The sequence below is a fragment of the Cellulomonas sp. FA1 genome, assembly GCF_000986825.1.
In the GTDB taxonomy this organism is placed as follows: domain Bacteria; phylum Actinomycetota; class Actinomycetes; order Actinomycetales; family Cellulomonadaceae; genus Cellulomonas; species Cellulomonas iranensis.
Map to the genome: position 1 here is coordinate 919,941 of NZ_LBMY01000001.1, position 114,438 is coordinate 1,034,378.

The window sequence follows — 114,438 nt, forward strand, 5'->3', positions numbered from 1 at the left end:
GCTCGGCTCGATCATCGGCGGCATGATCATCGCGCTCTACATGCCGATCTTCTCGATCTTCGAGTACATCCAGTGAGCCGGGCCCCGGCGGTCGGCGACCGGGGCTTCACGCTCGTCGAGGTCGTCGTGGTCGTCGTCGTGCTCGGCGTGCTCGCCGCGATCGCGGTGCCCGTGCTGCTCGCGCACCGCGCGGACGCGTACGCCGCGTCGGTGCAGGCGGACCTGCGCTCGGTCGCCGTGGCGGTCGAGGCGGCGTCCTCCGGGCCCGGCGTGCTCGACGTGGCGCGGCTGGAGGACCAGGTCGTGCTGAGCCCCCGCAACGTCGTCGAGGTGGTCGCGGACGGGGAGCGCTGGTGCGTGCGCGGCTGGCACGGCGCGGCGGGCTCCGCCACGCGCTGGGTGCTGGACCGCGACGGGCTGGGCTCGGACGACGCCCGCTGCGCGGGGCCCGCGGTCGTCACCCTCTGACGGTGCGGCTGCGCCGCTCGGGTGATCGCGGACCGGACCGGTCAAGGTGCCGCGCGGTTCGGTCGAGAGGGTAGCGACGCCCGTCCACGGGGCGGGCGTCGTTGACATCTGGCACCTGCATCGGAGAAGAGGACGGGCATGATCGCTCGCGTCAGCAAGGCTCTGAACAAGAAGGACGGGGAGCAGGGCTTCACGCTCATCGAGCTCCTGGTCGTGGTCATCATCATCGGGATCCTCGCGGCCATCGCGATCCCGGTGTTCCTCAACCAGCGCAAGAGTGCGGTCGACGCGTCGGTCAAGTCGGACCTGCGCACGGTCGCGACCAACATGGAGACCTGGATGACGGAGCACCAGGTCTACCCCACGACCGTCACGGCGAGCGCGGCGGGCACGCCCAAGGTCGTGCTGACCGACGGCACCTCCTCGGTCGACGTCCCGACGAGCCCGGGCAACGTCATCTCGGTCACCGTCACGGGCGGCACCTTCAAGGTGTCGGGCTACAACGCGAACGGGAACGCCACGTCGGCCGAGCCCATCGTGTACGACTCCGCGGCCGGTGGTCTCCAGCCCTGACACGCCCGCACGTGCCGTCGGCGCGGTCGCCCGGTCCTGCCGTGGCGGCCGCGCCGTCGGCGTGTCCGCGTGCACGATCCTGGCGTCGCCGCGCGGCGGCTGGGCCACGCGAGTGATCGTCCGTCACGTGCGTCAAGGTCGTGAGCTGCGGAGCCGACATGCAGTGCACCGGGAGACGGCCGCGCGCGGCCCTCGCCCGTTGACATCTGGCACCTGCATCGGAGAAGAGGACGGGCATGATCGCTCGCGTCAGCAAGGCTCTGAACAAGAAGGACGGGGAGCAGGGCTTCACGCTCATCGAGCTCCTGGTCGTGGTCATCATCATCGGGATCCTCGCGGCCATCGCGATCCCGGTGTTCCTCAACCAGCGCAAGAGCGCGGTCGACGCGTCGATCAAGTCGGACCTGCGCACGGTCGCCACGAACCTCGAGACGTGGATGACGGAGCACCAGAAGTACCCCGACTCCGCGACGCAGGCGGCCGCGGGCGGCCCCGTCGTCCTCAAGGCCACCGGTGCGACCGACGTCTCGATCCCGGTGAGCAGCGGCAACGTGATCACGGTCACGCTCACCGGCGCGACCGTGGCCGCCGGCACGTTCCTCATCGAGGGTTACAACGCCAACGGGAACGCGAGCGAGGCCAGCAAGGCCATCAAGTACGACTCGGACGGCGGCGGCCTGAAGTAGCACGTGCACCGGCGCCTGCCGCGCCGGACGACGACGACCGCCGGGAGGCCTTCCCGGCGGTCGTCGTGCGTGCGCGGCGGGCGGCCGGGGTGGCGACTGTCGCACGAAGGGGCGGCACGCTGCGCCGCTCGGGTGACGTCGTGCACGCGGGGTCAAGAACCCGGTGGTTCCGGTCGACACGTACGTGCGTCGTCCGCACGGCGGGCGACACCTGACATCTGGCACCTGGACCTGAGAAGAGGACGGGCATGATCGCTCGCGTCAGCAAGGCTCTGAACAAGAAGGACGGGGAGCAGGGCTTCACGCTCATCGAGCTCCTGGTCGTGGTCATCATCATCGGGATCCTCGCGGCCATCGCGATCCCGGTGTTCCTGAACCAGCGCAAGAGCGCGGTCGACGCGTCGATCAAGTCGGACCTGCGCACGGTCGCCACCAACATGGAGACCTGGATGACGCAGCACCAGACCTACCCGGCCGCCACGACGGACTCGACGGGTGCGGCGACGGGCAACCAGGTCGTGCTGGGCACCGGCGCGGACGCGGTCACCATCCCCGTCAGCACCGGCAACGTCATCAAGGTGACCGTCGGCACCGGCACGTTCACCATCAAGGGCTACAACACGAACGGCAACGCGGACTCGGCGACCAACACGATCGACTACGACTCGGCCGCCGGCGGCCTCCAGCCCTGACGCCCGCAGCGACCACGCCCGGCGTGGTCGCCCGCGAGACCGCGGGCGACCACGTCGGGCGCGGTCGGACGGCCGCCGGCGACCCGTCGGCCGGCACGCAGCACGCGCAGCAACCACGAGGAGCGATGTGAGCGCCCGTCAGCCCCACCAGCGCGTCCCCGACGAGGGGTTCAGCCTCGTCGAGGTGGTCGCCGCCCTCGCGGTCGTCGGCATCGTCGCCGCCGCGGCGCTGTACTTCTTCGTCAACGGCACGCGCTCCGTGACGCACCAGTCGCGTTCGCAGTCGGCCGTGACGGTGGCGACGGAGGCGATGGAGGACGCGTTCGCCGTCAGCGCCAAACCCGTGACCAAGGGCGGGACCACGTTCTCCGGGCTGCTGCTCGACCGCCCCCAGGCCGCCGTCACGGCCGCCTGGTCGTCCGCGCAGGCTGCGGGCCTGGACGGGCTCGACCAGACGTACCCCGCGTGGGACGCGAACCCGACCGCGGGCAAGGCGCCGGCCGTGCCCATCGAGCGCACGACGCGGCTCGGGGGCGTCGAGTACACGTCCACGATCCTCATCGGCACGTGCTACCGGCCCACGGGCGCCGCCAGCCAGGACTGCACACGCGTCGGCGCCGGGTCCACGCCGCCGGCGACGCCGCCCGCGAGCACGGTCCGGCTCCTGCGGGTCATGGTCCTCGTGGAGTGGCCCGACACCGCGGGCAGCTGCGGCGGCACCTGCAGCTACCAGACGCAGTCGCTCGTGGACCCCAACGAGGACATCGTCTGGAACAACACGACCCGGCCGATCGCCGTCGACGACAACACGACCGTGCCGGTCGGCGAGTCCGTCGACATCGCCGTGCTCCTCAACGACGTGCTCGGCCCCGTGACGAGCAACCCGGTCGTGAACGTGAGCAGCCCGAGCCACGGCTCCGTGACCAACGCCGCCGGCGGGCAGCTGCGGTACACCGCGCCGCCGAACTGGTCGGGTCTGGCGACCTTCACCTACCAGCTCCGCGACCAGGCCGGGCACATGTCCGACCCGGCCACCGTGAGCGTGACCGTCACCGGCAAGGCGGTCCCCGACTCGGCGACCGCCGTGCGGAACCAGACGGTCGGCATCCCCGTCCTCGCGAACGACCTCGGCACGCCCACGGCGGTCGTCATCGACACGCCGCCTGCGGGCGCGTCCGCCACGGTGAGCGCCGACGGCAAGTCGGTGGACTTCCGGGCGACGACGCTGGGGACCTTCACGTTCCGGTACCACTTCACGGACGGTGTGTCCGACTCGACGCAGGCCCTCGTGACCGTGGTCGTGACCAACTACGCGCCGCCCCTCGTCGCCGACTTCGTCGCGAACGTGCCCGCGACCATGTCGCTCACGGACTTCGACATCGACATGCTCGGCAAGACGGGCAACCCCGAGGGCTACCTGTACGAGATCGTGTCGATGTCCGTGAACCAGGGCCAGCTGAAGATCGACGGGCCGCTCGGGGTCCGGAACGTCAACATGAGCAACTACAAGCGCGGCACGCGGTTCCTGTACGCCGCGCAGACCAACACGCTCGGCACGTGGACGTTCCAGTACCGCGTGTTCGACCCGGAGGGCGGGCAGGGGTCCGCGGTCAAGACCGTGACGCTGCGGATCGTGCCCGTGGCGGTGGACTTCACCTACCAGGTCCGCACGGGCGTCAACGAGGCGCGCATCGACCTCAAGAACCAGCCGGGCATGGCCCCCACGAACTTCAGCGGCACCGTCAAGCTCGTCGACGGCGCGTTCCCGTCGTGCGTGAGCGACCCCGGCGGGCAGGAGTACCAGAACGGCATCATCAAGATCCGCACGACCAACAAGAAGGCCGGGACGTGCACGATGCGGTACCAGCTGGCGAGCCCGTCCGACCCGGCCGTGATCTCCGAGGTCAAGACGATCACGATCGTGGTGAAGAACTAGTGGCCCCGCGCGACCGGACCGTGCACGACGGAGCACGGCGACGGCGCGACGACGGCGTGACCCTGGTCGAGCTCATCGTGTCGATGGGGATCTTCACCGTGCTGATCGCCGTGGTCATGGGCGGCGTGGTGATGATGACGCGCAGCACCGTCCGGGCCGACGTCACGGTGACCGCGGACGACGGCCTGCGGACGGCCTTCCAGCGGCTCGACCGTCAGGTCCGGTACGCCGAGGCGGTCAACTTCCCCGGCAACGGGGCGCAGGGGCGCCGCTACGTCGAGTTCCGCGTGTCGGCGGCCGTGTCGGCGACCGGCCGGGCCACCTGCACGCAGTGGCGGTGGGACCCGACCGCGGGCACGCTCGATCGACGCAGCTGGGAGGACCGCGCCGGGGTCGCGGTGCCCGCCTTCGCGACAGTGGTCGCCGACGTGCAGCCCCCGGCCGACGGCGTGACGGCGACGTACCCGTTCGAGCTGCTCAAGGCGACCTCGGACAACCCCCGCCAGCGGCTCGTCGTGCGGCTGCGCGCCGGTGACCCCGCGGTGGGCAACCCGGTCGAGCAGCGCACGGTCTTCGTCGCGCGCAACAGCTCGACCGGTTCCCTGACCAACAGCGACACGAACGCACCCGGGGTCAGCGACATCCCCGTGTGCATGGCAGGAGGACGGCCATGAGGGCGATCCGACGGGCGTGCGACGACCTGCGCCGCGGCCAGGACGAGGGCATCGCCATGATGAGCGCGATCATGCTCGCGCTCATCCTGACGACGCTGAGCGTGCTGGTGCTCGGGCTCGTCCTCTCGCAGGCGATGCCGACGCAGTTCCAGCGCAAGAGCACGCAGACGGTGTACGCGGCCGAGGCGGGCATCGAGACCGCGCTGAGCTCGGTCCGGACGGCACTCGGCTCGCCCGACTACGTCGGAGCGGTCTACGGCGACGTCCGCAAGCTGCCGTGCACGCTCCAGGGCAGCGTCGCGACGCCGGGCGGTGAGCTCGGCTACCAGGTGACGGTCCGCTACTACCGCGACAACCCCGCGGGCCAGAGCGAGTCCTGGCTCGACGCGAAGAAGCTCGCGTGCGTGCCCGGCAGCGGCACGACCCTGCAGCCGCTCTTCGCGTACATCACGTCGACCGGCGACGCCCCGACGGGCGCGACGCTCGGGCAGGACGACGCGGTCCGGACGATGTCGAGCATCTACCGGTTCAACACGACCAGCACGAACGTCGTCGGCGGGCGGCTGTACAGCTACGACACCAAGTACTGCCTGCGGGCCGACGGCACCGCGGCCGGATCGACGATCAGCTACGTCCCGGTCGCGCAGTGCGGCGTCGACGACGACCGCGAGCTGTGGGTGTACGACAAGGACTACCGCCTCAAGCTCGCGGTCTCGACGCTCCCCGGCCCGGGCGCTGCGCTGTGCATCACGGGTCCGGCGAGCAACACGACGACCGTGACGCTCGCGTACCTGCGTGACTGCGCGCCGGCGACGAGCTCGGCCCGCTGGAACCAGCTGTGGAGCTGGGAGGCGGGAGCCATCTTCAAGGGTGAGAACACGACGATCTCGGGCTACAGCGACTTCTGCCTGCGCGCCAACTCGAACAACCCCTTCAACAGCAAGCTGTACACGGGCGGCTGCGCCGACAAGGCGGACTGGGGCTCCTTCAACCCCGACCCTGCCGTCGGTGCCGGGGCCGCGGGGCCCGACACCTACCAGATCGTCAACTTCCTGGAGTTCGGGCGCTGCTTCGACGTGACGCACGGCGAGGTCAGCTTTTCCCACATGATCATCTACCCGTGCAAGCAGGACCCCTCGGGCGGCAGCAAGCTCGCGTGGAACCACAAGTGGTACTACACCGAGCCGACCGGCGCCGCCACGAGCGTCGAGACGCAGATCTACGTCCGCCGCAACAACAGCGACGGCGACCGGTGGTGCCTGACCGCGACGTCGACGACCCTTTACCCGGTGCTCGCCGCCTGCTCGGCGTCCGACCCCAAGCAGAAGTGGGTCCGGTCCGGAGACACGGGCAACTACCAGACCAGCTTCACGTTCACGCCGCGCTCGCAGCCGACGAAGTGCATCGGACTCGGCGAGAAGTTCGAGGGTGCCTGGTCGAAGATGGTGCTGACGGACTGCTCCGGCGGGATCGACCAGAAGTGGAACGCGCCGCCCGAGGACGTGACCGCGTCCGTGGGCAACTACCTCGAGAGCCGGGGCGGATGAGGCAGGATCCCCTGCCATGACAGCGCTGCTCGTGGTCGTCGCGGCCGTGCTCGGTCTCGCCGTCGGCTCGTTCCTCAACGTCGTCGTCTGGCGCGTGCCGCGGGACGAGTCGGTGGTGCGACCGCCCAGCGCGTGCCCGGCGTGCGGGCACCCGATCCGTCCGCGCGACAACGTGCCCGTCGTGTCGTGGCTCCTGCTGCGCGGGCGGTGCCGCGACTGCGGCGCCCCCATCAGCGTGCGGTACCCGCTCGTGGAGGCGACGACGAGCGTGCTGTTCGCGCTCGTCGTGGGGTGGCTCGGCGCGTCCTGGGCGCTGCCCGCGTTCTGGTACCTCGCCGCCGTCTCGGTCGCGTTGTTCCTCATCGACGTCGACGTGCGCCGGCTGCCAAACGCGATCGTCCTGCCGTCGTACCCCGTGGCGTTCGTGCTGCTCGCCCTGGCGAGCGCCAACCCGGGGGGCCCGTCGGACTTCTCGGCGCTGCTGCGCGCGGTGCTCGCGGGCGCGGCCCTGCTCGTGTTCTACGTCGTCCTGCGGGTCGTCTACCCCGCCGGCATGGGGCTGGGCGACGTCAAGCTCTCGGGCGTGCTCGGCCTCTACCTCGGGTGGGTCGGGTGGTCCGCCGTCGTGGTGGGGGCGTTCGCCGCCTTCCTGCTGGGGGGCGTGTACGGGGTCGCGCTGGTCGTGCTGCGCCGCGCGGGGCGCAAGTCCACGCTGCCGTTCGGCCCCTGGATGCTCCTGGGTGCCGCCGTCGGCCTCGTCGCCGGCCCCGCCGTCGCAGGGTGGTACGTCGGACTGCTGTGACCCGCGGCGTCGCGCCCTCAAGAGGTGCGGCGCTCGTGCCGATGAGTGCCTCGTACGGACGGACTCCCGGAAGGACCTCCAGTGGCCTCATCGCGTGTGATCGGCCTCGACATCGGCACCACCGCGGTGCGTGCTGTCGAGGTGGAGTTCGGGTCGGGCGGGCCCGCCGGGACCGTCTCGCCCACGTTGCTGCACGCAGCGGTCGCCCCCTTGCCGCCCGGCGCGGTGCGCGAGGGTGAGGTCGTCGACCCGCGCGTCGTGTCGGACGCGATCCGGGGCATGTGGTCGCGCGGTGGCTTCTCGTCGAAGGACGTCGTCATCGGCGTGGGCAACCAGCGCGTCGTCGTGCGTGAGCTCGAGCTGCCGTGGATGCCGGCCAACCAGCTGAAGGCGTCGCTGCCGTTCCAGGTGCAGGAGCTGCTGCCCGTCGCGTCGTCGGAGGCGCTGCTGGACTTCCACGTGACGGGGGAGTCCGACGGCGACACCGGGCGCCGCGTGCACGGCATGCTCGTGGCCGCGCAGCGGGACACCGTCGCCGCGAACGTCCTCGCGGTCGAGGGGGCGGGGCTGCGCCCGGTGATGGTCGACCTCAACGGATTCGCGTTGCTGCGCGCGCTGTGCCGCGGCGAGTACGCCGAGCACGTCGTCGCGTTCGTCGACATCGGCGCGCGGCTCACCAACGTCGTCGTCGCCGACCACGGCACCCCCAAGCTCGTGCGCGTGCTCCCGTCGGGCGGTCAGAACATCACCGACGCCGTCGCAGCGGCGCTGCAGGTCTCGCAGCCCGAGGCGGACCAGGTCAAGCGCACGCTGGGCCTGGGCTTCTCCCCGCCGCCAGGGCACGAGGCCGCGGCCGAGGCGATCGTCGAGGCGACGCGGACGCTCGTCGAGTCGATCCGCAACACGTTCGTCTACTACGCGTCGAACCACCCCGGGCGGGCGATCGAGTCGCTCGTCGTCACCGGTGGCGGCGCGCACCTGTCCGGGCTGGGGCAGTTCCTCTCGAGCAGCACCCGTCTCCCCGCCGGCCTGGGCGACCCCGTCGCCGGGTTCCGGCTCGGCAAGAACCTCGACCGCACCGTCGTGCAGGGCGCGGAGTCCACCGTCGCCCTCCCCGTCGGCCTCGCCTACGGAGTCGCCGCATGAGCGCCCAGACGCTGCGCGCCCCCGCGCGCCAGAAGAAGGGCGCGGCCGCGTTCACGCCCGGTCTGCCCCAGGTCAACCTGCTGCCGCCCGAGGTGCGCGCCGCGCGCTCGCTCGCGGTCGTCAAGCGGTGGCTCGTCGTCGCGCTGCTCGTGACGGTCGCGGTCGTGGGCCTGGCCTACGTCTCCGCCGTGTTCGTCCGCAGCGCCGCCGAGAGCAGGCTCGCGGACGCCGAGAGCCAGACCGTCGCGCTGCGGGCCGAGGAGCGCAAGTACGCCGAGGTGCCGCAGGTCCGAGGCGCGATCGACCAGGTCACAGCCGCGCGGCAGGCTGCCACGGCGACCGAGATCCAGTGGCTCCCGTACCTCGACGCCGTGAGCGCCGTGCTGCCGGACGACGTCCGGATCGAGTCCTTCGCGGCGACCGGGCCGGCACCGACGGGACCGGCCCAGCAGCCGACCGGCCCGCTCGACGCAGCGAGCATCGCGTCGTTCAGCTTCCAGGGGCAGTCGACCACGGTCCCCGACACGGCCGCCATGCTCGACGGTCTCGCGTCCGTGCCCGGCATGCACGACCCCTGGGTGTCGTCGATCGCCGTCACCGAGGTCGAGGGCGTCACCTTCTACACGTTCTCGGCCACCGTCCAGATGGGGCCGACGACGCTCGCGCAGCGGTTCGCCCCGACCACGGAGGAGAACTGACATGCGGTCGAACAAGTCCACGCCGTGGATCGCCGGAGCGGGCGCCGTCGTGGCGCTGCTGCTCGTGGCGGCCTGGTTCCTCGCCATCTCTCCCGTCCTGACGACGGCCGGTGAGACGAACGCGACGGCCGACCAGGTCGAGACCGACAACGGCCTGCTGCGGGATCGCATCGGCGTGCTGCGCGAGGAGTTCGCCAAGATCGACACCTACCGTGCCGATCTCGCGGCGCTGAGGACGTCGGTCCCGAGCACCCCGGACCTGTCGGGGTACCTGCGCCAGCTCGACGAGCTGGCCGTCGCGCACTCGGTGACGCTGCTCACGGTCTCGCCGTCGACGCCGATCGCGTTCGTGCCCGAGGCGCCGGCCGCGGACGCGACCGCCGAGCCGGCGACGACCGACGCGTCCGGCGAGGCGGCGACGGACGCGGCGACCGGTGCCGCGGGGACGGGCGCGGCACCCGCGACGAGCGCCCCCGCGGGTCTCGTGGCCGTCCCGCTCGGCCTGACGGTCGTGGGGGGCTACGAGAACGTGCGGGCCTTCCTCGACGCGTTGCAGGTCGGCACCGAGCGCCTGTACGTCGTGGAGTCGGTCGTGGGCGCCAGCCAGAGCGACGCGGAGGCCGGCGGTGGCCGGCCGGCGACGGCGGTCGGCGACCTGGAGATCAACGTGAGCGGGTACCTGTTCGTCCTTCCGGACACCACGACGGCGTCGCCCGCACCGGAGGAGACCGAGGAGCCGGCGCTGCCGACGCGCCCCGAGGGCCGCAACCCGATGGTGCCCCTCGGCTGAGTCGACCCGTCGACGCCCCGTCCGCCCCGCCCGGGGTGGGCGGGGCGTCGTCGTCCGAGGTGCGGGCGGCCGAGGGCTGCGAGGTCGCGGTCGTGGGAGGATCCCCGCATGCTCCGTTGGCTGACCTCAGGCGAGTCGCACGGTCCCGCGCTCGTCGGCATCCTCGACGGTCTGCCCGCCGGCGTGCGGGTGGAGACGTCCGACGTCCGGGCCGCGCTCGCGCGCCGCCGCCTCGGCCACGGCCGCGGTGCGCGCATGAAGTTCGAGCAGGACGAGGTGCGCCTGCTCGCGGGCGTGCGGCACGGGCTGTCGCAGGGCGGTCCGGTCGCGGTCGAGATCGGCAACACCGAGTGGCCCAAGTGGTCGGACGTGATGTCGGCGGACCCGGTGCCGCCCGAGGCGCTCACGGTCGACGCCGGGACCGGTGACGCGCGGGAGATCGCCCGCAACCGGCCGCTCACGCGCCCCCGCCCGGGCCACGCGGACCTCGTGGGCATGCGCAAGTACGGCTTCGACGACGCCCGGCCGGTGCTCGAGCGCGCGAGCGCCCGCGAGACCGCGACGCGCGTCGCGCTCGGCACGGTCGCCGCGGCGTTCCTCGAGCAGGCGGCGGGCGTGCGGCTCGTCTCGCACGTCGTCGCGATCGGACCGGTGAGCGTGCCCGACGACGCGCCCGTGCCCACGCCCGACGACGTGGCCGCGCTCGACGCGGATCCCGTGCGGTGCTTCGACCCCGCCACGAGCGCGGCGATGGTCGCCGAGATCGACCAGTGCCACAAGGACGGTGACACGCTCGGCGGCGTCATCGAGGTGCTGGTGCACGGGCTGCCGTCGGGCGTCGGCACCTACGTGCAGGCCGACGGGCGCCTCGACGCGCGGCTCGCGGCCGCGCTCATGGGCATCCAGGCGATCAAGGGCGTCGAGGTCGGTGACGGGTTCCGCACCGCGGTCCGGCGCGGCTCGCAGGCGCACGACGAGATCGAGCGCGACGCGTCGGGCCGGATCGTGCGCCGCACGAACCGGGCCGGCGGCATCGAGGGCGGCATGTCGAACGGCGAGGTCGTGCGCGTGCGCGCCGCGATGAAGCCGATCTCGACCGTGCCGCGCGCGCTCGCGACCGTCGACACCGCCACGGGCGAGCCCGTGACGGCGCACCACCAGCGGTCGGACGTGTGCGCGGTGCCGCCCGCGGCCGTCGTCGCCGAGGCGATGGTCGCGCTGGTCGTCGCGCAGACGCTGCTCGAGAAGACCGGCGGCGACTCGGTCGCCGAGGTGCGCCGCAACCTCGAGGCGTACGTCGCCTCGATCCCCGAGCTGCTCGCGTGACCCGCGCGCGGGCGTGCGGCGGCGTCCGCGCGCCCGCCCGGCACGCGGACAGCCCCGGACCGCGCGGCCGCGCGCACTAGGCTGCCCGTCGTGCCAGCCGCCGTCCCGCCCCCCGGTCCCCGTGTCGTGCTCGTCGGCCCCCCGGGGGCAGGCAAGTCGACCGTCGCGGAGGCGCTCGCGCAGCGCTGGCAGCTGGCCGTGCGCGACACCGACGCCGACGTCGAGACCGTGACGGGCAAGACCGTCGCGGACGTGTTCGTCGAGGACGGCGAGCCGCGCTTCCGCGAGCTCGAGCGCGACGCGGTCGCCGCGGCGCTCGCCGAGCACGACGGCGTCCTGGCCCTGGGCGGCGGCGCGGTGCTGCACGACGCGACCCGCGCCGCGCTGGCGGCGTACCGCGCGGCGGGGGGCGCCGTCGTCTTCCTCGACGTGAGCCTCGCGCACGCGGCGCCCCGCGTCGGCTTCAACCAGGCACGTCCGCTGCTCGTCGGCAACCCGCGTGCCCAGTGGCAGGCGCTCATGGAGGCCCGACGCCCCGTCTACGAGGAGGTCGCGACCGTGCGCGTGCCGACCGACGGGCTGCGCCCGGCCGAGGTCGCCCAGGCCGTCGAGGACGCGCTCGGTGCGCTGCGCACCGCGAGGGGTGACGCGTGAGCGGCGAGCAGACGGTCCGCGTCGCGGGGGAGCAGCCGTACGACGTGGTCATCGGCCGGCACCTGCTGGGCCGGCTCCCGGGCATGCTCGGCGACGGCGTGCAGCGCGTGCTCGTGGTGCACCCGGCGGCGCTCGCGGCGTCGGCCGACGCGGTCCGCGAGGACCTGCTGGCGCACGGGTACGAGGCGTACGTGGCGCAGGTCCCCGACGCCGAGGAGCAGAAGACCGCGCAGGTGGCCGCGTTCCTGTGGGGCGTGCTGGGGCAGGCGGGGTTCACGCGCTCCGACGCCGTCGTCGGGCTCGGCGGCGGTGCGACGACCGACCTCGCGGGCTTCGTGGCCGCCACCTGGTTGCGCGGCGTGCGCGTCGTGCAGGTGCCGACGACCGTGCTCGCGATGGTCGACGCCGCGGTCGGCGGCAAGACCGGCATCAACACCGCCGAGGGCAAGAACCTCGTCGGTGCGTTCCACCCGCCCGCCGGGGTGCTGTGCGACCTCGCGGCCCTCGAGTCGATGAGCCCCCACGACTTCGTGGCCGGGCTCGCCGAGATCGTCAAGTGCGGCTTCATCGACGACCCGCGCATCCTCGAGCTCGTCGAGGAGCACACGGCGCTGCTGCGCGACCCCGCGGCGGCCGCGTCCTCGCCGGTCCTCGCCGAGCTCGTCGAGCGGGCCGTGCGCACCAAGGCGCGCGTGGTCGGCGAGGACCTGCGCGAGGCGGGCCTGCGGGAGATCCTCAACTACGGGCACACGTTCGGGCACGCGGTCGAGCACGTCGAGCGCTACCGGTGGCGGCACGGCGCGGCGGTGTCGGTCGGCATGGTGTTCGTCGCCGAGCTCGCGCGGCTCGCCGGTCGCCTCGACGACGACGTCGTCGCGCGTCACCGGTCGGTCCTCACGGCGCTGGGGCTGCCCGTGACGTACCGGGGCGACCGGTGGGAGCAGCTGCTCACGGCGATGCGTCGCGACAAGAAGACCCGGGGCGACCTGCTGCGGTTCGTGGTCCTCGACGGGCTCGCGAGCCCGTCGCGCCTCGAGGGACCCGACCCGACGCTGCTGGCGGCGGCGTACGCCGAGATCTCGGCCGACCCGACGCCTGCCGGTGCTCTGCTGCTGTGAGCGCGCCCCGCGACTGACGTCCCGCACAACTCCTCGAGGTTGTGGCGCTCAGAACAAACTGGCAGGGTTGTGCCATGTTCGTCATGACGATCGACCAGCGAGGGAGCCGACGCGGCACCGACCGCGTCCCCGAGCTCCTCGCCGCGCTCGCGGACGTGCCGACGGTGCGCGGGTTCGAGCGCACGGTCGGCGACGAGGTGCAGGGCGTCCTCGACGACCCGGGCGTCGTCGTCGACGTCGCGCTGCGGGTGCTGCGGGACGGCGGGTGGACGGTGGGCGTCGGCGCCGGGCCCGTCGTCGAGCCGCTGCCCGCCTCGCCGCGCGCCGGAGCGGGCGACGCGTTCGTGCTCGCGCGCGACGCGGTCGAGAGCGCGAAGAGCCGCCAGCGGCCGGTGCCGGTCGCCGTGCGGGGCGCGGTGCCCGAGGCGGCCGAGGACGCGGACGCCGTGCTCGTGCTGCTCGGCTCGGTGGCCGCGCGCCGCACCCCCGCGGGGTGGGACGCCGTCGACGCGCTGCGCGCGGCGGGCGAGGCGGGCCAGGACGCGGTGGCGCAGGCCCTCGGCGTCACGCAGCAGGCCGTGAGCAAGCGCCTGCGCACCGCGATGTGGGCCGAGGAGGCCGCCGCGCGACCCGCGGTCGCCCACCTGTTGACGCGGGCCGCCGGCGACGCCAAGGTCTGACGCGTGCACCCCGCCCTCGTGGCCGGCATCTGGGCCGGCGCCCTGCTCGTGTCGTCCGCGGGCGGCTGGCTCGTCACGCGCCTCGTGCTGCGGCTCGCGTCGCGCTCGCGCGACGCGGGACGGGCGCGCCGCAGCGGTCCCGTCGTGCTGCAGCCGCTGCGCGTGAGCGACGGCCCCGACGGCGAGGGCGCGCAGACCGTGCTGCGGGGCGGTACGTGGATCGGCGTGCTCGAGCGCCTCGCCGTCACGGCGAGCCTGCTCGCGGGCGTGCCCGAGGGGGTGGCCGTCGTCGTCGCCGTCAAGGGCCTGGGGCGCTACCCCGAGCTGCGCGAGAACCCCGGCGCGTCCGAGCGCTTCGTGATCGGGACGCTCGCGTCGCTGCTGTGGTCGGCCGCGGTCGGGGCGCTCGCGCAGCGGCTGGTCGGCTGACGCGCCCGAGCGGGCCGCGCGCGCCGGCCCGCGCGGGTCCGTGCAGTTCCGGGCAGGTCCGTGCGGGCGCCCGGGGGAGCGGGCGCTAGTATGGACGACGGCCTGGGGCCGGACGACCGCACCGGTCGGCGGCAGCGCCGGGTCGGGCATGCCGGAGGATCGGCGCCCGCCGCCCGCACGCGCCGCACGGCGCGCACCACCACCGATCGGGAGAACGACGCTCGTGGCGACCACCAACGACCTCAAGAACGGCATCGTGCTGCGCATCGACGGCCAGCTCTGGACCGTCGTCGAGTTCCAGCACGTCAAGCCCGGCAAGGGCGGCGCGTTCGTGCGCACCAAGCTCAAGAACGTCCTGTCCGGCAAGGTCGTCGACAAGACGTTCAACGCGGGCGTGAAGGTCGAGACGGCCAACGTCGACAAGCGCGACATGCAGTACCTGTACAAGGACGGCGAGGACTTCGTGTTCATGGACACGGACACCTACGACCAGATCAACGTGCCGGCCGCGACGGTCGGCGACGCCGCGAACTTCATGCTCGAGTCGCAGACCGCGCTCGTCGCGACCAACGACGGCGTGCCGCTGTACGTCGAGCTGCCCCCGTCGGTCGTGCTCGAGGTCACGTACACCGAGCCGGGCCTGCAGGGCGACCGCTCGTCGGCCGGCACGAAGCCCGCGACGCTCGAGACCGGCTACGAGATCCAGGTGCCGCTGTTCCTCGAGGCGAACACCAAGGTCAAGGTCGACACGCGTGACGGGTCGTACCTCGGCCGCGTGAACGACTGACGTGGGCGCCCGGACCAAGGCGCGCAAGCGCGCGCTCGACGTGCTGTTCGAGGCGGAGCAGCGCGGCGTCCCCGTCGCCGACCTGCTGGCGAAGCGCGTCGTCGAGCCGGGCACCGAGGCGTCGCTGCCGCAGTACTCGGTCGAGCTGGTCGAAGGCGTGCTCGCGCACGCCGAGCGCATCGACGAGCTGCTCGCGACGCACGCGCACGGCTGGACGGTCGCGCGCATGCCCGCGGTCGACCGTGCGCTGCTGCGCCTCGGCACGTGGGAGATCCTCTGGAACGACGACGTGCCCGACGCGGTGGCCGTCGACGAGGCCGTCTCGCTCGCCCGTGAGCTGTCGACCGACGAGTCGCCCGCGTTCGTCAACGGGCTCCTCGGCCGCATCGTCGTGCTGAAGCCCACGCTGCTGGCCTGACCCGCCGCACGACCGCTCCACCCCGGCGCCCGGGCACCCTCACAGGTGCTCGGGCGCCGCGTCGTCCCCGCCGCCGTGCACGACGCGCAGCGGGCGCGGCACCGTGCGGACCCGGCGGGCGTCGAGCCGACGCTGCTCGCCGGTCGTGCGCGCCGGCTCGGGGGACCGCGGCTGCGGGCGCGCGCCCCGCACGGGCAGCCCCGCGGCCGGGCGGCCGACGAAGTTGCCCTGCGCGCGCGGCACCCCGAGGTCGACCAGCACCTGCAGGTCGCCCGCCGACTCGACGCCCTCGGCGACGACGTCGAGCCCGTGGTGCTCGGCGAGCGCGACGATCGCGCGCACGGCGCCCACGCCGCGCGGCGTGCGCAGCTCGCGCACGAACGACCGGTCGATCTTGAGCACGTCGACGGGCAGGCGCGCGAGCCGCGCGAGCGAGCTGTAGCCCGTCCCGAAGTCGTCGAGCGCGATGCGCGCGCCGCGCGCCCGCAGCTCGGACAGCACGGGCACGGCGGCGGACGTGCGCAGCATCGTGCTCTCGGTGATCTCGACGGTCAGGTGCTCCCACGGCCCGCCCGACCACGCCGCGTCGAGGTGCTCGAGCACGTCCGGCTCGTGCAGCTCGCGCGCGGACAGGTTGACGGCCACGGGCATCTGGTGCCGGTCGAGCGCACGCCGCGACTGCCGGACCATCGACCGGCCGATCGGCACGATGAGTCCCGTCTGCTCGGCCAGCGTGATCCAGTGCTCGGGGAGCACGACCGCGTCGCCCTCCTGCCAGCGCGCCAGCGCCTCGAGGCCCACGACCTCGAGCGTGCGGGTGTCGACGATGGGCTGGAAGTACGCGGTGATCCGGTCCTCGGCGACCGCGCGCTCGAGCGCGCTGCGGATGCGGCGCTGGTCCTCGGCGCGCGCCCGCATGGCGGGGTCGAACACGCGGTGGCCCGTGGACGTGCGCTTGGCCTCGAGCATCGCGGCGTCGGCGTGCCGCAGCAGCGCGTCGGCGTCGACCACGTCGGTCGGGTCCCACGCGGCGACCCCGCACGTGAGGCGCGGTCCCGTGCTCCCGACGTGCGCGGCGAACTCGGCCCGCAGGCGCCGCGCGAGGTCGCCCAGGGCCTCGTCGTCGGGCGCGCGGGCCACGACGACGGCGAACTCGTCGCCCGCGAGCCGGGCGGCGTACGTGTCGTCGTCGACCCAGCCGCGCAGCAGGTCGGCGGTGCGGCGCAGCAGCTCGTCGCCCGCCGCGTGGCCCTCGCGGTCGTTGACGTCCTTGAAGCCGTCGATGTCGCAGTAGAGCACCGCGACGCGCGTGCGCTCGACCGCGCCCCGCTCGAGCACCTCGAGCAGGTGCACGTCGGCCGCGCGGCGATTCGGCAGGCGCGTGAGGGGGTCGGTGACGGCGGCGCGCGCCAGCCGGTCGGCCAGCGCGTACCGCTCGGCGGCGGTCGAGACGACCAGGGCGAGGTCGACGAGGAACGTGCGGTCGTGCGGCTCGAGCCGTTCGGGCTCGGCGGGGAACAGGTCGGCGACGAAGCGGTCGCGCTGCAGGGGCCGCAGCGACGCCTCGACGCTCGGGTCGCCGAGCACGCGGCGCGCCGCGTCGCGGGCCTGCAGCAGCACCGCGTCCGCGTCGCGGTGGAACCACGCGGTGTTGGTGACGGCCGCGAGGGCGTCGCGCATGAGCTCGCGGCGACGCGCGGTGCTCTGCGCGCGCCGCAGGCGCACGAACGCGAGGGACTCGAGACCGAGCGCGAACGGCAGCGGCCACAACGCCGTGAGCAGCGCACCGAGCGGACGGCCCGCGAGGAGCACGCCGCCGCCGAGCATGACCAGCGAGGTCGAGCCCGCCGCCGCGACCGTCCAGCCCGGGCGCGTGAGGCGGGCCCGGCCCAGGGCCGCGACGACGTAGCCGACGACGACCGCGAGCATGACGAACAGCAGCGCGACCGCGGCTGCGCGACCACCGGGCACGCCCGGGACCTGCTCGGCCGGCCAGAACCACAGCGCCGCGCGCAGCGCGAGCACCACGCCGACGGCGACGGCCCACGGGCGCACGCGCGGCCCGCGACCGCCGAACGCGCGCGTGGCCGGCAGCGCCACGAGCGCCAGCACGCCCAGCAGCTGCGCGTGCCCGAACTCGAGCACGGCCCGCACGGGCGGGCTCTCCGTCACCCCGTGCAGCCCGCCCACGAGCAGCAGCGCACCCATCGTGACCGACAGCGCGAGCGACCACGTCGAGCCCTCCGAGCGCAGCGCACCGCGCCACCAGACCCACTGCAGCACGCAGAAGCCGCCGACGAGGCCGGCGGCCAGGAACTGCAGGACGGTGGCCCACAGGGGGACGTCGCCGAGCATGCCTGCTGTATCGGCGCACGTCGCGGAGCCCATGAGAGGCATCCGGGTGACGCCCCGCTCCGTCGGGGACGACCGCGGCGGGCGCTGCCGGACCGGCCGTGCCGCGCGTCACGTGGACACGACCGCGCACCCGCCGGATCCGCAGGTAATGTGACCCGTCGAGCAACCTCCCTTTAAGCCCGTCCCGTGAGGCGGGGAAGGAGTCGCACGCATGAGCACTGGCACACCTGCGCCCGCACCCGGGAGCACCCCCGCCGGGGGCAGCGGCACGACGGTCCTCGGGGCCGACGACGTGGGACGCGCACTGACGCGCATCGCGCACGAGGTCGTCGAGCGGAACAAGGGCGTCGCCGACGTCGTCCTGCTCGGCATCCCCACGCGCGGGCTCCCGCTCGCACGCCGCCTCGCGCAACGCCTCGCGCAGGTCGAGGACGTCGCCGAGCACGACCTCGTCGGCAGCCTCGACGTGACGATGCACCGCGACGACCTCGCGCACCACCCCACGCGCACCATCGGCGAGACGTACGTGCCGGGCGACGGCGTCGACGGCAAGGTCGTCGTGCTCGTGGACGACGTCCTGTACTCGGGGCGCACGATCCGCGCCGCGCTCGACGCCATCAGCGACCTCGGACGGCCGCGCGCCGTGCAGCTCGCCGTCCTGGTCGATCGCGGGCACCGCGAGCTGCCGATCCGCGCCGACTACGTCGGCAAGAACCTGCCCACCGCGACCGCCGAGCGCGTGCGCGTGCTCCTGGCCGAGACCGACGGCGAGGACCGCGTCGTCATCGAGGGCGGTGCCCGATGAGGCACCTGCTGTCCGCCGCCGACCTCAGCCCCGCGCAGGCCGTCCACGTGCTCGACACCGCCGCGCAGATGGCCGCGACCCAGGGCCGCGAGATCAAGAAGCTCCCCACGCTGCGCGGCCGCACCGTCGTCAACCTGTTCTTCGAGGACTCGACGCGCACGCGCATCTCCTTCGAGACCGCCGCCAAGCGCCTGTCGGCCGACGTCATCAACTTCTCCGCCAAGGGCTCGAGCGTCTCCAAGGGCGAGTCCCTCAAGGACACGGCCCTCACGCTGCAGGCCATGGGCGCCGACGCGGTCGTGATCCGTCACCAGGCATCCGGCGCGCCGCACACGCTCGCGCACGCCGGGTGGACCAGCGGCGCGGTCGTCAACGCGGGCGACGGCATGCACCAGCACCCCACGCAGGCGCTGCTCGACGCCTACACGCTGCGCCGGCACCTCGTCGGCGACCGCGGGACCACCGACACGACGGGCCGCGACCTCGCGGGCCTGCACGTCGCGATCGTCGGCGACGTGCTGCACAGCCGTGTCGCACGGTCCAACGTGCAGCTGCTGCGCACGCTCGGCGCGCGCGTCACGCTCGTCGCCCCGCCCACGCTGCTGCCCGTCGGCGTGCACACGTGGCCCGCCACCGTGTCCTACGACCTGGACGACGCGCTCGCGACGCGGCCCGACGCGGTGATGATGCTCCGCGTGCAGCGCGAGCGGATGTCCAGCGCGGGCGGCGGGTTCTTCCCCAGCCCGCTGGAGTACACGCGCGGCTACGGCCTCGACGCCCGCCGCCTGGCGACCCTGCCCGACCACGCGGTGGTGCTGCACCCCGGCCCCATGAACCGCGGCCTCGAGATCAGCGCCGACGCGGCCGACTCGCCGCGCGCCGTCATCGTCGAGCAGGTCGCCAACGGGGTCGCGGTCCGCATGGCCGTCCTCTACCTGCTGCTCGCCGGCGACGGCACGCGCACGACCCGCACGACCGACGAGACGAAGGTGCCCGCGTGACCGCCACCCTGCTCACCGGCGCCCGCCCGCTGGGCGGCGACCCGACCGACGTGCTGCTCGCCGACGGCGTCGTCGCCGCGCTCGGCGCCGACGCCCGCACGCACGACGCCGCGCGCGACGCCCGCGTCGTCGACGCCGACGGGCTCGTGCTGCTGCCCGGCCTCGTCGACCTGCACACCCACCTGCGCGAGCCCGGACGCGAGGACGCCGAGACCGTCGCGTCCGGCACGCGCGCCGCCGCGCTCGGCGGCTTCACCGCCGTGCACGCCATGGCCAACACGACCCCCACGCAGGACACCGCGGGCGTCGTCGAGCAGGTCTGGCGCCTGGGGCGCGACGCCGGCTACGCCGACGTCCACCCCGTCGGCGCCGTCACGGTCGGCCTCGAGGGCGAGCGGCTCGCCGAGCTGCAGGCCATGGCTCGCTCCGCCGCGCGCGTCCGCGTGTTCTCCGACGACGGCAAGTGCGTGCACGACCCCGTCGTGATGCGTCGCGCGCTCGAGTACGTCAAGGCCTTCGACGGCGTCGTCGCTCAGCACGCCCAGGAGCCGCGTCTCACCGCGGGCGCCCAGATGCACGAGGGCGTCGTCTCCGCCGAGCTCGGGCTCACCGGCTGGCCCGCGGTCGCCGAGGAGGCGATCGTCGCGCGCGACGTCCTGCTCGCCGAGCACGTCGGCTCGCGCCTGCACGTGCTGCACCTGTCCACCGCCGGGTCCGTCGAGATCGTCCGGTGGGCCAAGGCCCGCGGCATCGACGTCACCGCCGAGGTCACGCCCCACCACCTCGTCCTCACCGACGAGCTCGTGCGCGGCTACGACCCGCGCTACAAGGTCAACCCGCCCCTGCGCACGGCGCAGGACGTCGAGGCCGTCCGCGCGGGCCTCGCCGACGGCACGATCGACACCGTCGGCACCGACCACGCGCCCCACGCCCGCGAGGACAAGGACTGCGAGTGGGCGGCCGCCGCCTTCGGCATGACCGGACTCGAGACCGCGCTCTCCGTGGTGCAGCAGGTCATGGTCGACACCGGCCGGTTCACCTGGGCCGACGTCGCCCGCGTGATGTCCGCCGCGCCCGCGCGGATCGGACGCCTCGACGGCCAGGGCCGCCCGATCGCCGTGGGGGAGCCCGCCAACCTCACGCTCGTCGACCCGACCGCCCGGCGCGTCGTCGTCCCCGAGCAGCAGGCCACCGCGAGCGTCAACTCGCCCTTCGCCGGCACCGAGCTGCCCGGGCGCGTGGTCGCCACGTTCCTGCGCGGCCGCGCGACCGTGCTCGACGGCGCGCTCGTCGAGCCGGGGGTGCCCGCCTGATGCCCGTCTGGCTCTCCGTCACGCTGCTGGCCGCGCTCGCGGTGCTCGGGCTGTGGGGCATGCGGCACGGCTGGCGCTCGCGTGCGCGTCGCACCGCCGCGCTCGTGCCGTCGCTGCCGGTGCTCCCGGACGCGCCCGGCGCGCCCGTCACCGACGCGATCGAGGCCGTGTACGTGTCCTCGACGCGCGCGGGCGACTGGCTCGACCGGGTCGTGGCCCACGACCTGGGGGTCCGCAGCCCGGCCCGCGTGCGCGTGCACGCCGACGGCGTGGCCGTCACCCGCACCGGTGCGCGCGACCTGTGGGTGCCCGCCGCCGCGCTGACCGCCGTGGGCACCACGAGCGGTCAGGCCGGCAAGTTCGTCGGCCGGGACGGCCTCGTGGTCCTCACCTGGGTGCCCGACCCCACCACCGGCACCGCCCTCGACACCGCGCTGCACGTGCGCCACGACGCCGAGCGCGGCACGCTGCTCGACGCCGCCCGCGCGCTCGTCGCGGCCCCCACCGACACCGACGCCGCGCCCCCGGCGCGAGAGGAGCAGGCATGAGCGACGCGATCCTCGTCCTCGAGGACGGCCGCACGTTCACCGGACGCGCGTACGGCGCGACCGGGCGGACGCTCGGCGAGATCGTCTTCAACACCGGCATGACGGGCTACCAGGAGACCCTGACCGACCCGTCGTACCACCGGCAGGTCGTCGTCATGACCGCGCCGCACATCGGCAACACGGGCGTCAACGACGAGGACCCCGAGTCGCGGCGCATCTGGGTCGCCGGGTACGTCGTGCGGGACCCCGCCCGCCGTCCGTCGAGCTGGCGCTCGCGCCGCTCGCTGGACGAGGAGCTCGCGGCGCAGGGCGTCGTCGGCATCAGCGACGTGGACACCCGCGCCCTCACGCGGCACCTGCGCGAGCGGGGCGTCATGCGCGCCGGCATCTTCTCGGGCGACGCGCTCGTGCGTCCCGAGGGCGAGCGGCGCCCGGTCGACGAGCTGGTCGACGAGGTGCTGACGGCCCCCGCGATGACCGGCGCCGACCTGGCCGGCGAGGTCAGCGTCGACGCCGCGTACGTCGTGCCGGCCCTGGGCCCCGACGGCGCACCGCTCGACGAGCCGCGCGCACGCGTCGCGGCGGTCGACCTGGGCATCAAGGCCATGACCCCGCAGCGCATGGCCGAGCGCGGCGTCGAGGTGCACGTGCTGCCCGCGACGTCGACGATCGCGGACGTCCTCGCGGTGCAGCCCGACGGCGTGTTCTTCTCCAACGGCCCGGGAGACCCGGCCGCGGCGCGCCACGAGATCGACGTGCTGCGCGGCGTGCTCGACCGCCGGATCCCGTTCTTCGGGATCTGCTACGGCAACCAGCTGTTCGGCCGTGCCCTGGGCTTCGGCACCTACAAGCTGCAGTACGGCCACCGCGGCGTGAACCAGCCGGTCATGGACCGCACGACCGGCAAGGTCGAGATCACGGCCCACAACCACGGCTTCGCCGTCGACGCGCCGCTGGACGCCGAGACGGTCGCGCCCTTCGACGGCGGCCGGTACGGCCGCGTCCGCGTGTCGCACGTCGACCTCAACGACGACGTCGTCGAGGGCCTCGAGGCGCTCGACCTGCCGGCGTTCTCGGTGCAGTACCACCCCGAGGCGGCGGCCGGCCCGCACGACGCGGCCTACCTGTTCGACCGCTTCCTCGACCTCATGACCTCCCACCGCGACGGCGCCGGCACGACCGGCGGCGACGCGACGAACCAGAAGGGCGCCGCCTGATGCCCCGCCGCGACGACCTGCAGTCCGTCCTCGTCATCGGCTCCGGCCCGATCGTCATCGGCCAGGCCTGCGAGTTCGACTACTCCGGCACGCAGGCGTGCCGCGTGCTCAAGGAGGAGGGCCTGCGGGTCGTCCTCGTGAACTCCAACCCGGCCACGATCATGACCGACCCGGAGTTCGCCGACGCCACGTACGTCGAGCCGATCACGACCGAGGTGCTCACCTCGATCATCGCCAAGGAGCGCCCCGACGCGATCCTGCCGACGCTGGGCGGTCAGACCGCGCTCAACGCGGCGATCGCGCTCGACGAGGCCGGCGTCCTCGAGCGGTACGACGTCGAGCTGATCGGCGCGAACATCCCCGCCATCCAGAAGGGCGAGGACCGCGAGCAGTTCAAGCAGGTCGTCGAGGTCTGCGGCGGGGAGTCGGCGCGCTCGGCGATCATCCACACGATCGACGAGGCGCTCGGCGCGGCCGAGGACCTCGGCTACCCGATGGTCGTGCGGCCCTCGTTCACGATGGGCGGCCTGGGCTCGGGCATCGCGTACGACGAGGACGACCTGCGACGCATCGTCGGGCAGGGCCTGCACTACTCGCCGACCACCGAGGTGCTCCTGGAGGAGTCGATCCTCGGCTGGAAGGAGTACGAGCTCGAGCTCATGCGCGACAAGCACGACAACGTCGTGGTCGTGTGCTCGATCGAGAACGTCGACCCGGTCGGCGTGCACACCGGCGACTCGGTGACGGTCGCACCCGCGCTGACGCTGACGGACCGGGAGTACCAGCGGCTGCGGGACATCGGCATCGCCGTGATCCGCGAGGTCGGCGTCGACACGGGCGGCTGCAACATCCAGTTCGCGGTGCACCCCGACACCGGGCGCGTGATCGTCATCGAGATGAACCCGCGCGTGTCGCGGTCGTCGGCCCTGGCGTCGAAGGCCACGGGCTTCCCGATCGCGAAGATCGCCGCGAAGCTCGCGGTGGGCTACACGCTCGACGAGATCCCCAACGACATCACCGGGTCGACGCCCGCGTCGTTCGAGCCGACGCTCGACTACGTCGTCGTCAAGGTCCCGCGGTTCGCGTTCGAGAAGTTCCCCGCCGCCGACGACACGCTGACGACGACCATGAAGTCGGTCGGCGAGGCGATGGCCATGGGCCGCAACTTCACCGAGGCGCTCGGCAAGGCCATGCGTTCGATCGACAAGAAGGGCTCGACGTTCCACTGGGACGGCGAGGCGGCCACGGGGGAGGAGCTCGAGCGGCTCGTCGCGTCGATCTCGCGGCCCACCGAGCACCGGCTGGTCGACGTGCAGCAGGTGCTGCGCGCGGGCGTCCCCGTCGACGACGTGTACGCGCGCACGGGCATCGACCCGTGGTTCCTCGACCAGGTGCAGCTGATCAACGAGGTCGCGCAGGAGACCGCCGACGCGCCCGCGCTCACACGCGACGTGCTCGCGCGCGCCAAGCGCCACGGCCTGTCGGACACGCAGGTCGCGTCGCTGCGGCAGACCAGCGAGGACGCCGTGCGGCGCACCCGCTGGGCGCTGGGCGTGCGGCCCGTCTACAAGACGGTCGACACGTGCGCCGCCGAGTTCGCGGCACGCACGCCGTACCACTACTCGTCGTACGACGAGGAGACCGAGGTCGCGCCGCGCGAGCGTCCCGCGATCCTCATCCTCGGCTCGGGGCCGAACCGCATCGGGCAGGGCATCGAGTTCGACTACTCGTGCGTCCACGCGGCGCTCGCGCTCAAGGGCGAGTACGAGACCGTCATGGTCAACTGCAACCCCGAGACCGTGTCGACCGACTACGACACGTCCGACCGGCTGTACTTCGAGCCGCTGACGTTCGAGGACGTGCTCGAGGTCTACGAGGCCGAGCTCGCGGCGGGCCCGGTGGCGGGACTCATCGTGACGCTCGGCGGGCAGACGCCCCTGTCGCTCGCGCAGCGGCTGTCCGACGCGGGCCTGCCGATCCTGGGCACGCCGCCGGAGGCGATCGACGCGGCCGAGGACCGCGGCGAGTTCGGCGCCGTGCTCGAGGCGGCCGGCCTGCCCGCGCCCGCGTTCGGCACCGCGACGACGCTCGAGGGCGCACGGGAGACGGCGCGTCGCATCGGATTCCCGGTGCTGGTGCGCCCGTCGTACGTGCTCGGCGGCCGCGGCATGGAGATCGTGTACGACGAGGCGCAGCTCACGGAGTACGTCGAGCGCGCGCTCGCCGAGCAGGTCGGCGGGCACCGCGCGTCGCTGCCGCCGCTGCTCATCGACCGCTTCCTCGACGACGCGATCGAGATCGACGTCGACGCGCTCTACGACGGCACCGAGCTCTTCCTCGGCGGGGTCATGGAGCACATCGAGGAGGCGGGCATCCACTCGGGCGACTCGGCGTGCGTGCTGCCGCCCGTGACGCTGTCGGTCGCCGAGCTCGAGCGGATCCGCACGTCGACCGAGGCGATCGCGCGCGGCGTCGGCGTCCGCGGGCTGCTGAACATCCAGTTCGCGCTCGTGTCCGACGTGCTCTACGTCCTCGAGGCGAACCCGCGCGCGTCGCGCACGGCGCCGTTCGTGTCGAAGGCGACGGGTGTGTCGCTCGCCAAGGCCGCGGCGCTCGTGATGGCGGGCCGCACGATCGCGCAGCTGCGCGACGAGGGCGTCCTGCCGCGGGCCGACGCGAGCACGCTCGACCTCGACGCGCCGATCGCGGTCAAGGAGGCCGTGCTCCCGTTCAAGCGGTTCCGCACCGCGGACGGTCAGGTCGTCGACACCGTGCTCGGGCCGGAGATGCGCTCGACGGGCGAGGTCATGGGCTTCGACGTCGACTTCCCGACCGCCTTCGCGAAGTCGCAGGCGGCCTCGTTCGGCGGGCTGCCGGACTCCGGCCGGGTCTTCATCTCGGTCGCGGACCGGGACAAGCGGTCCATCGTGTTCCCGGTGAAGCGCCTGGTCGAGCTCGGGTTCGAGATCCTCGCGACCGAGGGCACGTCGGCCGTCCTGCGCCGCAGCGGCATCCCGTCGCGCGTGGTCCGCAAGCACTCGGCCGGCCGCGGGCCGGCGGGGGAGCCGACGATCGTCGACCTCATCACCGCGGGCGAGGTCGAGATGGTCGTCAACACGCCGTCCGGGCAGGGCGCGCGCGCCGACGGGTACGAGATCCGCGCGGCCACGACCGCCGCGGACAAGGCGATCGTCACGACCGTGCAGCAGCTGGGTGCGGCCGTGCAGGCCATCGAGGCGCGGCGGTCCGGGCCGTTCGCGGTCACGAGCCTGCAGGAGCACGACGCGGCGGCGGCGCAGCGGCGCGCGACGGTGCCCGCGTGACGGCGGCCGCACGCGTGCGCCCGTTCGGCGAGCGGCTGGCCGCGGCGATGGACGCGCACGGGCCGCTGTGCGTCGGGATCGACCCCCACGCGTCGCTGCTCGACGCGTGGGGGCTCCCGGACGACGCCGCGGGTCTGCGCGAGTTCGCGCACCGCGTCATGGACGCGGTCGCCGGGCGGGTCGCGGCCGTCAAGCCGCAGGCCGCGTTCTTCGAGCGGCACGGGTCCGCGGGCGTGGCCGTGCTGGAGGAGGTCGTGGCGGCGGGCCGGGCGACCGGCACGCTCGTCGTGGTCGACGCCAAGCGCGGCGACATCGGCTCGACGATGGGCGCGTACGCGGACGCGTTCCTGCGGGACGGCTCGCCGCTCGCGGGGGACGCGCTCACGGTGTCGCCGTACCTCGGGTTCGGGTCGCTCGACCCGGCGGTGGACCTCGCGCTGGCGACCGGGCGAGGCCTGTTCGTGCTCTGCCTGACGTCGAACCCCGAGGGTCCGGACGTGCAGCACGCGCGCACGGCCCAGGGCGTCACCGTCGCGGCGCAGGTCGCCGCGCGCGCGGCCGCCCTGAACACGGGTGCGGCGAGCCTCGGGTCGATCGGGCTCGTGGTCGGCGCGACGGTCGGTACGGCCGTGCGCGACGCAGGGGTCGACCTCGCGGCGGTCGCGGGCCCGCTGCTCGCACCGGGCGTCGGTGCGCAGGGCGCGGGGGCCGCCGAGCTCGCCGCGGTGTTCGGTGACGCCCGCCGTCAGGTGCTCGCGTCCTCGAGCAGGGGAGTGCTGGCCGCGGGCCCGGAGGTCGGAGCGCTGCGCACCGCGGCGCTCGATGCCTCGTCCCAGGCGGCCGCTGCGCTGCGCTGACGCAGGGTCGCGCGCCTGTCGTACGAGGGCGCGCGACCACCGCTCAGCACTACGTCGGTGCGTGACGATAACGGAACCTAGCGGTCTACCACCGCCACGGGGACGAACAAGCGCCGCCTCACGGCGGCCCGCCCCGAAGGCGAACCCGGTGCGGACCCGCCGCTAAGGTGCGGACGTGCGCGGACGGACGACGGTGGGGCAGGCCGCGGCGCGGTACCTCGTCCAGCTCGAGCAGCGCCCGGCGTCCACCGCACGCGCCCAGCGCTGGGCGCTCACCGACCTGGTCGCGCAGCTGGGGGATGAGCCCCTCGGGCAGGTCGCCCAGGACGACCGGCTCGCCCTGTGGTCGACGTCCCCGACGGGCTCGGGCCGTGAGCCGTCGGCGGCGTCCGTGCGGCAGCGCGCCACGGCCGCACGCGGGCTCCTCCGGCACGCGGTCGAGCACGCGATGCTCGACGCGGACGCCGCCGACCGGGCGCTCGCCGCGCTGCGCCGTCCCGCCACCCCGCCCGTCGTGCGCGACCACGCGCCCGCGCGCCTGCTGCTCGCCCGGGTGGGCGGCCGGCGGCCCCACGGCGTCTCGTGGGAGGTGTGGGTCCGGTTCCGCGCCCACGTCCGCGTGCTGGCGGACACCGGCGCGTCCGAGCGTGACCTGGCGCGCGCGTGCGTCGCCGACCTCGCGGCGGACGCGACGACCCTGCGCCTCGTCGACGCGCGCCACGAGCTGTCCGACCCGACCCGGCACACGATCGAGCAGTGGCTGCCCGTCCGAGCAGCGCTGGTCGCCACGCTCGAGGGCAGCCCGCCGCCGCAGCTCTGGGTCCGCGCGCACCCCTCGGTGCACCCGCGCACGGGTGCCGTCGCGGCCGTCGGCATGCCCATCACCGCGCGCGGGCTGCGCAAGGCGTTCACCGAGGTCCTGGCCGCGCTCGTCGGCGACGACCCGCGCCTCGCGACCTGCACCGTCGCGCACGTCCGGGGCCTCGGACGGGGTCGGGCGGCGGGCGGCGACCGACCCCGCCGAGCGCCCGACGAGGTGTGATCCGGTGCGTCGGCGCAGGTCGCAGGGCGACACGCGGCGCTCCCGCGTTGCCGAGCGGTCGGACCGTCGCTAGTTTCGTCCTCAGATCCCGCGCATTCCGACGAGGATCTCCGGCCCAGTGACGAGAAGGTGACGCGCGTGGCTCTTCCTCCGCTGACTCCCGAACAACGAGCCGCCGCGCTCGAGAAGGCTGCCGCGGCGCGGCAGGCCCGTGCCGAGGTGAAGAACCGCCTCAAGTACTCGCAGGGCTCCCTGTCCGAGGTGATCGAGCAGGGCCAGCAGGACGAGACGATCGGCAAGCTCAAGGTCGCCGCGCTGCTGGAGTCCCTCCCCGGCGTGGGGAAGGTCAAGGCCCGAGCGATCATGTCCGAGATCGGCATCTCGGAGACCCGCCGCGTGCGTGGCCTCGGCCCGCACCAGGTGAAGGCCCTCGTCGACCGTTTCGGCTGAGCGCCGCGGCGACACCCACGGCGCCCCGCCCGGACCCGGGCGGGGCGCCGCCGTGTCCGGACCGTCCGGGCACCTCGTGACACGACCTGGAGCAGGGCACGCATGACGACGCAGCAGGCACGGCTGACCGTGCTGGCCGGACCGACCGCCGTGGGCAAGGGCACGGTGTCGGCCGACATCCGCGCCCGGTACCCCCAGGTCTGGCTCTCGGTCTCCATGACGACGCGTGCCCCGCGCCCGGGCGAGGTGGACGGGCTGCACTACCACTTCGTGTCGCCCGAGCGGTTCGACGAGATGGCCGCGCGCGGCGAGCTCCTCGAGTGGGCGGTCGTGCACGGGCGCAACCGCTACGGCACGCCCCGCGGCCCGGTCGAGGAGCGGCTCGCCGCGGGCGAGCCCGCGCTGCTCGAGATCGACCTGCAAGGCGCACGGCAGGTGCGCGAGTCCATGCCGGACGCGCGGTTCGTGTTCCTCGCCCCGCCGTCGTGGGACGAGCTCGTGCGGCGGCTCGTCGGTCGCGGCACCGAGGACGAGGAGGAGCGCGAGCGTCGCCTCGCCTCGGCCCGCGTGGAGCTCGCCGCCGAGTCGGAGTTCGACCACGTCGTCGTCAACGACGACGTGCACCGGGCGACCGACGAGATCGTCCGTCTCATGGGCATCGAGGCCTGACGACCGGCCCTCGCCTCCGCGTCCCGGGGTCCGCCGCCGCGACCGGGTAGCATGGTGCGCTGCGCCTCCCGCCGCCCGTGCCGTCACCGGCACCCGCCGGCGGACGCACGCCGACCAGCCCTCCGACGAAACGGGAGTCCTCCGTGTCCGGAACCGTTGCCGCCCCCACAGGCATCACCGACCCGCCGATCGACCGCCTGCTCGAGCGCGCGGACTCCAAGTACGCGCTCGTGCTGTTCTCGGCCAAGCGCGCGCGCCAGATCAACGCGTACTACGCGCAGCTCAACGAGGGCCTCCTCGAGTACGTCGGGCCGCTCGTCGAGACCCGCCCGCAGGAGAAGCCGCTGTCGATCGCGATGCGCGAGATCGACGAGGGCCTCCTCACGTCCGAGCCGACGCCGGAGGCCTGACCTCCCGTCATGCGCGTCGTCCTCGGTGTCGCGGGCGGGATCGCCGCCTACAAGGCGGTCCTGCTGCTGCGGCTGCTGCGGGAGCAGGGTCACACCGTGCGCGTGGTCCCGACGCGCGCCTCGCTCGAGTTCGTCGGTCGCGCCACCTGGGAGGCCCTGTCGGGCGAGCCGGTGACGACCGACGTCTTCGAGGACGTCGACCAGGTCGCGCACGTCGCGATCGGCAAGACCGCCGACCTGGTGGTCGTCGCCCCCGCGACGGCCGACCTGCTCGCGCGCGCCGCCGCGGGCCGCGCCGACGACCTGCTCACCGCGACGCTGCTCGTCGCGCGCTGCCCCGTGCTGCTCGCCCCCGCGATGCACACCGAGATGTGGGAGCACCCGGCGACCGTCGCGAACGTCGCCACCCTCCGCTCACGCGGCGTGCACGTCCTCGACCCCGCGTCGGGGCGCCTCACGGGTGCCGACACCGGACCAGGGCGTCTCCCCGAACCCGAGGAGATCGCCGCGGCCGCGACGGGGCTCGTGGCTCCCGCACGGGCCGCGGACCTCGCGGGGACGCACGTGGTCGTGTCGGCCGGCGGGACCCGAGAACCCCTCGACCCGGTCCGGTTCCTCGGAAACCGGTCGTCGGGTCGGCAGGGCGTCGCGCTGGCGCGTGCCGCCGCCGAGCGCGGCGCGCGCGTGACGCTCGTCGCGGCGAACGTCACGCACGACGTCCTCGCACGCGTCGGTGCCGGCGTGACGGTCGTGCCCGTCGAGACCGGCGACGAACTGCGGGCGGCGGTGCGAGCGGCCGCCGCCGAGGCCGACGTCGTCGTCATGGCCGCGGCCGTCGCCGACTACCGGCCCGCGAGCGTCGCCGACGCCAAGCTGAAGAAGACCGGCGACGCGCCCGTGGTCGCGCTCGTGGAGACCACCGACATCCTGCGCGAGCTCGTGACCGACCCGCCCCGAGCGGGGCAGACGGTGATCGGCTTCGCCGCCGAGACCGGCGACGCCGAGGGCTCCGTCCTCGAGCACGCGCGCGCCAAGGCCGTCCGCAAGGGCGCCGACCTGCTCGTCGTGAACCCCGTCGGGGGCGGCCGTGGCTTCGGCACGACGACCAACGACGTCACCGTCCTCGACCGCGCGGGCGACGTGGTCGCGACCGCCGCGGGGACGAAGGACGAGGTGGCGCACGTCGTGTGGGACGCGGTGCTGACGAGACGTCACCTCTGAGACGCCGCGACGGCGTTACGCTGCCGCCATGACCTCGACGTCCCTGCGCCTCTTCACGTCCGAGTCGGTGACCGAGGGACACCCCGACAAGATCTGCGACCAGATCTCCGACGCGATCCTCGACGCCATCCTCGAGCAGGACCCCACGGCCCGCGTGGCCGTCGAGACCATGGTCACCACGGGCCTCGTCCACGTCGCCGGCGAGGTGACGACGAGCGCGTACGTCGAGATCCCGCAGCTCGTCCGCGAGGTCGTCCGCGGCATCGGCTACACGTCGTCCCTCATCGGGTTCGACGGCGACTCGTGCGGCGTGTCCGTCTCGATCGGGCAGCAGTCCCCGGACATCGCCGCGGGCGTCGACAAGGCGCTCGAGGTCCGGCAGGACGGCGCCGACCTCGACCCGCTCGACCTGCAGGGCGCGGGCGACCAGGGCCTGATGTTCGGCTACGCGAGCGACGAGACCCCGTCGCTCCTGCCGCTGCCGATCTGGCTCGCGCACCGCCTCGCCGAGCGCCTCACGCTCGTCCGCAAGGAGGGCCTCGTCGCGGGTCTGCGCCCCGACGGCAAGACCCAGGTGACCGTCGGCTACGACGGCGACCGCCCGGTCACCCTCGACACCGTGGTGCTCTCGACGCAGCACGAGCCCGACGTCCTCAACGACCACCTCGTCGCCCAGATCGCGGAGCACGTCGTCGCGCCCGTGCTCGCCGACGTCGACATCGACACGTCCTCGTACCGCCTGCTGGTCAACCCGACCGGGCAGTTCGTGATCGGCGGCCCGCAGGGCGACGCCGGGCTCACGGGCCGCAAGATCATCGTCGACACGTACGGCGGCATGGCCCGCCACGGCGGCGGCGCGTTCTCCGGCAAGGACCCGTCGAAGGTCGACCGCTCGGCCGCGTACGCGCTGCGCTGGGTGGCGAAGAACGTCGTCGCGGCGGGCCTCGCGCGGCGCTGCGAGGTGCAGGTCGCCTACGCGATCGGTAAGGCGCACCCCGTCGGCCTGTACGTCGAGACCTTCGGCACCTCGCAGGTCTCCGACGAGCGGCTCACCGCCGCGATCCGCCAGGTGTTCGACCTGCGTCCCGCCGCGATCGTGCGTGACCTGGAGCTGCTGCGCCCCGTGTACCGCCGCACGGCGGCCTACGGGCACTTCGGCCGCGACCTGCCGGAGTTCACGTGGGAGCGCACGGACCGCACGGCCGAGCTCATCGCCGCCGTCGGCTGACGCACCGCACCGGACCGACCCCCCGACGTCCCCGCCGCGACCCGCGCCGGGGACGTCGGCGCGACGTGGTGGGATGAGCACCGTGACCGACCCCGCGCCCGAGCAGCCCGCCCTCGCGGGGCTCGAGCCGCCGGCGCCCGGCGGCGTCGCAGCGCCGCGGCGGCGGGGCCGGCCGAGCACCTGCCCGTCGCGCGGGTGTGCGTCGACCTGGCGCCCCCGCACCTGGACAGGCCCTTCGAGTACGTCGTCCCCGCCACCCTCGACGCCGCCGCCCGGCCGGGCGTGCGCGTGAAGGTGCGGTTCGCCGGCCAGGACGTCGACGGGTGGCTGCTGGAGCGCGTGGAGCGGGCCGAGCACGAGGGACGCCTGCTGCCGCTGCGGCGGGTCGTCTCGGCGGAGGCCGTCGTCGCGCCGCAGGTCGCGCGGCTCGCCCGCGCCGTCGCCGACCGGTGGGCCGGCACGCTCGCCGACGTGCTGCGCCTCGCCGTGCCGCCCCGGCACGCGCGCGTCGAGGGGGAGGACGGTGCTGCGCCCCCGGCGGGCGCCACGACGCCCGGGCCCGCACCCGCGGCGGTCGCGTGGGACGCGTACCGCGGCGGGCCCGCGTTCCTGCGGCACGTGCTGTCCGGCGGCGCACCACGCGCCGTCTGGACGGCGCTGCCCGGACCGGGTCCGCACCGCTGGGCGGCCGCCGTCGCGCAGGCCGTCGCGACGTGCGTGCTCGGCGGTCGTGGTGCGCTCGTCGTCGTGCCGGACGCGCGGGACGTCGACCGCGTGTGCGCCGCCCTCGCCGAGGTCGGGCTCGTCGACGTCGCGCAGGGCGGCCCGGTCGCGCGCCTCGTCGCCGACGACGGCCCCGCGGCGCGGTACCGCGCCTTCCTCGCGACGCTGCGGGGGAGCGCACGCGTCGTCGTGGGCACGCGCGCGTCGGCGTTCGCCCCGGTCGCCGACCTCGGCCTGGCCGTCTGCTGGGACGACGGCGACCTGCAGCACGCCGAGCCGCGTGCGCCGTACCCGCACGTGCGCGAGGTCCTCGCGCTGCGGTCCGAGCTCGAGGGCGCCGCGCTGCTCGTGGGCGGCCACGCGCGGACGGTCGAGGCGCAGCACCTGGTGGCCACCGGCTGGGCGCACGAGGTCGCCGCCGAGCGGGCGACGGTGCGCGCGAGGACCGCACGTGTGCGGGCGCTCACGAGCGTCGAGCTCGCCCGCGAGGGTCCGGCCGCGGCCGCACGGCTCCCCGCACCGACGTGGCGTGCCATGCGCGACGCGCTGGCCGTCGGCCCCGTCCTCGTGCAGGTGCCGCGCGCCGGCTACGTGCCGGTCGTCGCGTGCGGCCGGTGCCGCACGCCCGCGCGCTGCACGACGTGCCACGGGCCGCTGGGGCTGACGTCCGCGGACGGCCCGCCCTCGTGCGGGTGGTGCGGGCGCCTCGCCACGGGCTGGCGCTGCGACGAGTGCGGTGCCGCGGCGCTGCGCTCGGTGCGCGTCGGGTCCGAGCGGACGGCCGAGGAGCTGGGCCGCGCGTTCCCGGGGGCGACCGTGCGCGTCTCCGGCGCGCGCGCCGCGGGAGGCGTGCTGGCCGAGGTGCCCGACCGGCCGGCCCTGGTCGTCGCCACGCCGGGGGCCGAGCCCCACGTCGCGTCGGGGTACGCCGCGGCCGTGCTGCTCGACGCCGCCGTCGCGAGCGCGGGCGAGCACCTGGGCGCCGAGGTCGACGCGCTGCGCCGCTGGCTGGGCGCCGCGGCGCTCGTGCGCTCCGCGACCGACGGCGGGCAGGTGCTCCTCGTGGGGGACGGCGCCGCGCGTCCGACGCAGGCCCTCGTCCGGTGGGACCCGGCCGGTCTCGCGGTGCGCGAGCTCGACGAGCGCGCCGAGCTCGCGCTGCCGCCCGCGGTGCGCGTCGCGGCCCTCACGGGCACGCGCGACGCGGTCGCCGCGGTCGTCGCGCGCGTGACGGTCGACGCCCTGGAGGTGCTGGGGCCCGTGCCGCTGCCCGCGGACCCGCAGCAGGGTGCGGCGCTCGAGCCCGAGGTGCGTGCGCTGCTGCGGGTGCCGCCCGCGCGCGGGGCCGAGCTCGCGCGCGCGGTGGCGGCGTCGGTCGCGATCCGCAGCGCACGCCGCGAGGGGGGCGCCGTGCGCGTCCAGGTCGACCCGGCCGACCTGCTGTGACGCACGGGCCGGCGCGGCACGCGACCTAGGATCGGGTCCATGCGTCTGCTCTTCGCGGGGAGTCCCGCGGCCGCCGTGCCCTCGCTCGAGGCCCTGCTGGGCTCCCGGCACGAGGTGGTGGCCGTGCTGACCCGACCGGACGCACGCGTGGGACGTGGTCGCACGCTGCAGCCGTCCCCGGTCGCGGCGCTCGCGCGCGACCGCGGCGTGCCGGTGCTGACGCCGCGCACGCTGCGCGACCCCGAGGTGGTCCAGCAGATCCGCGACCTGCGCGTGGACGCCGCGCCGGTCGTCGCGTACGGCGTCCTCGTCCCGGCGGAGCTGCTGGCCGTGCCGACGCACGGCTGGGTCAACCTGCACTTCTCGGTGCTGCCCGCGTGGCGCGGTGCGGCCCCCGTGCAGCGCGCGCTCATGGCGGGCGACGAGGTGACCGGCGCGTCGACCTTCGTGATCGAGGAGGGCCTCGACACCGGGCCCGTGCTCGGCACCCTCACCGAGACCATCCGGCCCACCGACACGACGGGGGACCTGCTGGGTCGCCTCGCGGTCGCGGGCGCCGAGCTGCTGGTCCGCACGCTCGACGCGCTCGAGGACGGCACGCTGCACGCCGTGCCGCAGCCGCACGACGGCGTCAGCCACGCACCGAAGCTCACGCCCGACGACGCGCTCGTGCGCTGGACGCACCCGGCGCACGTGGTCGACCGGCGCGTCCGCGGCTGCACGCCCGCGCCCGGCGCCTGGACGACCATCCCCGACGGTCAGCGCCTGGGGCTCGGGCCCGTGCGCGTCGTGCCCGACGTCACCGACCTGCGACCGGGCGAGGTCCGCGCGGACAAGCGGGAGGTCCTCGTGGGGACGGGCAGCGGCGCGGTGCGCCTCGGCGACGTGACCGCGCCGGGCAAGCGTCCGATGCCCGCGGCGGACTGGGCACGCGGTGCGCGTCTCGCGCCCGGCACGGTCCTCGGCGCCGGCACGCCGGAGCAGGGGGAGCACGCGTGAGCGCCGACGGACGCCAGGGCGGCGAGCGCCGCGGCCAGGGAGGCGGCGAGCGCCGCGGCCAGGGAGGCGGCGAGTGCCGCGGCCAGGGGAGCGGCGACCGTCGCGGCCAGGGTGGCGCCGGCCGGCGGGACGGCCAGGAGCAGCGGCGTGACACGCGGGGACGGCAGCGCGGCGCGGCGCGCTCGGAGGGCCGCGCGGGCCGGACGACCGCGGCCCCGTCGCAGCGCGCCCGCACGGGGGACCAGGCCCGGGGCGCGGCCTTCGACGCGCTGCGTGCCGTCGCCGAGTCCGACGCGTACGCGAACCTCGTGCTGCCGCCGCTGCTGCGCGAGCGGGGCGTCACCGGGCGGGACGCGGGCTTCGCGACCGAGCTCGCGTACGGCACGCTGCGGCTGCGGGGACGGTACGACGCGGTGCTCGCGCACGCGTCGTCGCGGCCGCTCGACCAGGTCGACGGGCCCGTGCTCGACGTGCTGCGCCTGGGCGCGCACCAGCTGCTCGGCATGCGCGTGCCGTCGCACGCGGCGGTGTCCGAGACGGTTGCGCTCGCCCGCGAGCGCGTCGGTGCCGGTGCCGCGCAGTTCGTCAACGCGGTGCTGCGCCGGGTGTCCGAGCGGACCCCCGAGGAGTGGCTCACGGTCATCGGCGACGCGGCCGACCCCGACGGGTCGGACGCGGTCGCCCGGTTGGCGGCCGTCGAGAGCCACCCGGCGTGGGTCGTGCGGTCGTTGCGGGAGGCGCTCGTGGGGTCGGGTCGGCCCGCGGACGAGCTGCCTGCGCTGCTCGCGGCGGACAACGCGCCGCCGCGCGTGACGCTCGTGGCGCGGCCGGGGCTCGTCGAGCCGGCGGAGGTCGCCGAGCAGGCGGAGGTGGCGCCGGCGGGGCTGGTGCCGACCGCGCTGGTGCTGCGCAGCGGGGACCCCGGTGCGCTGACGGCGGTGCGCGAGGGGCGTGCGGGCGTGCAGGACGAGGGGTCGCAGCTCGTGACGCTCGCGCTCGTCGAGGCGCCGCTGGACGGCCCGGACGAGCGGTGGCTCGACCTGTGCGCGGGCCCGGGGGGCAAGGCCGCACTGCTGGGTGCGCTGGCGGCGGGGCGGGGGGCGCGGCTGGTGGCGAACGAGGTGCAGCCGCACCGCGCGCGACTCGTGTCGCAGTCGCTGCGGGCCGTCCCGGCGTCGGCGGTCGAGGAGGTGCGGACCGGTGACGGTCGCGAGGTGGGGCGGGTCGAGCCGGGGTCGTACGACCGCGTGCTGCTCGACGCGCCGTGCACGGGGCTGGGTGCGCTGCGGCGGCGGCCGGAGTCGCGGTGGCGGCGCACGCCCGCCGACCTCGCGACGCTGAGCGCGTTGCAGCGCGAGCTGCTGGCGTCGGCGTTCGCGGCGGTGCGGCCCGGGGGCGTCGTGGGGTACGTGACGTGCTCGCCGCACCTGGCGGAGACGCAGCTGGTGGTGCACGACGCGGTGCGGGCCGCGCAGCGCGCGGGCACGTCCGTCGAGGTGCTGGACGCGACGCCGGTGGTCGCGGGGGTGGCGCCGTCGTGGGAGCCGGTCGCGGGCCGGCGGGACGTGCAGCTGTGGCCGCACGTGCACGGCACGGACGCGATGCACCTCACGCTGCTGCGCCGTCTCTGACCCGCTGCGCCGCACGGCCGGCGGACGCGGCGCGCCGGTGCCGCGCGGCGTCGGTACGGTGGGGCCGTGGCACCCGTCCTGATCAACCCGAGCATCCTGTCCGCGGACTTCGTCAACCTCGAGCGCGACCTGCATCGGATCGCGACGGCGGACTACGCGCACGTCGACGTCATGGACCAGCACTTCGTGCCGAACCTGACGATCGGCCTGCCGGTGGTGCGGCGGATCGCCGAGGTGAGCCCGGTGCCGCTCGACGTGCACCTCATGGTCGAGGACGCGGACCGCTGGGCGCCGCAGTACGCCGAGGCGGGTGCGCGGTCGGTGACGTTCCACGCGGAGGCGACGCAGGCGCCGGTCCGGCTCGCGCGCGAGCTGCGGGCGGGCGGCGTGCGTGCGTCGGTGGCGCTGCGCCCGGCGACGCCGGTCGAGCCGTTCCTCGACCTGCTGGCCGAGGTCGACATGGTGCTCGTCATGACGGTCGAGCCGGGGTTCGGCGGTCAGGCGTTCATCGAGGGCACGCTCGCGAAGGTGCGGCGCACGCGTGAGGCGATCGTCGCGGCGGGCGCGGACACCTGGGTGCAGGTCGACGGTGGCGTGTCGCGCGACACGATCGGGCGGATCGCGCGCGCCGGGGCGAACGTGTTCGTGGCGGGCTCGGCGGTCTACGGCGCCGACGACGTGGCCGGCGAGATCGCGGCGCTGCGCTCGCTCGCGGAGCACCCGACGACCGAGGCGTGAGCCGCCCGCGGCGCGCGGCGCGGCGCCGCTGACGGGCCGTCCCGTGCGGTCGTGGGCGGTGCGCGTGGCGGGAATGACCGCTGTGGCATCATCGTTGCAGAACACACACGTGCTCCGGGGTCGGTGAAAGTCCGAGCCGGCGGTGACAGTCCGCGACCCGTGAGCCCCGCGAGGGGCGAGCGGTTGACCTGGTGGAACTCCAGGACCGACGGTGAAAGTCCGGATGGGAGGAGACGCGTGCACGGTGCGCCCCTGCGCGCGCCGTGACGGTGCGTCGTACGCCCGTGCACCCCGGAGCCTGTCGAGGCGACGGAGGTGCGGGGCATGGTGACGACGACGGCGGCCGTCCGCCCGTGCGAGCTGGCCGCGATGACGCGTGCGCTGGAGCTCGCGTCGCGCGGTCCCCTGGGGCCCAACCCGCGTGTGGGCTGCGTGCTGCTCGCCGCCGACGGCACGGCCCTCGGGGAGGGCTGGCACCGGGGGGCGGGCACGCCCCATGCCGAGGTCGCGGCGCTGGCCGACGCCCGCGAGCGCGGCGCGGACGTGCGGGGTGCGACGGCCGTGGTGACGCTCGAGCCGTGCGACCACGTGGGCCGCACGGGGCCGTGCTCGCTGGCGCTGCTGGCGGCGGGCGTCGCGCGGGTCGTGGTGGGCGTGGCGGACCCGAACCCGGTCGCGGCCGGGGGTGCGCGGCGGCTGCACGACGCGGGGGTCGAGGTGGTCACGGGCGTGCTCGCGGACGAGGGCGTCGCGGCGCTGGGGGCGTGGCTGCCCGCGGTGACGCGCGGGCGCCCGTTCGTGACGCTGAAGCTCGCGGCGTCGCTCGACGGTCGGGTCGCGGCGGCGGACGGCAGCAGCCGGTGGATCACGTCGGACGTCGCGCGGCGGCACGCGCACGGGCTGCGCGCGGAGGTGGGGGCGATCGTCGTGGGGACGGGTACGGCGCTGGCCGACGACCCGTCGTTGACGGCGCGCACAGGTGACGGGTCGCTCGTGGAGCACCAGCCGCTGCGGGTCGTGGTCGGGTACCGGGACGTGCCCGCCGACGCGCGGCTGCGCGGCCCGGGCGGCGAGCTGGTCCCGCTGCGCACGCACGACCCGGCGCGGGTCCTCGCGGCGCTGCACGCGCGCGAGGTGCGGCACGTGCTGGTCGAGGGCGGGCCGACGCTGGCGGCGGCGTTCGTCGCGGCGGGCCTGGTCGACGAGGTGCACGCGTACGTGGCGCCGGTGCTGCTCGGCGCCGGGCCGGCCGCGCTGGGCGACCTGGGCGTGCGCTCGATCGAGGACGCCGTGCGGCTGGTGCCGCGCGAGGTCCACCCGCTGGGGCCCGACGTGCTGGTCGTCGCGACCCCCGAACCCCGGTCGGCCGCGCACGCGTCCGCCACGTCGCTGGAGGAGCGCTGATGTTCACGGGCATCGTCGAGGAGCTGGGCACGGTCGTCGCGCTGGAGGCCGGTGCGGACGCGGGGGGTGACGCGCGGCTGCGGGTGCGGGGCGACCTGGTGACGTCCGACGCGCGCCTGGGGGACTCGATCGCGGTGAGCGGCGTGTGCCTGACGGTCGCGGAGCTGCCGGGCGACGGCACGTTCGTCGCGGACGTCATGCCGGAGACGTTGCGCCGCTCGGCGCTGGGCGCGCTCGTCGTGGGGGACCGGGTCAACCTGGAGCGGGCGCTGGCGGTGGGCGGCCGGTACGGCGGGCACGTCGTGCAGGGGCACGTCGACGGCGTCGGCGTGGTGCGCTCGCGCCGCCCGGGGCCGCGGTGGGACGACGTGGAGATCGGTCTGGACCCGGCGCTCGCGCGGTACGTCGCGGAGAAGGGGTCGGTCGCGGTGTCGGGCGTGTCGCTGACGGTCACGCACGTGGGCGACGACGTGTTCGGGGTCTCCCTGATCCCGACGACGCTCGAGGTCACGACGCTGGGCAGCCTGGCACCGGGCGCGGCCGTGAACCTCGAGGTGGACGTGCTCGCGAAGTACACCGAGCGGCTGCTCGCGACGTCCGGGGCGCTGCGGTGAGCGGGCACGCCCCGGGTCCGGTCGGGGACGAGGTCCGCGTGGGCACGGTCGAGGAGGCGCTCGACGCGCTGCGGGCGGGCCGTCCCGTGCTCGTCGCGGACTCCGCGGACCGGGAGGACGAGGCGGACGTCGTGCTCGCGGCGCAGTCCGCGACGCCCGAGTGGGTGGCGTGGACGATCCGCCGCTCGTCGGGCTACCTGTGCGCGCCGATGCCGGCCGAGCGCGCGGACGCGCTCGACCTGCCGCTCATGGTGCCGAGCAGCCAGGACCCGCGCCGCACCGCGTACACCGTGACGGTCGACGCGGCCACGGGTGTGACGACGGGCATCTCGGCGGCGGACCGGGCGCGCACGCTGCGCGTGCTGGCCGACCCGGCGTCGGGCCGCGGCGACCTGATCCGCCCCGGGCACGTGCTGCCGCTGCGCGCGGTGCCCGGGGGCGTGCTGCACCGGGCGGGGCACACCGAGGCCGCGGTCGACCTGTGCCGGCTGGCCGGCCTGGAGCCGGTCGGGGCGATCGCCGAGCTGGTGCGCGACGACGGTCGGATGGTGCGGCTGCCGGAGGCGGCGGCGATCGCCGCCGAGGCGGGCCTGGTGCTGCTGACGATCGCGGACCTGCAGGCGTGGCGCCTCGCGCACGACGACGTCGCACCCGCCGCCGGCACCGCCCCGGAGCAGCCGCGCGTGCACGCGACGCACACCGCGTACCTGCCGACCGCGCACGGCGAGTTCCGGGTGCACGGGTACCGCGACCTGCGCACGGGTGACGAGCACGTCGCGCTCGTGGCGGCCTCGGGCCTCGTCGACGAGCCGCCGGTGCGCGTGCACTCCGAGTGCCTCACGGGCGACGCGTTCGGCTCGGCCCGGTGCGACTGCGGCCCGCAGCTCGACGCGGCCCTGCGGATCGCCGCCGCGGAGGGCGGCGCGGTCGTCTACCTGCGGGGGCACGAGGGGCGGGGGATCGGGCTGCTCGCGAAGGTCGCGGCGTACGCGCTGCAGGACGCGGGCCGCGACACGGTCGAGGCGAACGTCGACCTCGGCTGGCCCGCGGACCGGCGCGAGTACGGCGCGGCCGCCGCGATCCTCACGGACCTCGGCGCGCGCCGCGTCCGCCTGCTGACGAACAACCCCGCCAAGGTCACGGGCCTGCGCGCGCACGGCGTCGAGGTCACGCAGGTGCGGGCGCTCGAGGTGGGACGCACCCCGCACAACGAGGCGTACCTGCGCACCAAGGCCACGAGCATGGGGCACCTGCTGCACCTCGACGACGCACCGGACGCCCCCGGTGCGTCCGGGACCCCGGCGCCCGGCGACCCCGTGCGGGTCGACCCGGTGCACGCCGCGCCCACGACCGTGGGCACCGACACGACCGACCACGCGTTTGACCCCCTGGAGGAGCTGGCATGAGCGGCGCAGGATCGCCCACCCTGGACGTCGACGGCACCGGGCTGCGCGTCACGGTCGTCGCCGCGAGCTGGCACACGACCGTCATGGACGGCCTGATCGCCGGGGCCCGCCGCGCGCTCGACGACGCGCACGTCACGGACGTGCGCGTCGTGCGCGTGCCCGGCACGTTCGAGCTGCCCGTGGCCGCGGCGCGCGCCGCGCAGGACGCCGACGCCGTCGTGGCGCTGGGCGTCGTGATCCGCGGGGGCACGCCGCACTTCGAGTACGTGTGCCAGGCCGCGACCGTGGGCCTCACGGACGTCGCTGTGCGCACGGGCGTGCCCGTCGGCTTCGGCGTGCTCACGTGCGACGACGAGCAGCAGGCGCTCGACCGCGCCGGGCTGGCCGGGTCCCACGAGGACAAGGGCGCCGAGGCCGCGCAGGCCGCGGTCGCGACGGTCCTCGCGCTGCGGGGGCTGTGACGTGGGCCCGCTCGGCTGGCTGTTCGACGCGACGCTGACGGTCGCGGGGTACGACGTGCTGTGGCGCGAGATCGTCGGCAACCTGTTCGGCCTCGCGGCCGCGGTCGGCGGCCTGCGACGCCGCGTGTGGGCGTGGCCCGTGGGCGTCGTGGGCAACGTGCTGCTGTTCACGGTGTTCCTCGGGGGCGTGTTCCACACGCCGCAGCAGACCGACCTGTACGGCCAGGCCGGGCGGCAGGTGTTCTTCGTCATCGTGTCGGTGTACGGCTGGGTGCGGTGGCGCGGCGCGCAGCGGGCCGCGGCCGCGGGCGGCGACGCCGACGCACCGGCGGTCGTGCCCCGCTGGGCGGGTCGCTCCGGCTGGCTCCTCATCGGCTCGGTCGCGGTGGTCGGCACCGCCGCGTGCGCAGCGGTGTTCTCGGCGCTCGGCTCGTGGGGCCCGTGGGCGGACGCGTGGATCTTCGTCGGCTCGATGCTCGCGACGTACGGCATGGCCCGCGGCTGGATCGAGTTCTGGCTCATCTGGATCGCGGTCGACGCGGTCGGCGTCCCGCTGCTGCTGTCCGCCGGGTACTACCCGTCGGCCGTGCTCTACGCGGTCTACGGCGCCGTCGTCCTCTACGGGTTCGTCGTGTGGTGGCGCGCCCGGGACACGGCCGCCGCGGCCGACGCCGTGGACGAGCGCGTCCCGACCGCCTGACGTCCGCACGTCCGCGGACGTGGACGGCGGCGCGACCCGCGCCGTCGCGCGTCTAGGCTGGTCGGTCGTGAAGACCTTCGACGCGCTGTTCGCCGAGCTGTCCGACAAGGCCACGACCCGCCCCGCGGGCTCGGGCACGGTCGCCGAGCTGGACGCGGGCGTGCACGCCATCGGCAAGAAGATCGTCGAGGAGGCCGCCGAGGTGTGGATGGCCGCCGAGCACGAGTCCGACGAGCGCGCCGCCGAGGAGATCTCCCAGCTGCTGTACCACCTGCAGGTGCTCATGCTCGCCAAGGGCCTGACGCTGCAGGACGTGTACACGCACCTGTGACGCGCCCCCACCTCACCCCACCGAACCACCCGAGGACACCGTGCTGAGGATCGCCGTCCCCAACAAGGGCTCGCTGTCGGAGCCCGCCGCCGAGATGCTGCGCGAGGCGGGGTACCGCCAGCGCCGCGACTCCCGCGAGCTCGTGCTGCCCGACCCGGACAACGACGTCGAGTTCTTCTTCCTGCGTCCCCGCGACGTCGCCGTGTACGTCGGCGCCGGCACCGTCGACGTCGGGATCACGGGCCGCGACCTGCTCATCGACTCCGCGTCGGAGGCGGTCGAGCACCTGCCGCTCGGCTTCGCGCGCTCGACGTTCCGGTTCGCCGGCGCCGCCGGACGCCTGACCGACGCGCGGCAGATCGCCGGGCTGCGCGTCGCGACGTCGTACGCCGAGCTCGTCGCGGCGTACCTGCGCGAGCGCGGCGTCGAGCCCGAGGCCGTCGTGCGCCTCGACGGCGCCGTCGAGTCCGCGATCCGCCTCGGCGTCGCCGACGTGATCGCCGACGTCGTCGAGACCGGCTCGACGCTGCGCGCCGCGGGCCTCGAGGTCTTCGGCGAGCCGATCCTGCGCTCCGAGGCCGTGCTCATCCGGCGCGCCGACGTCGACCAGCCCGCGGGGCTCGACACGCTCACGCGGCGCCTGCAGGGCGTGCTGACCGCGCGCGAGTACGTCCTCATGGACTACGACGTGCCGCTGCACCTCGTCGACGACGCGGTCGCGATCACCCCCGGCCTCGAGTCGCCCACGGTGTCGCCGCTGCACAACGGCGAGTGGGCCGCGGTGCGCGCGATGGTGCCGCGCAGCCAGACCAACCGCGTCATGGACGCGCTGTACGACGTCGGCGCGCGCGCGATCCTCGTGACCTCCATCCTCGCCTGCCGGATCTGACGTGCCCACGCCCGACGACGCGCTCGCCGCACCGTTCCGCCCGCGCCTCGCGCGCGTCGTGACGCTCGCGGTGGCCGTCGTCGTGCTCGCGCTCACGGCCGTGCTGGTGCTGACCATGCCGGGGCTCGCACCGCTCGACCAGACCGGGTTCGCGCTGTTCGGGCTGCTCATCGCGTGGTTCTGCTGGCGGCAGGCGTCCGTGCGCGCGGTGCCCGACGCGACGGGTCTGCTGGTGCGGAACCTCCTCGTCACGACGCACGTCGACTGGGCGCAGATCGTCTCGGTGCGCTTCGGTCAGGGCCGGGCCTGGGTGCAGCTCGACCTCGCCGACGGCGACACGCTCGCCGTCATGGGCGTGCAGCGCGCCGACGGCGCGTTCGCCGAGCAGGAGGCCCGCCGCCTCGCGACGCTCGTGGCCCGCCGGACGACGACCGCCCGCGACGACTGACTGACGGCCGCGCGCGGGCCCGACGAGCGACCAGCTCGCCCCGCACGCTCGGCCGCGGCGTCCGACCGGGGGAGCGGACCGTCAGCCCGCGCGCACCGCGTGCACGCCCGCGACGGCCGCCGCGAGGAACGCGGCCGGGTCCGCGTCCAGCCGCCGCCCCATCGTCGACAGCGTCACGGGGGCCTCGCGCAGCGCGTCCAGCAGCGCGTCGTCGGCGGCGACGCGCACCGCGCGGTGCCGCCCCCGCGGTGCCACGAGCGTCGCGACCTGCGCGTCCACCCGGTCCGCGAGCGCCGCCCACGCGCCCGACCCCGGCTCGGCGAGCAGGTCCTGCGGCGTGCCCGGCAGGTCGGGCGCGAAGGCCGGCACGACGACGTCGCAGGCCGCGAGCGCGACGCGCCCGTAGGCGGTCAGGGAGTGGTGCGACACCCCGAGGTGCCGCTCGCGCGCGTCGGCGCCCGAGATCCGCAGCGACGCGACGGGCCGACCGCCGAGGGTCGCGGCCGCGTTGAGCGCCTCGCCGGCGGCGACGCCGGAGAAGCCCCAGCGGGTGCCGGTGCCGAGGTTCCCGGGGCCCTGCGCGACGACCACGAGGTCCGCGTCGAGGACGTGCCGCGCGGCGAGCAGCCCGGTGTGCACGGTGACGGCCTCGAGGTCGCCGCCGAACGCCTGGCCGGTGGTCACGCACGCGTCGATCCACCCCGCGGTGCGCAGGGCGTCGACCGCGCGCGAGAACCACGCCGGCAGCGCACCGCCGTCGGTCATGACGTACACCACGCGGGGCGCGGGCCGCCCGGCGGTCACGGCCGCGGCGCGCGCACCGGCGACCACGGCGGGCAGCGCCGAGTGCAGGTCCGCCACGACGACGGGCATCCCGGCGAGGTCGTCGGCGTCGCGCAGCACGTCGTGGTGCGGGGACTCCTGGTCGTCGACCCCCAGGACCATCGCCTGCAGCGGCGTGTACCGCGCCTTGACGAGGTGACCCGGTCCGGGCAGCGGGTCGGGCACGAGCGCGTCGGTGCGGGCGACCACGAGGGCGTACCCGCCGGTGCCGAGCCCGCGGACCAGCGCGGTGACGTTGAGCAGCACGCGCGCGCCCGGCACGACCTCGCCCACGAGGTGCGGGTAGGACAGCGCACGCACCGTGCGGTCCTCGCCCTCGAGGGCCACGGTCGACTCGCACGCACCGTCCCACCGGGCCCGGCACTCCGTCACGACTCCGGCACGCCACGCGATCACGCGCCCACGGTACCGGCGCGCCGCACGTCACCGGGTCGGGCGGGGCGCCCGCTGCGACTACCGTGGTGCCCGATGCCCCCCGCGATCCCCCCCGCCGAGCGCCTGCTCAACCTCGTCATCGCCCTGGTCAACACGCCGGGACGGATGACGAAGGAGCAGGTGCGCTCGTCCGTGGCCGGGTACGGCGACGCGCGCTCCGACGACGCGTTCGAGCGGATGTTCGAGCGCGACAAGGACACGCTGCGCGACCTGGGCATCCCGGTGCTCACGGTGACGCACGCGGGGCACGGCGACGACATCGGCTACCGCATCGACGTCGAGCACTGGTCGCTGCCCGCCGTCGAGCTCACGGCCGCCGAGCTCGGCGTCCTCGCGCTCGCCGCGCAGGTGTGGCAGGACCAGTCGCTGCGCGCCGACTCGACGCGTGCGCTGACCAAGCTGCGCGCCGTCGGGGCCGAGCCCGGTGCGGCCGACCTGGTCGCGGGTCTCGCGCCGCGCGTGCGTGCGGGCGGCGACGCGTTCGGACCGCTCGTCGACGCCGTGCAGAACCGGCAGGCCGTGCGCTTCACGTACCACGCGGCGACGACGGGCGAGGTGCGCGAGCGGCGCGTCGAGCCGTGGAAGCTGCTGGCGCGCCGCGGCGGCTGGGTGCTCCTCGCCCGGGACCGCGACCGCGGGGCGAGCCGGTCCTTCCGCCTCAGCCGCATCCGGGGGCCGTGCGGCCGCTGGGCCCTGCCGGGGGGTTCACGGCCCCGACGCCCGAGGAGCTCGCGGACGCGTCGCGCGCGTGGGTGGGCGACGGGCCCGAGCGCACGGCGCTGCTGGCGGTGACCCCGGAGCGCGCCGGTGCCGTGCGCGCCCGCGCCGTGCCGGTGCCGCCCGACGTGACGCTGCCCGTGGGCGCCGACCGCGTGCTCGCGGGGCGTGAGCTCGTCGCGGTGCCGTACCGGCTGGGCTGGGAGCTCGCCGAGGAGGTCGTCGGGTACGGCGACGCGGTGGTCGTGCTCGAGCCGGCGGACGTGCGCGACCAGGTCGTGGGGATGCTGCGGGTCGCCGCGACGCTCGACCGCGCGGGTGCGCGCGTGAGCGGCGGCGTGGAGGAGGTGCGCGGTGCCTGAGCGCGCGAGCGACCGCCTGGTGCGGATGCTGGGGATCGTGGCGTACCTCGAACGGCACGACGACGTGCCCGTCGAGCAGCTCGCGGCGCAGTTCGGCGTCCCGCCCGAGCAGGTGATGGCCGACATCGACACGCTGTGGGTCACGGGCACGCCGGGCTACCTGCCGGACGACCTCATCGACTTCGACGCCGCGTCCTACGAGCAGGGCGTCGTGCGGCTGACCGAGTCGCGCGGCATGACCCGCCCGCTGCGCCTGGGGCCCCGCGAGGGCGTCGCGCTGCTCGCGGCCCTGCGCTCGCTCGCCGCGCTGCGGCCCGCGCTCGACGCCGACCGCGCCGCGGCCCTGGACTCGGTGCTCGCCAAGGTGCAGGCCGCCACGGGTGACGCCACGGCCGCGGCGCCCGTCGAGGTCGAGCTGCAGGTCGGCGCGGCGCCCGCGGTGGCCGCCGCTATCGGCACGGCGCTCGCCGAGCGGCGTCGCCTGCGCCTGCGGTACGTGGACGCGTCGGACGTCGCGACCGAGCGCGACGTGGACCCGGTGCGCCTCGTGAGCGAGGACGACCGCTCGTACCTGCTGGCGTGGTCGCTCGCGGCCGACGCGGAGCGGCTGTTCCGCCTCGACCGCGTCGTCGAGGCGACCGTGCTGCCCGCCGCGGCGCAGTCGCACGACGTCGCGGCCGACGCCGACGTGTTCCAGCCGGACGCGTCGGGCGAGCTCGTGACCGTCCGGCTCGCGGGCCGCGCGCGCTGGGTGGCCGAGTCCGTGCCGGTCGAGCGCACGCACGAGCGCGGCGACGGGTCGTTCGAGGTCGAGCTGCGGGTCGTGCAGCCCGCGTGGTTGCGGCACCTGCTGCTGCAGGTCGCGGACGACGTGCTCGACGTGCGCCCCGTCGAGGTGGCGCAGGACACGGCCGCGGCCGCACGCGCGGCGCTCGACGCCTACGCGCCGCTGCTGGGCGCGGGGGAGGTCTGACGTGCTCTGGTTCACCGTGTGGACGCTGCTCGTGCTGGGCACGCTCGGCGGCGCGTTCCTGCTGGGTCGGCGCCTGTGGCGCTCCCTGGTCGGCCTCGGCGAGGAGCTGGCCCGCGCCGGCGAGGTGGCCGAGCGCGTGTCGCAGCAGGCCGCGGAGCTCGAGGCCCGCGCCCGCGACGCCCAGCGGGAGACCCGCCCCACCCTGGGGGCGGACGCCGAGGTGCTCGGTGCGCGGCTCGAGGAGCTGCGCGCGGTCCGCCGCCGGCAGCGCGCGCAGCGACGTGCGCGGCACCGCGACACCGTCGCCGACGCGTCGCGCCGCTGGTTCGGCTGAGACCGGCGGTCACCCCCGCGGAGGTCACGAATCGGGACGCATCCCGGCGAAGCGCTTCGACAACCCCGGGCCACCCCGTAGACTCGGAGCGGTCAGCACCGCCACCCATCCGAGGGAACGGACTCGTCATGAGGCTCACCCCGACGCACGCCGTCATCCTGCTCGTCGTCGTCCTGCTGCTGTTCGGCGCGAACCGGCTGCCGGGAGTCGCGCGGAGCATGGGGCAGTCGCTGAAGATCTTCAAGAAGGAGATGCAGGACCTCACGGGTGACGGCACGTCGACGTCCGCACCCGCCACGCCCGGTCCCGCGACGACGACCTCCACGACGACGCCCCCGGCCCCGGGTGCGCCCGACCCGGTCGCCACCACGGCACCCGAGGGCTCCGAGGTCCCCCCGCCGCCGCCTGCACCGCCCGCCGCGCCGCGCTCCTGACCCGCCCGTGACCCGCACGCCCGCCGCCGACGGCGGCCGGATGCCGCTGCGCGCGCACCTGCGCGAGCTGCGCCGGCGGCTCACGCTCATCGCCGTCGGGCTCGTCGTCGGCACGGTCGTCGGCTGGTTCTTCTACGACCCGGTGTTCCAGCTGCTGCAGCGGCCCATCCTGGACGTCGCCGCCCGGCGCGGGGACACCGTGTCGCTCAACTTCCAGGGCGTCGCCACGGCCTTCGACGTCCAGATCAAGGTCTCGCTGTTCCTCGGGGTGCTCGGCACGAGCCCGTGGTGGATGTACCAGCTGTGGGCCTTCATCACGCCGGGGCTCACGCGCCGCGAGCGCGGCTACGCGGTCGGGTTCATCGCCGCGGGCGTGCCCCTGTTCCTCTCAGGCGCCGCACTCGCGTTCTGGGCGCTGCCCAACGCGGTGCGCCTGCTCACCGACTTCGCCCCCGCCGAGACCACCAACTGGGTCGACGCGCAGCTGTACCTCAGCTTCGTCATGCGCATCGTGCTCGCGTTCGGCGTCGGGTTCCTGCTGCCCGTCGTCATGGTCGCCCTGAACTTCGCCGGGCTCGTGCGGGCACGCGCCTGGCTGGCGGGCTGGCGCTGGGCGGTCGTCATCGCGTTCACGTTCGCGGCCGTGGCCACGCCCACACCTGACGCGATCTCGATGATCGTGGTGGCGATCCCCATCTGCGTGCTGTTCTTCGTCGCGATCGGCGTGTGCCACCTGCACGACCGCCGGCTCGACCGCCGGCTCGTCGCGCAGGGCCTGCCGCGGCTCGACGGCACGATGCCCGGCGAGGACGCCGACGCGCGAGGTGGCGGCGCCGCACCGGGCACCGCGTGAGCACCCTCGGCCTCGTGGTCAACCCCGTCGCGGGCGACGGTCGCGGCGGCGTCGTGGGGGAGCGCACGCACCGCCTGCTGGCGCGCGCCGGGCACACAGTCCGGGACCTGTCCGCGCCGAGCCTCGTCCAGGCGACCGACCGTGCGCGCGCCGCCGTGACCGAGGGCCTCGACGCGCTCGTCGTCGTCGGCGGCGACGGCATGGTGCACCTCGGTGTCGGCCTCGTCGCCGGCACCGCGCTGCCGCTCGGGATCGTCGCCGTCGGCACCGGCAACGACGTGGCCCGCGCGCTCGGCCTGCCGCGCGGCGACGCCGACCGTGCCGTCGCGGTCCTCGACGCCGCGCTGCGCACCGGCGCCCGCCGCGTCGACGCGGTCCGCGTGACCCGCGGGGGCGACGGCGGGGTCCGCTGGTACGCGGGCGTCCTGTCGTGCGGCGTCGACGCGGCCGTCAACGCGCGGGCCAACACGCTGCGCTGGCCGCACGGCCACGCGCGGTACGTGCGCGCCCTGGTCCCCGAGATCGCGGCGTTCCGGCCCTACGGGTACCGCGTGCGCGTCGACGGCACGCTCTGGGAGGCTCCGGGCACGGTCGTCGCGGTCGCGAACACCGCGTGGTTCGGCGGCGGCCTGCGCGTCGCCCCCGGGGCGACCCCCGACGACGGGCTGCTCGACGTCGTCGTCGCGGGACCGCTCACGCGCCGCGACGTCGTCGGGCTCTTCCCGCGCCTGTACCGGGGCAGCCACGTCCACGACCCGCGCGTGCAGGTCCTGCGGGGGTCGCGCGTCACGGTCGAGCACGTGCCCGACCTCGGCCCCGCGCCGCCCGCCGCGTTCGCGGACGGCGAGCACCTCGGAGCCCTGCCGCTCGAGGTCGAGGTCGTGCCGGGCGCGCTCGGCGTGCTCGGCTAGCGCACCGGCACGGCGTGCCTAGGGTGGGCGCGTGCCCTCCCGTCGCCGCCGCACCCGCATCACGTCCGCCGCCGCACCGGCGGCCCGGACCACCAGCCCCGCCGAGCCGTCGCCCGCCGAGCGCTACGCCGCCGCACGCCGCCGCGCCGGGGCCGACCACGGCGAGCTCGCGACGTTCCGCGCCCGCCTCGACTTCCCGCTCGACGACTTCCAGGTCGAGGCGTGCGCGGCGCTCGAGCGCGGCAGCGGCGTGCTCGTCGCCGCCCCCACGGGTGCGGGCAAGACCGTCGTGGGGGAGTTCGCGGTCCACCTCGCGCTCGCCGCGGGCCGCAAGGCGTTCTACACGACACCCATCAAGGCCCTGTCGAACCAGAAGTACGCCGACCTCGCGCGCGTGCACGGCGCCGACCGCGTCGGCCTGCTCACCGGCGACACCAACGTCAACGGCGACGCCGACGTCGTCGTCATGACCACCGAGGTCCTGCGCAACATGCTGTACGCGGGGTCACCCGCGCTCACCGGGCTCGGGTACGTCGTCATGGACGAGGTGCACTACCTCGCCGACCGGTTCCGCGGGCCCGTGTGGGAAGAGGTGATCATCCACCTGCCCGACGACGTGCAGCTCGTGTCCCTGTCCGCGACCGTGTCCAACGCCGAGGAGTTCGGCGACTGGCTCGCGACCGTGCGCGGCGACACCACCGTCGTCGTCAGCGAGCACCGCCCCGTGCCGCTCGGGCAGCACGTCATGGTCGACGACCGGCTCCTCGAGCTGTACGCAGGCCACGTCGACCCCACGGACCCCGGCGTCGACCCGCCCATCAACCCCGACCTCGCGCAGCTCCTGCGCCGTCAGCTGCCCGGCGGGCCGCCGCGCCGCGGGCCCGGCGACCGCGGCGGCCGCGGACGCGGCGGCCCCGGCCCCCACCGCGGCGGCGGAGGCGTGCGCCCCACGCCCCGGTTCGTCGTCGTCGACGAGCTCGCGCAGGCCGACCTGCTGCCCGCGATCGTGTTCATCTTCTCGCGCGCCGGGTGCGAGTCCGCCGTCGAGCAGTGCCTGCGCGCCGGCGTCCGGCTGACGAACCCCCGCGAGCAGTCCGAGATCCGCCTCCTCGTCGAGGAGCGCTGCGCGGCGATCCCGCCCGAGGACCTCGCCGTGCTGGGGTACGACCGGTTCGTCGAGGCCGCCGTACGCGGCGTCGCGGCGCACCACGCCGGCATGCTGCCGCTGTTCAAGGAGACCGTCGAGGACCTGTTCTCGCGCGGCTGGGTCAAGGTCGTGTTCGCGACCGAGACCCTCGCGCTCGGCATCAACATGCCCGCGCGCTCGGTCGTGCTCGAGAAGCTCGTCAAGTGGGACGGCAGCGCGCACGTCGACATCACGCCGGGGGAGTACACGCAGCTCACCGGGCGCGCCGGACGCCGCGGCATCGACACCGAGGGGCACGCGGTCGTCGTCGCGCACGCGGGCCTCGACCCCGTGCAGCTCGCGGGCCTGGCCTCGCGCCGCCTGTACCCGCTGCGCTCGTCGTTCCGGCCGACGTACAACATGTCCGTCAACCTCGTCGCGCAGGTCGGGCGTGAACGCGCGCGCGAGGTGCTCGAGACCTCGTTCGCGCAGTTCCAGGCCGACCGCGGCGTCGTCGGGCTCGCGCGGCAGGCGCAGGCGCACGCCGAGGCGCTCGAGGGGTACGCCGAGGCCATGTCGTGCCACCTCGGGGACTTCGCGCAGTACATGGGCCTGCGACGCGCGATCACCGACCGCGAGCGCGGCCTGGCCAAGGACGCGGCCGCGGCGCGCCGCGCGGACGTCGCACGCACGCTCGACGGCCTGAAGACCGGTGACGTCGTCGAGATCCCCGTGGGCAGGCGGGCGCAGCACGCGGTCGTGGTGGACCCGGGCGGGCCGGGCGGGTTCGACGGTCCGCGGCCGACCGTGCTGACGACGGACCGCCAGGTGCGCCGGCTCACGGTGGCCGACGTCGGCACGGGCCTGCGGACGGTCGGCCGGCTCAAGGTGCCCGGCGGCTTCCAGGTCCGGGTGCCCGCCGCGCGACGCGACCTCGCGGCGCGACTGCGGTCGCGGCTCGACGAGCTCGACGTGACCCCCTCGGGGCGCCCGGGGGGACGCCGCGACCGGGCGCGGACGGCCGCCGCGGAGGACGCCGCGCTGGAGGCGCTGCGCCGCGAGCTGCGGGCGCACCCCTGCCACCGCTGCCCCGACCGTGAGGACCACGCGCGGTGGGCCGAGCGGTGGGAGCGGCTGCGCGACGAGCACGCGGCGCTCGTGCGGCGCATCGCGGGCCGTACCGGCTCGATCGCCGCCGTGTTCGACCGCACGTGCGACGTGCTGCGGACCCTCGGCTACCTCGCCCTCGACGACGACGGCACGCTCGCCGTGACGCCGGACGGGCAGTGGCTGCGCCGCCTCTACGCCGAGAACGACCTCGTGCTCGCCGAGTGCCTGCGGCAGGGCGTGTGGGACGAGCTCGACGCGCCGGGCCTCGCCGCCGCGGTGTCGACGCTCGTGTACCGCTCACGGCGCGACGACGACACCGGGGCCCACGTCCCGGGCGGGCCGGACGGACGCCTCGGGCGCGCGCTCGACGCCGCGGTGCGCGCGTGGTCGCAGCTCGAGGACCTCGAGCACGCGGCGCGGCTCGAGACGATCCAGCCCCTCGATCTCGGCCTGGTCGAGCCGATCCACCGGTGGGCCGCGGGCCGCAGCCTCGACGCGGTGCTGCGGGGGTCGGACCTCGCGGCCGGCGACTTCGTGCGGTGGTGCAAGCAGGTCATCGACGTGCTCGACCAGGTCGCGGGGGCCGCGCCGACGGCCCGCCTGCGGACGACTGCGGAGCGTGCCGTGCTGGGGCTGCGCCGCGGCGTGGTCGCGTACTCGGCGGTCTGACGGCGGGTCTGGCGGCGGTCCGGCGCGCGTCGCTGAGGCGCAGGTCACGGCCTCCGTGAGGCGGTCTCGGGCCGCGCTGCGGCGCGCCGGGCCCTATCGTGTCGGGTTGTGAGCTCGACCCTGTACCGGCACGGCGTCGTGCACTCGCCGGCCGACCCGTTCGCCGAGGCCCTGCTCGTCGAGGACGGCACCGTCGCCTGGATGGGCTCGGACGACACCGCGGACGGCCTCGTCGCCGGTGTCGACGAGGTCGTCGAGCTCGACGGGGCGCTGGTGGCGCCCGCGTTCGTCGACGCGCACGTCCACCTGCTCGAGACGGCGCTCGCGAGCGCGGGCCTCGACCTGACGGCGGAGAACGGCGTGCGCGGCCTGGGCGACGTGCTCGACGCCGTGGCCAGCGTCGCGGCCGCACGCGCACCGGGGGACCGGCGTCCCGTGCACGGCACGGGGTGGGACGAGGGCACGTGGCCCGAGGGGCGCCCCCCGACCGCCGCGGAGCTCGACGCCGCGGGACAGGGTCTGCCGGTCTACCTGGCCCGGGTCGACGTGCACTCGGCGGTGGTGTCCGGCGCGCTGGCGGACCTCGCGGGGCTGCGCGGCCTGCCCGGCTGGTCGGACGACGGCCGGGTCGTGGGCGCGGCCCACCACGCGGCGCGCGACGTCGCGCTGGCCCTGGCCGACGACGAGCGCGAGGCGGCGTACCGGTCGGCGCTCGCGCAGGCCGCCGCGGCGGGGATCGCCGCGGTGCACGAGCAGTCCGCGCCGCACGTCGACACGCGTGCGGGCCTGCGGCGGCTGCTCGCCATGACCGCCGACCCCGCGTCGGCCCTGCCGCTCGTCGTGGGGTACCGCGCCGAGGCGTGCGTGACCGTGGACGACGCGCGCGCGCTGCTCGCCGACGTGCCGGGCCTGACGGGCATCGGCGGCGACCTCAACGTCGACGGGTCGCTCGGGTCGCGCACGGCGGCGCTGCGGCACCCGTACGCGGACGCTCCGGGCGTGACGGGCACGCTGCACCTGACGGCCGAGCAGATCGCCAACCACGTCACGGCGGTGACCCGTGCGGGGTCGCACGCCGCGTTCCACGTCATCGGCGACCGGGCGCTCGACGAGCTGCTCCTCGGGCTGCGTGCGGCCGCCGACGTCGAGGGCACCGCGGCGATCGCCGCGGCCGGGCACCGGGTCGAGCACGCCGAGATGGTCGACGCGCACTCGCTCGCGCAGATCGTGCTGCTCGGGCTGCGCCTGTCGGTCCAGCCCGCGTTCGACGCCGCGTGGGGCGGGCCGGACGGCATGTACGCGCGGCGCGTCGGCCCCGGCCGCGCCGCGGCGATGAACCCGTTCGCCGACCTCGCGGCGGCCGGCGTGCCGCTCGCGCTCGGCTCGGACGCACCCGTGACCCCGCTGGACCCGTGGGCGGGCGTGCGCGCCGCCGCCGCTCACCACGAGCCGGACCAGCGGATCTCGGTGCGTGCCGCGTTCCGTGCCGCGACGCGCGGCGGGTGGCGCCTGGCCGGCCTCGACCACACGGGGGCGGGGGAGCTGCGCGTCGGTGCGCCCGCGCACCTCGCGGTGTGGCGTGCCGAGCACCTCGTCGTGCAGGCGTCGCGCACGTCCGCCTGGAGCGCCGACGCACGCGCCGGCAGCCCGCTCCTGCCGGACCTGTCGCCCGACGCACCCGCGCCGCGGTGCCTGCGCACGGTGCGCGCGGGTGTCGTCCTGCACGACGCGCTGGGCTGACGGCGAGCGCGAGCGCCGGCTCGATCGGGTGAACTTCGGGCCACGGCTCGCCGGCGGGGGAGCGACCGCGCGGGGTCGGCGCGCGACACGCTGACGACACGCCGAGCGACGGGATCGGACATCGGGCATTCGGGACGCGCTGACCTGCGGCGATCCCGCTGACCTGCCCGAACGTCCTCTTGACAGCGTTTCCGAGGCTAGTAGTTTCGCGTGTGGCCCGCCGTCGCGGGTGCCGGGGGGACTCACGAGGCCTGCGCGGCGCCGCGCCGCATGAGCTCCGACCGGGCCCGCGCGTCCAACAGAGAACGGCAGGCAGCGCCTCGCCGGTACGAAGGGCGCGCGGGCCGGTCGGTCGGAGCCCCGGCCGGTGCGGGGCGCCGCGCTCACGGCTGGCTGACGTACCCTGCTGCGGTGCCTCTCCCGCCGTCCGCCCGCTGGCTGACGCTCGTCTTCGCGGCGGCCGGCGGCTTCTTCACCCGCCTCGCGTTCCCCGACCCGGGCTGGAGCCTGCTCGCCCCCGTCGGCGTGACGCTGCTGTACCTGGCGCTGCGCCGCGACTCGGCTCGCTGGAACGCGCTCGTGGGCCTCGTGTGGGGCCTGACGTGCTTCGGCCCGATGATCACGTGGGCCGACGAGGCCGTGGGGCTGGTCCCGTGGCTCGCGCTGACCGTCCTCGAGGCGTCGTACGTCGCGCTGTTCGGCGCCGCATGGGCGTGGGCGCGGCGCGGCCACGCCGTGTGGCGCGGCGGGTTCTGGCAGCTGCTCGTCTTCGTCGTCCTCTGGGTGGGCGTCGAAGAGCTCCGCTCGAGCTGGCCCTTCGGCGGCTTCCCGTGGGGGCGGCTCGCGTTCTCGCAGGCGGACTCGCCGCTCGCGGCGTTCATGTGGGTGGGCGGCACACCGCTGCTCAGCGCCGTGGTCGCGGGCCTCGGCGTGCTCCTGGCCCGCGCCGCGCTGGCCGCGGGGCAGGTGGCGTTCGTCCGGACGGTGGGCGCGCTCGCCGCCGTGGGCGCGGTCGTCGCGGGGTCCCTCGTGATCCCGCTCGACACCGCCGCGCAGACCGGCACGCTCCGCGTCGGGGCCGTGCAGGGCAACGTCCCCGAACCGGGCCGGCTCGACGCGTTCGGGCAGCGTCGGCAGGTCCTCGACAACCACGTCGCGGGCACGCGCGCGTTGCTCGAGCGGACCGCACCCGGCGACCTCGACGTCGTGCTGTGGCCCGAGAACGGCTCCGACATCGACCCGCAGGTCGACGCCGAGGCCGCGGGACTCATCGACGGCGTCGCGCAGGAGGTCGACGCCCCGCTGCTGGTGGGGACCGTGCAGTACCCGGACTCCGGCGGCCGCTACAACACCGCCGTGCTGTGGGAGCCGGGCGTCGGCCCGGTCGCGACCTACTCGAAGCAGCGGCCCGCACCGTTCGCCGAGTACATCCCGATGCGTTCGTTCGTGCGGCACTTCTCCGACGCGGTCGACCTCGTGACGCGCGACATGCTGCCCGGCACGAAGCCCGGGGTGATCCCGCTGGCGTCCGAGCGCCTGGGACGCACCGTCGTGCTCGGGGACGTCATCTGCTTCGAGGTCGCGTACGACGCGATCGTCCGCGAGGCCGTGACCGAGGGCGGCGAGCTGCTGGTCGTGCAGACCAACAACGCGTCCTTCGGGTGGTCCGACGAGTCGACCCAGCAGCTCGCGATGGCGCGCCTGCGGGCGGTCGAGCTGGGGCGCGCGACCGTGCAGATCTCCACGGTTGGCGTGAGCGCCGTGATCGCGCCCAACGGGGTGGTCACGCAGCGCACCGAGCTGTTCACGGCCGACCAGATGATCGCGGACCTGCCGCTGCGGGACTCGCTGACACCGGCCGCGCGCGCCGGGGACTGGCCGGCGCGGGTCGCGTGCGTGCTCGCGGTGTGGGTCGTGCTCGCGGGCATGGTCGGCGCCGCGCGGCTGCGGCGCGACGACCGACCCGAGGGTCCCGCCTGACCCGTAGTCCGACCGCGTCCCGGGCGCGCCGCGACCGGGCGGCACCGGGTTGCTCGCCGACGCGGTCGGACGAGGCCTGCTCCCGCTCGGCGCGGGTCCGGCTCGCCGACCGCGACCCGGACCCGGACCCGGACCCGGACCCGGACAGCACGATGCCCCCGGTGCGGGCACCGGGGGCATCGGGGGAGCGGGTGTCAGGCGCTGCGGCGCAGCTTGCCCGCACGCAGCAGGTCGAGCCGCTCGTCGAGCAGCTCCTGCAGCTCGTTGACCGTGCGCCGCTCGAGGAGCATGTCCCAGTGCGTGCGCGGCGGCTTGCCCGCCTTCACCTCGGGCTTCGACGCGTCGCGCAGCAGCGCCTCGGTGCCGCAGCGGCACTCCCACACCACGGGGACGTCCGCCTCGACCGAGAACGGCAGGATGATGGTGTGCCCGTTCGGGCAGTCGTAGTACGCCTGGAGACGAGGGGCGAAGTCGACGCCCTGCTCGGTCTCCATGCTGTGGGACCCGATGCGCATGCCGCGCAGGGACCTGTTGGCCATGAGGGACCTCCGTGCCGTGTGGTTCCGGCAGCTCGCGCCCTGCCGGATTCCAGATCGAATCGTTCCGCTTCCTGTTCGTCAACGCGGGGAGGTACGGCGATGTTCCGACCCGCGGTGAAGGTCTGGTGAACACACACTGTGGCAGGAACGGCGTCGGTGCGCGCGTCGGCGCCGGGGGAGCGGCGACTACCTCGTGCTGCCTAGGGTGGGCGGCATGACGATGACGTACCGCCGCCTCGGCGACAGCGGCCTGACGGTGTCCACGGCAGGGCTCGGGTGCAACACGTTCGGGGCGACGCTCGCGCCCGACGGCGTGGGGGAGGTCGTGCGCGCGGCCCTGGACGCGGGCGTGACCTTCTTCGACACGGCCGACGTGTACGGCGGGGAGCCGGGTCAGAGCGAGGAGCTGCTCGGTGCGGCGTTGCGCGGTCACCGCGACGACGTCGTGGTCGCGACGAAGTTCGGCATGGACGTCGGTGGGCTCAACGGCGCGGACTGGGGCGCGCGCGGGTCGCGCCGGTACGTGCGGCGCGCGATCGAGGGGTCGCTGCGGCGTCTCGGCACGGACCACGTCGACCTGTACCAGCTGCACGCCCCGGACCCGGGCACGCCCATCGAGGAGACGCTCGCGGCGCTGCACGAGCTGGTCGTGGAGGGCAAGGTGCGCTACGTCGGGTCCTCGAACTTCGCCGCCTGGCAGGTCGTCGACGCCGACTGGTCGGCCCGGTCGGCGGGCACGACGCCGTTCGTGTCGGCGCAGAACCGGTACAACCTCCTGGACCGCGGCGCGGAGGCGGAGCTCGTGCCGGCGGCCGAGCAGGTCGGCGTGGGGATCCTGCCGTACGTGCCGCTCGCGTCGGGCCTGCTGACGGGCAAGTACCGCCGTGGTCAGGAGGCGCCCGAGGGCAGCCGACTGTCGCGGATGCCGCAGCGCCTCGCGGCCGCGGACTTCGACCGCATCGAGGCGCTCGCCGCGCTCGCGCAGGACTGGGACGTCGACCTGCCGACGCTCGCGCTCGGCGGCCTGGCTGCCCAGCCCGCCGTCGCGTCGATCATCTCGGGCGCTCGCACGCCGGAGCAGGTGCGCGCGAACGTCGCGTCGGCGCTGTGGGAGCCGACGCTCGAGCAGCTCGCAGCCATCGACGACGCGTCGCCCGGGCCGGCCTGAGGCGGTGCGGGCGCGTCGGCGGTCCACGCGCCGACGTGCCCGCCCGGTACCGTGCGCACGGTCCCGGGCGGAATCGCCCGCACGGACCCGGCCGTGCGTCCGCCGCGCACGGACCGCGGCCCGTCTGAGACGACGGTCACGCTCCGTCACGGCGGTATGCGCTCGTCGCGGCGATCAGCGGTTGCGTAGCGTGGGTGGCATGGCTCACGAGGACCAGCCCACCGCCCTGCCCCCCGTCGACCGCGCCGCGGCCGACGCGTTCTGGGCGGACTACGCCGCCGCGCACCCGGCCGCCGTCGCGGCGTGCTCGGACTACACGGTCGAGTACTTCGGCGACAACCCGCGCCTGGCGGACGAGCTGCTGCGGACCGTGACGCACGGCCCGAAGCGCGGTACCGCGGAGCTGACGAGCGAGTACCGCGCGCGGGGTGACGAGCTGCCGCGCGTCGGCAGCCACTGGATCGCGTGCGACAGCACGGGAGCGCCGGCGATCGTCATCCGCAGCACGGACCTGCGCATCCTCACGTTCGACCAGGTCGACGCCGACTTCGCGTACGCCGAGGGCGAGGGCGACCGGTCGCTCGAGAGCTGGCGCCGCGAGCACCGCACGTACTGGACCCGGACGTGCGCCGCCCGTGGTGCGACGTGGTCGGAGAGCGACGAGATCGTCTGCGAGCGGTTCTCCGTCGTCTGGCCGCCCGAACTCGCGGACGCGCCGCAGGCCTGAGCCCCACGGTGGTCGGCCGGCTACCGCCCGGCCGACCACCCACCTCACGGGCGCAGGACGCGCGCGCGGTGCTCACCGACCGCCAGGACGACCCGCACGGGCACGCCCCGGTCGTCGGCGGCCTCGCGCACCGCGGCCTCCCACGTGCGCTCGAACGCACCACGGTCACCTCCTGCGGCACGCACGACGGCGACGACGAGCGCGCCGCCCGGCGCCTCGTGCCGCAGGACGTCGTCGATCGCCACCATCACCTGCCGCACGTCACCGGGCACCGGCTGCAACGGGATGCCGACCAGCGGGAGCACGACGGGCAGCAGGCGCGCGCCCGCGTCAAGGAGCAGGAGCCACAGCGCCGGGGGTCCGGCACGCTCGGGACCGATCAGCGCGAGCGCGGCGTCGAGCACCGCGTCGTCGTGCAGGAGCGGTGCGGTGGGCAGGGCGGGAAGGTCGTCGTCGGGCCCGGGTGCGGACCAGCTCGTGTCGTCGTGCATGACGCGAGCCTGGGGGAGCGGTGCACCTCGACGGAGGCAGGCCGGCACCTGCTGTGGTTCGAACACGTGTTCGACGTGCTTGTGGTCGGCTCGGCACGGCCACCGAGCAGACAGGCGCGTCGCGAGCGGGACGCGCGGGGCGTACGTCAGGGGCGACGCCACAGGCGGGGGGCGAACGCGAGGCCCAGCGCGCCCGCCACGCCGAACGTCACGGCCACCGCGGGACGGCCGCCCTCGGCGAGCACCGAGATGGCCACGACCACGGCGAGCGCCGCGAGCAGGAGGATCGCCGCCGTCGCGCGGCGGGACCGACGCTCCTGCGTGACGTCGACGGTGCTGCCCGACTGCTGTGCCGCGTCCACGAGCACGCCTCCCGGTGATGACGGCGCCCGGTCCGGTGCGCGGGCGTCATCCGCACCTTCTCACACGCCGTCGGCACGGCGGCGGGACCCGGGTCCCGCCGCCGTGCACCACGCCACGAGACGGCTCAGAGGCGACTCACGGCGCGTCGGCCGAGACCCGCGCGCACCATGGCCAGGTGACCACCAGAGGCACGAGGGTGGTCGCCAGCACACGACCCCTAGTCGTCACCGCCTGAGCGCCGCTCGGCGGGCTCTCCGCCCGTTCTCCACCAACGCCGATAATGTGCATTATGTCATATCGTCGTCTGTGCGACTCCTCGAACGGCGACGACGTCGGTCCGATGCCCTTGCTCGGCGCCAGAGGGCACCTGTGCTCCCACGCGGCCCTCACCTGCCCCCGGTGCTTCGCTGCAGCACCTCGGTGAGCTGCGTCAGGTCGCCGAGCTCGACGTCTGGCCGTACTTCGTCAGCGTGAGGTTGTTGCAGGTACGCCCATGGTCCGCGTCGCAGCCACGCCGTTCGTAGACCTGCGGCGCGGGCGGGACGGATGTCGTTGTCCAGACGGTCGCCGACGTACAAGACGCGGCGGGGATCGGCCTGCGTCTCGGCGACGACGCCACGGAAGAACGCGAGCGACGGCTTCGCGACGCCCCACGTCGCCGAGGCGGCCACGAAGTCGACGTCGACGCCGGCTGCCGTCAGGGCCACCTCCGCTCCCCTGGGCTGGTTTCCCCCGACCCCCACCACGAGCCCGGCCTGGCCTACCGCTCGAAGGCACTCGAGCGCATCGGGATACAGGTCGCGGCGGCCGATGTCAGGCACGGAATCCGGCGGCGCGACTCCGAGCAGCGCCCACGCATCGCGATGGTCGCGTCCCTGGCTGATCACGGATCCGATCGCCGCCATGAGGCTGAACGGGGTGACGCCGGCGACCCGTGCCTGCTCGCTCCACGCTCGTGACTCATCGACAAGGGTCTCCCCGACGTCGAACACGACCGCACGCAGGTCGGTGAGGACGAGGTCAGCGGTCACGGCAGCAGCATGCCGCACGTCTGCCACCGGCGGGTCGGAGTAGGACCGATCCTCATACGCAGCGGTGCCGGCAGCGGGTGGTCGGCCACCCTCGCACCCTCGTGCACGATGGCTCGAGCTACTCCAGCACCTCCGGCACGTCGAGCGGCGGCACCTCGACGACCCGCGGGCCGCTCCACCCCACGCCGAGCACGTCCTCGGTGCGCTCGGCGACCTCGTGCGTCGCCGCGACGACCTCGCGGTTGAACCACGGGTCCTCGACGTGACGCGCCACCGCGCGGTCCAGCTCGTCGACACGGCGCAGCAGGTCGTCGTCCTCGACCAGCGACGGGTGCGCGGCGAGCGCGCGTGCCGCGACCAGCAGGCCGTCCGCGCGCTCCCGGAACATCAGCCCGAACCGGGGGGTGTCGTCACCGACCGACCGGTCCCAGCCCGCCATGGCGGCCAGCTGCCGGCAGAGCTCGCGAAGCAGTGCGTCCGCGGTCGTGGGGTCCGGCGGCGTCGGCACGTGGTCAGCGTGGCACGCGCGCCGCCACCTCGCCGGGCACCTTGGTCCCGCCGCGGCCGCGTGCCCCGGCACCCGCAGGGGTCTCCCTCAGCCCGGGCCGTCGCTCGTCGCGGCGAGCAGCGGCACGAGCACGTCGTTGATCGGCGTCGGGATCCCGTGCGCGCGCCCGAGGCGGCGCACGACACCGTTGCGGACGTCCCACTCGAGCGGCCGCCCCGCCTCCCGGTCCGCCAGGATCGAGGTCCCGCGCCCGGGTGGCGCACCGCGGAAGGCGTCGAGGACGCGCTGCGGCTCGTCCTCCCCCAGGTCCGCGCCCTCGGCGCGCGCGACGGCGAGGCACTCGCGCAGGTACGCCAGCGTGAGCGCACCGACGTCGTCCCGCCCGAACACGCCCGAACGTCGGCCGGTGAGCGCCATGAGTCCCGCGGCTGCGTTCTGCAGCAGCTTGCGCCACGCGGCGGACGCGAAGTCCGACGTCGTGCCGACCGCGCACCGCGACCCCTGCAGCGCACGGACGACGACGTCGGACCCGGGTGCGTCCGGGACGGTGAGCCGCGGGTCGGCGAGCAGCCGCACGGTCGCGTCCGGCAGGCGCTCGGCGGGGAACCACACCACAGCGGGCACGACGGTCGCCCCCGGCGCGAGCGGCGCCACCGCCTGTCGCTGCTCGACGCCGTTCTGCAGGACGCACACGACGGTGCCCGGACGGCAGAGCCGCGCGAGCCACGGCGCGGCGTCGACGGTCTGGGTCGCCTTCACCGCGAGGACCAGCAGGTCGACGGCGCCCGGCGCGTCGTCCGGGTCGGTCCGGACGCGGACGGGCGCGACCACGGCGGAGCCGCCCACGTCGAGCCGCAGGTCGGGACGCGCCGTGCGGCCGGCGACGAACGGCGCGGCGCCGTTCTCGTGCAGCGCGACCGCGACCGTGGTCCCGATCGCACCGGGTCCCACGACCGCCACCGTCGGCAGATCCGTCTCGGTCATCGCACGCTCCCTCCACGTCACCGGACCGGACGGCCCGGCCCCGCCCGGTCCTACCCGTGCGCTAGGACGCCCAGCGCGAGCACCACCAGCGCGAGCACGACCTCGCCCGCCATGACCACGAGCCGCTGCCGCCTGGGCAGCGCGAGCCGGCGCACGGCGAGCAGCCCCACCGCGGTGAGCGTCGTCACGGTGGTGACGGTCGCGACGAGCAGGCCGGTCGTGGTCGCGTAGACGCCGAAGACGGCCAGCGCGAGCGACACCACCGCGGGGCCGACGACCGTCGCGGCACCCAGCGTGGAGGCGGCCATGCGGCCGTGCTCGGCGGCCGTGGGCACGCGTGCGTGCACGACGACGTGGCTCAGCAGGTCGGCGAGGTACACCGTGCAGACGGTCGCGGCGACGGCGACGGCGAGCGTGCCGAGGGCGCGCCCGGGCGAGGCGTCGGCGTCGTGCGCCTGGAGCGTGAGGATCACGGCCAGCGCGGTGAACGCGACGTAGATGCGTTCCTTGAGCGCGGCGGCCCGGTGGCCGGCGTCCGCACGGTCGTGCGGCGCGGGTCCGCGGTCGCTCATGCGCCCGGACGCGCGGCGTAGGCGCGCACGAACGCGCGGGCGCCGTCGGTCATGATCCGCAGGACGTGCGCGCGGTCGGCGCGACGGCGGGAGGGCTCGTTGAGCACCCGGAGCGTCGTCAGGGCGTGGAAGTGCTCGGCGGCGAGCGCGGCGTCGGGGGCGTCGAGCAGGCCCGCCCGGGCGAGGTCGTCGAGACGGTCGGCGAGCACCCGCGTCTGCGCCTCGTCGAGCGGGTGGCCGTCCAGCTCGGGCAGCTGCTGCTCGTTCTCGGTGACGAGCCGGACGGCCGCGAGGTGGTCGGCCGACAGCAGCAGCGCGTCGCCGAGGTCGGTGGCGAGCTCGGTGAACGCACGCTCGAGCGTCGCGGCGTCGCACAGCGACGTGACGTCCCCGAGGCGGTGCCCCACGCGCTCCCGGAGGATCTCGAGCGCCCGCTCCCCCGCCTCCTCGACGACGCCGAGGAGCAGCCGGCGCTTGTCGCCGTAGTAGTCGTAGACGGTGCGCTTGGAGACGCCCGCCCGCGCGGCGACGGCGTCCATGCTGGTGCGGTCCACGCCGGACTGCACGAACAGCTCGCGCGCGGCCGCCAGGATCGCGGCGCGCTTGTGCGCCTGCCCGGCGCGCACGGGCCTCTCGTCGAGCGTCGTCATGGTGCCCCTTCCCGCGCTCGGGACCCACGCTACACCGTCGGGTGTAGATCTACACCACACGGTGTAGTGTCGGCCGCCATGACCCCCTCCGCGACCCTCGAGGCCCACGCCCTCACCAAGCGCTACCGTCGCACCACCGCCGTCGACGACCTGTCGTTCCGGGTCCGGCCCGGCGTGGTCACGGGGTTCCTCGGGCCCAACGGGGCCGGCAAGTCCACGACCCTGCGGCTCTTCCTCGGGCTCGACCGACCCACCCGCGGCGCGGCGACCGTGGGCGGCCTGCGCCTCGCCGAGACCCCGCGCGCGATGCGTGTCGTGGGCGCGATGCTCGACGCGCGCGCCGTCCACCCGCGGCGGACCGCCACCGACCACCTCCTCGCGGTCGCACGTGCCGGGGGCGTCCACCGACGTCGCGTCCCCGAGGTGCTCGGCCTCGTCGGCCTCGCGGACGCGGCGCACCGCCCCGCGGGCGAGCTCTCGCTCGGCATGCAGCAGCGCCTCGGCATCGCGACCGCGCTCGTCGGCGACCCCGGCGTCGTCATCCTCGACGAGCCGCTCAACGGGCTCGACCCCGAGGGCATCCGGTGGGCCCGCACGCTCATGCGCGACCTGGCGCGCGAGGGGCGCACCGTGCTGTTCTCGAGCCACCTCATGGGCGAGATGGAGCTCACCGCCGACCACCTGGTGGTCGTCCACCACGGGCGGCTGCTGGCCGACCAGCTGCTGACGGCGTTCGTCGCCGAGCGGACGACGCGCCGCGTACGTGCCCGGAGCCCCGAACGCGCACGCCTCGCCGCGGCGCTGGACCGCGCCGGGGTCACGACGCGCGTCGATCCCGTCGTCGCGGACGCGCTCGACGTCACGGGCACCACGACCGACGAGGTCGGACGGGTCGCCGCGACGGCCGGCGTCGCCCTCGCCGAGCTCACGGACGTCCGCGACTCGCTCGAGGAGGTCTTCCTCGCCATGACCGCCGCACGGAAGGACGCCGCCTGACATGGACCTCCTCGCCTCCGAGTGGATCAAGGCCCGCAGCGTCCGCGGCACGTGGCTCCTCGCCGCGTCGACGGTCGTGGTGACGGCGGTGGTCGGGCTGCTCGGCGTCAGCGCGCTGCTCCCCGAGTGGCGCACCGCCCTGCCCGCCGAGGTCGACCCCGTCGCCGTCGGCCTCAAGGGCGTGCTCGTCGGGCAGGTCCTCGTGGCCTGCCTCGGCGCGCAGCTCGTGACCGGCGAGTACGCGACGGGGCAGATCGTCTCGACGCTGACCGTCGCTCCCCGCCGCACGGCCGTCCTGGCCGCGAAGACGGCGGTCGCCGCGCTCATCGCCACCGTCACCGCCGTCCTCACGGTCGTCGTCGCCACCGCCGCGAGCCAGGGCGCGCTCGCCGCCGCGGGCCTGCCGTCCGCCGACCTCGGTGACCCCGCGACCGTGCGGGCGCTCCTGTGCGCCACGGCCTACCTGGTCCTGACGGCCGTGCTCGGCGTCGGGTTCGGCACGCTCACCCGCAGCTCGGCCGGCACGCTCGCGATCGTCGTGACGGTGGCCCTGCTCGTCCCCGCGCTCGCCCCCGGCCTGCCGGGGGCCGTCGGCGACCTCGCGGCCTCGTACTGGCCGACGACCGCCGGCCAGGCCTCCTACACGCGGGACGGCACCGGCGTGCTCTCCCCCGTCGGCGGCCTCGCCGTCATGGCCGTGTTCACGCTGTGGACCACCGTCGCGGCGGCGGCGACCCTCCGGACGCGCGACGCCTGACCCGGTCCGCCCGTCGTCCGACGGGTCCACGGCGACGTCCACCCCCGGGGGGACGCCGCGCACCCGCGGCGGGTGCCAGGGTCGACCGGCCCCACCGCCGCGGCCCCCTCCCCACCGACAGAGAGCAGCACGCGCGTGTTCCAGCAGGTCCCGGTCCTCCCGGTCGTCGTCCCCCTCGCCGCCGTCACGCTGGGGGCGATGCTGTGGCACCTGCGCCGCCGCGGCCGGCTGACCGTGCCGCGCGCGGCCGTCGCGCTCGCGCTGTGCGTCTACGCGGCCGGGGTGGTCGCGAACACGGTCTTCCCGATCTTCCTCGACAAGCCCGCGCGCGAGGGCGTGTGGCACTCGTCGCTCCAGCTGGTGCCGGTCGTCGGCTACGAGACCGGCGACGCCGCGATGAACGTCGCGGTGTTCGTCCCGCTCGGCGCGCTGCTGGCGCTGGTGCTCGCGCGGCCGACGTGGCCGCGCGTGCTCGCCGCCGTCGCGGGCTTCAGCCTCACCATCGAGCTGACCCAGCTCGTCACGGCGGTCCTGCTCGGCGGGGGTCACGTCGCCGACGTCAACGACCTGCTGTTCAACGTCCTCGGCGGGCTCGTGGGCTTCGCGCTGCTGCTCGGGGTGCAGCGCGTCCCGCGCCTCCGTGCGCTGGTCGAGCACTTCCGCTGGCGGCCGGCGGACGCGTGACGCCCCGGCGGCGGCCGCGCGTCAGCCGACCAGCCCGCGAGGGCTCGTGACGCGCTCGTACCTCTCCTCGGTGCGTGAGGGGTCGCGCGGCAGCGCCTGCGTCTCGCCCGTGCGCGTGAACCCGGCGCGCACGTAGAGGTCGACGGCCTCGGCGTTGTCGTCGACGACCCACAGCGACACGGTGCGCGCACCGTCGGCGGCGCCGGCGCGCACGACGGTGTCGAGCAGCGCCCAGCCGGTGCCGCGGCGACGCACCTCGGGCGCGACCCACAGCGAGACGACGTGGCGGTCGTCCTCGGGCGACCCCGGCTCGGGCACGAGCGAGACGAGCGCCTTGGGCACGTCGTCGTCGTCGACCGCGACCCACGTGGGGCTCGTCCGCAGGCGCATCCGCCAGTGCGACTCGGTGAACCGCTCCTCGCGCGCCAGCGACGCGCCGAACGCCTCCGGCGACTCCCGCAGCGCCCGCAGGCGCACGTCGCGCACGATGGGCCAGTCGTCCTCGTCGACGCGTCGGATCAGCACCGGCACAGCATGCCCCACGCGCGACCTCCGGGACCCGCGGCGCGCCTCATGCCTCCGGACCGACCGCGTGCGCGTCCTGCGCGTCGCCGTGCCCCGCGGGGTCCGGCGTCGCGCGGGCGACGTCGGCGACCTCCTCCTCGGGGCGCGGCGGCACGGTCTCGTCGTACTCGAGCTCCGGCACCTGCACGTCGAACGACTCGGACATCTCCGGCTCCTTCCGCCGCGCTCACGCTAGCCGCGCCGCCGCGGGCCGGCGACCGCACGGACGCCACGGTGCGCACAGCCCGGCGGGCTCGTCATGCACCGCAGTCCGTCGTCGACCGCGCCCGCCGTCCAGCCGAGCGCGCCGAAGAAGCCGAGGGCCACGGCGTTGTCGGGGTCGACGAACGCCACCCACCCGGTCGCCGCCGGATGACCGGACCAGGCGAGCGCCGCGTCGAGCGCGGCGCGACCCACCCCGGACCGCCGTCGCGACGGGTCGACCGCGACGTCGGTGACGGCGTGCCGGTCCCCGAGAGGGTCCCACTCCACCCCCACGAGCGCCGACGGGCGACCCTCGTGCTCGACGACGAGCTGCACGCCCGTGGTCTCGGTCTCGACGTGCGCACACCAGTCGTCGTCGAGCGGGCCGAGCCACCGGTCGAGCTCCGGATCACGGAACCACGCGCGCACCCACGACTCGTCCGGACGTGCGTACCGTCGGACCGTCGACGCTGGCGATGCGTGCGGCTCGGGGTCGGACGTCGTCACCGCACCAGCATGCCCGAGTCGTCCCCACCGGGTCGCCCGCCGGGCAGCAGCCGGGCGACGGACTCGCGGACCTGAGGCGCCGGGCGTCAGTCGACGCGCACGGGCTCCCCCGGCGCCGGCGTCAGCACCTCGGCCTCGGTGAGGTTGCCGAGCAACGACAGCGCGAGCGAGCGCCCCGCGTCGCTGAGGGTGCCGTCGTGCACCGGGACGACGCGGCGCGGGCGGACCGCACGCACGTGCTCGACCATGTCCGCCACGCGCAGCCACGGCGCGCCGACCGGTTCGAGCAGCACGTCGATCGCCGCTCCCTGGGGCGGTCGGACGAACGCGTCGCCGGGGTGCAGCACGACGCCGTCGACGAGCAGCGCGACGTTCGTCGGCAGCGGCACCTCCGGGTGGATGACCTCGTGCGGCGCGGCGAGCACCTCGACGACCGCCCCGGCGACCTCGAGCCGGTCGCCCGGGGTCAGCAGGTGGCGACGCTCGTCCGGCACACCGGCCTCGGCGAGCGCGTCGAGCACCTGCGCCGGCCCGTGCACGTGCACGTCATGGCGGGCGACGGCGGACGCGTCGAGGTGGTCCGGGTGCGCGTGGGTCACGAGGACGTGCTCGACGCCGTCGAGCGCGGTCCCGACGTCGCTGAACGACCCGGGGTCCACGACGAACGCGCCGCTGTCGGTGGTGACACGCACGCACGCGTGTCCGTACCTGGTCAACGTGAGGCTCATGGGGCCATCCTGCCGAGATCCGGACGAGTCCGCCCTTCCGGGACGGCGCGGCGCGACGCAGGCACGCCGTGTCGCGCCGGGGTTTCGTGCGGGCCCACCCGCCCGGATACGGTTGCGGCGTGCTGGTCCTCGGTGTGTGCAGCCTCAAGGGTGGAGTGGGCAAGACCTCCGTGACGCTGGGGCTCGCCTCCGCGGCGCTCGAGCGCGGCCTGCGCACGCTCGTGGTCGACCTCGACCCGCAGGGCGACTCGACCATGGCGCTGGGCACGGCGCGCGGCACGGGCGACGTGGCGTCGGTGCTCGACGACCCGTCGGCCGAGTCCGTGGCGGGCGCGACCGCGCCGTCGTCCTGGGCGCAGCACGGCCTCGACGTGCTGGTCGGCTCCGAGCGCTCCGTCATGCACGACCGTATCGACGACGCGGACGCCGACCGGCTGCGCTACGCGCTGTCGTGGGTGAGCGGCTACGACCTCGTGCTCATCGACTGCCCGCCCTCGCTCGGCGGGCTCACGCGCACCGGGCTGACCGCGTGCGACCGCGCCGTGGTGGTGACCGAGCCGGGGCTGTTCGCCGTGATGGCGGTCGGCCGCGCCATGCGGACGATCGACGAGCTGCGGCGCGGGCCGGCGCCGTCGCTGCAGCCGCTCGGCATCGCGGTCAACCGGGTCCGCGCCCGGTCGATCGAGCAGGCGTACCGCCTCGAGGAGCTCCAGACGCTGTACGGGCCGCTCGTGCTGTCCCCGAGCATCCCCGAGCGCGCGGCGCTCCAGCAGGCCCAGGGGGCGGCCCAGCCGGTGCACGCGTGGCCCGGGGCCGCGGCGGCCGAGCTCGCGGGCGTCTTCGACCAGCTGCTCGAGCGCGCGCTGCGCGCGCCGCGTCGCTGACGCCTCCCGCCGAGCGGCGACCCAGGCCTGGAGCCGCGCACGCGACGAGGTCCGGCAACCCCGAAGGGGTACCGGACCTCGTGACGTCGTACGGGTCAGCCGACCGAACGCGCCTGGCGCCGCAGCGCGAGCTCGTCCTGCGGCGCGGGGGCCGCGGTGTCGTCGTCGGCGCGCTCGGTCGGCAGCTGCGCGAGCGTGCCCTCGACCTCGCGCCACACCCGGCCGACGGCGATGCCGAAGACGCCCTGGCCGCCCTGCACGAGGTCGATGACCTCGTCGGCGGACGTGCACTCGTAGACGCTCGCGCCGTCGGACATGAGCGTGATCTGGGCGAGGTCCTCGACGCCGCGCTCCCGCAGGTGCCCGACGGCCGAGCGGATCTGCTGCAGCGAGACCCCGGTGTCGAGGAGCCGCTTGACCACCTTGAGGACGAGGATGTCGCGGAAGGAGTACAGCCGCTGCGTGCCGGAGCCCGTGGCGGGCCGGACGGACGGCTCGACCAGCCCCGTGCGCGCCCAGTAGTCGAGCTGGCGGTAGGTGATGCCGGCGGCCCGGCAGGCCGTGGGCCCGCGGTAGCCGGTGGCGACGTCGAGGTCCGGCAGGTCGTCGTCGAACAGGAGACCCTGCGCGTGGTGCGGGATCGCGCCGGCGCCGTCGGCGCTCTCGTTGCTGATCACGGGGGTCCTCCCTCGACGTCCACCGGTGTGGCGGACGCTCTCTTCCGGAACTTCTGCAACGCTAGGCCCGCGGGGTCGGGGGCGCAACGAACGACTCCCGGCGTGTCGCGTGCGCCACGTCTCACCCTCAGGTGGACGTCGAAGGTTGGCGTCACCCGGGCGGGTCAACCGCCACGGCCACCGGCGTCGGGACCCGGCTCCTGCCCCGTCTCGAAGTCCTGGGCCGAGACGTGGTCGAGGAACTCGCGGAACTCGGCGAGGTCGTCCTCGTCCGCGGCCGGCCGGACCTCCACCCCCGCCAGCGCGACGACCTCCGCGGAGCACAGCACGGGGCACGCGAACCGCAGCGCGACGGCGATCGCGTCGGACGCGCGCGCGTCGACCCGACGCCCCGTCGTGAGCACGAGCGCCGCGTGGAACACGCCGTCCTCGAGCCGCGTGATCTCCACGTGCCCCACGCGGGCCCCCACGGCGAGGAGGGCGTCCCGCAGCAGGTCGTGCGTCATGGGGCGCGGCGGCACGATCCCGGCCTGCGCCGACGCGATCGCCGACGCCTCGGCCGGGCCGATGAGGATCGGCACGATCAGCGCAGCGTCCGGGTCCAGCAGGAGCACGACGATCTCGTCGTCGGCCAGGTGCGTGCGCACGCCGACGACCTCGACCGGGACCATCTCGGGTTCGACGCCGCCCACGCCCCCCACGCTACGTCCCCGCCCGCTCCCCGGCCGCCCGAGGGACCGGATGCGGCAGGCGCCCGGTCAGGGCGCGATGTCGTGGACCGCGGAACGCACCAGCGCGGTGTGCATGCGCGCGCACAGCTCGCCGACCTCGGCGGCGAGCGTCCCGGCCCGCGCGCGGGCGGAGACGCTGCGCTGCCCGCGCCACGGTGCGACGACCTGGTCGACGAGGTCCGCCTGCCTGTCGGCCGCGGCACGGAACGCCCGCAGGTGCCGCGGGTCGATGCCGTGGTCCGCCAGCGCGGCCGCCACCAGCACGACCTCGCGCGCCCACGGGTCGAAGACGCCGCGCGGCCCGGGCCGGAGCACCCCTTGGCTCACGAGCTCGTCGACCACCTCGACGTCGACGCCCGCGTCCTGCGCGAGCCGCGCCGCCGTGAGCCGGTCGGGCGTCGGCGCGACCCCGTCGCGCGTCGCGAGCCGCGCGCGCGGGGGCCGCTCGTCGTCCTCGCCCGCGTCGAGCGCCGCGAGGCGCTCGCCGATGACCTTGAGCGGCATGTACTTGTCCCGCTGCTGGCGCAGCACGAACCGCAGCCGCTCGACGTCCGCGGGCGAGTACTGCCGGTAGCCCGCGGGCGTGCGCACGGGCGCGACCAGGCCCTGCTCCTCGAGGAACCGCAGCTTCGACGTCGTCACCGCCGGGAACTCGATCCGCAGCGCGGCGAGCACGTCCGAGATCCGCATCGACGCGCGCCGCGAGATGCCCCGCGGCCACGGCTCGGGCGTCGTCTCCCCCGCGACCTCGCCCTCGGTCGCGGCCTGCGTCACCGCGCGCTCAGGACGCGTCACGGTGCGGGCTGGGGTGGAACGTCATGCGGTACTTGCCGATCTGGACCTCGTCGCCCGGGCGCAGCGCGACGGCGTCGATGCGGGTCCGGTTGACGTACGTGCCGTTGAGCGAGCCGATGTCCCGCACCACGAACTGCAGCCCGTCGCGCACGAACTCGGCGTGCTTGCGGGACACCGTGACGTCGTCGAGGAAGATGTCGGCGCTCGTGCTGCGGCCCGCGGTCGTCCGCTCGGCGTCCAGCAGGAACCGCGCACCCGAGCTCGGCCCGCGCTGCATGATCAGCAGCGCCGACGTGGGCGGCAGCGCGTGCACCGCCGCGGACTCGTCGCTCGTGAGGCCGACCGCCGGGGCCTCGACGTCGACCGGCTCCACCGAGCCGAAGCTGACGGTCGTGTCGGGGCCGTCCCCCCGGTACGCCGGCAGGCCGCCGTCCGGCAGCCGTCGATCGTCGCTCATGCGCACCTCCCGTGTCGGTCTCGGGCGCGGCGCGGCGTTCTCGCCCCGGGCCCGGCCTGTGCGGGACTCACCCTATGCGGTGTCGACGCAGGTGCGCAGCCCACGACGCCCGCCACGCGGGTGACACCCCGTGCTGCGCGGCACGCCCGGGATCAGTCGCCGCCCTCGACGGGCGTCGCGTGGACCGGGTCCGGCAGCACACGGACCGCCGAGACCTCCACGTGGTCCGACTTCTCGACGGTCGCGCGGCCGCCGTCCGCACGCACGCGCGCGGCGGCGCCTCCGGGGATCTCGAGCGCCGGGGCGATCGTGTCGGGGTCGCCGATGACCGTCCAGCGGTACGGCGACTCCAGCGCGACGCCGTCCAGCAGGACCCCGTCGCGGCCGCCCGTGAACGCGCTGCTCGCGGTGATCCGCTGCCCGTTGAGCTCGATCGCCTCGGCGCCCGCGTTCCGCAGCTCCTCGAGGACGTGCAGCATGGTGGCGGGGCGGATCGCCCCGTCGACGTCGGTCAGCGTGATCCGCACGCCGGGGCCGGTCGCCGGCAGGCGCCCGGTGAGGATGCCCTGCATCGCGGCCGTGCGGCGCGCGGCGTCGAGGGCGGCCTGCTGCCGGTCGGACCCCGACAGCAGCTCGTCGCGCTCGCGCTGCAGGTCGCGCGACTCGCGCTCGAGCTCGTCGGTGCGGGTCGTGGTCTCGTCGAGCAGGCGCACGAGGTCGTTCTGCCGCAGCGCGCCGAGCTGCGTCTCGGACGTCTGCCGCACCTGCACGACGAGCGCGAAGCCGAGCAGAGCGCACAGGGCCGCGGTGAGCAGCTGACCCTGCGTCGTCCGCGGTCGCATCGCGTGGCCGAGGCGCGACCAGCCCGAGCGCGCGGGACGCACGACGGGCGCGTGCGGCGTCCCGCCCGCGGCGCTCCCCTCGGCTGCGGGGTCCGTGGCGGCGGGGCCCTCGGCGGCCGGCCCCTCGGCGGGGCGCTCGCCGGCGGACGTGTCCGTCGTGGGGTCCTGGGCACCGCCGTCGGCGCGGGCCTTCGCCGGCACGACGCGACGCACGGGCACGGTCGGCGGCGCCTCGCGCACGGCGTCGGAGCGCTCGTCCGCGGCACCGCCCAGGCCGAGCGGGTCCGACGGGTCGATCACCGGCCCCTCGTCGGGAAGCTCACGTCCACCGGGCCAGTCGTCCGCGGGCCGGGGCGCCTGGTCGTCGGTCATGCCTTGAACAGGTGCCGACGGATCGAGGCCGCGTTCGAGAAGATCCGGATGCCGAGCACGACGATCACCGCGGTCGTCATCTGCGACCCGACGCCGAGCTGGTCGCCGAGGAACACCACGAGGGCCGCGACCACGACGTTCGACAGGAACGACGTGAGGAAGACACGCTCGTCGAAGATCCCGTCGAGGTAGGCGCGCAGGCCGCCGAACAGCGCGTCGAGCGCCGCGACCACCGCGATCGGCAGGTACGGCTGGAGCTCGGCCGGGACGGTCGGCTCGATGACGAGGCCCGCGACGACCCCGAGCACGAGACCGATCAGCGCGATCACCGGGCCTCCTCCTGGTCGGGACGGGACGACCCTGCCACATCCCGCGGGGACGACCCAAGGACGTCGTGCTCCTCGGGCGCCGGGTCCGCGTCGTCCGTCGTCTCGTCGTCACCCGCGACGCGGGCGGAGCGCAGCGCGATCTGCCCGCGACCGGGCAGGTCGAGCGTGCGTTGCGACGACATCGCGACGTCGATGCCGTACTGCGACAGCGACGCGAGGTGCTGCCCGGCGGACGTCCGTGCCAGGGCGGTCTGCATGGCGACGGCGTCACCGATCGCCTCGACCGTGTACGGGCTGCTCAGCGCGGTGCTGTCGACGAGCACCGCGGCGCCCGCGCTGCGGATCGCCGTCGTCGACGTGATCCGCTCGCCGTTCACCGCGACGGCCTCGGCCCCCGCGGCCCACAGCCCGTTGACCAGGACCTGCAGGTCGACGTCGAGCACGTAGGAGCTCGCGTCGTCCGCCGCCGCGTTCGCGTCGGGGACGCCGTCGGTCAGCACCACGCGCACGCCCGGCCCGGTGACGGGCACGACGCCCGCGGCGACCGCGTCGCGCTGCAGCTGCGCGAACAGCTCGGGGTCGTCGGTCGACGCCGCCCGCTGCTGCAGGCGGGCGATCTCGGCGGAGAGCGCCGCGTTCCCGCGACGCAGCTCGTCGGCGGTCGCGGTCCTCTCGCGGATCTCGTTCTCCAGGAGCGTGCGCGCCTGCAACGCCTCGGGCGCCGGTCGCCGCAGCGCCACGGCGGCCGTCGCGGCGAACCCGCCGAGCGCGACAGCGAGGACGAGCAGCGCGACCGCGCCGCGGGCCGTCCGTCGCGGCGCCAGCCCGTCGGCGCGGCGCGCCGCGGCCTCCTGGTACCCCGGGTCGAGCGGCCGGCGGTAGACCTCGTTGATGAGGGTCATCGACGCGTCGGCGGCGCGGGACGTGGCCTGCGCGTGCCGACGGTTCACGGCGTCCTCGTCGCGCGCGACGCGCGGGCGTCCGCGTGCATGACCGCGGCCGCCTGCGTCAGGTACAGCGCGCCGGCGAACCAGTACAGGCCGACGCCCCACAGCGCGCACGCCCAGCCCACGACGCCGGCGGCGATGCCGACGGCCGACGGCCACTCGGACAGCAGCAGCAGCGGGAACGCGTACATGATCGCGAACGTCCCGGCCTTGCCCGCGAGGTGCACCCGCAGGGGCGGGTAGCCGGCGCGCGCGAGGACGAGCAGCATCACGGCGAGGACGACGTCGCGAGCGACGAGCACGACCACGAGCCACAACGGCACGATGCCGCGCCACGCGAGCGCGACGAGCGTGACGAGGATGAACAGCCGGTCGGCCGCGGGGTCGAGCATCTGCCCGAGCCGCGTGACCTGGTGCATGCGGCGCGCGAGCACGCCGTCGAGCCAGTCGCTCGCGCCGGAGACCGCGAGCACGACGAGGGCCCACGCGTCATGGCCCTCCGCCACGAGCCACGCGAAGACCGGCACCAGCAGCAGCCGTGCCAGGCTGATCACGTTCGGCACGGTGAGCACGCGTGCACTGACCGGCGAGTCCTCCGCCACGACCTCCCCCGTCGACGTCCTGCGGTGATCCTATGCCTGCGCAGGTCGCGGGCGGTGCCGCGTCCACGGCGCGGGCTCGCGCGGCAGCCGCCGACGCGTCCCGCGGCCCGACGTCCCGCGCGTGACCGGTCGGCGGCTGGCAGGCTCGACGCATGACCGACGAGCCGTCCGCCGCCGCGATCGACCGGCTGCTGCGCACGCCCGCGCGCTGGGCGGTCGTCGGCCTGTCCGGGAACACCGGGCGTGCCGCGTACGGCGTCGCGGCGTACCTGCAGCGGCTCGGTCACACGATCGTCCCCGTCCACCCGGCGGCACCGACCGTGCACGGTGCGCGCGGTCACGCACGGCTGCGCGACCTGCCGGAGCCGCCCGACGTCGTCGACGTCTTCGTCAACAGCGCACGCGCCGCCGCGGTGGTCGACGAGGCGGTCGCGGTCGGCGCCCGGGCGGTCTGGCTGCAGCTCGGCGTGCACGCCGACGCCGCCGTGGCCCGCGCCCGCGCCGCGGGCGTGCTGGTCGTGCAGGACGCCTGCCCCGCGATCGAAGGCCGCGCGCGCGGCCTCGGGTGACGCGGACGGCGCGCGGTCGTCGCCCCCTGTGCGCGACGTCACCCGGCGCCGTCCGGGGATGCGCTCGACACGGGCGGTAGGCTGTCCTGGACAACTGGAGTCTGTCGCATCCCCTCTCGTGGGGCGGACGCCGGCGCAGCCGGCAGCCACCGCCCGCATCGTGCAACGTGCGTGCGCCGTCGGATCGGCGCGTGGTCTGGAACCGGGGCGAGCGACGTCGGGCACCGTCGTGACGACGCCCCGGACCTCCCCCACTGCCACCGGAACGGTTTCCCGCATGAGCTCTGCGCTGCCCGCTGCCCTCCCCACGTCCGCCACGGCCCCCGAGACCGGCACGTTCGCCGACCTGGGCCTGGCCCCCGACATCCTGTCCGCCGTCACGCGCCTCGGCTTCACCGCGCCGACCCCGGTGCAGGCCCGCACGATCCCCGCGCTGCTCGCGGGCCGCGACGTCGTCGGCGTCGCCCAGACGGGCACCGGCAAGACCGCGGCGTTCGGCCTGCCGCTGCTGCAGCGCGTCGACCCGACCCTCGCCGCCGTGCAGGTGGTCGTGCTGACGCCGACGCGTGAGCTCGCGATGCAGGTCGCCGACGCGATCACGTCGTTCGCCGCCGACATCGACGGCCTGCAGGTCGTCGCGGTGTACGGCGGCTCGCCGTACCTGCCGCAGCAGCGCGCCCTCGCGCGCGGCGCCCAGGTCGTCGTGGGCACGCCGGGCCGCGTCATCGACCACATCGACCGCCGCACGCTCAAGCTCGCCGACGTCAAGTTCCTCGTGCTCGACGAGGCCGACGAGATGCTGCGCATGGGCTTCGCCGAGGACGTCGACCGCGTCCTGTCGGGGACCCCCGCGGGCCGCCAGGTCGCGCTCTTCTCCGCGACGATGCCCCCGCAGATCCGCCGCGTCGCCGACAAGCACCTGGTCGACCCCGTGTCGGTGGCCGTCTCGCGCCAGTCGTCGACGGTCGAGTCCGTCCGCCAGACGTACGCCGTGGTGCCGTTCCGCCACAAGACCGGCGCGCTCGCGCGCGTGCTCGCCGTCAGCGAGGCCGAGGCGGCGATCGTGTTCGTCCGCACCCGCGAGAACGCCGAGGAGGTCGGCAACGCGCTCGTGCAGCGCGGCGTCGCCGCGGCCCACATCTCGGGCGACGTCGCGCAGGCGGACCGCGAGCGGATCGTCGAACGGCTGCGCTCGGGCCAGCTCGACGTCCTCGTCGCGACCGACGTCGCCGCGCGCGGGCTCGACGTCGAGCGCATCGGCCTGGTCGTCAACCTCGACCTGCCGCGCGAGCCCGAGGCCTACGTGCACCGCATCGGGCGCACCGGCCGCGCGGGCCGCTCGGGCGAGGCGCTGACGTTCGTCACGCCCGCCGAGCGCTCGCGCCTGCGCCAGATCGAGCGGACCACCCGCACGTCGCTCACCGAGATCACCATCCCGACGCCCGCGCAGGTCAGCGCCCACCGCGCCGCCGCCCTGCTCGGCAAGACCGCCGACCGCATCGCCGCCGGACGCCTCGAGGTCGTGCGCGACGCCGTGCGCGAGCACATCGAGGCGAACCCGGGCATCGACCTCGTCGACCTGCTCACCGCCGTCGCCGCGCTCGCGGTGGGCGACGACGGTCCGGTCGCCGCGACCGACGGCGAGGACCTGGACAGCGCCGTGCAGCACGCGCGCGAGACGCGCACCGAGGAGTCCCGCGGCGGTCACGTCGCCGGGGCGCGGCGGCGCGCGACGACCACGGGCCCCAGCGGCAACCCGCGCTACCGCGTGGCCGTCGGGCACCGCGACGGCCTGCAGCCGGGTGCGCTCGTCGGGGCGCTCACCGGCGAGGGCGGCCTCACCGGCAAGGACGTGGGCCGCATCGACATCTACGGCAGCTTCGCGCTCGTCGACATCCCCAACGGCCTGACGCCCGAGGCCGTCGACAAGCTCGCCCGCACGCGCGTCGCGGGCCGGCCCCTGCACATCCGCGTCGACACCGGCGGCCCGACCGGCCCCCGGGCGCGCGTCGCCCGTCGCGCGGGGACCGCGTGCACCGCACGCACTGACACGACGCACGCACGCACGAGGGGCGCCACCGCCACGGTGGCGCCCCTCGTGCCGTCCCGGGCCTCGCACCGGCACGACGCCGCCGGACCGCGGCCGTCCCGGTCATGCCAGGTCGCGGTCTCAGCGCAGCGCGGTCCGCGGGTCCGTCCTCGCCTGGGCGCGCAGCAGCACCATCTCCACCTCACGCAGCACGTCGTGCGCGTCGCGCAGACCGCGCACCGAGCCCAGCACGCCGACCGCGAGCCGCGGCCCGACGTCCCGCCGCAGGCGCTCGAGCAGCTCCTTGAGCCGCTCCGGCATGCCGTCGGGGCCGACGTCGTCCACGAGGATCACGAAGTCGTCCTCGGCCGTGCGCGCGGTGGTGTCGCCCTCGCGCAGCGGGCGGCGCAGCTGACGCACGACCTCGCGGTGCACGTCCGGGCCGGGGTCGTCGTCGCCGACGCGCTCCTGGACGCGCACGAGCGCGACCGCGCAGTCGTACGAGGGCGACCGTCGGCAGCGCAGCAGCGCGGCGCCCAGCCGGTCGAGCAGCAGCAGGCGGTTGACGAGCCCCGTCTCGGGGTCGTGCAGCGCGTCGCGCTGCAGCGCGATCTCGGCCTCCTTGCGCTCGGTCACGTCCACGAGGGTGCCCACGAGCCGGGCGGGGCAGCCCGCGTCGTCCAGGACCGTGACGGCACGGCACATCATCCAGCGGTAGTCGCCCGACTGCGTGCGCACGCGGTGCTCGAGCTCGAGCGGTGTGCCGCCGCCGCCGAGCTGCGCCGCGATGGCCGCGGACAGCTCGTCCCGGTCGGCCGGGTGCACGCGCTCGAGCCACTCGGCGGGCTGGTCGCCGATCACCTCGTCGGCGTAGCCGAGGGTCTGCTTCCAGCGCGGCGAGTAGTAGACCGTGCCGGCCGACACGTCCCAGTCCCACGTGCCGTCGTGCGCGGCCATCGACGCGAGCGCGTACCGCTCCTCGCTCTCACGCACCGTGTCGGCCAGCGCGCGCTCGCGGGCCGCGGCCTGCTCGAGGGCCTTGCGCTGCTCGCGCAGCGACGCGAGCAGCCGCTCCTGGTCGAGCGCGACCGCGAGCAGCGCCGCCCAGTGGTTGAACCGGTCCCGCGGCTGCGTCGAACGGGTCTCCACCGTGCCGTCGATCGCGAGCAGGCCCCAGTCGCTGCCGCCGAACGTGACGGGGACGACGAACGTCAGCTCGTTCGAGCCCACCGTGCCCGCCCGGGTGAGCGCGGGCGGCGGGAACTGGCTCGCGGTGGTCCGCACGCCCACGAGCCGCGAGAGCGTGCCCGTCGTGTCGTGCACGCCGACGATCTCCATCTCGCGGTCGCCCGGGCCGCGGTCGTTGCTGGCCCACAGCCCGAGGCACGCGTGGCCGCGCACGCCGCGCGGCAGCCAGCCCAGCGCGCGGGGGCTCGCCCCGTCGCCGCGCAGCAGGTCCATGTCGACCTCGTACTGGTCGACGATCGTGCGCTCGAGCTGGCCGCTGCGCGCGAGCATCGCGCGCGTGCAGCCCTTCGTCACGGCGAGCAGGACGTCGGTCACCGCGCGGCGCAGGGCCGGCGCGTTGTCGGCGCGCGCGGGCGGCAGCGCCGCGACCCGCCGGCACTCGACCGTGCGCAGCACCGTGACCATCTGCTCGAGCGCCTCGGGGTGCGGCTGCAGGGCCGCCGTGAGGTCCGACAACCGCCCGAGCGCGGCGGGCGCCGGCGCCGTCCCGCGCTCGGCGGCCACGTCGAGGGGCTCCTCCACCGCGCGCCACCACGCCTCGCGCGCGTCGTGGCCCGACCGCCGCGCCGTGCCGGACCCGACGGGACCGGCGAACGCGACGTCCGCGAGCCGGCGCAGGAGCGCTCCCCCGACGGCGTCCTCGTCGACGGGCACCGCCGTCGCGGGGGACGTCACCTCGGTGCACCCGCACGACTCGCGGACCACGAGCGAGGACGCCACGCGGTGCTCGCCCGGGGCGACGTCGTCGCCGTGCATGCGCGCGAGCAGCAGGTGCACGGCCTGCTCCCCGACGCGACCGAAGTGCGGGTCGACGGTCGACAGCCGCGGGCTGACGCGCGCGCCCGAGTCGGCGTGGTCGAACGCCACGACCGCCTGGTCACGCGGCAGGACCAGGCCGTGCGACCGCAGCGCGCGCTGGAAGCCGACCGCGTTACGGTCGGTCGCGGCGATGACCGCGGTCGTCGGCGTGCCGGCCGCGAGCATGCGCGCCGCGGCGTCGGCACCTCCGAGCTCCTGGTTGTCCGAGGCCTCGTACCACCACGCGTCGTCCGACTCGATGCCGTGCTCGGCGAGCGTCGACCGGTAGGCGGCGAACCGCTCGCGCATGTCGCGCTGGCCGAGGTTCCCCAGGAACCCGATCGCGGTGTGCCCGTGCCACAGCAGGTGCTCGACCGCCTCCCGGACGCCGCCGACGTTGTCCGGCACGACCACGGGGTCGTCCGGGTGGGCCGGGTCCTCGCTGATGAGCACGACCGGGACGCCCCACTCGCGCACGGCCGCGAGCCGCTCGGCGCTGAGCGACTTGCCGATGACGACGAGCCCGTCCACCGCCCCCAGCGCGACCGGCGTGTCGAGGACCGACTCGTCGGGGTAGCGCTCCCGGTCCAGCCCCGCGGGGTACGTCTGGACGGCGACGACCCGGTGCCCGGCACCGCGCGCGGCACGCGCCACGCCGGCGATCAGCGCCCCGAAGTAGAACCCGCCGACGACCGGCGACAGCACGCCGATCGTCCGTCGCACCGTGGCGGGAACCCCCCGTCGGACCGTCACCATGTCCCACCTCTCGCCCACGCCGTCGGAGCCGAGCTGATGCATTTCACCCGCAACGGGCGCAAGACTAGGTGATCGTGGTCACTCCTGCACATGACACCGGCAAAGATGCTGTCTCTCCCGCGACCGGGGCGCAGCCCGTCGTCGGCGGCCCCGGGGCCCGCCGTCCGACCATCACCGACGTCGCCAAGGCCGCGGGGGTGTCGATCGCCGTCGTGTCGTACGCGCTCAACGGCCGCCCCGGCGTGTCGGCCGCGACGCGCGAGCGCGTCCTGCGCGTCGCGGACGAGTTCGGGTGGCGCCCCAGCGCGGCCGCGCGCTCGATGCGCTCGGGCCCCCGCGCGGTCGGGCTCGTCGTCGACCGCGGGCTGACCGGCCCGGCCGGGTACGGCGCGCACGTCCTCGAGCTCGTGGTCGCGCTCCAGGAGGTGCTCGCGACGCGCGGGCTCGCGCTCGTGCTCCAGGTCGTCGAGGACCTGCCGGCGGCGGTCGGCCTCTACGGCGAGTGGTGGGCAGAGCGGCGGTTCGACGTCATGGTCGTCACCGACGTGCGCGCCGAGGACCCCCGGCTCGACGCGCTGCGGCGCCTGAGGATCCCGGCGGTGGTCGTCGGCGGCGGCGACGTGCCGGGCGAGGTCGCGAACGTCCACGTCGACGACGAGCTCGCCGCCGAGCGGGTCGGCCGCTACCTCATCGAGCTCGGGCACCGTCGTGTCGGGGTGGTCACGGGGCCGGCCGCGCTCCTGCGGACGCGCGCGCGGACCGCCGGGCTGCAGCACGCGCTCGACGCGGGCGGCGCCGTGCTGGTGCACGAGCCGACCGCCGGCTCGCCGGAGGAGGCGGCCGCCGCCGCGCGTCGCCTGCTCACCGGGGACCAGCCGCCCACGGCCGTGGTGTTCGACACCGACCACATGGCCGTGGCCGCGCTCGACGTCGCGCGTCGCACCGGACTGGCCGTCCCGTGGGACGTGTCGGTGGTCGCGCTGTCGGACTCGCCGCTGTGCCGGCTCGCCACGCCCTCGATCACGGCGCTCCCCTCGGTGCACGCCGACCTGGGGACGGCCGTCGGCGAGGCCGTGCTGGCGGTGCTCGACCAGCAGCCGTCACCCGTGCGGCACATCGAGATCGGTGGTCTGGCGGTGCGGGGCAGCACGGGTCCGCGCTCGCGGTGAGCCGAGGGGTGGACCGGCTGGGACGGTCGCGCGGACGTGGCCCGAGTGAGCGCTCACTTCGCTCTGACCTGGGCAGATGCAGGTCAGAGCGGGTGAACCGCGGATAACGATTGGGTAACGCGGCCGTCCCTAAACGATTCGCGACGATCCCGTCGACGCCGCGTCGTGAAGGAATGCGCAGCAGTCGCCGAGGACTCGTCCTGGGCGACGCGTACCCGTCGCCGCCGAGGGCCGGGTACGACCACCGACCCTGCGGAGGACCCGTGTCCACACACGGCAATCGAACGGCTCGACGGCGCTGGCGCGCCGTCGCGACCGCGGCGACGGCGACGGCGCTCGTCGCCGTGCCGCTGACGCTCGCGAGCACGGCGGCCACGGCCGCCGAGGCGCACGTCGACAACCCGTACGCCGGCGCCAAGCAGTACGTGAACCCCACGTGGGCGGCGACGGTTGAGAGCGCTGCCACACGTGCCGGCGACCCGACGCTGGCGGCCCAGATGCGCACGGTGGCCAAGCAGCCGACCGCCGTGTGGATGGACCGCATCAGCGCGATCACCGGCAACGCGGACGGCAACGGCCTGAAGTTCCACCTCGACGAGGCGCTCAAGCAGAAGTCCGGCAGCCAGCCGCTGGTCTTCAACCTCGTGATCTACAACCTGCCCGGGCGCGACTGCTTCGCGCTCGCGTCGAACGGCGAGCTGCCCGCCACCGCGGCCGGTCTCACGCGCTACCAGACGGAGTACATCGACCCGATCGTCGACCTGCTGTCCGACCCGAAGTACCAGGACCTGCGGATCGCGGCGACCATCGAGCCCGACTCGCTGCCGAACCTGGTGACGAACATCTCCGAGCAGGCCTGCCAGCAGTCCGCGCCCTACTACCGCGAGGGCGTCAAGTACGCGCTCGACGAGCTCAAGACGCTGCCGAACGTCTACACGTACCTCGACGCGGCACACTCCGGCTGGCTGGGCTGGGACTCGAACTCGGGCCCGACCGCCAAGCTGTTCGCGGAGGTCGCGAAGAGCACCAAGAAGGGCTTCGCGTCGATCGACGGCTTCGTCACGAACACCGCGAACTCGACGCCGCTCGCCGAGCCGTTCCTGCCGAACCCGAACCTCCAGGTCGGCTCGGCTCAGGTCCGCTCGGCCAAGTTCTACGAGTGGAACCCGGACTTCGGCGAGCACGCGTGGACCGCGCAGCTGCACCGCCTGCTGGTCGCGGAGGGCTTCCCGGCGTCGACGGGCATGCTCATCGACACCTCGCGCAACGGCTGGGGCGGCCCGGACCGTCCGACGAAGGTCTCGACCAGCACCAACGTCGACACCTACGTCAACGAGTCGCGCATCGACCGCCGCAACCACCGCGGTGCGTGGTGCAACCCGCTGGGCGCCGGCATCGGCGAGCTCCCGCGGGCCACGCCGGCCGACGCGCCGGCGGACTCCTACCTCGACGCGTACGTGTGGATCAAGCCCCCGGGCGAGTCCGACGGCGCGTCGAAGGAGATCCCGAACGACCAGGGCAAGAGCTTCGACCGCATGTGCGACCCGACCTACGTCGCCCCCAAGCTGAGCAACCTGCCGACGGGCGCCACGCCCGACGCCCCGCTCGCGGGCCAGTGGTTCGAGGCGCAGTTCAAGACGCTGGTCAAGAACGCGTACCCGGTCATCCCGGCCGACGGCACGACGCCCACGCCGACCCCGACGCCCACGCCGACGCCCACGCCGACGGTCACGCCGACGCCCACCCCGACGCCGACACCGACGGTCACCCCGACGCCCACGCCGACGCCGACGGTCACCCCGACCCCGACGCCGACCGTGACGCCGACCCCCACGCCCACGCCCACGCAGAACCCGGGCGGCACGTGCAGCGTGAGCTACACGGCCAGCAGCTGGAACTCGGGCTTCACGGCCTCGGTCCGCGTGAAGAACACGGGGACGTCCGCGCTGTCGGCCTGGACGCTGCGGTTCTCGTTCGCCAACGGCCAGACCGTCCAGCAGGGCTGGAGCGCCACGTGGGCGCAGTCCGGCTCCACGGTGACGGCGACCAACGCCGCGTGGAACGGTGCGCTCGCACCGGGCGCGTCGGTGGACATCGGCTTCAACGGCACCCACTCGGGCACCAACACGGCACCGACGTCCTTCACGCTCAACGGCACCACCTGCCAGGTGGGCTGACGAGCCCCCGGACGCCGACGCGTCCGACGTGACGACGAAGGGCCCTCCCGGACCGCTCCGGGAGGGCCCTTCGCGGCGGGTCCGCCACCGGCGGTCCCGCTCCCCCGACCCGCTCCTCGCACCCAGGAGAACCGTGACCAGCTCTCGCGTGCGCCGCGTGCGCACCGCGCTCGGAGGCGTCCTCGCCGCCGGCGCCCTCGCCCTCCCCCTCGCGCTGTCGGCAGCCCCCGCGCAGGCCGCCGCGACACCCGACTGGCTGCACACGCGCGGCAACCAGATCGTCGACGCCTCCGGCAAGGAGGTGTGGCTGACCGGCGTCAACTGGTTCGGCTTCAACGCCTCCGAGCGCGTGTTCCACGGCCTGTGGTCGGCGAACATGCGCACGCTGACCAAGGGCATCGCCGACCGCGGCATGAACGTCGTGCGCGTGCCGATCTCGACGCAGCTGCTGCTCGAGTGGAAGGCCGGCACGTTCCTCAAGCCGAACGTCAACGAGTACGCCAACCCCGAGCTCGCGGGCCTCAACAGCCTGCAGATCTTCGAGAAGTGGCTCGACATGTGCGAGGAGTACGGCCTCAAGGTGTTCCTCGACGTGCACAGCGCCGAGGCCGACAACTCCGGCCATGTCCACCCCGTGTGGTGGAAGGGCACCATCACCACCGAGGACGTGTACACCGGGTGGGAGTGGGCCGCGACGCGCTGGAAGGACGACGACACGATCATCGGCGCGGACATCAAGAACGAGCCGCACGGCACGCAGGGCTCGACCGAGCGCGCCAAGTGGGACGGGTCGACCGACAAGGACAACTTCAAGCACTTCGCCGAGACGGCGTCGCGCAAGGTGCTCGCGATCAACCCGAACTGGCTGGTCTTCATCGAGGGTGTCGAGGTCTACCCCAAGCCGGGCGTGCCGTGGACGTCGAGCGGCCTGACGGACTACTACGGCACGTGGTGGGGCGGGAACCTGCGCGGCGTGCGGGACTTCCCGATCGACCTCGGGGCGAACCAGGACCAGCTCGTGTACTCGCCGCACGACTACGGGCCGCTCGTGTACGAGCAGAAGTGGTTCGCGGGCGACTTCGACCGCGCGAGCCTCGAGCGCGACGTGTGGGACCCGAACTGGCTGTACCTGCACAAGGAGAACACCGCTCCGCTGCTCATCGGCGAGTGGGGCGGGTTCATGGACGGCGGCCGCAACGAGCGCTGGATGGTCGCGCTGCGCGACCTCATCGCCGACCGTCGCCTGAGCCACACGTTCTGGGTGCTCAACCCGAACTCCGGCGACACCGGTGGTCTGCTCGGCTACGACTGGGCGACGTGGGACGAGGAGAAGTACGCGCTGCTGAAGCCCGCGCTGTGGCAGCAGGGCGGCAAGTTCGTGGGGCTCGACCACGACGTGCCGCTCGGCGGCGTCGGCAGCGCGACCGGCATCTCGCTGTCGCAGGCCACGGGCGGCGGCCCGTCCCCGACCGCCACGCCGACGACCACGCCCACCCCCACGCCGACGCCCACGCCGACGCCGACGCCGACGCCGAGCGTCACCCCCACCCCGACCACCACACCCACGCCGACCGCGAGCCCCACCACGCCCACGGGCTCGTGCACGGTGCGCTACACCGCGAGCTCGTGGAGCTCGGGGCTGACGGGTGCGGTGCGGCTGACGAACACGGGCGCGGCGCGGCAGTCCTGGACGCTGCGCTTCACGCTCCCCGCCGGCGTCACGGTCACGCAGGGCTGGGGCGGCACGTGGTCCCAGACGGGCGCGACCGTGACGGTCACGAGCGCGACCTGGAACGGCGCCCTCGCGAGCGGCGGCACGGCCGAGATCGGGTTCAACGCGTCGCACGGCGGCGGCACGCCCGGTGCGGCGTCCGGGTTCACGCTCGACGGGGCGGCCTGCACCGCGGCCTGACCGCGCGCGCGACGGCCCGGCACCTCCTCGTGAGGTGGCGGGCCGTCGCGGCCGCGGAGCCGGTGGTCAGGCGCGCGCGAGCGCGTCCCGCAGCGCCGCGAGGAGGTCGTCGACGTCCTGCGCGGTGGTGTCGAACGCGCACATGAGGCGCACGGTGCCGTCGGCGTGGTCCCAGTCGTAGAACCGCCAGCGACGGCGCAGCTCGGCCGCGACCGCGGCCGGCAGGCGGACGAACACCGCGTTCGCCTCGGTGGGCTGCGTGACGTCGAGGGTCCCGATCGCGTCGACGCCCGCGCGCAGGCGCGCGGCCATCGCGTTGGCGTGCGCGGCCGAGCGCAGCCACAGGTCGCCCTCGAGCAGCGCGACGAGCTGCGCCGACACGAACCGCATCTTCGAGGCGAGCTGCATGCCGGACTTGCGCAGGTACCCCACGCCGTCGACCGCGGCCGGGTCGAGCACGACCACGGCCTCGCCGAGCAGAAGCCCGTTCTTGGTGCCGCCGAGCGACACGACGTCGACGCCGCAGTCCGTGGTCAGCGCGCGCAGCGGCAGCCCGAGGCTCGCAGCCGCGTTCGCGAGCCGCGCGCCGTCGACGTGCACGCGCATGCCGAGCGCGTGGGCCTGGTCGCACAGCGCGCGCACCTGGTCGGGCGTGTACACCGTGCCGAGCTCGGTGGACTGCGTGAGCGACACGACGCCCGGCTGCGCGCGGTGCACGTCGCCGAAGCCCCACGCCTGCCGCTCGACGAGCCCGGGCGTCAGGCGTCCGTCGGGCGCGGGGACCGTGAGCAGCTTGAGGCCGCCGACGCGCTCGGGTGCCGCGTTCTCGTCGTTCTGCACGTGCGCGGCCTCGGTGCACACGACCGCACCCCAGCGCGGCAGCATCGCCTGCAGCGCGACGACGTTGGCACCCGTGCCGTTGAGCACCGGGTACGCGGTGGCCGACTCGCCGAGGTGACCCCGCACGACGTCCTGCAGGCGCTCGGTCCAGGGGTCGTCGCCGTACGCGGGGACGTGCCCGACGTTGGCGGCGACGATCGCGTCGAGGACCTCGGGGTGCACCCCCGCGTAGTTGTCGGAGGCGAAGTGGCGGGCGGGCTGCGGGTCGTTCACGGCACCAGTCTCGCCGACGCGGGCGCGTGGTCAGGCGCTCGTCGTGCGCCGCGGGGACCGCGCGGGCATGATCCGTGCAGCCCGACGCAGCGCAGGAGGACGGCATGACCCGCACGGCCCCCGACGACCCCCGTCCCGACCCGGACGCGGACGTCCCCGGCGACGGCCGGCACGAGACCTACACCGAGCGCATGGACCGCAACTGGGACGAGCTGCTCCAGGAGCTGCGCGTGACGCAGACCGGTGCGCAGATCCTCACCGGGTTCCTGCTGACCATCCCGTTCCAGTCGGGGTTCGCCGACCTCGACGCGTACCAGCGCGACCTGTACCTCGTGCTGGTCGTGCTCGCGGCGCTCGCGACCGTGCTGATCATCGCGCCCGTGTCGCTGCACCGGCTGCTGTTCCGCCGCCGCCTCAAGCCGCAGCTCGTCGACGCAGGCCACCGGTTCGCGCGCGGCGGCCTCGCGGCCCTCGCGCTCGTGCTCACGGGTGCGGTCATGCTGCTGTTCGACGTCGTGCTCACGCGTACGGCGGGCCGGGTCGCCGCGGGCGTGCTCGTGGTCGTGATCACGCTCGCGTGGGTCGTGCTGCCGCACGTCATCGCGCGCCGCGCCGACGACGACCCCGAGGCGCGACCCGGAGGCGACCACCGGGCCTGACGTCGCCGTCGACGACCCGTGCGACCAGGCCCGGACGCGACGACGCCCCGGCCCGCGCGCGGCGGACCGGGGCGTCAGGGGCGTGCGTCAGCCCTGGACGGCGCGCTTGAGGGCGCTGCCCGCGGTGATCTTCACGCGGTGACCCGCCGGGATCTCGAGCTTCTCGCCGGTCTGCGGGTTGACACCCGTGCGGGCGGCGCGGTCCGCGCTGGCCACCGCGAGGAAGCCGGGGATGGACACGCCGCCACCGGCGGCGAGCTGCTCCACGACGACCTCCTGGAAGGCCTTGAGGGCCTTGTCGGCGTCGGTGTTGGTCAGGCCGGCCTTGGCCGCGACGGCCTGGACGAGCTCGGTGCGGTTGACGCTCACGTCGGGTGCTCCTTGGTACTCGGTTCGCTGCCCCGGTCGATCACCGGCCGGGGCGGTGCCGCACGACGCGCGTGCGCACGGCCTCCGACCCTAACGGCGCGGAGCCCGCTCGGCGCACCGCGACGGGCGTGTCGCGTCAACGTCGGCCCCGCGCGCGGACGTCCTGCGCGCTGCGCGTCGTCACGACGCGCTCGGGTCCGATGCCGTGCGCGGCGGCGCGCTCGCAGCCCGCGCGGAGCCAGTCGAGCTGCCCGGGGGCGTGCGCGTCGGAGTCGATCGTGAACTCGCAGCCCGCGTCGACGGCGACCTGCAGCAGCGTGTGCGGCGGGTCGAGCCGGTCGGGGCGGCTGTTGATCTCGACGGCGACGCCGCGCTCGGCGCACGCGTCGAACACCGCACGGGCGTCGAAGTCGCTGGGCGGCCGCGGGCGCCCGGTCAGTCGGCGGCCCGTGCAGTGCCCGAGCACGTCGGTGCGCGGGTCGCGCACCGCGGCGAGCATGCGGCGTGTCATCGCGTCACGGTCCATGCGGAGCTTCGAGTGCACCGACGCGACGACGACGTCGAGCTCGTCGAGCAGGTCGGGGTCCTGGTCGAGCGTGCCGTCGTCGAGGACGTCGACCTCGATGCCGCTCAGCACCTCGAACGGCGCGACCGCGGGGCGCAGCGCGGCGAGCTGGTCGAGCTGGGCCCGCAGGCGTGCGGCGCTGAGCCCGTGGGCGACCGTGAGGCGCGGCGAGTGGTCGGTGACCGCGACGTACTCGCGCCCCAGCCCGAGGGCCGCCAGCACCATCTCCTGCACGGGCGCCGAGCCGTCGCTCGCCTCGGTGTGCGTGTGCAGGTCGCCGCGCAGCGCACCGTGCAGCCGGGCCGCGGCGTCCGGCAGCGCGTCGTCGGCGGCCCGGGCCTGCGCCTCGAGCTCGTCGAGCGTCGGGACGTCGCGGCCCGCGAGCACGCGTGCGACGACGTCGGCGGTCTTGGCCCCGACGCCCGGCAGGTCGGTGAGCGAACCCGCGTCCGTCAGCGCGGCGACGCGGTCGGCGGGCTGCGCCTCGACCGTGCGCGCCGCCGTGCGGTAGGCCTCCGAGCGGTAGCCGCTCGCCTGCGCGCGCTCGAGCAGGAACGCGACGCGCCGCAGCGCCGCGACCGCCTCCACGACGCGACCGTGCGGGTCGTCGTCCGTCACGACGCCGTCACGAGGCCTTGCTGCGGGCCTTGCGACGCGCGGGGGCCGCGTCCTCGGCGTCGGCGGCCTTCTTCGCCGGTGCCTTCTTCGCCGCCGACTTCTTCGCGGGCGCGTCCTTCGCCGCGGCCTTCGTCGTGGAGGACGCGGCCGTGCTCGCGCGGGCCTTCGCCGCGCCGCCGGTCGCGCCGCGCCCCGTCGACGACGTCCGCCTCGACGACCTCCCCGAGTCCGACCCCGCCGAGCCCTCGTCCGCGTCCTCGCCGCGCGCGGCGCGCGCCTTGTCGACCGACCGCTGCAGCGCCGCCAGCAGGTCCACGACCTCCGCCCCGCCCTCGGACGCGCCCTCCTCCTCCGGCGGGGACGCGGGGGCCTGCGTGTCCCCCGACGACACCTTCGCCGCGATCAGCTCCTCGAGCGCCGTGACGTACGCGTCCTCGTACTGGGACGGGTCGAAGTCCGCCGCGAGCGACTCCACGAGCGACGACGCCATCGTCAGCTCCTGCGGGCGCACGCTCACGTCGTCGTCGAGCACCGGGAAGTCGGCCTCGCGCACCTCGTCCGGCCACAGCAGCGTCTGCAGCACGATGACCTTGTCCCGCACGCGCAGCACCGCCATCGACTCGCGCTGCCGGATCGCGACCTTCACCACCGCGACGCGGTCCGTCTGCTCGAGCGCACCGCGCAGCAGCGCGTACGGCTTCGCCGCCGTGCGGTCCGGCTCCAGGTAGTACGTCTTCTGCAGCAGGATCGGGTCGACCTGCTCGGCCGGCACGAACTCCAGCACCTCGATCTCGCGCTCCGTCGACAACGGCAGCTGGTCGAAGTCCTCGTCCGTGAGCACGACCAGCTCGCCGTCCTCGGTCTCGTACCCCTTCGCGATGTCGGCCCACTCGACCTGCTCGCCGTCCAGGCTGCAGACCTTGCGGTAGCGGATGCGGCCACCGTCCTCGCGGTGCACCTGGTGCAGCCGCACCTCGTGCTCCCCCGTCGCGGCGTACAGCCGCACCGGCACGTTCACCAGGCCGAAGGCCACGGCGCCCTTCCAGATCGCCCGCACGCCACGTCCTCCTCGTCGCCGCCCGTGCAGCGCCGCACCTGGGCGCACACCGCGCCCGCAGCACCGTCCCCGGGCAGGATGGACCCGTGGAGCCCATGCTCGCCACCCCAGCGCCGAGAGGCACCGCGCTGCCGCGGGGCGCAGCCTGGGTGTTCGAGGTCAAGTGGGACGGCGTCCGGGTGCTCGCCGACGTCCGCGACGGCACGCTGCACCTCACGAGCCGCAACGGCCGCGACGTCACGCCCGCCTACCCCGAGCTCGCGGCCCTCGCGGACCTGGGGGACGTGCTCCTCGACGGCGAGGTCGTGCTCCTCGACGCCGGCGTCCCGTCCTTCGCGGCCCTCGCCGAGCGCATGCACGTGCGCGAGCCGCGCCGCGCCGCCGCGCTCGCCGCCGCCCGGCCCGTGACCTACCTCGTGTTCGACGTCCTGCGCCGCGACGGCCACGACCTCGCGCCGCTGCCGCTCGAGACGCGACGCGCGGTGCTCGACGCGCTCGACCTGCCCGACCACGTGCAGGCCTCCCCCTGGTACGACGACGGCGACGACCTGTGGCAGGTCACCCGGGAGCACGGGCTCGAGGGCGTCGTCGCCAAGCGCCGCGACGCGCCCTACCGTGCCGGGCGCCGCTCGGCGGACTGGGTCAAGGCCGCGCACCGCCGCACGCGCACCGCGCTCGTCGGCGGCTGGCGCCCGCAGTCCACCGGCACCGGGCACCTCGGCGCCGTGCTGCTCGGCGCACCCGACGCCGCGGGCGACCTGCGGTACCTCGGGCGCGCCGGCTCGGGCCTCACGACCCTGGGAGCCCGCGGCCTGCGCACCGTGCTGCAGACGCACGAGCGCGCCACCAGCCCGTTCGCCGACCCCGTGCCACCGGTCGACGCGCGCGGCACCGTGTGGGTCGAGCCCGTCGTCCTCGTCGACACCCGGTACCTCGTGCGCACGCCGTCGGGCCGGCTGCGTCAGCCCGTCGTGCGGGGCCTGCGCACCGACACGACGCCCGACCCGTGGGAGCAGGAGTGAGCGACCGCGCACCCACGCCGCGACGCGCCGCTCTCGGATGGCGAGCCCGCGTCGGTGCTGGCAGCGTGGACGTCACCCGGGCCGCAGCGGCCCGTACCCGCACGTGAAGGAGTGGACATGGCCCGCGATCTGCCGAAGTACACCGTCCCGTCGCTCACCCCCGAGGACGGCGCGAAGGTGGCGGAGATCCTGCAGGGACGCCTCAACGCGCTCAACGACCTCGCGCTGACCCTCAAGCACATCCACTGGAACGTCGTCGGCCCGCACTTCATCGCGGTGCACGAGATGCTCGACCCGCAGGTCGACGCCGTGCGCCTCATGGTCGACGCGATCGCCGAGCGCATCGCGACGCTCGGCGTCGCGCCCGTCGGCACGCCCGGAGCGCTCGTGAAGGCCCGCACGTGGGACGACTACTCGATCGGCCGCGCGAGCACGACCGAGCACCTCGGCGCGCTCGACGAGGTCTACGTCGGCGTCATCACCGACCACCGCGAGGCCGCCGCCGCGACGGAGGAGCTCGACACCGTCACCAACGACCTGCTGGTCGGGCACCTGCACGAGCTCGAGCTGTTCCACTGGTTCGTCCGCGCGCACCTCGAGTCCTCGGGCGGCGCGCTGTCGACCGACGGAGAGAGCACCGAGGAAGGCGCGGCGCAGGCCGCCGCGTCGGCCGCTCGCACGGCACCGTGACGGCACGGCACCGCTCGGCGGCGCCGCCCACCGCAGCTCCCGTCCCCGCCCGGGCCACGACGCCCGGCGGGGACGGCCTGCGTACCGGCCGCGTCACGCCACCCCTGGAGAACCCCGACGGCTCGCCCGTGCGGCGCCCGCACCTCGCGGCACGCCTCGAGGACAGGTTCGACGCCGCGCTCGCGGGCGTGCTGCGCCGCCGCGGCTGGACGGTGCGCATCGTCGGCTTCGTGGGCTACGGCACCGCGGGGCGCGTGCGCGTGCTCGCGCGCACGCTGCTCGCGTCCCCCCAGGTGCACGAGCGCGACCTGCCCGACGCGGGCGGTGCGGCGCAGGCCGGCGAGCGTCCCGCGCCCTCGGTGCGCGGGTGGCGGTCGTTCTTCACGGCGTCGGTCGCCGGAGCACCCGTCGAGGTGACCGTCGGCGGTCGCACGCACCGCCTCACGACCGACCGCGGCGGCTACCTCGACGCGGTCGTCGAGGCCGACCTCGCGCCCGGGTGGCACGACGTCCCCCTGACGTCGATCGACGACGCGCGCACGACCGCACGCGTCGTGGTCGTCGGGCCCGAGCCCACCGTCGGGATCGTCAGCGACGTCGACGACACCGTCATGGTCACGCGCCTGCCGCGACCGCTGGTCGCGGCGTGGAACCAGTTCGTGCGGCACGAGAACGCGCGCGAGGCCGTGCCCGGCATGGCGCGGCTCTACCGCGAGCTGCGCGCGACGCGCCCCGACTCCCCCGTGGTGTACCTGTCGACCGGGGCGTGGAACGCCGCGCCCGCGATCGGCCGCTTCCTGCGCCGGCACGACTACCCCGCCGGTCCGCTGCTGCTGACGGACTGGGGCCCGACCAACACGGGCGTGTTCCGCAGCGGGCAGCGGCACAAGGTCACGCAGCTGCGGCGGTTGTTCGCCGAGCTGCCGCAGGTGCGCTGGCTGCTCGTGGGCGACGACGGCCAGCACGACCCGCAGATCTACGCCGGCGCCGTCGAGCACCACCGCGACCGCGTCGCGGGCGTGCTGATCCGGCAGCTCACGGCCGCCGAGCACGTGCTGTCGCACGGCCTGCCCGGGGCGACGGCGCAGCAGGAGGAGTCCGAGGAGCGCGCCGACGCGCCGGGGGTCGTGCTGCTGCAGGGGGCCGACGGCCAGGAGCTGCTGGCCCGGGCGCGCGAGGCCGGGCTGGTGGACTGATCCGGCCGACGAGGTGCGGACCCGCGGGGGCCGACCGAGGAGGCCGGCCCCCGCGGGTGCGTCAGAGGCGCTGCGGGTCGTCCCAGTCGTCGCTCGAGGCGATGGCCTCGTCGTCCGGTCCGAGCTCGGACGCGCGCAGCGAGCGCGGTGCGCGTGCGGCGTCGCCCCCGGACCGGGCGTCGGCGGCGTCGAGGTCGGCGTCGGCGGGCTGCCGCTCGGCGATGCGCTGGAGCGCGGGGTCGGAGGCCAGGTCGCGCGCACGGTTCGAGGTCATGCACCGGTTCTACCCCGAGGGTGACGGCGCGCGCACCCGCTGGCGCGGTCCGCGCCCGCGTGTCGGCCGCGGGCGTCCGCGTGTCGGACGCGCGCCAGGGACGTCCGACCCCGGCACGCGGCGCGAGCGCGGCGAATCGTTTCGTGCCCTTCGGGCCGTCGAAGCGCATCGATAGCGTGACGCGCGGACCCCGGCCCCGGCGACGCGGCTCGGTCCGTCCCCGCCGGGCCCGCCGGCGGCGACCGCCACCGTCGCGGCACGGCCGCGCCACGGCCGCCGTCGTCGCGCCACGCGAAGGAGCAGCGGATGCGCGTCCCACCCTTGATCGCCCCCCTCGCCGCGGCCGGGGCCGCGGTCGCCCTCGCCGCGGGAGCCCTCACCACCGGCGTCGTCACCGCGGCGCCCGCCGCGGCCGCCACCGGGTACACGTGGGGCAACGTGCAGATCGGCGGCGGCGGGTTCGTGCCCGGCATCGTCTACAACCAGGGCGAGAAGGACCTCGTCTACGCCCGCACCGACATCGGCGGCGCCTACCGCCTCGACCCGACGACGCGGCGCTGGACCCCGCTGCTCGACCACGTCGGCTGGGACGAGTGGGGGCACACGGGCGTCCTGTCGCTCGCGACCGACGCGCGCGACCCCGACCGCGTCTACGCCGCCGTCGGCACCTACACCAACGACTGGGACCCGCAGAACGGCGCGATCCTGCGCTCGGCGGACCGCGGCGAGACGTGGCAGCGCACGATGCTGCCGTTCAAGGTCGGCGGCAACATGCCCGGGCGCGGCATGGGCGAGCGCCTGCAGATCGATCCCAACGACAACCGCGTGCTGTACCTCGGCACCGAGAACGGCCACGGCCTGTGGCGCTCGACCGACCGCGGCGTCACGTGGTCCGAGGTGACGAGCTTCCCCAACCCGGGCAACTACGTGCAGGACCCGACGTCGGACAACTCGTACCTCACGCAGAACCAGGGCGTGGTGTGGGTGACGTTCGACCCGACGAGCGGCACGGCGGGCTCACCGACGCGCACGATCTACGTGGGCGTGGCGGACAAGGAGAACAACGTCTACCGCTCGACCGACGCGGGCGTGACGTGGCAGCGCGTGCCCGGCCAGCCCACCGGGTACCTGCCGCACAAGGGCGTGTTCGACGCGCGGGGCAAGCAGCTCTACGTCGCGACGTCCGACACGGGTGGCCCGTACGACGGCGGCAAGGGGCAGGTCTCGCGGTTCGACGCGACGACGGGCACCTGGACGGACGTCTCGCCGCTGCCGCTGTCGTCGTCGGACCTCTACTACGGGTTCTCGGGCCTGACGATCGACCGTCAGGACCCCGACACGATCATGGTCGCGACCCAGGTCTCGTGGTGGCCGGACGTCATCTTCTTCCGCTCGACCGACCGCGGCGCGTCGTGGACCCGGATCTGGGACTGGGCGTCGTACCCCGAGCGCTCGCTGCGGTACTCGATGGACGTCTCGGCGACGCCGTGGCTCACGATGGGCCGCACGCAGGCCGTGCCGCCCGAGCCGCTCGTCAAGCTCGGCTGGATGACCGAGTCGTTCGAGATCGACCCGTTCGACTCCGACCGGTTCCTCTACGGCACGGGCGCCACGGTGTACGGGTCGGACAACCTCACCGACTGGGACACCGGGGGCACGGTCGACATCGAGGTCCGTGCGCTCGGCATCGAGGAGACCGCGGTGCTCGACCTCGCCGCACCCCCGGGTGCGGTCGAGCTCTACTCCGGGCTGGGCGACCTCGGCGGGTTCGTGCACACCGACATCGACGAGGTGCCGGACAGCATCTACACGCAGCCCGTGCACGGCTCGGTGACGGGCGTCGACTTCGCCGAGAGCAAGCCGTCCACGGTCGTGCGCGTGGGCTACGCCGTCGACGGCGAGGTCGAGTCGCACATCGCGGTCAGCACGACGTCCGGGTCGACGTGGTGGGCGGGCCAGGAGCCCGCGGGCGTCACGAAGTCCGGCACCGTCGCGGTGTCCGCGGACGGTGCGCGCATCGTCTGGAGCCCCGAGGGCACGGGCGTGCACGTGTCGACGACCCTCGGGTCGACGTGGACGCCGTCCACCGGGGTCCCGGCGCAGGCGCAGGTCGAGGCCGACCGCGTGAGCCCGACGACGTTCTACGCCTACTCCGCGGGCCGGTTCTACGTGTCGACGGACGGCGGCGCGACGTTCGTGCAGTCCGCCGCCACCGGTCTCCCCGCCGAGGGCAACGTGCGGTTCGGCGCGGTCCCGGGCAAGCAGGGCCACGTGTGGCTCGCGGCCGAGGACGGGCTGTACCGCTCGACCGACGCCGGTGCGACGTTCACGCAGGTGCCCGGCTTCGAGGACGGCGGCGCGGTCGGCTTCGGCAAGGCCGCGCCCGGCGCGTCCTACCCCGCGATCTACACCACGTCGCTCTACCAGGGCGTGCGGGGCTTCTTCCGCTCGACCGACGGCGGCGCGACGTGGGTGCGCATCAACGACGACGAACACCGGTACGCGTGGACAGGCGCCGCCATCACGGGCGACCCGGACGTGTTCGGGCGCGTGTACGTCGGGACGAACGGCCGCGGGATCGTCGTGGGCGAGTCGGACGGCACCGTGCCGTCCCCCACGCCGACGCCGTCACCGACCTCGACGGCCACGCCGACCCCCACCCCGACGCCCACGCCCACGCCCACCGTGACGCCCACGCCGACACCCACGGTCACCCCGACCCCGACGGCGAGCCCGACGCCCACGAACCCCGCTGCGTCGTGCGCGGTGCGGTACACGGCGTCGAGCTGGAACACCGGGTTCACGGCGAGCGTGCGCCTCACCCACGCCGGCGCCGCTCCGCTGCAGGGCTGGACGCTGCGGCTGACGTACGCGCACGGCGAGCAGCTGCAGCAGGGCTGGAGCGCGACGTGGTCGCAGCAGGGCGCCGTCGTGACGGCCACGAACGCCGCGTGGAACGGCGCGCTCGCACCGGGGGCGTCGGTGGACGTGGGCTTCAACGGCACGCACACGGGCACCGCCGCGGCCCCGACGGCGGCGACGCTGAACGGCACCGCGTGCACGCTGTCCTGACGGTGGTCGGCCGGACGGACCCCGGCCGCTGACCCCGCACCCCCGGTGGGTGGCGTCCGGCATCCGGGCGCCACCCATCGGTGCGTCGACGCCCACCGACAGGCCCGCGAGGGCGTCGTCGCACGTCACGTCGTCGCACGTCACACGGGTGGCATGTGACCAAGGTCCCACGAGACAAACATCACATGACTGGCCCGTGGATCTGTCTCGACGTCGACCTAGCATCGCGACCGTGGCACCCGTTCGCAGCAGCACGGCCGACGTCGACGCCCTCCTCGTGGGAGGGGGCGTCATGAGCGCGACCCTCGCGTCGCTCCTCACGACGCTCGAGCCCACGTGGCGCGTCGAGATCCACGAGCGCCTGGACGCCCCGGCGCTCGAGAGCTCCAACCCGTGGAACAACGCGGGCACCGGGCACGCCGCGCTCTGCGAGCTGAACTACACGCCCGAGCGGCCCGACGGCTCGGTCGACATCAGCAAGGCCGTGCGGATCAACGAGCAGTACGAGCTCTCGCGCGAGCTGTGGCACCACCTCGCCGCCGCGGGCCGCCTGCCCGGCGCCGAGCGCGCGGTCACGACCACGCCGCACATGTCGTTCGTCCGCGGCGCCAAGGACGTCGAGCACCTGCGCAAGCGGTGGGAGGCGCTGCGCGCGCACCGGCTGTTCGCCGACCTCGAGTTCACGACCGACCCGGCCGTCATCGAGCGCTGGGCGCCGCTGCTCATGGCCGACCGCACCGACGACGAGCCCGTCGCCGCCACGCGCGCCGCGTGGGGCACCGACGTCGACTTCGGCTCGATCACCCGCGCGATGCTCGCGGACGCCGTGGCCCGCGGTGCCGAGCTGCGCACCAGCAGCGAGGTCACGCGCCTCAAGCGACTGCGCGACGGCCGGTGGCGCGTGACGATCGCCGACCGTCGCTGGAACGGCCGCCCGCCGCGCACCGTGACCGCGCGCTTCGTCTTCGTCGGCGCGGGCGGCGGCGCGCTGCACCTGCTGCAGCGCTCGCGCATCAAGGAGATCCGCGGGTACGCGGGCTTCCCCATCAGCGGGCAGTTCCTGCGCACGACCAACCCGGAGATCGTCGCGCAGCACGGCGCCAAGGTCTACGGCAAGGCCGCCGTCGGCGCCCCGCCGATGTCCGTGCCGCACCTCGACGCCCGCGTCGTCGACGGCGGCAACGCGCTGATGTTCGGCCCGTACGCGGGCTGGAGCATGAAGTTCCTCAAGCGCGGCTCGTGGACCGACCTGCTGCGCTCGGTGCGTCCGGGCAACCTCGTCCCGATGCTCGCGGTCGGCCTGCGCAACCTCGACCTGCTGACGTACCTGATCCGCGAGGTCACGGCGAGCGACGCCGACCGGCTGCGCGCGCTGCGCGCCTACATGCCGTCGGCGCACCCGCGCGACTGGGAGCTCGTGACCGCCGGCCAGCGCGTGCAGGTCATCAAGCGCGGCCCCGGCGGCGGCGTGCTCGAGTTCGGCACCGAGCTCGTCGCGTCGGCCGACGGCTCCATCGCGGGCCTGCTGGGCGCCTCCCCCGGTGCGTCGACCGCGGTGGCGACCATGCTCGACCTGCTGGACCGCTGCTTCCCCGAGCAGGCGGACGCCTGGCGTCCGCGGCTGCAGCAGATCATGCCGAGCCTCGGCGGCGCCGCGTGGGACACCGCGCTGGACCAGCTGGTCGACGACGGGACGCTCACCGGCGGACACTGAGTCCGTGACGACGCACGACACGCACCCCGACCCGTACCCCGACGACCTGCCGGTCGCCGTCAGCGCGCCCATGCGGCACGCGAAGGTGCGCGCCTTCACCGACCACACGACCGTCGGCCAGGTCGTCGTCGACGACGACGGCGCGGTGACCATCGGGTGCGCGTGCGGCATGACGCTGACGAACGGGCCCGGGTGGTCGCTCGACGAGCACATCCGGCTGCACCGGGCCGAGGCGCGGTTCCTCGCGCTCTCGGCGGTCGCGCCCGAGGGCATCCCGCGACTCGTCGCCGCCGCGGACGTCCCGCAGCAGCACTGAGCCCGGCGCGCCCGCCGCGGACCGACCGCCGCGGGCGGGTCGTCGTCAGCCCGCGGAGGCCTCGCGCGCGGCGACGCGCGCCTGCACCTCGGGGCGGCGCAGCGGCGGCACGGTCGTCGGCGGGCGTCGTCGCTCGGGCAGCGCGTCCAGCAGGTGCGCCGTGATGTGCGCGATCTCCGCGACCGCACGCTCGAACGGCTCGCGCGTCGCGTCCGAGAGCTGCTGCACACCCGTCACCTTGCGGACGTACTGGCGTGCGGCGGCCTCGATCTCGTCGTCGGTGGCGTGCGGCTCGAGGCCGCGCAGGGTCGTGATGTTGCGGCACATGCCGCTCGACGCTACGCCGGGCCCTCGCCGCCGTCGAGACCCGCGGCCGCCCGCTCGAGCGCGAGCAGGGTCGTCTTGGCGGCGTCGCCGCCCGCGTACCGCCCGGGCGTGCCGTCGGACCGCACCACGCGGTGGCACGGCAGCAGCAGCGGCACGGGGTTGCGCGCGCACGCCGTCCCCACGGCGCGCACGGCGGCGGGGCGCCCGGTCGCGGCCGCGACCTGCGCGTACGAGGCCGTCGCGCCGTACGGCACGTCGGGCAGCGACAGCACGACCTCGCGGCGGAAGCCGGTGAGCAGGCGCAGGTCCACCGGCACGTCGAACGTGCGGCGCCGGCCGGCGAAGTACTCGTCGAGCTCGCGCAGCACCGGGTCGAGCCGCCGCCCGCCGGCGAGGACGCGGGGGCTGACGCGTGCGGCGAGCTCCTGCAGCGCGGCGTCGTGCCCCTGCACGTCGAACGCGACGCGCAGCACGCCGCGCTCGCCCGCCGCGACCAGCAGCGACCCGACGGGCGAGTCGACCACGCGGTACGCGACGTCGAGCAGGCCGTCGCGCGCGGCGCGCTCGACGAGGTCGGCGTGCAGCCGCGCGAGGGTGCGGCCGTCGGGCTCCGCCGCGGGCGCGGCCTGCGGTGCGGTGGTCATCGTGCGTCCTCCTCGTCCGTGACGGCGGCGCCGTAGGTGCGGCGCAGCGTGGCGACCCCGTCGGCCCCGGCGCGGCGCGCGGCCGCGTCGGTGCCACCGACCAGCGCCGCGACGTCGGCGTAGGGCAGGCCGCCCAGGTGGTGCAGCACGACGACGCGCCGCTGCTTGGCGGGCAGCGCGGCGACCGCGCGCCACAGGTCGAGGTCGCGCGCGCCCGGCTCGTCGGCGCGCGCGACGAGCGCCGTGCCCGTGCTCAGCGCGGGGTCCTCGACCGGGACGGCATGCCGTGCCCGCCGCCGCAGCTCGTCGAGGCAGCGACGGCGCGCGATCGTCACGAGCCACGCCTCGACGTTCGCGTCGGCGGGCAGCTCGGGCCACGCGCGCAGCGCCGACAGGAACGTCTCCGACCACGCGTCGTCGGCGTCGCGGCCCGCGAGCATGGCCCGGCACACGCGCAGCACGGTCGGGCCGTGCGCGCGCACGACGTCCTCGAACGGTCCGGTCATCCCCACAGTGTGCAGACGTCGCCGCGGCACCGGGCGTGAGGTGGGCCCTCCGTCCCTCGCACGATCCCCGAAGGAGGCGCATCGTGGAGAGAGGACGGGCCGACCGACGTCCGTCCACGGAGGTGGTCCTCATGCGGACCGACGGACCGGTCCTGGTGGCTCTCGCGCACTCGGCACGCAGCGAGCACACGCTCGCGTGGGCGACGGCCGAGGCGGTACGACGCGGCACCGAGCTGCGGCTCGTGGCCGTCGTCGATCCCGTGTCCGAGGTGACGGCGTGGTCGTGGGCGGTGGTCCCGCCCGCGGTCGACGTGCACGCCGAGGCGAGGTCGTACCTCTCCGACCTCGCCGACCGGGTGCGGGCGCGACCCGACGCGCCCCCCGGCGTGGCGTTCGAGGTGCTCGACGGCTCGCCCGCCGACGCGTTGCGCCGCGTGTCCGAACGCGCGTCGCTCGTCGTGGTGGGCGCGGGCTCCCGCGGCGGCGGGCACGTCGCACGCGTCGCCGCTCAGGTCGCGGCGCACGCGCGCTGCCCGGTGGCGGTGGTGCGGGACGCCCCGACCCACGGGGCGGACGGCGCGCCCGCTCCCGTCGTGGTCGGGGTCGACGGGTCGGCGGCCGCGATCGCGGCAGCGCACGTCGCCGCCGCCGAGGCCGCGGAGCGCGGTGCCGCGCTGCGGCTCGTGCACGCACGCCCGACGATCCCCGCCCCGTACGGGCCCGTGCCCGTCGAGCTGCCGCCCGCCGACGACGCGCCCGCGCGACGCGCCGCGGACGAGCTCGTCGCACGCCTGCGCGCGCACCACCCCGACCTCGAGGTCGACGTGCGGCTCGTCGAGGACGACCCCGCGCACGCGATCGTGGCGGCGTGCGGCGACGCGCAGCTGGTCGTCGTGGGGTCGCGCGGGCTCGGGGCGTTCCCCGGCATGCTCCTGGGCTCGGTGAGCCACGACGTCGTGCGCGACGCGCCGTGCACCGTGCTGGTCGTGCACGGCGCGGAGGTGCCCGCCGCGTAGCACGGGCGCGTCCGTGGGGTGCGGCGGCGGCGCACCCCACGGACGGCCGTCACGCCGAGGCGCGTCGCCGTACCGCGACGAACGCGGCACCGGCCGCGAGCAGCACGACGCCGGCACCGAGCGGCAGCAGGACGCCCGCACCGGTGACCGCCAGGGCACCCGCTGCCGTGACGGTGAGCGGCGCCTGGGCGAGCACGTCGCCCCGCGCGTCGCGCACCTGCACGTGGTGCAGCCCCGCCGGCAGGTCCGTCGGGACGGTCACCGTGAGCGTCGCGCCGCCGTCGACGAGGTCGGCGACGGCGAGCCGCCGGTAGGTCGACGCGATCCCGACCTCGGCCTGCGCGCCCGGCACGCCCGCGACCGTGACGGTGAGACGGTCGCCCGCGCGGGCCGTGGCGGCCGACAGCGTGACGCGCGGCGACGCCGCGTCGTCCGGGCCCGCCGTGGGCGCGGGTGCGACGGTCCCGGTCGGCGACGGCAACGGCGTCGTGGGCGTCGGTGCGGGCGTCGGGGCCGCCACGAGGCCGTCGATCGCATCGCGCAGCGCGGCCACGGCACCGTCGACGGTGGCCTGGTGCGGCGTCGGCGAGCCGAGGACGAACGCCGCCCGCGCGAGGGCCGCGTCGAGGGCAGCGAGCGAGTCCGCCGTGAACGCGTCCCGCCCGACCCCGTCGGCCTCCGCCACGAGCGCGGCGAGCGACGCGGTGTCCGCCTCGACGGCCGGCTCGACCACGACGAGCTGGACGTCGTCGATCGTGCCCCACGCGCCGCCGCTGAGGCTCAGCTGCGCGGAGACGGTGACCTGCCGGTCCGCACCGACGCTGATCGGTGAGGTCTGCGGGGTCTGCCACGCGAGGTACCCGTCGAGGCGGAAGTCGGCCGTGACCGTCGAGATCCCCGACTGGGCCTCGATCCGCATCTGGTCGGACGCCCCGGCGTTCCCGCCCTGGACCTTGGCGGACAGCCGGTACTCGCCGGGAGGCACGTCGGTGACGGTCTGCTCGATCGTGAACGCGAAGGGGTTCGCCGAGTAGAAGTGCGTCGAGCGCGTGCCCTCGTACGGGTCCTCGGCGCGGCCGATCGTGTACCCCGTGCCGGTGCCGGTCCAGGACGCGGCGCCGGTCTCGAAGCCGGGGTTGCGCACGAGGTTCGTGCCCGACGTCGCGTCCGACAGCACGACGACGTCGACCGCGGCCGGGTGGCCCCCCGAGGTGACACCGGTGAAGACGTACGACCCCGGCCCGCCGATCCACGCGCCGTCGCCCTGCCACGTGACCTGCTGCGTCTCGGACGTGCCGTCGGTGTACCCGACCTCGACCTCGGCGGGCAGCGTCACGGCCTCGCCGTCGACGACGGTGACGCGGGGACGCTGCACGGCGTCGAGCTGCCGCGGCGCGACCGAGCCCGTGCGCGCGTACTCGTAGACGCGCAGCGACTCCAGGGGCGTGCCGTCGAACGCGAACAGCGCCTGGTTGTCCCAGCCGGAGCCGCCGAAGTCGTCGGCCCACTCCCCCTCGGGCAGGCGCCCGTCGGGGTCGTAGAACTCCTGCGAGTAGGTCGTCGCCCAGCCCGACCCGTGCTGCTGCCAGAGGTCCCAGCTGGCCTCGACCTGGTCGGGCGGCCCGACCGGGAGCCACGCGGGCTCCCAGTAGAACGTGCCGAGGCCGCGGCCGCCCGACACGTCCGCGACGGCCTGCATGACGTCACGCACCGCGAGGGCCTGGCCCTGCACCGAGGCGGCGTACTGCGTCGGCGCCGTGCGCACGGAGTTCGGGTAACCGTCACCGTCCTGGAGCGTGTACGCCCAGGACGTCTCGGCGACCGCGACCTCCTTGTCGTAGGTCGTCGCGACCTGGTCGAGGACCGCGGTGAGGTTCGCGAGCGAACCGTGCCAGAACGCGTAGTACGACGACAGGAACACGTCGTAGTCGACGCCGCGCCGGTCGAGCTCGCGTGCGACGGCGGCGTACTGCCCCGCGCGGTCGGGGTTGGTGAAGTGGACGGCGACCTTGACGTCCGGGCCGAGCGTGTCCCGCACGGCCCGCGAGCCGGCCTGGAACAGACCCGCCGTGCGGTCCCAGCCGCTCTCGCCCGCGACCTGGCCGTTGGTGGTCTCGTTGCCGACCTGCACCATGCCGACGTCGACGCCCGCGTCGCGCATCGTGCGCAGCGTCTGCGCGGTGTAGTCGTACAGCGCCTGCTCACGGTCCGGCAGGGCCAGGCCGCGCCACGCGCGGGGCGACGGCTGCTGGCCGGGGTGCGCCCAGAAGTCCGCGTAGTGGAAGTTGACGAGCACGCGCATCCCGGCGGCGGTCGCGCGGCGGCCGATCTCGGTCGCCCGCGCGGCGTCGACGTTGCCGGCGCCGTAGCCCTTCGTGGCGTCGGTGCTGAGGAACGGCTCGTTCCACACGCGGACGCGGACCCAGTTGACGCCGTGGTCGGCGAGCACGGCGAACAGGTCGGCCTCGCGGCCCTCGTCGTCCTTGAACGTGACGCCGCTCTCCTCCAGGGACAGGACGGTCGACACGTCGACGCCGTTGATCCAGCCGTCGCGCATCCCGTCGACGCGGGGCACGGTGATGCCGGCGGCGACGGGCCCGTCAGGTACCGCGGCCGCGGTGCCGGCCAGCCCGGCGACGGCCAGGACGGCCGTGAGGATGGTCGCGGTGACCGCTCCCGGTCGTGGACGTGATCTCATCTGCACTCCCCTTCGAGTGGTGGTCGGCCTTCGAGTGGTGGTCGGACCGCGGCGCCACGGACGCCGCGGGTGGTGCAGGTCGCGCGGGCGGCGGTCGGCGCGCCGGCGTCAGCCCTTGACGGAGCCGGCCGACAGCCCGCCGACGATGTACCGCTGCAACGACAGGAACAGCGCGAGCACGGGCAGCGAGCCGACCGTCGCACCGGCCGCGAACAGGCCCCACCGCGACGTGAGCTGGTTCGACACCCACTGGTACATGCCCACGGCGAGCGTCCAGTTGCCCTCGCCGGTGAGGACGATCTTCGCGAGGATGAAGTCGCCGAACGCCGAGATGAACGCGAGCAGCCCGACGACCGCGAGGATCGGCGTGACCAGCGGCATCACGAGCCGCCAGTAGATCTGCGCGTGCGTCGCGCCGTCGATCTTCGCGGCCTCGTCGATCTCCATGGGCACGGTGTTGAAGAACCCGTACATGAGGAACGTGTTCGCGCCCAGCGCGCCACCCAGGTACACGCAGATCAGCGCGAGCTTGGAGTTGACCCCCAGCGCGGGCACGACCTCCCCCAGCGCGACGAGCAGCAGGAAGACGGCGACGAACGCGACGGTCTGCGGGAACATCTGGATGATGAGCAGGGCCGTCAGCGAGGTGCGCCGCCCGCGGAACCGGAAGCGTGAGAACGCGTAGGCCGCCGCCGCACCCATGAGCACGGCGCCGAGCGCCGCGGCACCACCGATCAGCAGCGTGTTGCCCGCCCACGTCCAGTACAGCGTGCCGCCCAGCGCGCGGTAGTTCTCGACGCCGACCGAGCGGAACAACGCACCCGACCCGGCGAGCGACCCGCGCCGGTCGAGCGACGCCGACAGCGCGTAGACCAGCGGGAACGCGGCGTAGAACACGATGACGACGGCGACGGGGTACTTCCACCCGACCTCCGCCCACCAGCGGACGCGGCGCGCGCGGGTGCGACGCTCGGCGGGGACCTCAGAGGTGGCCACGGCTACATCTCCTCCAGCTTGCGGGTCTGCCGGAACGCGAGCGCCGAGACGACGCCGATGACGACGAACACGACGATCGACAGCGCGCTCGCGAGCCCGTAGTCGGCGCGTCCGCCGGACACCCCGGAGATCTGGTAGATCGCCGAGATGAGGATGTCGGTCGAGCCCATCGGGACGCTCGCGGCACGGAACGCCGGGCCCCCGCCCGTGAGCATGAAGATGATCGTGAAGTTGTTGAAGTTGAACGCGAACGACGCGATCGCCAGCGGTGCGGTCGACACCAGCAGCAGCGGCAGCGTGATGGAGCGGAACTGCCGCCACCGGCCGGCGCCGTCGACGCGGGCGGCCTCGAGCGTCTCCGACGGCACGGCCTGCAGCGCACCCGTGGTGACGAGGAACCAGTACGGGTAGCTGAGCCACAGGTTGACCCAGAGGATCGCGAGCTTCGCGAGCCAGGGGTCGCCCAGCCAGTTGACGTCCGCCCCGAGCAGGAACCACTCGTTGACGACGCCGAACTCGGCGTTGAGCATGCCGCGCCACAGCAGCGCGGACATGAACGCCGGGAACGCGTACGGGAGGATGAAGACCGTCCGCAGGACCTTGCGTCCGCGGACGCGGGGGTCGTTGTAGATCATCGCGAAGAGCAGCCCGAGCCCGAAGCTCGTGAGCACGGTGAGGATCGCGAACGCGAAGGTCCACGCGCCGACCTGGAGCAGCGGACCGGCGTACGCGCGGTCGGTGAACGCCCGCACGAAGTTGTCGAACCCGACGTTGACGTACCACCCCGCGGCGAGGCGGTCGCCGTCCGCGCTGACGAAGTTCCCGCGGTCGTCGGGTGCGTAGACCGCGCCCGTCGCGGTGTCGGTGAGCGTGCGCGCGGCCGCGTCCCACACGAGGTCCGAGGTGTAGACGGCGGCCGTCGCGCCCTCGCGCGTGCGCAGCGACCCGTCCTCGGCGTCGTCCGAGACCGGCACCCGCAGGCTCACGACCCGCTGCTGCAGGTCGGCGTCGGTGAACAGCGTGGCCCGCGGCACGACCTCCCAGCCCGGGACGTGCGTGGGCACGCCCCGGTCGTCGAGCGCGGCCCCCGGCACCGGGCTCAGGGGGTCGTCGGCCGTGCCGACCCGCACCTCGCCGTCCTGCGAGACGGCGAACCCCAGGACGTCGCCGTCGCGCACGACCGCCAGCGGGTAGGTGGGCGAGTCGTCGGCGCGCCGCTCGTCCTGGATCAGCGCGGCGTCGACCGCCTGCTGCATCGAGCCCAGGTGCCCCGTGCCGTAGTTCGTGAACGCGACGTAACCCGTGTAGAGCAGCGTGAAGACCTGGAACACGGCGAGAAACACCAGGCCCGGGTACAGGTACTTCAGCGGGCGGGTCCGCCGCGCGAAGTAGATCCAGTCGGCTGCGGCGAGCAGCACGACGAGCACGCCGAGGACCACCCACGAGCGGGCGTGGTACGCGGACAGGACCGCCGCACCGCCCACCGCGTTGACCACCATCATGAGCAGGAGCTTCACCAGGAAGCCCCACCCCGGGCCGCGCCAGTCGCGCGCGGCGGACTCTCGCGGCGCGGCGGGGGCGCTCCCGGGGCGCTCCGCGCCCGGCTGACCGACGGACATCTGTGCTCCTCGTGTCGACGACCTGGGCGGGGGCGGGGCGCGGTGGCGCCCCGCCCCCGGGTGGGTGGGTGTCAGTCGGCGATCGCGGACTCGATGTTGGCGACCATGGTGGTCCAGGTCGCCGCCGGGTCCTCACCGTTGATCAGGGCGATCTGCGCGGGGTTCCAGAAGTCCCACACGGCCCCCATCTCGGGGATGTTCGGCATCGGCACGCCGTTCTGCGCCGACGCGAGGAAGCCCGCGATGACCGGGTCGTCGGCCACCGACTCGGCGACCGCCGTGAGCGCGGGGATGCGCGGGTCGGCCTCGTACAGCGCCTGCTGCGCCTCGTCGCTCGCGACGTAGCTCGCGAGGAACTCGTTCGCGAGCAGCGCGTTCTTCGACTGCGCCGACAGGTAGAAGCCCTGCACGCCGACGAACGGCGAGGCGGTCTGCCCGCCCGCGGACGGGATCGGGCTCACGAGCACGTCGACGCCCGCGTCACGGAACGTCGGGATGGTCCACGGCCCCTGCACGATGAACGGCGACTGACCCGTCGCGAACAGCTCGTTGCTGATGTCGTAGTCGACCGTGTCGGTGAAGTAGCCGGTGCCGGCCTTGCCGTTGTCGTGGATCCACTGCGCGTACGCGAGCCCCGCGTCACCGCCGAGCCCGACCTCGCTGGTGTACGACCCGGACTCGTCCTGCACGAAGACGGGTGCCCCGAACGACGTCTGGAACGCGTACGACGTGTACATGTCGCCCTCGGCACCGTTGGTGTAGAGGATGAACGGGCGCTCCGCGAACCCGGCGTCGGTCGCCATGCGGATCATCTCGTCCCACCTCGTGGGGGCGGTCGACCCGACGAGCGCCGTGTTCTGGATGAGCGCGACGGCCTCCTGCGCGTACGGCAGCGCGTACAGCTGGCCGTCGTACGTGAACGCGTCGAGCGTGACCTGCTCGAAGTCCGCCGCGCGGTCGCCGAGGTCGATCGTGTCGACCACGCCGGACTCGACGAGCTCGCCGAGCCAGTCGTGCGCGCCGACCGTGATGTCGGGGCCCTCACCGGTCGGCACCTGCGCGAGGAAGTCGGCGCGCAGGTCCTCGAAGTTCTTCTGCACGACCGTGACGGTCGCGCCGCTGTCGGCCTCGAAGCTCGCGGCCGCGTTCTTGATGGCCTCGGCGCGCTCGGCGTCGGACCAGATCACGAGCTCGGGACCGCCGCCACCCGTCCCTGCGGTCGGTGAGGCGTCACCGTCGGACGACGAGGGCGTGCCGTTGCACGCGGCGAGGAGGGCGGCCGACGCGACCACGGCGACGCCGAGCGCGAGGTGCTTGCGCATCTGAGTTCCTTCCGGGGAGGGGCCGCCGCGCGCGTCGTGGAGCGATCGCGACGCTGCGACCTCGGTGGTGTGCTGGTCCGCCGTCCCGACGGGACGGCGGTGCGTGCTCGTGAGTGCTGCGTGCGGCCGGGCGGCCGCACGACGCGCGCGGGTCAGCGACCACCCCCCTGCGCGTCGCGAGCGGTGCGGAACACCGCGACGTCCCCCGCGCCGACCTGCGCGACACCGGCGGCGACCGCGCCGGTGAGCAGCTCGGTGCCCTGGACGTCGACCTTCACGGCCTCGTCGCGGTGGTTGACGACGACGACGTAGTCGGCGTCCTCGGCGCGGCGCGTCACGACCTCGAGGCCCTCGGGTCGCCCGGGCGGCACGACGCCCGCGTCGGCGTACACGGCCGCGAGCACGGGTGCGAGCGCGTCGACGCCGAGCGCCGTGCTCACGTACCAGCCCGTGCCGCTCCCCCGCGCGTGCCGCGTCACGGCGGGCATCCCGTCCGCCGGGCCGCCGCGGTACGTGCCGCGCACCTGCGCACCGTCGAGCACGAGGTGCTCGGTCCACGTGTCGGTGCCCACCGTCGTGCCGTCGAGCGCGACCTCGCAGGTCTCGCGCTCGCGCAGCGGCAGGAACTCCTCGACCGCGACCCCGAGCGCGGCGCGCAGCGGCGCTCCGAAACCGCCCTCGTGCACCGCGTCGTGCTCGTCCACCACGCCCGCGAAGCACGACACCAGCAGCGTGCCGCCGTCCTCGACGTACCTCGTGAGGTTCTCCCCCGCCGCCGCCGTCAGCAGGTACGACGCGGGCGCCACCACCAGGCGGTAGCGCGAGAGGTCGTCGAGCGGGTGCGCGAAGTCGACCGTCACGCCGTCGCGCCACAGCCGCTCGTAGTAGGTGCGCACGCGCTCGCGGAACCCGAGCGCGTCCGACGGGCGCCACTCGAGGTCCTGCGCCCACAGGGACTCCCAGTCGTACAGGACGGCGACGTCGGCGTGCACGCGCGACCCCCGGAGCTCGGCGACGCGTGCGAGTCGCGCACCGAGGTCGACGACCTCGGTGAACACGCGGGACGACGTGCCGGCGTGCGGCAGCATCGCCGAGTGGAACTTCTCGGCGCCCGAGCGGGACGCGCGCCACTGGAAGAACATGATCCCGTCCGCGCCGCGGCCGAGGTGCGTGAACGCGTTGCGGTGCATCTCGCCGGGCCGCTTGGCGACGTTGCGCCCCTGCCAGTTGACGGCCGACGTCGAGTGCTCCATGAGGACCCACGGCCGCCCGCGAGCGACCGACCGGGTGAGGTCGGCCGACAGCGCCAGGCCGACGTGCGCGTCGGGGTCGGGCGACCACAGGTAGTGGTCGTCGGAGACGACGTCGACCTCCCGGGCCCACGCCCACAGGTCGGTGTTGTACGACTGGTGCGCCATGAAGTTCGTCGTGATCGGCTGCGCGGCGTGCGCGCGGATCGCGTCGCGCTCGAGGCGGAAGCACGCGCGCAGCTGGTGGTCGGTGAACCGCGCGAAGTCGAGGCGCTGCGCGGGGTTGGCCGTCGACGCGGTGGCGGCGGGGGCACCGACGTGCTCCCAGTCGCGGTACACCTGGCCCCAGAACGCCGTCCCCCACGCGGCGTTGAGCGCGTCGAGGCTGCCGTGGCGCTCGCGGAGCCAGTCGCGGAACGCCGCGACGGACACGGGCGAGTAGTCCTCGCCCACGGGTGCGCCGTACTCGTTGTGCACGTGCCACAGCACGACGGCGGGGTGGTCGGCGTAGCGGCGCGCGAGCTCGGTCGCGACGCGGACCGCGGCGGCACGGTAGGCGGGCGAGCTGGGCGACACCATGCCGCGCGACCCGAAGCCGAGGGTCGTGCCGTCGCGGGTCACGACGCGCGACTCGGGGTAGGTCGCGTAGAACCAGGCCGGCGGCGACGCGGTGGGCGTGCCGAGGTCGACGGCGATGCCGTTGCGGTGCAGCAGGTCGAGCAGGTCGTCGAGCCAGGCGAAGTCGTACTCGCCCTCGCGAGGCTCGAGCAGGCCCCACGAGAAGATGCCGACGCTGACGAGGTTGACGCCCGCGTCGCGCATGAGCGCGACGTCCTCGTCCCACACGTGGCGCGGCCACTGCTCGGGGTTGTAGTCGCCGCCGTAGGAGATCCCCTCCGTCGGCCAGCCGAGCTCTGCCACGTGACCCTCCGTCGCGTCGTCGCGCCCGCGCCCTGTGCACGGTCACAGCCTGTGAGCGTGCACAGGTAATCACGCGGACACGCGCCCCCACAGGGGGGCCGGGGCATCGTTATCCGACTGTGACCGTGCACAGGACGCGGTCCGAAATCCCGGCCGCACGCGCCGCGCCGCGTCTAGAGTCGACATCCGTGGACACCACGACCTCCGCCCGGCGCCGCCCCACCATCCGTGACGTGGCCGCCGCCGCCGGCGTCTCGCGCGGCACGGTGTCCCGCGTCATCAACGGCGGCCACTGGGTGTCCCCCGAGGCCCGCGAGGCCGTCGAGCGCGCGATCGCCGAGACCGGCTACCGCGCCAACCAGCACGCCCGGTCGCTCGTCACCGGCCGCAGCAACTCCCTCGCGTTCCTGCTGACCGAGCCGCACCACCTGCTCTTCGCCGACCCGACGTTCTCGATCCTGCTGCGCGGCGCCGCCGAGGCGCTCAGCGAGCGCGGCATGACGCTCATCCTGCTCGTGGCCGGCACGCCCGACGAGCGCGAGAACGTCGCGCAGTACGTGGGCGCCGGGCACGTCGACGGCGTCCTGCTCATCTCCTCGCACGCCGACGACCCCCTGCTCGACACGCTCGTCGAGCAGGGCATCCCGACCGTCGCGTGCGGCATCCCCCTCGGGCACGCCGACCAGGTCGGCTCGGTGTCCGTGGACGAGCAGGCCGGCGCGCGCGCGATGGTCGCGCACCTGCGCGCGCAGGGCCGCCGGCGCATCGCGACGATCACCGGCCCGCTCGACACGCCCGGCGGCCGCCTGCGGCTCGAGGGCTACCGCACCGAGCTCGGCGACGCCTACGACGAGCGGTACGTCGTGCACGGCGACTACACCGCCGAGTCCGGGGCCGCAGGCATGGACGTGCTGCTCGACCGCGTCCCCGACGTCGACGCGGTGTTCGCGGCGTCCGACCTCATGGCCGCCGGCGCGCTCGGCGTGCTGCGCCGGCGCGGCCTGCGGGTGCCCGACGACGTGGCCGTGGGCGGCTTCGACGACTCGGGCCTCGCCGCGACGCTCGACCCGCCGCTGACAACCATGCACCAGCCGTTCGACCGCATCAGCGCAGCGATGGTCGCGATGCTGCTCGACGTCGTCGGGGGCGCACCGCACACCGCCGTGACCATGCCCGCCGAGCTCGTGCGGCGCGCGAGCACCTGACGCGCCGGCGCGCGGGCCCGTGCCGGCGCCGGGGTCGGCCGCGCCGCCCCGGCACCCGGCCTCAGCTCGCGCGGCCCCGCAGGAACGCGCGCATGCGCTCCTTGCCGACCGCCGCGATCGCACTGAGCGGGATGCCGGCCGGGCACACGACCGCGCACTCGCCGAACGTCGAGCACGGGCCGAAGTCGTGCTCCATCTGGTCGACCATCGCCACGGCGCGCGCCCCGCGCTGCTGCCGCGTCTGCGGGAGCGCCGCGAGGTGCGTGAGCTTGGCGCCCGTGAACAGCGACGCCGACCCGTTGGGGCAGGCCGCGACGCACGCACCGCAGCCGATGCAGGCGGCGAAGTCGAGGGCCATCTCGGCCGTCTCGTAGCTCACGCGCGTCGTGTCCGCGTCGGGCGCCGTACCCGCGTCCACCGCGACGTGCCCGCCGGCCTGGATCACGCGGTCGAGCGCCGAGCGGTCCACCACGAGGTCCTTGACCACGGGGAACGTGGCCGAGCGCAGCGGCTCGAGACGCACGACCTCGCCGTCGGCGAACGACCGCACGTGCTGCTCGCACGACGGCGTGTTCGCCTGCGGACCGTGCGGGCGGCCGTCGACGTTGACGCCGCAGCACCCGCAGATGCCCTCGCGGCAGTCGGACTCGAACGCGACGGGCTCGCGGCCCTGCTCGACGAGCTGGTCGTTGAGCCGGTCGAGCAGCTCGAGCAGCGTCATCTCGGCCGTCGCGTCGGCGACCTCGTACGTCTCGAACGCGCCGGGCGACGCGGCGTCCCGCTGCCGCCAGACCTCCAGGGTGAGCTTCACGCGTAGTTCCTCGTCTGCAGCGGCACGGCCTGGAACGTCAGCGGTTCGTCGTGCCGCACGAACCGCGCGTCGGGGGCGTCGGGCGCCGGGGACTCCCACGCCGAGACGCGGCACCACGTGGTGTCGTCGCGCAGCGCCTCGCCGTCGGGGGTCTGGTGGTCGGCGCGGAAGTGCGCGCCGCAGCTCTCGTCGCGGTCGAGCCCGTCGACGCACAGCAGCTCGGCCATCTCGAGGTAGTCGGCGACGCGGCCGGCGCGCTCGAGCTCCTGGTTGAGCTCGGCGCCCTCGCCGAGCACGCGCACGTCGCGCCAGAACTCCTCGCGCAGCGCGCGGATCTCGGCGATCCCCTGCGCGAGGCCCTCGGGCGTGCGCGTGACGCCGGCGTACCGGTAGAGGATCTCGCCGAGGCGGCGGTGGAACCGGTCGGGGCCCTGCGTGCCGCCGGTCGTCAGCAGGCGCTCGGTGCGCGCGCGGACCGCCTCGACCGCGTCGAGGACGGCCGGGTCGTCGTGCGGCAGCACGCGCGTGCCGAGCAGCGGCGCGAGGTAGCCCGGCACCGCGTACGGCAGCGTGAACCAGCCGTCGACGCACGCCGAGAGCAGCGAGTTCGCGCCGAGCCGGTTCGCGCCGTGGTAGCCCCAGCCGACCTCTCCCCCGACGAACAGCCCGGGGACCGACGTCATCATGTCGTAGTCCGACCACAGGCCGCCCATCGCGAAGTGCGCGCCGGGCGCGATGCGCATGGGCGTGCTGAGCGGGTCGTCACCCGTGGCCTGCTCGTACATGTGGAACAGGTTCGAGTACCGCGCGACCACCGTCTCGCGCCCGAGCCGGGCGATCGCGTCGGCGAAGTCGAGGTAGACGGCGTTCTTCAGCGGCCCGACGCCGAACCCGGCGTCGATGCGCTCGCGCGCCGCGCGCGACGCGACGTCGCGCGGCGTGAGGTTGCCGAACGTCGGGTAGCGCCGCTCGAGGTAGTAGTCCCGCTCGCTCTCCGGGATCGCTTCGGGGGCGCGGTCGTCGTCGGCGCGGGCCGGCACCCAGATGCGGCCGTCGTTGCGCAGCGACTCCGACATGAGGATCGTCTTGGACTGCCACTGGCTCATGAGCGGCAGCGCCGTGGGGTGGAACTGGATGAACGCCGGGTTGGCGAAGTACGCGCCGCGCCGGTGGGCGCGCCACGCGGCGGTCGCGTTGGAGTTCTTCGCGAGCGTGGACTTGCAGTAGATGTTGCCGTAGCCGCCGGTGGCCAGGACGACCGCGTGCGCGGTGACGGCACGCACCTCCCCCGTGACGAGGTCGCGCACCACGATCCCCTGCGCCCGCCCGTCGGCGACGACGAGGTCGAGCATCTCCTGGCGGGTGTGCAGCGTGACGGTGCCGCGGGCCACCTGCCGCAGCAGCGCGTTGGCTCCCGCGACCTGCAGCTGCTGACCCGTCTGGCCGCGCGTGTAGTAGGTGCGCGAGACCTGCACGCCGCCGAACGAGCGGGTCGCGAGCTCACCGCCGTACTCGCGCGCGAACGGCGCGCCGATCGCGTTCATGTGGTCGATGACGCGCACCGACTCCTGGCCGAGCCGGTAGGCGTCGGCCTCGCGGCCCCGGAAGTCGCCGCCCTTGACGGTGTCCTTGACGAACCGGTGCACCGAGTCGTTGTCGACCTTGCGCGCGCGGGCCGCGTTGATGCCGCCCTGCGCGGCGACCGAGTGCGCGCGCCGCGGCGCGTCGTGGATCGTGAAGCACTCGACGTCGTACCCGAGCTCGCCGAGCGCCGCCGCGGCGCCCGCGCCCGCCAGGCCCGTGCCGACGACGATCACGGTGAACTTGCGCCGGTTGGCCGGTGCCACGAGCGGGTAGTGCAGCCGCCGGTCGTCCCACGCCTGCTCGGCGGGCACGTCGGGCACGCGTCCGTCGACCGGCGCACCGACCGTGCGCACGTCGTCGGGCGTGCAGGACGCGGCGTCCGCACGGGTGGTGGTCGGGTCCGTCACGGTGTCCTCCGGGGTCACGACACGAGTCCCGTCAGCACCGCGACCGGGATGAGCAGGTTGCCCACGAGCACGAGCAGCCCCACGATCCCCGCGACCGCGGCGCCCGTGGCGCGCAGCCGGCGGCCCGTGGCGCCGAGGTCGTTGACGACGCTCCACAGGCCGTGCGCGAGGTGCAGGAACAGCGTGCCGATCGCGAGCATGTAGAACGCCGCGACGACGGGCCGCTGGAACGAGTGCACGAGGTTGGCGTACGCGCTGCCGTGCACGAACTCGGCGCTCGCGGCGGGCTGCGTGCCCGTCGTCAGGTCGAGGACGTGGAACACGACGAAGAACAGCAGGACGGCACCGGTCACGAGCATGCTGCGCGCCTGGAAGCTGCGGAACGTGCGCATGCCCTGGCGCCGGTGCGGCCCGCGCGCGACCCGCGCGCGACGGCGCAGCACGACGGCCGCCCACACGTGCGCCACGAGGCTGAGCGTGAGCACGGCGCGGAAGATCCAGATGAACCAGCCGTGCGGCACGAGCGGCGCCAGCAGGTCACGCTGCAGCCAGTGCGCGTAGGCGTCGAACTCCTCGGGGCCGAGGAAGACCTTGAGGTTCCCGACGAGGTGGAACACGACGAACACGCCGAAGACCGTGCCGGTCACCGCCATGACGACCTTGAGGACCCAGGTCGCCGGCACCGGCGGCCGGGTGGTCGCGGGCCGGGCCACCGCGGGGACGCGGTCGGGCTCGGGGCGCGTGCTGGTGGGTGATCCCGCCACTGCTGACCTCCGTGTCACGGACGCCTCGTGGGGGCGGGCGCCCAGCGGCACGACCCTCCCACTCCCCCCGAGCCCGCCGGTGGGACCGGAGTCCCTCGCTGGGCCGGGGGTCCCGGGTCCGTCGGGGCTGGTCGTGGAGGTGACGTGCCGACCTCGGACGAGCGACGGCAGACGTTCCGCCAGGTTCCGTTATCTTCGACCCGACCTGCACGGCACGCCTGTCCCGACCCCTCATGACGCCGGTGCGCCGCCCGCGCGGACCAGGCGCCGGCCGGCCGCCGGGCAGCCGGGCCCGTCCACGGGGCCGACGCCGCTCCCCCACGGGCGCCTAGGCTGCTGCGGTGCCGCTGACCGTCGAGACCCGCACCCCCGCCGACCTCACCCCCACCGAGCTGTACGCGCTCCTGCGCCTGCGCGTCGACGTGTTCGTCGTCGAGCAGGCGTGCCCCTACCCCGAGCTCGACGGTCGTGACCTGCTGCCCGGCACGCGGCACGTGTGGGCGCACGAGGACGGCGAGCTGCTCGGCACCGTGCGCGTGCTCGACGTCGACGGCGACCGGCCGGTCGTGGGCCGCGTCGCGACCGCCCCGGCGGCGCGCGGCCGCGGCGTCGCCGGGGCGCTCATCGAGCACGCGCTCGGGCTGTGCCGCGCGGGCACACCGGTCGAGCTCCACGGGCAGGCCCACCTCGAGCAGTGGTACGAGCGGTTCGGGTTCGTCCGCACCGGCGACACGTACGACGAGGACGGCATCCCCCACGTGCCGATGGTGCGCACTCCCCCGGCGCGCTGACTCCT

Annotated in this window: 113 protein-coding genes, 1 pseudogene and 1 riboswitch (1 of these 115 cut by a window edge); of the genes and pseudogenes, 75 read left to right on the plus strand and 39 right to left on the minus strand. The window is 75.1% G+C overall.

Annotated features, from left to right (window positions below; all coding sequences use genetic code 11):
- The 19 genes from GY42_RS04055 to nusB form a co-directional block, all read left to right on the plus strand.
- On the plus strand, positions 1-76 hold the 3' portion of the coding sequence (locus GY42_RS04055) for a type II secretion system F family protein (RefSeq protein ID WP_046528352.1). Its footprint begins 1,148 nt before the window's first position; only the last 76 of its 1,224 coding nucleotides appear in the window; its start codon lies off the left edge, out of view; its stop codon occupies positions 74-76.
- Positions 73-468 carry a prepilin-type N-terminal cleavage/methylation domain-containing protein gene (locus tag GY42_RS18060; protein ID WP_052748199.1) on the plus strand — a complete coding sequence of 132 codons (396 nt, stop codon included), beginning with the start codon at positions 73-75 and terminating at the stop codon, positions 466-468. The genes GY42_RS04055 and GY42_RS18060 overlap by 4 nt, the downstream gene beginning before the upstream one ends.
- Positions 469-606: 138 nt before the next feature.
- Positions 607-1,041: a type II secretion system protein gene (locus GY42_RS20115; RefSeq protein ID WP_046528353.1), complete on the plus strand. Its 435-nt coding sequence runs from the start codon at positions 607-609 to the stop codon at positions 1,039-1,041.
- 236 nt (positions 1,042-1,277) lie between these two features.
- Complete coding sequence (locus GY42_RS20120) at positions 1,278-1,727, plus strand: type II secretion system protein (protein WP_046528354.1); 450 nt, start codon at positions 1,278-1,280, stop codon at positions 1,725-1,727.
- A gap of 248 nt (positions 1,728-1,975) precedes the next feature.
- A complete protein-coding gene (locus tag GY42_RS04075) occupies positions 1,976-2,419 on the plus strand; it encodes a type II secretion system protein (protein WP_046528355.1) in 444 nt (147 codons plus the stop codon).
- A gap of 127 nt (positions 2,420-2,546) precedes the next feature.
- Positions 2,547-4,355: an Ig-like domain-containing protein gene (locus GY42_RS19300; RefSeq protein WP_046528356.1), complete on the plus strand. Its 1,809-nt coding sequence runs from the start codon at positions 2,547-2,549 to the stop codon at positions 4,353-4,355.
- A 20-nt stretch (positions 4,356-4,375) separates the two neighbouring features.
- Positions 4,376-5,029: a PulJ/GspJ family protein gene (locus tag GY42_RS19305; protein ID WP_269082297.1), complete on the plus strand. Its 654-nt coding sequence runs from the start codon at positions 4,376-4,378 to the stop codon at positions 5,027-5,029.
- Positions 5,026-6,576 carry a hypothetical protein gene (locus tag GY42_RS04090; protein ID WP_046528358.1) on the plus strand — a complete coding sequence of 517 codons (1,551 nt, stop codon included), beginning with the start codon at positions 5,026-5,028 and terminating at the stop codon, positions 6,574-6,576. Before GY42_RS19305 ends, GY42_RS04090 begins: the two co-directional genes overlap by 4 nt.
- 16 nt (positions 6,577-6,592) lie before the next feature.
- Positions 6,593-7,378 carry a prepilin peptidase gene (locus tag GY42_RS04095; protein WP_046528359.1) on the plus strand — a complete coding sequence of 262 codons (786 nt, stop codon included), beginning with the start codon at positions 6,593-6,595 and terminating at the stop codon, positions 7,376-7,378.
- 81 nt (positions 7,379-7,459) lie between these two features.
- Positions 7,460-8,524: a type IV pilus assembly protein PilM gene (gene pilM / locus GY42_RS04100; RefSeq protein WP_046528360.1), complete on the plus strand. Its 1,065-nt coding sequence runs from the start codon at positions 7,460-7,462 to the stop codon at positions 8,522-8,524.
- Positions 8,521-9,222: a PilN domain-containing protein gene (locus GY42_RS04105; protein WP_046528361.1), complete on the plus strand. Its 702-nt coding sequence runs from the start codon at positions 8,521-8,523 to the stop codon at positions 9,220-9,222. Before pilM ends, GY42_RS04105 begins: the two co-directional genes overlap by 4 nt.
- A 1-nt stretch (position 9,223) precedes the next feature.
- The gene (locus GY42_RS19310) at positions 9,224-10,012 is read left to right on the plus strand and encodes a hypothetical protein (protein ID WP_046528362.1); all 789 of its coding nucleotides are present in this window, start codon (positions 9,224-9,226) and stop codon (positions 10,010-10,012) included.
- Between the two features lie 108 nt (positions 10,013-10,120).
- Positions 10,121-11,338 carry a chorismate synthase gene (aroC, locus tag GY42_RS04115; protein ID WP_046528363.1) on the plus strand — a complete coding sequence of 406 codons (1,218 nt, stop codon included), beginning with the start codon at positions 10,121-10,123 and terminating at the stop codon, positions 11,336-11,338.
- An 81-nt stretch (positions 11,339-11,419) separates the two neighbouring features.
- Entirely contained in the window at positions 11,420-11,992 is a 573-nt protein-coding gene (locus GY42_RS04120; protein ID WP_152667211.1) for a shikimate kinase, read from the plus strand.
- Positions 11,989-13,110: a 3-dehydroquinate synthase gene (gene aroB, locus GY42_RS04125; RefSeq protein ID WP_046528365.1), complete on the plus strand. Its 1,122-nt coding sequence runs from the start codon at positions 11,989-11,991 to the stop codon at positions 13,108-13,110. The genes GY42_RS04120 and aroB overlap by 4 nt, the downstream gene beginning before the upstream one ends.
- A gap of 74 nt (positions 13,111-13,184) precedes the next feature.
- Positions 13,185-13,790, plus strand: coding sequence for a hypothetical protein (locus GY42_RS04130; protein ID WP_046528366.1), 606 nt, complete (start codon positions 13,185-13,187; stop codon positions 13,788-13,790).
- Positions 13,791-13,793: 3 nt separating this feature from the next.
- Positions 13,794-14,219, plus strand: coding sequence for a hypothetical protein (locus tag GY42_RS04135; RefSeq protein ID WP_046528367.1), 426 nt, complete (start codon positions 13,794-13,796; stop codon positions 14,217-14,219).
- Positions 14,220-14,442: 223 nt separating this feature from the next.
- Entirely contained in the window at positions 14,443-15,006 is a 564-nt protein-coding gene (efp, locus tag GY42_RS04140) for an elongation factor P (protein WP_046528368.1), read from the plus strand.
- A gap of 1 nt (position 15,007) precedes the next feature.
- On the plus strand, positions 15,008-15,424 hold the full coding sequence (nusB, locus tag GY42_RS04145; RefSeq protein WP_046528369.1) for a transcription antitermination factor NusB: 417 nt from the start codon (positions 15,008-15,010) through the stop codon (positions 15,422-15,424).
- 39 nt (positions 15,425-15,463) lie between these two features.
- Here nusB and GY42_RS04150 read toward each other — a convergent pair whose 3' ends face one another.
- A complete protein-coding gene (locus tag GY42_RS04150; protein WP_236686709.1) occupies positions 15,464-17,779 on the minus strand; it encodes a putative bifunctional diguanylate cyclase/phosphodiesterase in 2,316 nt (771 codons plus the stop codon).
- Between the two features lie 211 nt (positions 17,780-17,990).
- On the opposite strand from GY42_RS04150, the gene pyrR reads away from it, so the two are divergent.
- The 25 genes from pyrR (at position 17,991) to GY42_RS04280 (ending at position 43,653) form a co-directional block, all read left to right on the plus strand.
- On the plus strand, positions 17,991-18,584 hold the full coding sequence (pyrR, locus tag GY42_RS04155) for a bifunctional pyr operon transcriptional regulator/uracil phosphoribosyltransferase PyrR (RefSeq protein WP_046528371.1): 594 nt from the start codon (positions 17,991-17,993) through the stop codon (positions 18,582-18,584).
- On the plus strand, positions 18,581-19,585 hold the full coding sequence (locus GY42_RS04160) for an aspartate carbamoyltransferase catalytic subunit (RefSeq protein WP_046528372.1): 1,005 nt from the start codon (positions 18,581-18,583) through the stop codon (positions 19,583-19,585). Before pyrR ends, GY42_RS04160 begins: the two co-directional genes overlap by 4 nt.
- Positions 19,582-20,898, plus strand: a complete 1,317-nt coding sequence (locus tag GY42_RS04165) for a dihydroorotase (protein ID WP_046528373.1) — start codon at positions 19,582-19,584, stop codon at positions 20,896-20,898. Before GY42_RS04160 ends, GY42_RS04165 begins: the two co-directional genes overlap by 4 nt.
- Complete coding sequence (locus GY42_RS04170) at positions 20,898-21,446, plus strand: PH-like domain-containing protein (RefSeq protein WP_046528374.1); 549 nt, start codon at positions 20,898-20,900, stop codon at positions 21,444-21,446. The genes GY42_RS04165 and GY42_RS04170 overlap by 1 nt, the downstream gene beginning before the upstream one ends.
- The gene (gene carA, locus GY42_RS04175; RefSeq protein WP_046528375.1) at positions 21,443-22,663 is read left to right on the plus strand and encodes a glutamine-hydrolyzing carbamoyl-phosphate synthase small subunit; all 1,221 of its coding nucleotides are present in this window, start codon (positions 21,443-21,445) and stop codon (positions 22,661-22,663) included. Before GY42_RS04170 ends, carA begins: the two co-directional genes overlap by 4 nt.
- Positions 22,663-25,986 (plus strand): carbamoyl-phosphate synthase large subunit, encoded by a 3,324-nt coding sequence (carB, locus tag GY42_RS04180; RefSeq protein ID WP_046528376.1) that lies wholly within the window; start codon positions 22,663-22,665, stop codon positions 25,984-25,986. The genes carA and carB overlap by 1 nt, the downstream gene beginning before the upstream one ends.
- On the plus strand, positions 25,983-26,843 hold the full coding sequence (gene pyrF, locus GY42_RS04185; protein WP_046528377.1) for an orotidine-5'-phosphate decarboxylase: 861 nt from the start codon (positions 25,983-25,985) through the stop codon (positions 26,841-26,843). Before carB ends, pyrF begins: the two co-directional genes overlap by 4 nt.
- A gap of 175 nt (positions 26,844-27,018) precedes the next feature.
- Entirely contained in the window at positions 27,019-27,885 is an 867-nt protein-coding gene (locus tag GY42_RS18065; RefSeq protein ID WP_052748200.1) for a hypothetical protein, read from the plus strand.
- A gap of 138 nt (positions 27,886-28,023) precedes the next feature.
- Entirely contained in the window at positions 28,024-28,335 is a 312-nt protein-coding gene (gene mihF / locus GY42_RS04200; protein WP_013117080.1) for an integration host factor, actinobacterial type, read from the plus strand.
- 102 nt (positions 28,336-28,437) lie between these two features.
- Positions 28,438-29,004, plus strand: a complete 567-nt coding sequence (gene gmk / locus GY42_RS04205) for a guanylate kinase (RefSeq protein WP_046528380.1) — start codon at positions 28,438-28,440, stop codon at positions 29,002-29,004.
- Positions 29,005-29,147: 143 nt separating this feature from the next.
- The gene (gene rpoZ / locus GY42_RS04210) at positions 29,148-29,414 is read left to right on the plus strand and encodes a DNA-directed RNA polymerase subunit omega (RefSeq protein WP_046528381.1); all 267 of its coding nucleotides are present in this window, start codon (positions 29,148-29,150) and stop codon (positions 29,412-29,414) included.
- Positions 29,415-29,423: 9 nt separating this feature from the next.
- Positions 29,424-30,635 carry a bifunctional phosphopantothenoylcysteine decarboxylase/phosphopantothenate--cysteine ligase CoaBC gene (coaBC, locus tag GY42_RS04215; RefSeq protein WP_046528382.1) on the plus strand — a complete coding sequence of 404 codons (1,212 nt, stop codon included), beginning with the start codon at positions 29,424-29,426 and terminating at the stop codon, positions 30,633-30,635.
- A 28-nt stretch (positions 30,636-30,663) separates the two neighbouring features.
- Positions 30,664-31,863 carry a methionine adenosyltransferase gene (metK, locus tag GY42_RS04220; RefSeq protein WP_046528383.1) on the plus strand — a complete coding sequence of 400 codons (1,200 nt, stop codon included), beginning with the start codon at positions 30,664-30,666 and terminating at the stop codon, positions 31,861-31,863.
- 195 nt (positions 31,864-32,058) lie between these two features.
- Positions 32,059-34,032 carry a primosomal protein N' gene (locus GY42_RS04225; protein ID WP_236686710.1) on the plus strand — a complete coding sequence of 658 codons (1,974 nt, stop codon included), beginning with the start codon at positions 32,059-32,061 and terminating at the stop codon, positions 34,030-34,032.
- 39 nt (positions 34,033-34,071) lie between these two features.
- The gene (fmt, locus tag GY42_RS04230) at positions 34,072-35,031 is read left to right on the plus strand and encodes a methionyl-tRNA formyltransferase (RefSeq protein WP_046528384.1); all 960 of its coding nucleotides are present in this window, start codon (positions 34,072-34,074) and stop codon (positions 35,029-35,031) included.
- Positions 35,028-36,662 carry an RsmB/NOP family class I SAM-dependent RNA methyltransferase gene (locus GY42_RS04235; RefSeq protein WP_046528385.1) on the plus strand — a complete coding sequence of 545 codons (1,635 nt, stop codon included), beginning with the start codon at positions 35,028-35,030 and terminating at the stop codon, positions 36,660-36,662. The genes fmt and GY42_RS04235 overlap by 4 nt, the downstream gene beginning before the upstream one ends.
- 66 nt (positions 36,663-36,728) lie before the next feature.
- Entirely contained in the window at positions 36,729-37,400 is a 672-nt protein-coding gene (gene rpe / locus GY42_RS04240) for a ribulose-phosphate 3-epimerase (protein WP_046528386.1), read from the plus strand.
- A gap of 105 nt (positions 37,401-37,505) precedes the next feature.
- Positions 37,506-37,639: riboswitch (FMN riboswitch) on the plus strand.
- A gap of 85 nt (positions 37,640-37,724) precedes the next feature.
- Positions 37,725-38,804 (plus strand): bifunctional diaminohydroxyphosphoribosylaminopyrimidine deaminase/5-amino-6-(5-phosphoribosylamino)uracil reductase RibD, encoded by a 1,080-nt coding sequence (gene ribD / locus GY42_RS04245; protein WP_046528387.1) that lies wholly within the window; start codon positions 37,725-37,727, stop codon positions 38,802-38,804.
- The gene (locus GY42_RS04250; protein ID WP_046528388.1) at positions 38,804-39,418 is read left to right on the plus strand and encodes a riboflavin synthase; all 615 of its coding nucleotides are present in this window, start codon (positions 38,804-38,806) and stop codon (positions 39,416-39,418) included. Before ribD ends, GY42_RS04250 begins: the two co-directional genes overlap by 1 nt.
- Before the next feature lie 38 nt (positions 39,419-39,456).
- Positions 39,457-40,824 carry a bifunctional 3,4-dihydroxy-2-butanone-4-phosphate synthase/GTP cyclohydrolase II gene (locus GY42_RS04255; RefSeq protein WP_046530524.1) on the plus strand — a complete coding sequence of 456 codons (1,368 nt, stop codon included), beginning with the start codon at positions 39,457-39,459 and terminating at the stop codon, positions 40,822-40,824.
- Positions 40,821-41,285 carry a 6,7-dimethyl-8-ribityllumazine synthase gene (gene ribH, locus GY42_RS04260; RefSeq protein WP_046528389.1) on the plus strand — a complete coding sequence of 155 codons (465 nt, stop codon included), beginning with the start codon at positions 40,821-40,823 and terminating at the stop codon, positions 41,283-41,285. Before GY42_RS04255 ends, ribH begins: the two co-directional genes overlap by 4 nt.
- 1 nt (position 41,286) lies before the next feature.
- Positions 41,287-41,985: a nicotinamide riboside transporter PnuC gene (gene pnuC, locus GY42_RS04265; RefSeq protein ID WP_046528390.1), complete on the plus strand. Its 699-nt coding sequence runs from the start codon at positions 41,287-41,289 to the stop codon at positions 41,983-41,985.
- A 67-nt stretch (positions 41,986-42,052) separates the two neighbouring features.
- On the plus strand, positions 42,053-42,316 hold the full coding sequence (locus tag GY42_RS04270; protein ID WP_046530525.1) for a phosphoribosyl-ATP diphosphatase: 264 nt from the start codon (positions 42,053-42,055) through the stop codon (positions 42,314-42,316).
- A 40-nt stretch (positions 42,317-42,356) separates the two neighbouring features.
- Positions 42,357-43,205, plus strand: a complete 849-nt coding sequence (gene hisG / locus GY42_RS04275) for an ATP phosphoribosyltransferase (RefSeq protein ID WP_046528391.1) — start codon at positions 42,357-42,359, stop codon at positions 43,203-43,205.
- Between the two features lies 1 nt (position 43,206).
- Positions 43,207-43,653 (plus strand): PH domain-containing protein, encoded by a 447-nt coding sequence (locus tag GY42_RS04280; protein ID WP_046528392.1) that lies wholly within the window; start codon positions 43,207-43,209, stop codon positions 43,651-43,653.
- 81 nt (positions 43,654-43,734) lie between these two features.
- On the opposite strand, the gene GY42_RS04285 is transcribed toward GY42_RS04280, so the two are convergent.
- On the minus strand, positions 43,735-44,892 hold the full coding sequence (locus GY42_RS04285) for a DUF3866 family protein (protein WP_046528393.1): 1,158 nt from the start codon (positions 44,890-44,892) through the stop codon (positions 43,735-43,737).
- Between the two features lie 72 nt (positions 44,893-44,964).
- Between GY42_RS04285 and GY42_RS19990 the strand changes: the two genes are divergently transcribed.
- From GY42_RS19990 to lnt, 10 genes are all read left to right on the plus strand, one after another.
- Positions 44,965-45,723, plus strand: coding sequence for a helix-turn-helix transcriptional regulator (locus GY42_RS19990; protein ID WP_269082298.1), 759 nt, complete (start codon positions 44,965-44,967; stop codon positions 45,721-45,723).
- The gene (locus tag GY42_RS19995) at positions 45,720-46,010 is read left to right on the plus strand and encodes a hypothetical protein (RefSeq protein ID WP_442856784.1); all 291 of its coding nucleotides are present in this window, start codon (positions 45,720-45,722) and stop codon (positions 46,008-46,010) included. Before GY42_RS19990 ends, GY42_RS19995 begins: the two co-directional genes overlap by 4 nt.
- Positions 46,003-46,983 (plus strand): helix-turn-helix transcriptional regulator, encoded by a 981-nt coding sequence (locus tag GY42_RS04295; protein ID WP_046528394.1) that lies wholly within the window; start codon positions 46,003-46,005, stop codon positions 46,981-46,983. The genes GY42_RS19995 and GY42_RS04295 overlap by 8 nt, the downstream gene beginning before the upstream one ends.
- 1 nt (position 46,984) lies before the next feature.
- Complete coding sequence (locus GY42_RS04300; protein WP_046528395.1) at positions 46,985-47,317, plus strand: hypothetical protein; 333 nt, start codon at positions 46,985-46,987, stop codon at positions 47,315-47,317.
- Between the two features lie 128 nt (positions 47,318-47,445).
- Positions 47,446-47,751 carry a twin-arginine translocase TatA/TatE family subunit gene (gene tatA, locus GY42_RS04305; protein WP_046530526.1) on the plus strand — a complete coding sequence of 102 codons (306 nt, stop codon included), beginning with the start codon at positions 47,446-47,448 and terminating at the stop codon, positions 47,749-47,751.
- Positions 47,752-47,791: 40 nt separating this feature from the next.
- Complete coding sequence (tatC, locus tag GY42_RS04310) at positions 47,792-48,604, plus strand: twin-arginine translocase subunit TatC (RefSeq protein ID WP_046530527.1); 813 nt, start codon at positions 47,792-47,794, stop codon at positions 48,602-48,604.
- A complete protein-coding gene (locus GY42_RS04315) occupies positions 48,601-49,515 on the plus strand; it encodes a diacylglycerol/lipid kinase family protein (protein WP_046528396.1) in 915 nt (304 codons plus the stop codon). The genes tatC and GY42_RS04315 overlap by 4 nt, the downstream gene beginning before the upstream one ends.
- A gap of 31 nt (positions 49,516-49,546) precedes the next feature.
- Positions 49,547-52,420, plus strand: a complete 2,874-nt coding sequence (locus GY42_RS04320) for a DEAD/DEAH box helicase (RefSeq protein WP_046528397.1) — start codon at positions 49,547-49,549, stop codon at positions 52,418-52,420.
- A 108-nt stretch (positions 52,421-52,528) separates the two neighbouring features.
- Positions 52,529-54,160 (plus strand): amidohydrolase, encoded by a 1,632-nt coding sequence (locus GY42_RS04325; RefSeq protein ID WP_046528398.1) that lies wholly within the window; start codon positions 52,529-52,531, stop codon positions 54,158-54,160.
- 411 nt (positions 54,161-54,571) lie between these two features.
- The gene (gene lnt / locus GY42_RS04330; RefSeq protein ID WP_046528399.1) at positions 54,572-56,140 is read left to right on the plus strand and encodes an apolipoprotein N-acyltransferase; all 1,569 of its coding nucleotides are present in this window, start codon (positions 54,572-54,574) and stop codon (positions 56,138-56,140) included.
- Positions 56,141-56,334: 194 nt separating this feature from the next.
- On the opposite strand, the gene GY42_RS04335 is transcribed toward lnt, so the two are convergent.
- Entirely contained in the window at positions 56,335-56,679 is a 345-nt protein-coding gene (locus GY42_RS04335; RefSeq protein ID WP_046528400.1) for an RNA polymerase-binding protein RbpA, read from the minus strand.
- 220 nt (positions 56,680-56,899) lie between these two features.
- Here GY42_RS04335 and GY42_RS04340 point away from each other — a divergent pair, with 220 nt between their 5' ends.
- Both GY42_RS04340 and GY42_RS04345 read left to right on the plus strand, forming a co-directional pair.
- On the plus strand, positions 56,900-57,847 hold the full coding sequence (locus GY42_RS04340) for an aldo/keto reductase (RefSeq protein ID WP_046530528.1): 948 nt from the start codon (positions 56,900-56,902) through the stop codon (positions 57,845-57,847).
- Positions 57,848-58,046: 199 nt separating this feature from the next.
- A complete protein-coding gene (locus GY42_RS04345) occupies positions 58,047-58,574 on the plus strand; it encodes an ASCH domain-containing protein (protein ID WP_046528401.1) in 528 nt (175 codons plus the stop codon).
- Between the two features lie 44 nt (positions 58,575-58,618).
- Here the strand turns inward: GY42_RS04345 and GY42_RS04350 are convergent, their stop codons facing one another.
- The 7 genes from GY42_RS04350 to GY42_RS04380 form a co-directional block, all read right to left on the minus strand.
- On the minus strand, positions 58,619-59,065 hold the full coding sequence (locus tag GY42_RS04350) for a hypothetical protein (protein ID WP_046528402.1): 447 nt from the start codon (positions 59,063-59,065) through the stop codon (positions 58,619-58,621).
- A 146-nt stretch (positions 59,066-59,211) separates the two neighbouring features.
- Positions 59,212-59,427, minus strand: coding sequence for a hypothetical protein (locus GY42_RS04355; protein ID WP_152667212.1), 216 nt, complete (start codon positions 59,425-59,427; stop codon positions 59,212-59,214).
- Positions 59,428-59,814: 387 nt separating this feature from the next.
- Entirely contained in the window at positions 59,815-60,459 is a 645-nt protein-coding gene (locus GY42_RS04360) for an HAD family hydrolase (RefSeq protein WP_046528404.1), read from the minus strand.
- A 118-nt stretch (positions 60,460-60,577) separates the two neighbouring features.
- Positions 60,578-60,967 (minus strand): hypothetical protein, encoded by a 390-nt coding sequence (locus GY42_RS04365; protein WP_046528405.1) that lies wholly within the window; start codon positions 60,965-60,967, stop codon positions 60,578-60,580.
- Between the two features lie 87 nt (positions 60,968-61,054).
- Positions 61,055-61,951, minus strand: coding sequence for an oxidoreductase (locus GY42_RS04370; RefSeq protein WP_046528406.1), 897 nt, complete (start codon positions 61,949-61,951; stop codon positions 61,055-61,057).
- Between the two features lie 50 nt (positions 61,952-62,001).
- Positions 62,002-62,523 carry a hypothetical protein gene (locus GY42_RS04375; RefSeq protein WP_046528407.1) on the minus strand — a complete coding sequence of 174 codons (522 nt, stop codon included), beginning with the start codon at positions 62,521-62,523 and terminating at the stop codon, positions 62,002-62,004.
- Positions 62,520-63,173 (minus strand): TetR/AcrR family transcriptional regulator, encoded by a 654-nt coding sequence (locus GY42_RS04380; protein ID WP_046528408.1) that lies wholly within the window; start codon positions 63,171-63,173, stop codon positions 62,520-62,522. The genes GY42_RS04375 and GY42_RS04380 overlap by 4 nt, the downstream gene beginning before the upstream one ends.
- A 78-nt stretch (positions 63,174-63,251) precedes the next feature.
- On the opposite strand from GY42_RS04380, the gene GY42_RS04385 reads away from it, so the two are divergent.
- The 3 genes from GY42_RS04385 to GY42_RS04395 all read left to right on the plus strand — a co-directional run bounded on the left by GY42_RS04385 (position 63,252) and on the right by GY42_RS04395 (position 65,610).
- A complete protein-coding gene (locus tag GY42_RS04385; RefSeq protein WP_046530529.1) occupies positions 63,252-64,169 on the plus strand; it encodes an ABC transporter ATP-binding protein in 918 nt (305 codons plus the stop codon).
- 1 nt (position 64,170) lies between these two features.
- Complete coding sequence (locus tag GY42_RS04390) at positions 64,171-64,926, plus strand: ABC transporter permease (protein ID WP_052748201.1); 756 nt, start codon at positions 64,171-64,173, stop codon at positions 64,924-64,926.
- A gap of 135 nt (positions 64,927-65,061) precedes the next feature.
- The gene (locus GY42_RS04395) at positions 65,062-65,610 is read left to right on the plus strand and encodes a VanZ family protein (RefSeq protein ID WP_046528409.1); all 549 of its coding nucleotides are present in this window, start codon (positions 65,062-65,064) and stop codon (positions 65,608-65,610) included.
- 21 nt (positions 65,611-65,631) lie between these two features.
- On the opposite strand, the gene GY42_RS04400 is transcribed toward GY42_RS04395, so the two are convergent.
- The 4 genes from GY42_RS04400 to GY42_RS04410 all read right to left on the minus strand — a co-directional run bounded on the left by GY42_RS04400 (position 65,632) and on the right by GY42_RS04410 (position 67,613).
- Positions 65,632-66,135 carry a GNAT family N-acetyltransferase gene (locus GY42_RS04400; RefSeq protein WP_046530531.1) on the minus strand — a complete coding sequence of 168 codons (504 nt, stop codon included), beginning with the start codon at positions 66,133-66,135 and terminating at the stop codon, positions 65,632-65,634.
- A gap of 46 nt (positions 66,136-66,181) precedes the next feature.
- Entirely contained in the window at positions 66,182-66,340 is a 159-nt protein-coding gene (locus tag GY42_RS19590) for a hypothetical protein (RefSeq protein ID WP_163274616.1), read from the minus strand.
- Between the two features lie 26 nt (positions 66,341-66,366).
- The gene (locus tag GY42_RS04405) at positions 66,367-66,807 is read right to left on the minus strand and encodes a GNAT family N-acetyltransferase (protein ID WP_201775254.1); all 441 of its coding nucleotides are present in this window, start codon (positions 66,805-66,807) and stop codon (positions 66,367-66,369) included.
- A gap of 164 nt (positions 66,808-66,971) precedes the next feature.
- The gene (locus GY42_RS04410; protein WP_046528410.1) at positions 66,972-67,613 is read right to left on the minus strand and encodes an MBL fold metallo-hydrolase; all 642 of its coding nucleotides are present in this window, start codon (positions 67,611-67,613) and stop codon (positions 66,972-66,974) included.
- 119 nt (positions 67,614-67,732) lie between these two features.
- On the opposite strand from GY42_RS04410, the gene GY42_RS04415 reads away from it, so the two are divergent.
- The gene (locus GY42_RS04415) at positions 67,733-68,497 is read left to right on the plus strand and encodes a ParA family protein (protein WP_046528411.1); all 765 of its coding nucleotides are present in this window, start codon (positions 67,733-67,735) and stop codon (positions 68,495-68,497) included.
- 95 nt (positions 68,498-68,592) lie between these two features.
- Here GY42_RS04415 and GY42_RS04420 read toward each other — a convergent pair whose 3' ends face one another.
- The 8 genes from GY42_RS04420 to GY42_RS04455 form a co-directional block, all read right to left on the minus strand.
- Positions 68,593-69,174, minus strand: coding sequence for a MerR family transcriptional regulator (locus tag GY42_RS04420; protein WP_046528412.1), 582 nt, complete (start codon positions 69,172-69,174; stop codon positions 68,593-68,595).
- A 164-nt stretch (positions 69,175-69,338) separates the two neighbouring features.
- A complete protein-coding gene (locus GY42_RS04425) occupies positions 69,339-69,845 on the minus strand; it encodes a bifunctional nuclease family protein (protein WP_046530533.1) in 507 nt (168 codons plus the stop codon).
- Positions 69,846-69,932: 87 nt separating this feature from the next.
- Complete coding sequence (ftsR, locus tag GY42_RS04430) at positions 69,933-70,679, minus strand: transcriptional regulator FtsR (RefSeq protein WP_046530534.1); 747 nt, start codon at positions 70,677-70,679, stop codon at positions 69,933-69,935.
- A gap of 7 nt (positions 70,680-70,686) precedes the next feature.
- The gene (locus tag GY42_RS04435; protein ID WP_046528413.1) at positions 70,687-71,157 is read right to left on the minus strand and encodes an FHA domain-containing protein; all 471 of its coding nucleotides are present in this window, start codon (positions 71,155-71,157) and stop codon (positions 70,687-70,689) included.
- A 152-nt stretch (positions 71,158-71,309) separates the two neighbouring features.
- Positions 71,310-72,371: a DUF881 domain-containing protein gene (locus GY42_RS04440; RefSeq protein ID WP_052748203.1), complete on the minus strand. Its 1,062-nt coding sequence runs from the start codon at positions 72,369-72,371 to the stop codon at positions 71,310-71,312.
- Positions 72,368-72,700 carry a small basic family protein gene (locus GY42_RS04445; protein WP_046528414.1) on the minus strand — a complete coding sequence of 111 codons (333 nt, stop codon included), beginning with the start codon at positions 72,698-72,700 and terminating at the stop codon, positions 72,368-72,370. The genes GY42_RS04440 and GY42_RS04445 overlap by 4 nt, the downstream gene beginning before the upstream one ends.
- The gene (locus GY42_RS04450; protein WP_052748204.1) at positions 72,697-73,650 is read right to left on the minus strand and encodes a DUF881 domain-containing protein; all 954 of its coding nucleotides are present in this window, start codon (positions 73,648-73,650) and stop codon (positions 72,697-72,699) included. The genes GY42_RS04445 and GY42_RS04450 overlap by 4 nt, the downstream gene beginning before the upstream one ends.
- Entirely contained in the window at positions 73,647-74,201 is a 555-nt protein-coding gene (locus GY42_RS04455; protein ID WP_233421119.1) for a CDP-alcohol phosphatidyltransferase family protein, read from the minus strand. The genes GY42_RS04450 and GY42_RS04455 overlap by 4 nt, the downstream gene beginning before the upstream one ends.
- Positions 74,202-74,401: 200 nt before the next feature.
- Here GY42_RS04455 and GY42_RS04460 point away from each other — a divergent pair, with 200 nt between their 5' ends.
- On the plus strand, positions 74,402-74,818 hold the full coding sequence (locus tag GY42_RS04460; RefSeq protein ID WP_046528416.1) for a CoA-binding protein: 417 nt from the start codon (positions 74,402-74,404) through the stop codon (positions 74,816-74,818).
- A gap of 277 nt (positions 74,819-75,095) precedes the next feature.
- Positions 75,096-76,730: pseudogene (locus tag GY42_RS18575) on the plus strand (DEAD/DEAH box helicase); the annotation flags it as partial.
- 258 nt (positions 76,731-76,988) lie between these two features.
- On the opposite strand, the gene GY42_RS04470 reads toward GY42_RS18575, so the two are convergent.
- On the minus strand, positions 76,989-79,616 hold the full coding sequence (locus GY42_RS04470; protein ID WP_236686712.1) for a substrate-binding domain-containing protein: 2,628 nt from the start codon (positions 79,614-79,616) through the stop codon (positions 76,989-76,991).
- Between the two features lie 107 nt (positions 79,617-79,723).
- Between GY42_RS04470 and GY42_RS04475 the strand changes: the two genes are divergently transcribed.
- The 3 genes from GY42_RS04475 to GY42_RS04485 all read left to right on the plus strand — a co-directional run bounded on the left by GY42_RS04475 (position 79,724) and on the right by GY42_RS04485 (position 84,907).
- Positions 79,724-80,818 (plus strand): LacI family DNA-binding transcriptional regulator, encoded by a 1,095-nt coding sequence (locus GY42_RS04475; protein WP_082131690.1) that lies wholly within the window; start codon positions 79,724-79,726, stop codon positions 80,816-80,818.
- Between the two features lie 263 nt (positions 80,819-81,081).
- The gene (locus tag GY42_RS04480) at positions 81,082-82,995 is read left to right on the plus strand and encodes a glycoside hydrolase family 6 protein (protein ID WP_046528419.1); all 1,914 of its coding nucleotides are present in this window, start codon (positions 81,082-81,084) and stop codon (positions 82,993-82,995) included.
- A 133-nt stretch (positions 82,996-83,128) separates the two neighbouring features.
- Positions 83,129-84,907, plus strand: a complete 1,779-nt coding sequence (locus GY42_RS04485; RefSeq protein WP_046528420.1) for a cellulase family glycosylhydrolase — start codon at positions 83,129-83,131, stop codon at positions 84,905-84,907.
- Between the two features lie 66 nt (positions 84,908-84,973).
- Here GY42_RS04485 and GY42_RS04490 read toward each other — a convergent pair whose 3' ends face one another.
- Positions 84,974-86,020 carry a threonine aldolase family protein gene (locus GY42_RS04490; RefSeq protein ID WP_046528421.1) on the minus strand — a complete coding sequence of 349 codons (1,047 nt, stop codon included), beginning with the start codon at positions 86,018-86,020 and terminating at the stop codon, positions 84,974-84,976.
- A gap of 104 nt (positions 86,021-86,124) precedes the next feature.
- On the opposite strand from GY42_RS04490, the gene GY42_RS04495 reads away from it, so the two are divergent.
- The gene (locus tag GY42_RS04495) at positions 86,125-86,679 is read left to right on the plus strand and encodes a DUF6328 family protein (protein WP_046530538.1); all 555 of its coding nucleotides are present in this window, start codon (positions 86,125-86,127) and stop codon (positions 86,677-86,679) included.
- Positions 86,680-86,766: 87 nt separating this feature from the next.
- Here GY42_RS04495 and GY42_RS04500 read toward each other — a convergent pair whose 3' ends face one another.
- The 3 genes from GY42_RS04500 to ku all read right to left on the minus strand — a co-directional run bounded on the left by GY42_RS04500 (position 86,767) and on the right by ku (position 89,288).
- Positions 86,767-87,048, minus strand: a complete 282-nt coding sequence (locus tag GY42_RS04500; RefSeq protein WP_046528422.1) for an HU family DNA-binding protein — start codon at positions 87,046-87,048, stop codon at positions 86,767-86,769.
- Positions 87,049-87,184: 136 nt separating this feature from the next.
- The gene (locus GY42_RS04505) at positions 87,185-88,201 is read right to left on the minus strand and encodes a PHP domain-containing protein (RefSeq protein ID WP_046530539.1); all 1,017 of its coding nucleotides are present in this window, start codon (positions 88,199-88,201) and stop codon (positions 87,185-87,187) included.
- A 37-nt stretch (positions 88,202-88,238) separates the two neighbouring features.
- Positions 88,239-89,288 (minus strand): non-homologous end joining protein Ku, encoded by a 1,050-nt coding sequence (ku, locus tag GY42_RS04510; protein WP_046528423.1) that lies wholly within the window; start codon positions 89,286-89,288, stop codon positions 88,239-88,241.
- A 95-nt stretch (positions 89,289-89,383) separates the two neighbouring features.
- Here ku and ligD point away from each other — a divergent pair, with 95 nt between their 5' ends.
- The 3 genes from ligD (at position 89,384) to GY42_RS04525 (ending at position 92,196) form a co-directional block, all read left to right on the plus strand.
- Positions 89,384-90,310, plus strand: coding sequence for a non-homologous end-joining DNA ligase (gene ligD, locus GY42_RS04515; protein WP_046530540.1), 927 nt, complete (start codon positions 89,384-89,386; stop codon positions 90,308-90,310).
- A 117-nt stretch (positions 90,311-90,427) separates the two neighbouring features.
- Positions 90,428-91,000: a Dps family protein gene (locus tag GY42_RS04520; protein ID WP_046528424.1), complete on the plus strand. Its 573-nt coding sequence runs from the start codon at positions 90,428-90,430 to the stop codon at positions 90,998-91,000.
- Positions 90,997-92,196, plus strand: coding sequence for an App1 family protein (locus GY42_RS04525; protein ID WP_082131345.1), 1,200 nt, complete (start codon positions 90,997-90,999; stop codon positions 92,194-92,196). Before GY42_RS04520 ends, GY42_RS04525 begins: the two co-directional genes overlap by 4 nt.
- A gap of 61 nt (positions 92,197-92,257) precedes the next feature.
- Here the strand turns inward: GY42_RS04525 and GY42_RS04530 are convergent, their stop codons facing one another.
- Positions 92,258-92,470 carry a hypothetical protein gene (locus GY42_RS04530; RefSeq protein WP_046528425.1) on the minus strand — a complete coding sequence of 71 codons (213 nt, stop codon included), beginning with the start codon at positions 92,468-92,470 and terminating at the stop codon, positions 92,258-92,260.
- A gap of 306 nt (positions 92,471-92,776) precedes the next feature.
- Here GY42_RS04530 and GY42_RS04535 point away from each other — a divergent pair, with 306 nt between their 5' ends.
- The 3 genes from GY42_RS04535 to GY42_RS04545 all read left to right on the plus strand — a co-directional run bounded on the left by GY42_RS04535 (position 92,777) and on the right by GY42_RS04545 (position 97,572).
- A complete protein-coding gene (locus GY42_RS04535) occupies positions 92,777-95,542 on the plus strand; it encodes a cellulose-binding domain-containing protein (protein WP_046528426.1) in 2,766 nt (921 codons plus the stop codon).
- A gap of 232 nt (positions 95,543-95,774) precedes the next feature.
- On the plus strand, positions 95,775-97,256 hold the full coding sequence (gene mqo, locus GY42_RS04540) for a malate dehydrogenase (quinone) (protein WP_269082300.1): 1,482 nt from the start codon (positions 95,775-95,777) through the stop codon (positions 97,254-97,256).
- A gap of 4 nt (positions 97,257-97,260) precedes the next feature.
- Positions 97,261-97,572 carry a hypothetical protein gene (locus tag GY42_RS04545; RefSeq protein ID WP_082131347.1) on the plus strand — a complete coding sequence of 104 codons (312 nt, stop codon included), beginning with the start codon at positions 97,261-97,263 and terminating at the stop codon, positions 97,570-97,572.
- 45 nt (positions 97,573-97,617) lie between these two features.
- Here GY42_RS04545 and GY42_RS04550 read toward each other — a convergent pair whose 3' ends face one another.
- The 3 genes from GY42_RS04550 to GY42_RS04560 are packed head-to-tail and all read right to left on the minus strand — an operon-like array spanning position 97,618 to position 99,049.
- A complete protein-coding gene (locus GY42_RS04550) occupies positions 97,618-97,899 on the minus strand; it encodes a DUF2277 domain-containing protein (protein WP_046528427.1) in 282 nt (93 codons plus the stop codon).
- An 11-nt stretch (positions 97,900-97,910) separates the two neighbouring features.
- Positions 97,911-98,543 carry a methylated-DNA--[protein]-cysteine S-methyltransferase gene (locus GY42_RS04555; protein WP_046528428.1) on the minus strand — a complete coding sequence of 211 codons (633 nt, stop codon included), beginning with the start codon at positions 98,541-98,543 and terminating at the stop codon, positions 97,911-97,913.
- On the minus strand, positions 98,540-99,049 hold the full coding sequence (locus GY42_RS04560) for an RNA polymerase sigma factor (protein ID WP_046528429.1): 510 nt from the start codon (positions 99,047-99,049) through the stop codon (positions 98,540-98,542). Before GY42_RS04560 ends, GY42_RS04555 begins: the two co-directional genes overlap by 4 nt.
- Before the next feature lie 131 nt (positions 99,050-99,180).
- Between GY42_RS04560 and GY42_RS04565 the strand changes: the two genes are divergently transcribed.
- Complete coding sequence (locus GY42_RS04565; protein WP_046530544.1) at positions 99,181-100,065, plus strand: universal stress protein; 885 nt, start codon at positions 99,181-99,183, stop codon at positions 100,063-100,065.
- 49 nt (positions 100,066-100,114) lie between these two features.
- Here GY42_RS04565 and GY42_RS04570 read toward each other — a convergent pair whose 3' ends face one another.
- The 5 genes from GY42_RS04570 to GY42_RS04590 form a co-directional block, all read right to left on the minus strand.
- Complete coding sequence (locus GY42_RS04570; protein WP_046530545.1) at positions 100,115-102,763, minus strand: glycosyl hydrolase 53 family protein; 2,649 nt, start codon at positions 102,761-102,763, stop codon at positions 100,115-100,117.
- A 108-nt stretch (positions 102,764-102,871) separates the two neighbouring features.
- The gene (locus GY42_RS04575) at positions 102,872-103,759 is read right to left on the minus strand and encodes a sugar ABC transporter permease (RefSeq protein ID WP_046528430.1); all 888 of its coding nucleotides are present in this window, start codon (positions 103,757-103,759) and stop codon (positions 102,872-102,874) included.
- A gap of 2 nt (positions 103,760-103,761) precedes the next feature.
- Positions 103,762-105,378, minus strand: coding sequence for an ABC transporter permease subunit (locus GY42_RS04580; RefSeq protein WP_046528431.1), 1,617 nt, complete (start codon positions 105,376-105,378; stop codon positions 103,762-103,764).
- A 71-nt stretch (positions 105,379-105,449) separates the two neighbouring features.
- The gene (locus GY42_RS04585; protein ID WP_046528432.1) at positions 105,450-106,700 is read right to left on the minus strand and encodes a sugar ABC transporter substrate-binding protein; all 1,251 of its coding nucleotides are present in this window, start codon (positions 106,698-106,700) and stop codon (positions 105,450-105,452) included.
- A 152-nt stretch (positions 106,701-106,852) separates the two neighbouring features.
- A complete protein-coding gene (locus GY42_RS04590; RefSeq protein ID WP_046528433.1) occupies positions 106,853-108,871 on the minus strand; it encodes a beta-galactosidase in 2,019 nt (672 codons plus the stop codon).
- A 188-nt stretch (positions 108,872-109,059) separates the two neighbouring features.
- Between GY42_RS04590 and GY42_RS04595 the strand changes: the two genes are divergently transcribed.
- Entirely contained in the window at positions 109,060-110,076 is a 1,017-nt protein-coding gene (locus GY42_RS04595) for a LacI family DNA-binding transcriptional regulator (protein WP_046528434.1), read from the plus strand.
- 61 nt (positions 110,077-110,137) lie between these two features.
- Here the strand turns inward: GY42_RS04595 and GY42_RS04600 are convergent, their stop codons facing one another.
- From GY42_RS04600 to GY42_RS04610, 3 genes are read right to left on the minus strand one after another with little or no spacing between them, the layout of a single operon-like run.
- Entirely contained in the window at positions 110,138-110,887 is a 750-nt protein-coding gene (locus tag GY42_RS04600; protein WP_046528435.1) for a succinate dehydrogenase/fumarate reductase iron-sulfur subunit, read from the minus strand.
- Positions 110,884-112,878, minus strand: coding sequence for a fumarate reductase/succinate dehydrogenase flavoprotein subunit (locus GY42_RS04605; protein ID WP_046528436.1), 1,995 nt, complete (start codon positions 112,876-112,878; stop codon positions 110,884-110,886). Before GY42_RS04605 ends, GY42_RS04600 begins: the two co-directional genes overlap by 4 nt.
- A 14-nt stretch (positions 112,879-112,892) precedes the next feature.
- The gene (locus GY42_RS04610; protein ID WP_082131348.1) at positions 112,893-113,642 is read right to left on the minus strand and encodes a succinate dehydrogenase cytochrome b subunit; all 750 of its coding nucleotides are present in this window, start codon (positions 113,640-113,642) and stop codon (positions 112,893-112,895) included.
- A gap of 341 nt (positions 113,643-113,983) precedes the next feature.
- On the opposite strand from GY42_RS04610, the gene GY42_RS04615 reads away from it, so the two are divergent.
- Positions 113,984-114,433 (plus strand): GNAT family N-acetyltransferase, encoded by a 450-nt coding sequence (locus tag GY42_RS04615; RefSeq protein ID WP_046528437.1) that lies wholly within the window; start codon positions 113,984-113,986, stop codon positions 114,431-114,433.
- Positions 114,434-114,438 lie beyond the last annotated feature (5 nt).

What these genes read in the sequence shown, in the direction of transcription:
- tatA (WP_046530526.1), top strand. Translation starts at nt 47,446, where the DNA reads ATGAGGCTCACCCCGACGCACGCCGTCATCCTGCTCGTCGTCGTCCTG.
- GY42_RS04560 (WP_046528429.1), bottom strand. Translation starts at nt 99,049, where the DNA reads ATGACCGGACCGTTCGAGGACGTCGTGCGCGCGCACGGCCCGACCGTG.
- GY42_RS20115 (WP_046528353.1), top strand. Translation starts at nt 607, where the DNA reads ATGATCGCTCGCGTCAGCAAGGCTCTGAACAAGAAGGACGGGGAGCAG.
- gmk (WP_046528380.1), top strand. Translation starts at nt 28,438, where the DNA reads ATGACGACGCAGCAGGCACGGCTGACCGTGCTGGCCGGACCGACCGCC.
- GY42_RS04535 (WP_046528426.1), top strand. Translation starts at nt 92,777, where the DNA reads ATGCGCGTCCCACCCTTGATCGCCCCCCTCGCCGCGGCCGGGGCCGCG.
- GY42_RS04250 (WP_046528388.1), top strand. Translation starts at nt 38,804, where the DNA reads ATGTTCACGGGCATCGTCGAGGAGCTGGGCACGGTCGTCGCGCTGGAG.
- fmt (WP_046528384.1), top strand. Translation starts at nt 34,072, where the DNA reads ATGCGTCTGCTCTTCGCGGGGAGTCCCGCGGCCGCCGTGCCCTCGCTC.
- ligD (WP_046530540.1), top strand. Translation starts at nt 89,384, where the DNA reads ATGCTCGCCACCCCAGCGCCGAGAGGCACCGCGCTGCCGCGGGGCGCA.
- GY42_RS04580 (WP_046528431.1), bottom strand. Translation starts at nt 105,378, where the DNA reads ATGTCCGTCGGTCAGCCGGGCGCGGAGCGCCCCGGGAGCGCCCCCGCC.
- GY42_RS04350 (WP_046528402.1), bottom strand. Translation starts at nt 59,065, where the DNA reads ATGCACGACGACACGAGCTGGTCCGCACCCGGGCCCGACGACGACCTT.
- GY42_RS19990 (WP_269082298.1), top strand. Translation starts at nt 44,965, where the DNA reads ATGCCCCCCGCGATCCCCCCCGCCGAGCGCCTGCTCAACCTCGTCATC.
- GY42_RS20120 (WP_046528354.1), top strand. Translation starts at nt 1,278, where the DNA reads ATGATCGCTCGCGTCAGCAAGGCTCTGAACAAGAAGGACGGGGAGCAG.
- GY42_RS04565 (WP_046530544.1), top strand. Translation starts at nt 99,181, where the DNA reads ATGCGGACCGACGGACCGGTCCTGGTGGCTCTCGCGCACTCGGCACGC.
- GY42_RS04340 (WP_046530528.1), top strand. Translation starts at nt 56,900, where the DNA reads ATGACGTACCGCCGCCTCGGCGACAGCGGCCTGACGGTGTCCACGGCA.
- GY42_RS04160 (WP_046528372.1), top strand. Translation starts at nt 18,581, where the DNA reads ATGAGGCACCTGCTGTCCGCCGCCGACCTCAGCCCCGCGCAGGCCGTC.
- carA (WP_046528375.1), top strand. Translation starts at nt 21,443, where the DNA reads ATGAGCGACGCGATCCTCGTCCTCGAGGACGGCCGCACGTTCACCGGA.
- GY42_RS04345 (WP_046528401.1), top strand. Translation starts at nt 58,047, where the DNA reads ATGGCTCACGAGGACCAGCCCACCGCCCTGCCCCCCGTCGACCGCGCC.
- GY42_RS04460 (WP_046528416.1), top strand. Translation starts at nt 74,402, where the DNA reads ATGACCGACGAGCCGTCCGCCGCCGCGATCGACCGGCTGCTGCGCACG.
- GY42_RS04550 (WP_046528427.1), bottom strand. Translation starts at nt 97,899, where the DNA reads ATGTGCCGCAACATCACGACCCTGCGCGGCCTCGAGCCGCACGCCACC.
- GY42_RS04390 (WP_052748201.1), top strand. Translation starts at nt 64,171, where the DNA reads ATGGACCTCCTCGCCTCCGAGTGGATCAAGGCCCGCAGCGTCCGCGGC.
- GY42_RS04370 (WP_046528406.1), bottom strand. Translation starts at nt 61,951, where the DNA reads ATGACCGAGACGGATCTGCCGACGGTGGCGGTCGTGGGACCCGGTGCG.
- pyrR (WP_046528371.1), top strand. Translation starts at nt 17,991, where the DNA reads ATGAGCACTGGCACACCTGCGCCCGCACCCGGGAGCACCCCCGCCGGG.
- metK (WP_046528383.1), top strand. Translation starts at nt 30,664, where the DNA reads ATGACCTCGACGTCCCTGCGCCTCTTCACGTCCGAGTCGGTGACCGAG.
- GY42_RS04555 (WP_046528428.1), bottom strand. Translation starts at nt 98,543, where the DNA reads ATGACCACCGCACCGCAGGCCGCGCCCGCGGCGGAGCCCGACGGCCGC.
- GY42_RS19590 (WP_163274616.1), bottom strand. Translation starts at nt 66,340, where the DNA reads ATGTCCGAGTCGTTCGACGTGCAGGTGCCGGAGCTCGAGTACGACGAG.
- GY42_RS04380 (WP_046528408.1), bottom strand. Translation starts at nt 63,173, where the DNA reads ATGACGACGCTCGACGAGAGGCCCGTGCGCGCCGGGCAGGCGCACAAG.
- GY42_RS04530 (WP_046528425.1), bottom strand. Translation starts at nt 92,470, where the DNA reads ATGACCTCGAACCGTGCGCGCGACCTGGCCTCCGACCCCGCGCTCCAG.
- GY42_RS04170 (WP_046528374.1), top strand. Translation starts at nt 20,898, where the DNA reads ATGCCCGTCTGGCTCTCCGTCACGCTGCTGGCCGCGCTCGCGGTGCTC.
- GY42_RS04425 (WP_046530533.1), bottom strand. Translation starts at nt 69,845, where the DNA reads ATGGTCCCGGTCGAGGTCGTCGGCGTGCGCACGCACCTGGCCGACGAC.
- GY42_RS04495 (WP_046530538.1), top strand. Translation starts at nt 86,125, where the DNA reads ATGACCCGCACGGCCCCCGACGACCCCCGTCCCGACCCGGACGCGGAC.
- GY42_RS04520 (WP_046528424.1), top strand. Translation starts at nt 90,428, where the DNA reads ATGGCCCGCGATCTGCCGAAGTACACCGTCCCGTCGCTCACCCCCGAG.
- GY42_RS04075 (WP_046528355.1), top strand. Translation starts at nt 1,976, where the DNA reads ATGATCGCTCGCGTCAGCAAGGCTCTGAACAAGAAGGACGGGGAGCAG.
- GY42_RS04385 (WP_046530529.1), top strand. Translation starts at nt 63,252, where the DNA reads ATGACCCCCTCCGCGACCCTCGAGGCCCACGCCCTCACCAAGCGCTAC.
- GY42_RS04335 (WP_046528400.1), bottom strand. Translation starts at nt 56,679, where the DNA reads ATGGCCAACAGGTCCCTGCGCGGCATGCGCATCGGGTCCCACAGCATG.
- GY42_RS04090 (WP_046528358.1), top strand. Translation starts at nt 5,026, where the DNA reads ATGAGGGCGATCCGACGGGCGTGCGACGACCTGCGCCGCGGCCAGGAC.
- coaBC (WP_046528382.1), top strand. Translation starts at nt 29,424, where the DNA reads ATGCGCGTCGTCCTCGGTGTCGCGGGCGGGATCGCCGCCTACAAGGCG.
- ribD (WP_046528387.1), top strand. Translation starts at nt 37,725, where the DNA reads ATGGTGACGACGACGGCGGCCGTCCGCCCGTGCGAGCTGGCCGCGATG.
- GY42_RS04570 (WP_046530545.1), bottom strand. Translation starts at nt 102,763, where the DNA reads ATGAGATCACGTCCACGACCGGGAGCGGTCACCGCGACCATCCTCACG.
- aroC (WP_046528363.1), top strand. Translation starts at nt 10,121, where the DNA reads ATGCTCCGTTGGCTGACCTCAGGCGAGTCGCACGGTCCCGCGCTCGTC.
- GY42_RS04095 (WP_046528359.1), top strand. Translation starts at nt 6,593, where the DNA reads ATGACAGCGCTGCTCGTGGTCGTCGCGGCCGTGCTCGGTCTCGCCGTC.
- ribH (WP_046528389.1), top strand. Translation starts at nt 40,821, where the DNA reads ATGAGCGGCGCAGGATCGCCCACCCTGGACGTCGACGGCACCGGGCTG.
- carB (WP_046528376.1), top strand. Translation starts at nt 22,663, where the DNA reads ATGCCCCGCCGCGACGACCTGCAGTCCGTCCTCGTCATCGGCTCCGGC.
- GY42_RS19310 (WP_046528362.1), top strand. Translation starts at nt 9,224, where the DNA reads ATGCGGTCGAACAAGTCCACGCCGTGGATCGCCGGAGCGGGCGCCGTC.
- GY42_RS04105 (WP_046528361.1), top strand. Translation starts at nt 8,521, where the DNA reads ATGAGCGCCCAGACGCTGCGCGCCCCCGCGCGCCAGAAGAAGGGCGCG.
- GY42_RS04435 (WP_046528413.1), bottom strand. Translation starts at nt 71,157, where the DNA reads ATGAGCGACGATCGACGGCTGCCGGACGGCGGCCTGCCGGCGTACCGG.
- GY42_RS04130 (WP_046528366.1), top strand. Translation starts at nt 13,185, where the DNA reads ATGTTCGTCATGACGATCGACCAGCGAGGGAGCCGACGCGGCACCGAC.
- GY42_RS04410 (WP_046528410.1), bottom strand. Translation starts at nt 67,613, where the DNA reads ATGAGCCTCACGTTGACCAGGTACGGACACGCGTGCGTGCGTGTCACC.
- GY42_RS04150 (WP_236686709.1), bottom strand. Translation starts at nt 17,779, where the DNA reads ATGCTCGGCGACGTCCCCCTGTGGGCCACCGTCCTGCAGTTCCTGGCC.
- GY42_RS04375 (WP_046528407.1), bottom strand. Translation starts at nt 62,523, where the DNA reads ATGAGCGACCGCGGACCCGCGCCGCACGACCGTGCGGACGCCGGCCAC.
- GY42_RS04440 (WP_052748203.1), bottom strand. Translation starts at nt 72,371, where the DNA reads ATGACCGACGACCAGGCGCCCCGGCCCGCGGACGACTGGCCCGGTGGA.
- GY42_RS04585 (WP_046528432.1), bottom strand. Translation starts at nt 106,700, where the DNA reads ATGCGCAAGCACCTCGCGCTCGGCGTCGCCGTGGTCGCGTCGGCCGCC.
- tatC (WP_046530527.1), top strand. Translation starts at nt 47,792, where the DNA reads ATGCCGCTGCGCGCGCACCTGCGCGAGCTGCGCCGGCGGCTCACGCTC.